The 115003-nt window shown below is 69.4% G+C and carries 96 protein-coding genes, 2 pseudogenes and 6 riboswitches (2 of these 104 running past the window's edge); of the genes and pseudogenes, 49 read left to right on the top strand and 49 right to left on the bottom strand.

Going from position 1 to position 115003, the window contains the following annotated elements; translation table 11 throughout:
- The 4 genes from G6N23_RS04665 to G6N23_RS04650 all read right to left on the bottom strand — a co-directional run.
- Positions 1-570 carry the 5' portion of a hypothetical protein gene (locus G6N23_RS04665; protein ID WP_085259889.1) on the bottom strand. Its footprint begins 240 nt before the window's first position, so 570 of the gene's 810 nt are visible here — the first part of the coding sequence; its start codon is at positions 568-570; its stop codon lies beyond the left edge, outside the window.
- 592 nt (positions 571-1162) lie between these two features.
- A complete protein-coding gene (locus G6N23_RS04660; protein ID WP_165758674.1) occupies positions 1163-2224 on the bottom strand; it encodes a hypothetical protein in 1062 nt (353 codons plus the stop codon).
- A 157-nt stretch (positions 2225-2381) separates the two neighbouring features.
- Positions 2382-4094, bottom strand: coding sequence for a glycerol-3-phosphate dehydrogenase (glpD, locus tag G6N23_RS04655; RefSeq protein WP_095173979.1), 1713 nt, complete (start codon positions 4092-4094; stop codon positions 2382-2384).
- A gap of 62 nt (positions 4095-4156) precedes the next feature.
- A complete protein-coding gene (locus G6N23_RS04650; protein WP_085259887.1) occupies positions 4157-5581 on the bottom strand; it encodes an NAD(P)H-quinone dehydrogenase in 1425 nt (474 codons plus the stop codon).
- Between the two features lie 42 nt (positions 5582-5623).
- On the opposite strand from G6N23_RS04650, the gene G6N23_RS04645 reads away from it, so the two are divergent.
- A complete protein-coding gene (locus tag G6N23_RS04645; protein ID WP_085259886.1) occupies positions 5624-6115 on the top strand; it encodes a gamma-glutamylcyclotransferase family protein in 492 nt (163 codons plus the stop codon).
- Between the two features lie 107 nt (positions 6116-6222).
- Here the strand turns inward: G6N23_RS04645 and G6N23_RS04640 are convergent, their stop codons facing one another.
- Both G6N23_RS04640 and G6N23_RS04635 read right to left on the bottom strand, forming a co-directional pair.
- Positions 6223-7107: a type IV toxin-antitoxin system AbiEi family antitoxin gene (locus G6N23_RS04640; protein ID WP_085259885.1), complete on the bottom strand. Its 885-nt coding sequence runs from the start codon at positions 7105-7107 to the stop codon at positions 6223-6225.
- Between the two features lie 178 nt (positions 7108-7285).
- A complete protein-coding gene (locus G6N23_RS04635; RefSeq protein WP_085259884.1) occupies positions 7286-8464 on the bottom strand; it encodes an amidohydrolase in 1179 nt (392 codons plus the stop codon).
- Between the two features lie 43 nt (positions 8465-8507).
- On the opposite strand from G6N23_RS04635, the gene G6N23_RS04630 reads away from it, so the two are divergent.
- Entirely contained in the window at positions 8508-9314 is an 807-nt protein-coding gene (locus G6N23_RS04630) for a purine-nucleoside phosphorylase (RefSeq protein ID WP_085259883.1), read from the top strand.
- Here G6N23_RS04630 and G6N23_RS04625 read toward each other — a convergent pair.
- Positions 9308-10762 carry an ArnT family glycosyltransferase gene (locus G6N23_RS04625; protein WP_234808519.1) on the bottom strand — a complete coding sequence of 485 codons (1455 nt, stop codon included), beginning with the start codon at positions 10760-10762 and terminating at the stop codon, positions 9308-9310. The genes G6N23_RS04630 and G6N23_RS04625 overlap by 7 nt on opposite strands.
- Before the next feature lie 90 nt (positions 10763-10852).
- On the opposite strand from G6N23_RS04625, the gene G6N23_RS04620 reads away from it, so the two are divergent.
- Positions 10853-12463 carry a phospho-sugar mutase gene (locus G6N23_RS04620; RefSeq protein ID WP_085259881.1) on the top strand — a complete coding sequence of 537 codons (1611 nt, stop codon included), beginning with the start codon at positions 10853-10855 and terminating at the stop codon, positions 12461-12463.
- A gap of 1 nt (position 12464) precedes the next feature.
- Here G6N23_RS04620 and upp read toward each other — a convergent pair whose 3' ends face one another.
- From upp to G6N23_RS04600, 4 genes are all read right to left on the bottom strand, one after another.
- Entirely contained in the window at positions 12465-13088 is a 624-nt protein-coding gene (upp, locus tag G6N23_RS04615; RefSeq protein ID WP_085259880.1) for a uracil phosphoribosyltransferase, read from the bottom strand.
- An 18-nt stretch (positions 13089-13106) separates the two neighbouring features.
- Complete coding sequence (locus G6N23_RS04610; RefSeq protein ID WP_085259879.1) at positions 13107-14483, bottom strand: PE-PPE domain-containing protein; 1377 nt, start codon at positions 14481-14483, stop codon at positions 13107-13109.
- Between the two features lie 4 nt (positions 14484-14487).
- Entirely contained in the window at positions 14488-15903 is a 1416-nt protein-coding gene (locus G6N23_RS04605; protein WP_234808518.1) for a PE-PPE domain-containing protein, read from the bottom strand.
- A 185-nt stretch (positions 15904-16088) separates the two neighbouring features.
- On the bottom strand, positions 16089-17579 hold the full coding sequence (locus G6N23_RS04600; protein WP_085259877.1) for a PE-PPE domain-containing protein: 1491 nt from the start codon (positions 17577-17579) through the stop codon (positions 16089-16091).
- Positions 17580-17796: 217 nt separating this feature from the next.
- Between G6N23_RS04600 and satS the strand changes: the two genes are divergently transcribed.
- Both satS and G6N23_RS21525 read left to right on the top strand, forming a co-directional pair.
- Entirely contained in the window at positions 17797-19074 is a 1278-nt protein-coding gene (satS, locus tag G6N23_RS04595; protein WP_085259876.1) for a protein export chaperone SatS, read from the top strand.
- A gap of 275 nt (positions 19075-19349) precedes the next feature.
- A complete protein-coding gene (locus G6N23_RS21525) occupies positions 19350-19868 on the top strand; it encodes an LGFP repeat-containing protein (RefSeq protein ID WP_234808517.1) in 519 nt (172 codons plus the stop codon).
- Between the two features lie 87 nt (positions 19869-19955).
- On the opposite strand, the gene G6N23_RS04585 is transcribed toward G6N23_RS21525, so the two are convergent.
- From G6N23_RS04585 to G6N23_RS04575, 3 genes are read right to left on the bottom strand one after another with little or no spacing between them, the layout of a single operon-like run.
- A complete protein-coding gene (locus tag G6N23_RS04585) occupies positions 19956-21044 on the bottom strand; it encodes an adenosine deaminase (RefSeq protein ID WP_085259875.1) in 1089 nt (362 codons plus the stop codon).
- The gene (locus G6N23_RS04580; RefSeq protein ID WP_085259918.1) at positions 21041-22354 is read right to left on the bottom strand and encodes a thymidine phosphorylase; all 1314 of its coding nucleotides are present in this window, start codon (positions 22352-22354) and stop codon (positions 21041-21043) included. The genes G6N23_RS04585 and G6N23_RS04580 overlap by 4 nt, the downstream gene beginning before the upstream one ends.
- A complete protein-coding gene (locus G6N23_RS04575) occupies positions 22351-22758 on the bottom strand; it encodes a cytidine deaminase (RefSeq protein WP_085259874.1) in 408 nt (135 codons plus the stop codon). Before G6N23_RS04575 ends, G6N23_RS04580 begins: the two co-directional genes overlap by 4 nt.
- Before the next feature lie 214 nt (positions 22759-22972).
- Between G6N23_RS04575 and sdhC the strand changes: the two genes are divergently transcribed.
- The 6 genes and pseudogenes from sdhC to G6N23_RS04545 all read left to right on the top strand — a co-directional run.
- On the top strand, positions 22973-23407 hold the full coding sequence (gene sdhC / locus G6N23_RS04570) for a succinate dehydrogenase, cytochrome b556 subunit (protein ID WP_372508916.1): 435 nt from the start codon (positions 22973-22975) through the stop codon (positions 23405-23407).
- A complete protein-coding gene (locus G6N23_RS04565; protein ID WP_085259873.1) occupies positions 23404-23871 on the top strand; it encodes a succinate dehydrogenase hydrophobic membrane anchor subunit in 468 nt (155 codons plus the stop codon). Before sdhC ends, G6N23_RS04565 begins: the two co-directional genes overlap by 4 nt.
- Positions 23872-23903: 32 nt before the next feature.
- The gene (gene sdhA / locus G6N23_RS04560) at positions 23904-25658 is read left to right on the top strand and encodes a succinate dehydrogenase flavoprotein subunit (protein ID WP_085259872.1); all 1755 of its coding nucleotides are present in this window, start codon (positions 23904-23906) and stop codon (positions 25656-25658) included.
- 74 nt (positions 25659-25732) lie between these two features.
- The gene (locus tag G6N23_RS04555; RefSeq protein WP_085259871.1) at positions 25733-26524 is read left to right on the top strand and encodes a succinate dehydrogenase iron-sulfur subunit; all 792 of its coding nucleotides are present in this window, start codon (positions 25733-25735) and stop codon (positions 26522-26524) included.
- A gap of 503 nt (positions 26525-27027) precedes the next feature.
- A complete protein-coding gene (locus G6N23_RS04550; RefSeq protein ID WP_085259870.1) occupies positions 27028-27819 on the top strand; it encodes a phosphatidylethanolamine N-methyltransferase family domain-containing protein in 792 nt (263 codons plus the stop codon).
- A 118-nt stretch (positions 27820-27937) separates the two neighbouring features.
- Positions 27938-28534 (top strand): annotated as a pseudogene (locus G6N23_RS04545) (carboxymuconolactone decarboxylase family protein); the annotation flags it as partial.
- 51 nt (positions 28535-28585) lie between these two features.
- On the opposite strand, the gene G6N23_RS04540 reads toward G6N23_RS04545, so the two are convergent.
- Positions 28586-29494 carry a sigma-70 family RNA polymerase sigma factor gene (locus tag G6N23_RS04540; protein ID WP_085259868.1) on the bottom strand — a complete coding sequence of 303 codons (909 nt, stop codon included), beginning with the start codon at positions 29492-29494 and terminating at the stop codon, positions 28586-28588.
- A gap of 21 nt (positions 29495-29515) precedes the next feature.
- A complete protein-coding gene (locus tag G6N23_RS04535) occupies positions 29516-29983 on the bottom strand; it encodes a styrene oxide isomerase (protein WP_085259867.1) in 468 nt (155 codons plus the stop codon).
- A 96-nt stretch (positions 29984-30079) separates the two neighbouring features.
- On the opposite strand from G6N23_RS04535, the gene G6N23_RS04530 reads away from it, so the two are divergent.
- The 6 genes from G6N23_RS04530 to G6N23_RS04505 all read left to right on the top strand — a co-directional run bounded on the left by G6N23_RS04530 (position 30080) and on the right by G6N23_RS04505 (position 35642).
- Positions 30080-31075 (top strand): SMP-30/gluconolactonase/LRE family protein, encoded by a 996-nt coding sequence (locus G6N23_RS04530; RefSeq protein WP_085259866.1) that lies wholly within the window; start codon positions 30080-30082, stop codon positions 31073-31075.
- Positions 31076-31156: 81 nt separating this feature from the next.
- Complete coding sequence (locus tag G6N23_RS04525) at positions 31157-32380, top strand: D-alanyl-D-alanine carboxypeptidase family protein (RefSeq protein ID WP_085259865.1); 1224 nt, start codon at positions 31157-31159, stop codon at positions 32378-32380.
- Between the two features lie 77 nt (positions 32381-32457).
- Entirely contained in the window at positions 32458-33876 is a 1419-nt protein-coding gene (locus tag G6N23_RS04520; protein WP_085259916.1) for a sugar porter family MFS transporter, read from the top strand.
- On the top strand, positions 33867-35003 hold the full coding sequence (gene nagA, locus G6N23_RS04515) for an N-acetylglucosamine-6-phosphate deacetylase (protein WP_085259864.1): 1137 nt from the start codon (positions 33867-33869) through the stop codon (positions 35001-35003). The genes G6N23_RS04520 and nagA overlap by 10 nt, the downstream gene beginning before the upstream one ends.
- Positions 35000-35275 carry a GNAT family N-acetyltransferase gene (locus G6N23_RS04510; RefSeq protein ID WP_085259863.1) on the top strand — a complete coding sequence of 92 codons (276 nt, stop codon included), beginning with the start codon at positions 35000-35002 and terminating at the stop codon, positions 35273-35275. Before nagA ends, G6N23_RS04510 begins: the two co-directional genes overlap by 4 nt.
- A gap of 61 nt (positions 35276-35336) precedes the next feature.
- Positions 35337-35642: a DUF2563 family protein gene (locus G6N23_RS04505; RefSeq protein ID WP_085259862.1), complete on the top strand. Its 306-nt coding sequence runs from the start codon at positions 35337-35339 to the stop codon at positions 35640-35642.
- A 34-nt stretch (positions 35643-35676) separates the two neighbouring features.
- On the opposite strand, the gene G6N23_RS04500 is transcribed toward G6N23_RS04505, so the two are convergent.
- The 3 genes from G6N23_RS04500 to trpS form a co-directional block, all read right to left on the bottom strand.
- A complete protein-coding gene (locus G6N23_RS04500) occupies positions 35677-36648 on the bottom strand; it encodes a DUF5996 family protein (RefSeq protein WP_085259861.1) in 972 nt (323 codons plus the stop codon).
- A gap of 109 nt (positions 36649-36757) precedes the next feature.
- Positions 36758-37663, bottom strand: coding sequence for an inner membrane protein YhjD (yhjD, locus tag G6N23_RS04495; protein ID WP_085259860.1), 906 nt, complete (start codon positions 37661-37663; stop codon positions 36758-36760).
- Positions 37660-38682 carry a tryptophan--tRNA ligase gene (gene trpS / locus G6N23_RS04490; RefSeq protein ID WP_085259859.1) on the bottom strand — a complete coding sequence of 341 codons (1023 nt, stop codon included), beginning with the start codon at positions 38680-38682 and terminating at the stop codon, positions 37660-37662. The genes yhjD and trpS overlap by 4 nt, the downstream gene beginning before the upstream one ends.
- A 78-nt stretch (positions 38683-38760) precedes the next feature.
- On the opposite strand from trpS, the gene G6N23_RS04485 reads away from it, so the two are divergent.
- The 6 genes from G6N23_RS04485 to cobM all read left to right on the top strand — a co-directional run bounded on the left by G6N23_RS04485 (position 38761) and on the right by cobM (position 43983).
- A complete protein-coding gene (locus G6N23_RS04485; protein ID WP_085259915.1) occupies positions 38761-39366 on the top strand; it encodes a TetR family transcriptional regulator in 606 nt (201 codons plus the stop codon).
- Complete coding sequence (locus G6N23_RS04480) at positions 39363-40025, top strand: enoyl-CoA hydratase-related protein (RefSeq protein ID WP_085259858.1); 663 nt, start codon at positions 39363-39365, stop codon at positions 40023-40025. Before G6N23_RS04485 ends, G6N23_RS04480 begins: the two co-directional genes overlap by 4 nt.
- A gap of 173 nt (positions 40026-40198) precedes the next feature.
- The gene (locus tag G6N23_RS04475; protein WP_085259857.1) at positions 40199-41041 is read left to right on the top strand and encodes a ferredoxin-like domain-containing protein; all 843 of its coding nucleotides are present in this window, start codon (positions 40199-40201) and stop codon (positions 41039-41041) included.
- Between the two features lie 8 nt (positions 41042-41049).
- Positions 41050-41703, top strand: a complete 654-nt coding sequence (locus G6N23_RS04470) for a precorrin-8X methylmutase (RefSeq protein ID WP_197701531.1) — start codon at positions 41050-41052, stop codon at positions 41701-41703.
- Between the two features lie 10 nt (positions 41704-41713).
- Positions 41714-43225 carry a precorrin-2 C(20)-methyltransferase gene (locus tag G6N23_RS04465; RefSeq protein WP_085259855.1) on the top strand — a complete coding sequence of 504 codons (1512 nt, stop codon included), beginning with the start codon at positions 41714-41716 and terminating at the stop codon, positions 43223-43225.
- Positions 43213-43983 carry a precorrin-4 C(11)-methyltransferase gene (gene cobM, locus G6N23_RS04460; protein WP_085259914.1) on the top strand — a complete coding sequence of 257 codons (771 nt, stop codon included), beginning with the start codon at positions 43213-43215 and terminating at the stop codon, positions 43981-43983. The genes G6N23_RS04465 and cobM overlap by 13 nt, the downstream gene beginning before the upstream one ends.
- Before the next feature lie 81 nt (positions 43984-44064).
- On the opposite strand, the gene cbiE is transcribed toward cobM, so the two are convergent.
- Both cbiE and G6N23_RS04450 read right to left on the bottom strand, forming a co-directional pair.
- On the bottom strand, positions 44065-45267 hold the full coding sequence (cbiE, locus tag G6N23_RS04455; RefSeq protein ID WP_085259854.1) for a precorrin-6y C5,15-methyltransferase (decarboxylating) subunit CbiE: 1203 nt from the start codon (positions 45265-45267) through the stop codon (positions 44065-44067).
- Between the two features lie 2 nt (positions 45268-45269).
- The gene (locus tag G6N23_RS04450; protein ID WP_085259853.1) at positions 45270-46067 is read right to left on the bottom strand and encodes a dienelactone hydrolase family protein; all 798 of its coding nucleotides are present in this window, start codon (positions 46065-46067) and stop codon (positions 45270-45272) included.
- Positions 46068-46090: 23 nt separating this feature from the next.
- Positions 46091-46221: riboswitch (cobalamin riboswitch) on the top strand.
- Positions 46222-46246: 25 nt separating this feature from the next.
- Here G6N23_RS04450 and G6N23_RS04445 point away from each other — a divergent pair.
- The 4 genes from G6N23_RS04445 to cbiB are packed head-to-tail and all read left to right on the top strand — an operon-like array spanning position 46247 to position 52138.
- The gene (locus tag G6N23_RS04445) at positions 46247-48193 is read left to right on the top strand and encodes a magnesium chelatase subunit D family protein (RefSeq protein ID WP_085259852.1); all 1947 of its coding nucleotides are present in this window, start codon (positions 46247-46249) and stop codon (positions 48191-48193) included.
- A complete protein-coding gene (gene cobO / locus G6N23_RS04440) occupies positions 48193-48807 on the top strand; it encodes a cob(I)yrinic acid a,c-diamide adenosyltransferase (protein WP_085259851.1) in 615 nt (204 codons plus the stop codon). The genes G6N23_RS04445 and cobO overlap by 1 nt, the downstream gene beginning before the upstream one ends.
- Before the next feature lie 5 nt (positions 48808-48812).
- Positions 48813-51167, top strand: a complete 2355-nt coding sequence (locus tag G6N23_RS04435; protein WP_234808515.1) for a bifunctional hydrogenobyrinic acid a,c-diamide synthase/histidinol phosphate aminotransferase CobBC — start codon at positions 48813-48815, stop codon at positions 51165-51167.
- Entirely contained in the window at positions 51167-52138 is a 972-nt protein-coding gene (cbiB, locus tag G6N23_RS04430; RefSeq protein WP_095173982.1) for an adenosylcobinamide-phosphate synthase CbiB, read from the top strand. Before G6N23_RS04435 ends, cbiB begins: the two co-directional genes overlap by 1 nt.
- Here the strand turns inward: cbiB and G6N23_RS04425 are convergent.
- The 3 genes from G6N23_RS04425 to G6N23_RS04415 are packed head-to-tail and all read right to left on the bottom strand — an operon-like array spanning position 52132 to position 53270.
- Entirely contained in the window at positions 52132-52497 is a 366-nt protein-coding gene (locus G6N23_RS04425; RefSeq protein ID WP_085259848.1) for a hypothetical protein, read from the bottom strand. The two genes, cbiB and G6N23_RS04425, sit on opposite strands and share 7 nt — an antisense overlap.
- Positions 52498-52539: 42 nt before the next feature.
- Positions 52540-52971 (bottom strand): nitroreductase family deazaflavin-dependent oxidoreductase, encoded by a 432-nt coding sequence (locus G6N23_RS04420; RefSeq protein WP_372508915.1) that lies wholly within the window; start codon positions 52969-52971, stop codon positions 52540-52542.
- An 8-nt stretch (positions 52972-52979) separates the two neighbouring features.
- Positions 52980-53270 carry an antibiotic biosynthesis monooxygenase family protein gene (locus G6N23_RS04415; protein WP_085259846.1) on the bottom strand — a complete coding sequence of 97 codons (291 nt, stop codon included), beginning with the start codon at positions 53268-53270 and terminating at the stop codon, positions 52980-52982.
- A 126-nt stretch (positions 53271-53396) separates the two neighbouring features.
- Between G6N23_RS04415 and G6N23_RS04410 the strand changes: the two genes are divergently transcribed.
- A complete protein-coding gene (locus tag G6N23_RS04410) occupies positions 53397-53843 on the top strand; it encodes a hypothetical protein (RefSeq protein ID WP_085259845.1) in 447 nt (148 codons plus the stop codon).
- Here G6N23_RS04410 and G6N23_RS04405 read toward each other — a convergent pair.
- From G6N23_RS04405 to cobN, 4 genes are read right to left on the bottom strand one after another with little or no spacing between them, the layout of a single operon-like run.
- Positions 53829-54563, bottom strand: coding sequence for a cobalt-precorrin-6A reductase (locus G6N23_RS04405; protein WP_095173983.1), 735 nt, complete (start codon positions 54561-54563; stop codon positions 53829-53831). The two genes, G6N23_RS04410 and G6N23_RS04405, sit on opposite strands and share 15 nt — an antisense overlap.
- On the bottom strand, positions 54560-56011 hold the full coding sequence (locus tag G6N23_RS04400) for a cobyric acid synthase (RefSeq protein WP_085259844.1): 1452 nt from the start codon (positions 56009-56011) through the stop codon (positions 54560-54562). Before G6N23_RS04400 ends, G6N23_RS04405 begins: the two co-directional genes overlap by 4 nt.
- Positions 56011-56730, bottom strand: a complete 720-nt coding sequence (gene cobF / locus G6N23_RS04395; protein WP_234808522.1) for a precorrin-6A synthase (deacetylating) — start codon at positions 56728-56730, stop codon at positions 56011-56013. The genes G6N23_RS04400 and cobF overlap by 1 nt, the downstream gene beginning before the upstream one ends.
- A 23-nt stretch (positions 56731-56753) precedes the next feature.
- Positions 56754-60338: a cobaltochelatase subunit CobN gene (gene cobN, locus G6N23_RS04390; RefSeq protein WP_085259912.1), complete on the bottom strand. Its 3585-nt coding sequence runs from the start codon at positions 60336-60338 to the stop codon at positions 56754-56756.
- Positions 60339-60386: 48 nt separating this feature from the next.
- Positions 60387-60486: riboswitch (cobalamin riboswitch) on the bottom strand.
- Positions 60487-60509: 23 nt separating this feature from the next.
- Positions 60510-60688: riboswitch (cobalamin riboswitch) on the top strand.
- Between the two features lie 37 nt (positions 60689-60725).
- Here cobN and G6N23_RS04385 point away from each other — a divergent pair.
- From G6N23_RS04385 to G6N23_RS04370, 4 genes are read left to right on the top strand one after another with little or no spacing between them, the layout of a single operon-like run.
- Entirely contained in the window at positions 60726-61934 is a 1209-nt protein-coding gene (locus G6N23_RS04385; RefSeq protein ID WP_085259842.1) for an ABC transporter substrate-binding protein, read from the top strand.
- Positions 61931-62965 (top strand): FecCD family ABC transporter permease, encoded by a 1035-nt coding sequence (locus tag G6N23_RS04380; protein ID WP_085259841.1) that lies wholly within the window; start codon positions 61931-61933, stop codon positions 62963-62965. Before G6N23_RS04385 ends, G6N23_RS04380 begins: the two co-directional genes overlap by 4 nt.
- Positions 62962-64734: an ATP-binding cassette domain-containing protein gene (locus tag G6N23_RS04375; RefSeq protein WP_234808514.1), complete on the top strand. Its 1773-nt coding sequence runs from the start codon at positions 62962-62964 to the stop codon at positions 64732-64734. The genes G6N23_RS04380 and G6N23_RS04375 overlap by 4 nt, the downstream gene beginning before the upstream one ends.
- On the top strand, positions 64731-65309 hold the full coding sequence (locus tag G6N23_RS04370) for a DUF7676 family protein (protein WP_085259840.1): 579 nt from the start codon (positions 64731-64733) through the stop codon (positions 65307-65309). Before G6N23_RS04375 ends, G6N23_RS04370 begins: the two co-directional genes overlap by 4 nt.
- On the opposite strand, the gene G6N23_RS04365 is transcribed toward G6N23_RS04370, so the two are convergent.
- The 3 genes from G6N23_RS04365 to G6N23_RS04355 all read right to left on the bottom strand — a co-directional run bounded on the left by G6N23_RS04365 (position 65306) and on the right by G6N23_RS04355 (position 71313).
- Entirely contained in the window at positions 65306-67027 is a 1722-nt protein-coding gene (locus G6N23_RS04365; RefSeq protein WP_095173985.1) for a PPE family protein, read from the bottom strand. The two genes, G6N23_RS04370 and G6N23_RS04365, sit on opposite strands and share 4 nt — an antisense overlap.
- A 33-nt stretch (positions 67028-67060) precedes the next feature.
- A riboswitch (cobalamin riboswitch) is annotated at positions 67061-67244 on the bottom strand.
- A complete protein-coding gene (locus tag G6N23_RS04360) occupies positions 67239-68828 on the bottom strand; it encodes a PPE domain-containing protein (protein WP_095173986.1) in 1590 nt (529 codons plus the stop codon). It overlaps the preceding riboswitch by 6 nt.
- A 33-nt stretch (positions 68829-68861) precedes the next feature.
- A riboswitch (cobalamin riboswitch) is annotated at positions 68862-69060 on the bottom strand.
- 18 nt (positions 69061-69078) lie between these two features.
- Positions 69079-71313 (bottom strand): NADP-dependent isocitrate dehydrogenase, encoded by a 2235-nt coding sequence (locus G6N23_RS04355; protein WP_085260994.1) that lies wholly within the window; start codon positions 71311-71313, stop codon positions 69079-69081.
- Positions 71314-71455: 142 nt separating this feature from the next.
- Positions 71456-71576, top strand: a riboswitch (SAM riboswitch).
- Between the two features lie 132 nt (positions 71577-71708).
- On the opposite strand from G6N23_RS04355, the gene G6N23_RS04350 reads away from it, so the two are divergent.
- From G6N23_RS04350 to G6N23_RS04335, 4 genes are all read left to right on the top strand, one after another.
- On the top strand, positions 71709-73031 hold the full coding sequence (locus G6N23_RS04350; protein ID WP_085260993.1) for a bifunctional o-acetylhomoserine/o-acetylserine sulfhydrylase: 1323 nt from the start codon (positions 71709-71711) through the stop codon (positions 73029-73031).
- Between the two features lie 23 nt (positions 73032-73054).
- Positions 73055-74194, top strand: a complete 1140-nt coding sequence (metX, locus tag G6N23_RS04345; protein WP_085260992.1) for a homoserine O-acetyltransferase MetX — start codon at positions 73055-73057, stop codon at positions 74192-74194.
- The gene (locus G6N23_RS04340) at positions 74191-74937 is read left to right on the top strand and encodes a class I SAM-dependent methyltransferase (RefSeq protein ID WP_085260991.1); all 747 of its coding nucleotides are present in this window, start codon (positions 74191-74193) and stop codon (positions 74935-74937) included. The genes metX and G6N23_RS04340 overlap by 4 nt, the downstream gene beginning before the upstream one ends.
- 182 nt (positions 74938-75119) lie before the next feature.
- Positions 75120-75611: a DUF732 domain-containing protein gene (locus tag G6N23_RS04335; RefSeq protein WP_085260990.1), complete on the top strand. Its 492-nt coding sequence runs from the start codon at positions 75120-75122 to the stop codon at positions 75609-75611.
- A 57-nt stretch (positions 75612-75668) separates the two neighbouring features.
- Here G6N23_RS04335 and G6N23_RS04330 read toward each other — a convergent pair whose 3' ends face one another.
- Both G6N23_RS04330 and G6N23_RS04325 read right to left on the bottom strand, forming a co-directional pair.
- Complete coding sequence (locus tag G6N23_RS04330; RefSeq protein ID WP_085260989.1) at positions 75669-75962, bottom strand: DUF3017 domain-containing protein; 294 nt, start codon at positions 75960-75962, stop codon at positions 75669-75671.
- Positions 75959-76807 carry a bifunctional methylenetetrahydrofolate dehydrogenase/methenyltetrahydrofolate cyclohydrolase gene (locus G6N23_RS04325; protein ID WP_085260988.1) on the bottom strand — a complete coding sequence of 283 codons (849 nt, stop codon included), beginning with the start codon at positions 76805-76807 and terminating at the stop codon, positions 75959-75961. Before G6N23_RS04325 ends, G6N23_RS04330 begins: the two co-directional genes overlap by 4 nt.
- Before the next feature lie 39 nt (positions 76808-76846).
- Here G6N23_RS04325 and G6N23_RS04320 point away from each other — a divergent pair, with 39 nt between their 5' ends.
- A complete protein-coding gene (locus G6N23_RS04320) occupies positions 76847-78031 on the top strand; it encodes an NADH:flavin oxidoreductase (protein ID WP_085260987.1) in 1185 nt (394 codons plus the stop codon).
- A gap of 67 nt (positions 78032-78098) precedes the next feature.
- Positions 78099-80771: an ATP-binding cassette domain-containing protein gene (locus G6N23_RS04315; RefSeq protein WP_085260986.1), complete on the top strand. Its 2673-nt coding sequence runs from the start codon at positions 78099-78101 to the stop codon at positions 80769-80771.
- Positions 80772-80774: 3 nt separating this feature from the next.
- On the opposite strand, the gene G6N23_RS04310 is transcribed toward G6N23_RS04315, so the two are convergent.
- The 4 genes from G6N23_RS04310 to G6N23_RS04295 are packed head-to-tail and all read right to left on the bottom strand — an operon-like array spanning position 80775 to position 85006.
- Complete coding sequence (locus G6N23_RS04310; protein ID WP_085260985.1) at positions 80775-81368, bottom strand: GTP-binding protein; 594 nt, start codon at positions 81366-81368, stop codon at positions 80775-80777.
- Complete coding sequence (locus tag G6N23_RS04305) at positions 81346-81738, bottom strand: DUF742 domain-containing protein (RefSeq protein ID WP_372509075.1); 393 nt, start codon at positions 81736-81738, stop codon at positions 81346-81348. The genes G6N23_RS04310 and G6N23_RS04305 overlap by 23 nt, the downstream gene beginning before the upstream one ends.
- 11 nt (positions 81739-81749) lie before the next feature.
- The gene (locus G6N23_RS04300; RefSeq protein WP_085260984.1) at positions 81750-82193 is read right to left on the bottom strand and encodes a roadblock/LC7 domain-containing protein; all 444 of its coding nucleotides are present in this window, start codon (positions 82191-82193) and stop codon (positions 81750-81752) included.
- Positions 82190-85006 carry an ATP-binding protein gene (locus tag G6N23_RS04295; RefSeq protein WP_095173990.1) on the bottom strand — a complete coding sequence of 939 codons (2817 nt, stop codon included), beginning with the start codon at positions 85004-85006 and terminating at the stop codon, positions 82190-82192. The genes G6N23_RS04300 and G6N23_RS04295 overlap by 4 nt, the downstream gene beginning before the upstream one ends.
- Before the next feature lie 269 nt (positions 85007-85275).
- Between G6N23_RS04295 and G6N23_RS04290 the strand changes: the two genes are divergently transcribed.
- Positions 85276-85740: a tRNA (cytidine(34)-2'-O)-methyltransferase gene (locus G6N23_RS04290; protein ID WP_085260983.1), complete on the top strand. Its 465-nt coding sequence runs from the start codon at positions 85276-85278 to the stop codon at positions 85738-85740.
- A 21-nt stretch (positions 85741-85761) separates the two neighbouring features.
- On the opposite strand, the gene G6N23_RS04285 is transcribed toward G6N23_RS04290, so the two are convergent.
- From G6N23_RS04285 to G6N23_RS04275, 3 genes are all read right to left on the bottom strand, one after another.
- Positions 85762-86409 carry a nitroreductase family protein gene (locus G6N23_RS04285; RefSeq protein ID WP_085260982.1) on the bottom strand — a complete coding sequence of 216 codons (648 nt, stop codon included), beginning with the start codon at positions 86407-86409 and terminating at the stop codon, positions 85762-85764.
- Positions 86410-86473: 64 nt separating this feature from the next.
- Complete coding sequence (locus tag G6N23_RS04280; RefSeq protein WP_157997540.1) at positions 86474-87352, bottom strand: alpha/beta fold hydrolase; 879 nt, start codon at positions 87350-87352, stop codon at positions 86474-86476.
- 175 nt (positions 87353-87527) lie between these two features.
- The gene (locus G6N23_RS04275; RefSeq protein ID WP_085260980.1) at positions 87528-90848 is read right to left on the bottom strand and encodes an error-prone DNA polymerase; all 3321 of its coding nucleotides are present in this window, start codon (positions 90846-90848) and stop codon (positions 87528-87530) included.
- A 111-nt stretch (positions 90849-90959) separates the two neighbouring features.
- Here G6N23_RS04275 and G6N23_RS04270 point away from each other — a divergent pair, with 111 nt between their 5' ends.
- Complete coding sequence (locus G6N23_RS04270) at positions 90960-91391, top strand: MmpS family transport accessory protein (protein WP_085260979.1); 432 nt, start codon at positions 90960-90962, stop codon at positions 91389-91391.
- Positions 91388-94294 carry an MMPL/RND family transporter gene (locus tag G6N23_RS04265; RefSeq protein WP_085260978.1) on the top strand — a complete coding sequence of 969 codons (2907 nt, stop codon included), beginning with the start codon at positions 91388-91390 and terminating at the stop codon, positions 94292-94294. Before G6N23_RS04270 ends, G6N23_RS04265 begins: the two co-directional genes overlap by 4 nt.
- Before the next feature lie 8 nt (positions 94295-94302).
- On the opposite strand, the gene G6N23_RS04260 is transcribed toward G6N23_RS04265, so the two are convergent.
- Positions 94303-95175 (bottom strand): universal stress protein, encoded by an 873-nt coding sequence (locus G6N23_RS04260; protein WP_085260977.1) that lies wholly within the window; start codon positions 95173-95175, stop codon positions 94303-94305.
- 69 nt (positions 95176-95244) lie between these two features.
- Here G6N23_RS04260 and otsB point away from each other — a divergent pair, with 69 nt between their 5' ends.
- Both otsB and G6N23_RS04250 read left to right on the top strand, forming a co-directional pair.
- Positions 95245-96351 carry a trehalose-phosphatase gene (otsB, locus tag G6N23_RS04255; RefSeq protein WP_085260976.1) on the top strand — a complete coding sequence of 369 codons (1107 nt, stop codon included), beginning with the start codon at positions 95245-95247 and terminating at the stop codon, positions 96349-96351.
- A gap of 60 nt (positions 96352-96411) precedes the next feature.
- Positions 96412-96642, top strand: a complete 231-nt coding sequence (locus G6N23_RS04250) for a hypothetical protein (protein WP_085260975.1) — start codon at positions 96412-96414, stop codon at positions 96640-96642.
- Positions 96643-96661: 19 nt separating this feature from the next.
- Here the strand turns inward: G6N23_RS04250 and G6N23_RS04245 are convergent, their stop codons facing one another.
- The gene (locus tag G6N23_RS04245; RefSeq protein WP_095173991.1) at positions 96662-98038 is read right to left on the bottom strand and encodes an HNH endonuclease signature motif containing protein; all 1377 of its coding nucleotides are present in this window, start codon (positions 98036-98038) and stop codon (positions 96662-96664) included.
- 102 nt (positions 98039-98140) lie between these two features.
- Between G6N23_RS04245 and G6N23_RS22675 the strand changes: the two are divergent.
- Positions 98141-99367 (top strand): annotated as a pseudogene (locus G6N23_RS22675) (integrase catalytic domain-containing protein).
- Positions 99368-99460: 93 nt separating this feature from the next.
- Here G6N23_RS22675 and G6N23_RS04235 read toward each other — a convergent pair.
- Positions 99461-100330: a MaoC/PaaZ C-terminal domain-containing protein gene (locus G6N23_RS04235; protein WP_085261291.1), complete on the bottom strand. Its 870-nt coding sequence runs from the start codon at positions 100328-100330 to the stop codon at positions 99461-99463.
- Positions 100331-100422: 92 nt separating this feature from the next.
- Here G6N23_RS04235 and G6N23_RS04230 point away from each other — a divergent pair, with 92 nt between their 5' ends.
- The 3 genes from G6N23_RS04230 to G6N23_RS04220 all read left to right on the top strand — a co-directional run bounded on the left by G6N23_RS04230 (position 100423) and on the right by G6N23_RS04220 (position 104245).
- The gene (locus G6N23_RS04230; protein WP_372508885.1) at positions 100423-101139 is read left to right on the top strand and encodes a histidine phosphatase family protein; all 717 of its coding nucleotides are present in this window, start codon (positions 100423-100425) and stop codon (positions 101137-101139) included.
- A 102-nt stretch (positions 101140-101241) separates the two neighbouring features.
- Entirely contained in the window at positions 101242-103281 is a 2040-nt protein-coding gene (locus tag G6N23_RS04225; RefSeq protein WP_085261372.1) for an SDR family oxidoreductase, read from the top strand.
- 10 nt (positions 103282-103291) lie between these two features.
- A complete protein-coding gene (locus G6N23_RS04220) occupies positions 103292-104245 on the top strand; it encodes a nucleoside hydrolase (RefSeq protein WP_085261293.1) in 954 nt (317 codons plus the stop codon).
- 90 nt (positions 104246-104335) lie between these two features.
- On the opposite strand, the gene G6N23_RS04215 is transcribed toward G6N23_RS04220, so the two are convergent.
- The 3 genes from G6N23_RS04215 to guaA form a co-directional block, all read right to left on the bottom strand.
- Positions 104336-105931 (bottom strand): DNA polymerase Y family protein, encoded by a 1596-nt coding sequence (locus tag G6N23_RS04215; protein WP_085261294.1) that lies wholly within the window; start codon positions 105929-105931, stop codon positions 104336-104338.
- Between the two features lie 11 nt (positions 105932-105942).
- On the bottom strand, positions 105943-106626 hold the full coding sequence (locus G6N23_RS04210; RefSeq protein WP_085261295.1) for a DnaE2-dependent mutagenesis accessory factor ImuA': 684 nt from the start codon (positions 106624-106626) through the stop codon (positions 105943-105945).
- A gap of 250 nt (positions 106627-106876) precedes the next feature.
- Positions 106877-108430, bottom strand: a complete 1554-nt coding sequence (guaA, locus tag G6N23_RS04205) for a glutamine-hydrolyzing GMP synthase (protein ID WP_085261296.1) — start codon at positions 108428-108430, stop codon at positions 106877-106879.
- Positions 108431-108477: 47 nt separating this feature from the next.
- Here guaA and G6N23_RS04200 point away from each other — a divergent pair, with 47 nt between their 5' ends.
- Complete coding sequence (locus tag G6N23_RS04200) at positions 108478-109278, top strand: beta-phosphoglucomutase family hydrolase (protein WP_085261297.1); 801 nt, start codon at positions 108478-108480, stop codon at positions 109276-109278.
- A complete protein-coding gene (locus G6N23_RS04195) occupies positions 109268-111628 on the top strand; it encodes a glycoside hydrolase family 65 protein (protein ID WP_085261298.1) in 2361 nt (786 codons plus the stop codon). The genes G6N23_RS04200 and G6N23_RS04195 overlap by 11 nt, the downstream gene beginning before the upstream one ends.
- A 4-nt stretch (positions 111629-111632) precedes the next feature.
- Here G6N23_RS04195 and G6N23_RS04190 read toward each other — a convergent pair whose 3' ends face one another.
- From G6N23_RS04190 to guaB, 3 genes are all read right to left on the bottom strand, one after another.
- Entirely contained in the window at positions 111633-113354 is a 1722-nt protein-coding gene (locus G6N23_RS04190) for a GMC family oxidoreductase (RefSeq protein ID WP_085261299.1), read from the bottom strand.
- Between the two features lie 99 nt (positions 113355-113453).
- Positions 113454-114590 carry a GuaB3 family IMP dehydrogenase-related protein gene (locus tag G6N23_RS04185; protein WP_085261300.1) on the bottom strand — a complete coding sequence of 379 codons (1137 nt, stop codon included), beginning with the start codon at positions 114588-114590 and terminating at the stop codon, positions 113454-113456.
- Positions 114591-114649: 59 nt separating this feature from the next.
- Positions 114650-115003, bottom strand: partial view of an IMP dehydrogenase gene (gene guaB, locus G6N23_RS04180; protein ID WP_085261301.1) — the 3' end only. 1191 nt of this gene lie beyond the right edge of the window; the window shows 354 of its 1545 coding nt (coding positions 1192-1545); its start codon lies off the right edge, out of view; the stop codon is at positions 114650-114652.

Raw genomic sequence — 115003 nt, 5'->3', positions numbered from 1 at the left:
CTCGCCCAGCGTCTCGCCGTTGCCGATCACCAGGCTGTCCAGCGTGGTGGCGCTGTCGATGCCCAGCATGTCGTTGAGTAGTTGGGCCACCGTGAGGTCCGGCGACAGGTCGAGGAACGGCAGGTCAAGCAGGCCGACGTACGGCCCGAAGCCGAGGGCGGTCAGCACATCGCCGATGCTCTCATTGGCACCGGTGCCGCCGATGAAGGTGCCGATCAAGGCGTCGATCGGCACTTCACCCAGGGCGGCGGTGGTGGTGCCGTCGCCGATGGGGATCTGCACGTCGGCCAGCAGCGCACTGATGTCGCTGGAGAACAGGTTGTTGGTGACGTCATCCAGCGACAGGCCGTCCGGGTTCAGCGAGGCCAGCAGGGCGCCGAGCGTCGAGCTGGAGTTGATGCCCTCGCCGAACAGGCCCAGCACCTGACCCATGGTGCCGAGGTCGAAGTCGTTCAGCAGGGTCTGCAGGCTGTCGACGAAGGTCGGGAAAGCGTTGAGCGTGACGTCGTGCTGCACCGACGCGGAAAGGCTGGTGGTGATCGTCGGAGCAACCGATACACCGCCAAACATAGCCGCACCGGCTAATGCCGTTCCGGCGGCGAATGCTCCGGCTTTTGCGACGAAACCGCGCGGTCCCATCGACGTGTCAAGAGAAACAGTGGACATGTATGAGGCCCCCTTCAGGGATCGAACAAAATAGCGTTGCGTTTTCTACAACGAGCATTAACTTATTATGCACTCAGTCTTGTGTCAACCGGAGCGCCGGTTTCTTTCGGTCGCGTCAGCAACCAATATTCGCAGGAACTCCGCAGTTCATGCCCCTGCTCAGCGAAATAACGCGGCGGCGGCGTCGCGGGCCACCGCAAGCAGCGAACCGATGTGCGAAAACAGTACACTCAGCGTTTTCTAGGTATTCCGGCCTCCTGGACCGCCTTCATTCGAGTGCGATACCGATCGGGCGTTAACATCCGAAAATAACGGTCAAACAGTATGAAATTTACGATGTCGATATACCGGGGAATTCGGGCCTGTGAGCGAAATGCGCACCAGGCCGTTAGCAAATTGCTAGCCAAGCAAGCGCTTTGCCTTTCAGGGCATTGTGACAAATACCACACCGCACCCGGCCGTGGCGGCCGGGTGCGGTGCTGTGAGGGGTTAGCTGCTACCAGTTCAGCAGGCCGAAGGCCTCCAGGATGTCGGTGATAGGCGTGTCACCGGTGATGGCCAGGGTGCTGTCATCGGGCAGGAAGCTGCTGAGCAGGGTGCCCAGGGTCTGCTCGCCCCACGTTTCTCCGGAGGGGTCGAACAGCGTCCCGCCGAACGGGAAGTTGGAGACGTACTCATCCCAGGTCTGGTTGGGGGCCATGTTGAACAGCAGGCCCAGGGTCGCGTTGTCCATGGTCGTGCTGTCGGTGGCGCTGACCGGGAGGGTGTGCAGGTACTCGCCCAGGGTGTAGGCGCTGTTGGCCACGACGGTGGTCGTGGGGAGCACGATCCCGACATGCTGGGTGACGTCGGTGGTGGGCACCCCGACGATCGCACTCAGCCAGTCGACCAGCGAGCTGTTCAGGGTCAGGTCGGGATGGGTGTCCACGCTGAGAAACGCGCCACACGAAATCGAGCAGTTGAGAACGTTCAGGTTCTCCAGCCCCAGCGCGCCGATCATGCTCCCGTACTGACTGAGCAAGGTGCCGAGGCCCACCACATCAGCCAGCTCGGTCAGCGAATGCCCGCCGGCCCCGTCCCCGAGAACGACATCGATCAGGTCGCCGAGGTCGAGGTTGCCGATCGGCACACCGTCCACCAGGAACAGGCTGCCGGTCCCCAGGATGGACTCGACACCGGGGTCCGCACTGTAGAGCGGCTCGGTGAGCGAGATCCCGAACAGGTTGGTGAGACCGTTCAGGGTGATGCCGTCGGGGTTGAAAGCGGCCAGGAAACCCGAGACCGGCGAATCGACGGTGAAGGTTCCGAACCCGCCCAGCACCGCGTTGAGGTCGCCCATCCCCATGTCGTCGAGCAGGGTCTGCAGGCTCTGCGCGAACGTCGGGAAATCCACCAGCGCCACATGGTGCTGCACGGCGGCGAACGGCGCTCCGGAGAGCTCCGGCCCGGCCGTCGCGACACCGACCAGACCGGCGCCGGCAACAACGGTGGCCGCGGCCAGTGTGGCGCCCTTCCTCGCCAGCGCGTGCGGGCGCGCCACCCCGAATAGATCCGACATGGACCACCTTCCCCGGTGCCCGGATCCCCCATGTGATCCAGCTGATGGGGCAGAAGGTAATGGCCTTAAAAGTAACTGTCAAACCTATGTTAACGCTTATTTCAGACTAACCGTACGGTTTTCTCAGGACATCATCCGCGCAGTAATGAAGCCCAGTTCATGGAAGCGGAATCGGCTCCAGAATCTCGGTCCTGGCTTCGGGCGCCCTCGCGCGCAAGGCATCCGCCGAGGCGTCATCGGGCTGTTCCTGGGACAGGATCTCGGCCTCCACCCGGGCGGTGTAGTTGGCCACCTCCGCGTCGACGGCGGCGTCGTCCCAGCCCAGCACCGGGGCCATCACCTCGGCGATCTCCCGGGCACAGTTCACCCCGCGGTGGGCGTATTCGATGGAGATCCGGGTCCGCCGGGCCAGCACGTCCTCCAGGTGCAGGGCGCCCTCGGCGGCCACGGCGTAGGCGACCTCCACCTTCAGATAGGTGGGCGCCTCAGCGATCGGGTCCAGCAGCTCCGGCCGGCCGTCGGCCAGCGCCAGCACGTCGTGGATCAGCGAGCCGTAACGGTCCAGCAGGTGGCGCACCCGGTAGGGGTGCAGGTCCTGTTCGGCGCCGACGTGCTCGGTCTGGTTGACCAGCGCGAAGTAACCGTCGGCGCCCAGCAGCGGCACCTTCTCGGTGATCGACGGCGCCACCCGGGTCGGGATGTACTCGGCGGCGGCGTCGATCGCGTCGGCCGCCATCACCCGGTAGGTGGTGTACTTGCCGCCGGCGATGGCCACCAGGCCCGGCGCCGGCACGGCCACCGCGTGCTCGCGGGACAGCTTGGAGGTGTCGTCGTTCTCCCCGGCCAGCAGCGGCCGCAGCCCCGCGTAAACGCCCTCGATGTCGGCGTGCGACAGCGGGGTGGCCAGCGCCGTGTTGACGTTGGTCAGCAGATAGTCGATGTCGGCCTTGGTGGCCGCCGGGTGAGCAAGGTCCAGGTTCCAGTCGGTGTCGGTGGTGCCGATGATCCAGTGGGTGCCCCAGGGGATGACGAACAGCACCGACTTCTCGGTGCGCAGGATGATCGCCGCCTCGGACACGATCCGGTCGCGCGGCACCACGATGTGCACGCCCTTGGAGGCCCGGACGTGGAATCGGCCGCGTTGGCGTGACAGCGCCTGGATCTCATCGGTCCACACCCCGGTGGCGTTGACCACGACATGCCCGTGCACCTCGGTGGTCGCGCCGTTCTCGGAGTCGCGGACGGTCACCCCGGTCACCCGGTCGCCTTCGCGTCTGAGCGCCACCACCTGAGTGGAGGTACGGATGACCGCCCCGTAGTGCGCCGCGGTGCGCCCGACGGTCAGGGTGTGCCGGGCGTCGTCGACGACGGTGTCGTAATAGCGGATGCCGCCGATCAGCGCGCTGCGCCGCAGCCCCGGGCACAGTCGCAGCGCGCCGGCACGGGTTAGATGACGTTGCGGCGGAACCGATTTGGCTCCGCCCAGCTGGTCGTAGAGGAAAATCCCGCTGGCCACGTAGGGCCGCTCCCACCAGCGGCGGGTCAGCGGGTACAGGAACGGCAGCGGTTTGACCAGGTGCGGTGCCAGCGTGGTCAGCGACAGCTCACGTTCGTGCAGCGCCTCGCGCACCAGGCCGAACTCCAGCTGTTCGAGATAACGCAGCCCGCCGTGGAACATCTTCGAGCTGCGGCTCGACGTGCCGGCGGCGAAGTCGCGGGCCTCGACCAGTGCCACCTTCAGGCCACGGGTGGCGGCGTCGAGCGCGCACCCGGTGCCTACTACGCCCCCACCGATCACCACCACGTCGAACTGCTCGGCACCGAGGCGTTCCCAGGCTTGTGCTCGTTGGTCAGGTCCCAGCGTGCTCACGACTGCCAGGCTACGTGGCGCCCGGCCCGGGGCCGAGCGCCACACCGCCCGCATCGCTCAGGTCAGTCCAGGTCGTCATGGGTCATCAGCCGGCGCCCGGCCTCGGTGAGCGAACCCGACAGCGACGGATACACCGCCAGCGTCTGCGCCAGGTCGGCCACGGTGATCCGGTTCTGCACCGCCAGCGCGATCGGCAGGATCAGCTCGGAGGCGATCGGGGCCACCACCACCCCGCCGATCACCGTTCCGGTGGCCGGACGGCAGAACAGCTTGAGGAAGCCGTGCCGCATCCGGCTCATCTTGGCCCGGGCGTTGGTCTGCAACGGCAACATGACGGTGCGGGCGGGCACCGTGCCGTCGTCGATCTGTGACTGGGGCACCCCGACCGCGGCGATCTCGGGCCGGGTGAACACCGCCGCGGCCACCGTGCGCAGCCGGATCGGGGCCACCGCGTCACCCAGCGCGTGATACATCGCGATCCGGCCCTGCATGGCTGCGACCGATGCCAGCTGCAGCAGCCCGGTGCAGTCCCCGGCGGCGTAGATCCCGGGAACCGACGTCCGCGACACCCGGTCCACCTGCAGATAGTTGCCGGGTCCGAGTTCGATACCGACCCGCTCCAGGCCCAGGCCGGAGGTGTTGGGCACCGAGCCGACCGTCATCAGCGCGTGGCTGCCGGTCACGGTGCGGCCGTCGGTCATGGTGACCAGCACCCCGTCCCCCTTCCGGGCCACCGAGGCGGCCCGGGCGTTTTTGACCAGCGTGACGCCGCGCTCGGCGAACGAACGCTCCAGCACCCGGGCGGCGTCGGGGTCCTCGTGTGGCAGCACCCGGTCGCGGCTGGCCACCACCGTCACCGGCACACCGAGTTCGGTGTAGGCGTTGACGAACTCCGCGCCGGTCACCCCGGAACCCACCACCACCAGGTGCTCGGGCAGCGCGCGCAGGTCGTAGAGCTGCCGCCACGTCAGGATCCGCTCGTCGTCGGGTTCGGCGTTGGGCAGGGTGCGGGGGCTGGCGCCGGTGGCGATCAGCACCACGTCGGCGTCGAGCACGCGCTGCGCCCCGCCGTGCTCGGTGACCAGGACCCGGTGGTGGGCCAGCCCGATTTCCGGGTCGATCAGCTCCCCGCGGCCGGCGATGACCTCGATGCCGGTGTTGATCAGTTGGGTGCGAATGTCGGCGGACTGCGCCGCGGCCAGCGACTTGACCCGCTCGTGGATCTGCTCCAGTTCGATCTCGGCGTCGGTGAAGTGGATGTCGAAACCCAGGCCGGGAGCCCGCCGCAACTCGGTGCGCACCCCGGACGAGGCGATGAAGGTTTTGGACGGCACGCAGTCCCACAGCACGCAGGCACCGCCGATGCCGTCGGCGTCGACGACGGTGACCGCGACCGCCTCCGGGCCCTTGGCCGCCGCGACCAGCGCGGCCTCATAGCCGGCCGGACCGCCGCCGATGATCACGATGCGCGTGGAGGGAGAAGTCACAGCGACCAACTTATCGCCGACGCTGCGTTTAAGCTTTCTGCCGTGCCGCTCTATGCCGCCTACGGGTCGAACATGCATCCCGAGCAGATGCTGCAGCGCGCACCGCACTCCCCGATGACCGGCACCGGCTGGATCCACGGCTGGCGGCTGACCTTCGCCGGCGAGGACATCGGCTGGGAGGGCGCGCTGGCGACCGTCGTCGAGGACCCGGGGTCGAGCGTGTTCGTCGTCCTCTACGACGTGACCCACGAGGACGAGAAGAACATGGATCGCTGGGAGGGCTCGGACTTCGGGATCCACAAGAAGATCCGCTGCCGGGTGGACCGGGTGGACGGCATCACCTCGGATCCCGAGGACCGCGCCCCCGAGCCGGTGCTGGCCTGGCTGTACGTGGTGGACGCCTGGGAGGGCGGGCTGCCGTCGGCACGCTATCTGGGCGTGGTCGCCGAGGCCGCCCAGATCGCCGGTGCGCCAGAGGAATACGTGCGCAACCTGCAGACCCGCCCGGCCCGCAACATCGGCCCCGGGAGCTAGCGGGTCGCTTTTTTTGGCGCGAGCGTGCGTGTCTGCACGGCGACACGCCGCAAAGTCCGTACGACCGTGCACGCTCGCGGGGGGATTCGGTTGGGGGACGTGGCCTGTCAGGCGGCTGCGCGCGCCAGGTGCATCTCGATGCGGCGGACGGTTTGCCACGGCCGGCGCCGGACATCCTCGGCGATGATCGGAATCACTACCCAGCCGACCTCCTGCAAGGCAGCGCGCCGGCGGCGCTCGTAGGCGAACGCCTCGGGCCCCTCATGCCAGACCACGCCGTCATACTCGACCGCGACCCGCCGTTCGGGCCAGGCGAAATCGACGCGCCAGGTCCGGTGATCGCGATCCACGATCCGGTGCTGCAGAACCGGCAACGGCAGACCGCCGTCGATCATCATCAGCCGCGACTCGCTCTCCATCTCCGATCCCGCCAGCGGATCGGCGAGCGGCAGCAGATCGCGCACGGCCACGATGCCGCGCCGGCCCGCCTGCCGGAGGGCCGCGCTCCGCAGCTCACGGCGCGTGCAGGTGCCGCTGCGCAGCGCGGCATCCAGCGTCGCCAACGCCCTTGGACGGTGCAGGGCGCGGGCCACCTCGATCGCAGTCCACGCCGGCGCGGTCGCCGGCCGGCCGTCGACCTCGCTCAGCGGTGCGCCCTCGCGCCGGTGCACCACCAGCCCGTCGGCTGACCGCAGTTGTCGATCCGGCGGATTGAGCACGTGCAGATCGACCGGTTCCTCGGTGTCAAAGCCGTATGCCGCGGCCGCGGTCCCCAGACAGACCGCCACCGTGGTACCCGTCGCAAGGTCCAGCCCACGCAACTGCAGCTCGGCACTCGGCTCCCCCTCGCCGTAGATTCCATACCAAATCTTGTGCAGCGGGCCATGTTTGAGTTCCGCTTCCAGGCCGCGACGGGTCAGGAACGCCAGCGCCTGGGCAGACGTCACCACCCCACCCTGACGGTCGAGCAGTTGACGCAATCGAGGGTCCATGCCGCAGATCGTCGGCGCGAAACCCGAAAGCGGTCTTACGCACCCGGCCCCGGCGACGCGAAATGTGGACAATCGCTGGACTGTGCACAGCCGCGCTACCCCGCGAGGGGGCGTTGTTGTACAACTTTTCCGGCGTGTTGGCGTGCAAACACGCACGCTCGCGCCAAAAAAAAGGGGGCTAGACCAGCGCGGCCTGGTCGACGATGCCGGCCATCACCCGCACCCCGATCCCCAGCGCCCGCTCGTCGAGATCGAACGTCGGCTGGTGCAAATCCAGTTGCGGCCCGCTGCCCGGCCACACCCCGAGCCGGGCCATCGCGCCGGGCACCTCCTCGAGGTACCAGGAGAAGTCCTCGCCGCCACCGGACTGCCGGGTCTCGGCCAGCACGTCGGGCCCGACGGCCTCGATCGCGTGGGTGAGCATCCGGGTCGACACCGCCTCGTTGACCACCGGGGGCACCCCGCGGTGGTAGTACAGCGTGTGATCGATGTTCAGTGGCGCCAATAAAGAGGCCACCGCGTCCTCGATGATGCCCTGCATCGCCACCCAGGTGTCGCGGCTGGCGGTACGCACGGTGCCGGCCAGCCGCCCGGCCTGCGGGATCGCGTTGGCGGCCGCCCCGGAGTTGACCGCCCCCCACACCAGCACCGTGCTGTTACGCGGGTCGATGCGCCGGGAGAGCACCCCGGGCAGCCCGGTGATCAGCACGCCCAGCCCGTAGACCAGATCAGCGGTCAGGTGCGGCCGGGAGGTGTGGCCGCCGGGGCCGCCGACGGTGATCTCGATGGTGTCGGCCGCCGACGTGATCGGCCCCGGGATGGTGGCCACCCGGCCGACCCGCAGCCGGGGATCGCAGTGCAGCGCGAAGATCCGGCTGACCCCGGTGAGCACCCCGGCGGCGATGGCGTCGATCGCGCCGCCGGGCATCAGTTCCTCGGCGGCCTGGAACACCAGCCGCACCCCGACCGGCAGCTCCGGCGCCGAGGCCAGCGCCAGCGCGGCACCCAGCAGGATCGCGGTGTGCGCGTCGTGGCCGCAGGCGTGCGTCACCCCTGGTACCAGCGAGGAGTACGGCGCGCCGGTCTGCTCGGTCATCGGCAGGGCGTCGATGTCGGCCCGCAACGCGATCCGCGGGCCGTCTTCGGGGCCGAAATCGCAGATCAGCCCGGTTCCGGCGGGCAACACCTTGGGGTTGAGGCCGGCACCGGCAAGGCGTTCGGCGATGAACTGGGTGGTGGCGAACTCCTGCCGGCTCAGTTCCGGGTGGCGGTGCAGATGCCGCCGCCAGGCGACCAGCTCGTCGGCGTTGAGGGCCAGCCACGCCTCGGCGGCCTGCGACGCGGAAGCTGGGGGCATTACCGCAGTATCCCACCGCGGCGCACGACTAAGCTCAGGGGCTGTGACGGTTCCGCTCACGACCCAGGCGGCCGCCGTCGTGGCCCGGCGCACCGGCGTCGACACACACGACGTGGCGATCGTGCTCGGTTCCGGGTGGGCGCCCGCGGTGACGGCCCTGGGCACGCCCACCGCGGCGATGCCGATGGCCGACCTGCCCGGCTTCAGCGCGCCGACCGCGGCGGGCCACCTCGGCGAACTGGTGTCGATACCGATCGGCGCCCATCGGGTCCTGGTGCTGGTCGGCCGGATCCACGCCTACGAGGGCCACCCGCTCGTCGACGTCGTGCGCCCGGTGCGGACCGCCGTCGCGGCCGGCGCGAACACCGTGGTGCTGACCAACGCGGCCGGCGGCCTGCGCGAGAACTTCGAGGTCGGCCAGCCGGTGCTGATCAGCGACCACCTGAATATGACGGGACGCTCGCCGCTGGAAGGTGCGCACTTCGTCGACATGGTCGACGCCTACACCCCGGCGCTGCGCGCACTGGCCCACCAAGTCGACCCGACGTTGACCGAAGGCGTTTATGCAGGGATGGCCGGCCCGCAATACGAGACCCCCGCCGAGATCCGGATGCTGCGCACCCTCGGGGCCGACCTGGTGGGGATGTCGACCGTGCACGAGGCGATCGCGGCCAGGGCGGCAGGTGCCCAGGTGCTGGGATTGTCGCTGGTGACCAACCTGGCGGCGGGGCTCACCGGCGAGGCGCTCAGCCACGCCGAGGTGCTGGCTGCGGGCCGGGAATCGGCGGCACGGATGGGTGCGCTGCTCGCCGGTGTGATCGCCCGGCTACCAACCCCCTCGACTCAGTAGCTCACTCCTGAGCTGTGCCGCATCCGCGGCCACATCGCGGCCCAGCCGCCCACCGGTTGCTCGCACAGATAGATCTTCGCGTTGCTCTCGCCGTTGCGCACCCCGCTGGGGAACCTGATCGACGCCAGGTAGGTGACGTGCCGCCAGTATTGGCTCCACTTCCGGACCGGGAACCGCCCGACGCACAGCACGGTTTCGGCGTCGCCGGCCGGCGGCCCCCACTGGGCGTAACTGCTGTCGCCGCTGACCACCGGTCGGTCGATGCCGGCGCCCGGGCCGAGGATTTTCAATGCCGACGCCTCGCCGTAGTTGCTGGTGAAGATCGGCGCGCCCTCGGGCAGTTGCGCCGCTGCAGCGGCCACCTGGTCGACGAACTCGGGCCAGCCGTAGGTCTCCAACGGAATGGGGTTGACCCGTCGCAACGTCGTGGCGGCCGCCGGCGGCAGCACCGGCAGGCAGAACATGACCGCGCCGGTGAACATCGCGACCAGCGCGATCGCCCAGCCCCGCGGCGCCCGGCCCGGATCCCGGGATTCGATACGCACCGCGCCGGCGGCGAACAATGCCGCGAGCGCCGGGCCCGCGTAGTAGCAGCGACCGCCGCTGAGGATGCACAGGATCAGCACCACCACCGGCACCACCAGGATCCAGCGGTGCTCCCGGGCTTCCTCAGACGCCAGCCGGCGGGCCCCGATCACCCACAGCAGCACCAGCAGCGGGCCGGCGTATAGCAGCAACAGCAGGGGCAACTGGGCCAGGGATCCCAATGGACCGCCCATTCGCACCGACATCGCCTGGGCGAACTGCAGATTCGGCCAGCCGTGTTGCGCGTTCCAGATCAGGTTCGGGGCAGCCAATCCAAGCGCCACGACGGCGGCCAGCCACGGTCCCGCGGTGCGCAACGCGTCCCGCCGGAACAGCGCCAGCCCCACCCCGATACCGATGAGCAACAGCGCGACGGTCTGTTTGGCCTCCAACCCGACACCGGCGACCAGCCCGGCCGGCAGCCAGGCCAGCACGGTTTTGATCCGCAATGCCCGCGTCACCAGCAGCAGCACCGCGATCCAGATCAGCTGGTCGACCACGGTGGTCCCGAAAAACATGGCCGCACCCATGAACAGCGGGCATGCCGCGACCGCGGCCGCGGTGACCGCCTGCGCGATGCGCCGCCCGCCGAATTCCGCCGCCAGCAGCGCCGCCAAAACGATGCAGCCGAGGTGCGTCGCGATGGCCAACAGTCGCAGTCCAGGCAGACCTCCGTGGGCCGCCACCCGGGCCAACAGCGGCACCAGCGGAGGGTGGTCGAAATATCCCCAAGCCAGATGCCGGCCGCAGACCACATAGTAGAACTCGTCGGGGTGCCAGCCGTAGTTCATCGCGAAGGCCCCGTGCACGGCGGCGGCGACGGCGAGCACCATGGCTACCGGCAAGGCTGTTGAACGATCCACCGGCACCCCATCGTCGGATTCGACACAAGCTGGAGAATCGTATCGCGTAGTTGACATCTGTTCACTTGACCCCTTGTCACAATCGACGGTGTGACCCCTCAAGAGTGGATCGCCCACGATCCCGACCCGGTAACCGCCGCGGAACTTCGCGCCTGCCACCCCGACGAGTTGGCCGCCCGGTTCGCGGCGCCGCTGCGGTTCGGCACCGCGGGACTGCGCGGGCCGGTCCGGGGCGGGCCGGACGCGATGAACCTGGCCGTCGTACTGCGCGCCAGTTGGGCGGTGGCCCGGGTCCTCACCGCGCACCGGCGCGCCGGTGCCACGGTGGTGGTCGGCCGCGACGCGCGTCACGGCTCGGAAGAGTTCGCCACCGCGACCGCTGAAGTGCTTGCCGGAGCGGGGTTTTCGGTGCTGCGGTTCCCCGATCCACTGCCGACGCCGGTGGTGGCGTTCGCGACACGTCAGACCGGGGCGGCGGCCGGTATCCAGATCACCGCCTCGCACAACCCGGCCACCGACAACGGTTACAAGGTGTACTTCGACGGTGGCGTGCAGATCGTCACCCCGACCGACACCGAGATCGAGGCCGCGATGGCGGCAGCTCCCCCGGCCGACACGATCGCCCGGCGTCCGGTTCCGCCGGCCGACAGTGAGATGGTGCAGCGCTACATCGGGCGGGCCGCGGCGGTGCGGCGCCACGGCGGCCGGGTCCGGGTGGCGTTGACGCCGCTGCACGGGGTGGGCGGCGCGCTGGCGGTCGAAGTGCTGCGCGCCGCGGGGTTCAGCGATATCCACACCGTGACAAGCCAATTCGATCCGGACCCGGACTTCCCCACCGTGGCGTTCCCCAATCCGGAGGAGCCCGGTGCCGCCGACGAGCTACTGGCGCTGGCCGCCGACGTCGGCGCGGACGTGGCGATCGCACTGGATCCCGACGCCGACCGGTGCGCGGTGGGGATCGGCGGCCCGGACGGCTGGCGGATGCTGACCGGGAACGAAACCGGTTGGCTGCTCGGCGAGTACCTGCTTTCCCGGCTGCGGGGAAGCCGCGCTTCGAGCGCGGTGGTGGCCACCAGCGTGGTGTCCTCCCGGATGCTGGCGTGCATCGCGCAACGCTACGGTGCCCGCCATGTCGAGACGCTGACCGGGTTCAAGTGGCTCGCCCGCGCCGACGCAGGCCTGCCCGGTGCCGCCCTGATCTACGCCTACGAAGAAGCGATCGGCTACTGCGTGGACCCGGACGCGGTGCGCGACAAGGACGGAATCACCGCCGCGGTGCTGGTCTGCGATCTGGTGTCGGCACTGCGCGATCGGGGCGCCTCGGTCGCCGGGGCGCTCGACGAGCTCGCGCGCCGGCACGGCGTGCACGTCACCGACGCGGTGTCGCGCCGGGTCGCCGACATGGCCGAGGCCACCGCGGTGATGGCGCGACTGCGCGCCGACCCGCCGGGCGAGCTGGCCGGATTCGCCGTGGCGGCAACCGATCTGCTGCACCGCTCCGGGCCGACCACCGACGCGCTGGAGTTCTTCGGGCACCGCCAGGGCACGTCGGTGCGGGTGGTGGTGCGTCCCTCGGGTACCGAGCCCAAACTCAAGTGCTACCTGGAGGTCGTCCGGGAGCCCTCGACTGATCAGGCCACCGATCGCGCGGAGGCGTCGCGGCTGTGTGCTGCCGTCGCCGACGAGGTCCGCGTCTGGTAGCTCAGCGCGGCCCGAACTGGCGGTCGCCGGCGTCTCCCAGCCCCGGGACGATATAGGCGTTCTCGTCCAGGCCGTCATCGACGGTGGCGACGATGAGCCGCACCTGCGGTGCCACATGCTCCAGCGCCGCAACGCCCTGCGGGGCGGCCACCGCACACAGCACCGTGATATCGGTTGCGCCGCGATCGGCCAGCAGGCCCAGGGTGTGCACCAGCGAGCCACCGGTGGCCAGCATCGGATCCAGAACCATGACCGGGCGATCGCTCAGGTCGGCCGGCAACGACGCCAGATACGGCACCGGTTGGTGGGTGGCCTCGTCGCGCACCACGCCGACGAAGCCCACCTCGGCCTCGGGTATCAGGGCGTGGGCGGCGTCGACCATGCCCAGCCCGGCACGCAGCACCGGCACCAGCAGCGGCGGGGTGGCCAGTCGCGCCCCGACGGTCTCGGTCAGCGGCGTGCGCACGGCGACCTCCGCGCGGGGCGCATCCCGGGTGGCTTCGTACACCAGCATCCAGGTCAGATCGCGTAGCGCGCACCGGAACGCCGCGTTGCCGCTGTGCTTGTCGCGCAGCGTGGTCAGCCGTGCCGCGGCCAGCGGGTGATCGACGACACGGACATCCACGGGCTCAAACCCTACGGGTCATGCGCCGAGGAAGTTGAGGATCTCGAAGACCACCGCACCCATGTCCAGCAGCGGGCCCAGCGAAAGCAGTGGTTCGCCGTTGAACACCGCCTCCGGGCCGAGCCAGTCGACGACGTCCAGCGACACCGCCAGCTCCTGCCAGGCGCCCAGCAGATACGCGTCCACCTCGTTGGTGAGGCGGTAGCCGGCCAGCAGCGCCTCGACGAACGAATCCGGCAGCGGATCATGGCCGGCGAAGCCGAGCAGGTCATTGACCGGGTCGACGAAGCTGCGCACCGAGGCGTACTGCAGGCCGGCCAGCATCTGCAGCGGGTCCATCCGCAGCAGGAACCCGGCGACGCCGGAGCCCTCGGCCAGCCGGCCGCTCGCGGTGACCGCCCAGGGGCCCACGGCGTCCGTCCCGTTGACGCCGACGAACGGGTCACCCGGGTTGCCGTATCCCCAGTCGATGGCCAGCTTGAGTCCCGGGGCCAGCGCGTCACCGAGCACCTTGCCGACATCGCCGAGCTGGTAGACGGGCCACAGGATCGGCAGCTGCTGGGGGATCAGATAGAAGTCGGTGTCCCCGAGGGTGCCGAGATCTGCTGTGTCGGAAAGATTTTCGAAGTCGATATAGGAGAAATGCACCGTCGCCGTGCCGATCAGCGCGTTGAGCATGGCCAGCAGGTTGGATGGGTCCTGCGGGAAGTTGGCCAGGCCGTCGTATTCGCCGGTGTAGACGTCGGTGTCGAATCCGCTCGTGGGGGTCGGCCCGATGCTCAGCGGGATGCCCAAAAACGGCAGGTGCACCGGCTGGTCGCTCAGCAGCGGATACGCCGGGAAGCGGGTCAGAATTCCGCCGAGCGGATTGTTCGGGTTGCCGATCAGCACGAAGTGCAGGTGGTCGGGATCGTAGGCGCCGCCGGGGTTCTCGGCGATCAGGTTGACCATCTCCTGGGTGGCGATGGTGGCGCTCTGCGAGTAGCCGAACACCGTGACGTCATCGCCGGACTGCAGTTGCGGCACCAGAACGCTGTCCAAGATCTCAACGCCGCGTGCCACCGACTCGGCGAAGGTCAGGTAGGGGTTCGGCGGCGGCAGGCACACCAGCGGGCAGAACTGCTCGGGGGTGACCAGGCCCTCGAACCGGTAGCCGGGAAACGTCGGCTGCCCCGGGAACCACGGCGGGGTGGGCTGCAGGAACCGGGCCAGCACCTCGTCCAGGTAGCCGCCGACCGTCGGATCGGGGATGCTGGTCGGCCCCATGATCCAGCCGTCGTAGCCCAACAGCGCGACGGCGGGCCGGTAGGGCGGGCCGACGCTCACCGGCCCGGCGGCCGCCAGCACCGACGCCGCCACGAGCAGTGCTGCCCCCAGCGGACGCCGGCCGGACATCCGATCAGGCGTCGAGGTAGTTGAGGAGGCTGAAGCCCATCCCGACCAGGTCGAGCAACGGCTGGGCGGAGATCAGCGGCGCCCCATTGAAGATGGCGTCGGGCCCCAGCACGTCGAGCAGGTTCCACTCGGTGGCCAGCTCGTGCCACCCGGTGAGCAGCGCCTGGTCCAGCTCGATCGTGAAGTTGTAGCCGCTCAGCAGTGAGTCGACGATCGACTGCGACAGCGGAGCCTGCCCGGCGAAGTCCAGCAGGTTGTTGATGGTGTTGGTCAGGCTCTGCACGCCGGCGTATTGCACGCCGGCCAGCATCTGCAGCGGGTCCATCCGCAGCAGGAACCCGGCGACGCCGGTGTCCTCCGACAGGTGGCCGGTCGCGGTGACCGCCCAGGCGCCGGCCGCGCCGATCGGGTCGACACCGTCGACGGTGATTCCGGCGTCCGGGGCGCCCGGGTTGCCGTAGGACCAGTCGATGGCGACCTTCAGGAGCGGGGCCAGCGCGTCACCGACGAGCTTGCCGATGTCCCCGAGCCCGTAGAGCGGCCCCAGGATCGGCAATTCGGTGGTGGGCAGCATGTAGAAGTCGTTCCCCCCGATCGAGCCGAGGTCGACGGCGTTGCCGAGGTTGTCGTTGAAGTAGGCGCCGTGCACCGCAAGGATTCCCATCAGTGCGTTGAGCACCGCCACCAGGTTGGTGGGGTCCTGCGGGAAGTTGGACCACCCGTCGTATTCGGTGCTGTAGACACTGGCCGAGAAGTCGGTCGGGCCCGCTCCGATGCCCAGTGGGATGCCGAGGAACGGGATGTGCTGCATGTTGCCGTCGAAACCGTCGGCGAAGTGCAGCCGGCTCAGAATGCCCCCGATCGGGCTGTTCGGGTCACCGATCAGCACGAAGTGCAGATTGTCCGGGTCGTAGGAACCGCCCGGCACGTCGGCGAGCAGCCCCTGCATCGCCAGGGTGGAGACCACGGCGCTCTGCGAGTAGCCGAACACCGTGACGTCCTGACCGGCCTCCAGCTGCGGGCGGATCGCAGCGTCGAGGTTGGCGGCGCCCTCCGCCAGCGAGCCCGCGAAGTCCAGCTGCGGAACCGGCAACGGCTGGCAGACGATCGGGCAGAACTGCTCGGGGGTGACCAAGCCGGTGAACACGTAGTCGGGGAACGCCGTCTGCCCGGGGAACCACGGTGCTGCTGGCTGCAGGTAGAAGTCCCGCACCAGGTCCATGTAGTTGCCGACGGTCGGGTCGGACTCTCCGGTGCCGGTCATGATCCAGCCCTCGCCGGCCAGCAGCACGATGTCGGCGACCAGCTTCTCCAGGCGGTAGGCCAGCGCCGGTGCCACCAGCGACGACAGTGCCAACACCAGGGCGCACAGCGCGACCAGCAGGGTCGCTCCCACCGCCCGCAGTCGCTTAGTCGGCATCGCAGACCTCCCGGGTTGTTCACATTGGTCTATAAGGTGAAATTCAGGGTTCACCTTAATAAGAAAACGGGTGCTGTCAAATCCACGAGTTCGGCAATTCGTTCACCGATTCGCACGGACGTACTCGATGCCGTCCCGATGTCGCGTCGCCGTTTACCCGCGCCGATTCCGGCGCCCCTCGCCGCCTATGCGCCGAAGACGTTGAAGATGTCGAAGCCCGCCCCGATCAGCGCCAACAGCCCGTCGCCGGGAACGCCGACCCCGCTGAGCACGGCATCGGGGCCCAGCACGTCGCCCAGATCCAGCGAGTTGGCCAGGCTGGTCCACCCGTCGAGCACGACCTTGTCGATCGAGTTGACCAGGTCGTAGCCGGTGATGACCTGCAGGAAGTCGGTGATGCCGGTGATGGTGCTGATGTCCGATGCCGACAGGGTGCCGCCGTTGGCGGCGGCCGCCACGTCCGCCCACGGGCCGACCAGGCTTTGGATCAGCGCGTTCTGCGTGCCGGCGAGCATCTGCAGCGGGTCCATCTTCATGAACAGGCCCATCACGCCGGAGCCGTCGTAGAGCTCGCCGGTGGGCGTCATCGCCCACGGCCCGCCGGCCACCCCGAATGCCTGCTGGTAGGCGCTGCCGTTGATGAAGTCGCCGGCCGGGATCTGATAGAGCCCGTTGACGTCCGGGTCTCCGGCGTTGCCGTAGCCCCAGTTGATGAACAACCGCGCCCAGGGCGAGAAGAAGTCGCCGAAGAACTGCCCCGCAGTCCCGCCGTTGAACATGAACTGAAGAATCGGCAGGTTCTGCGGGATCATGTAGAAGTTGGCGTCGCCGATGGTTCCGACGCTGACCGCACTGGCCAACTGCTCGGCGGTGTAGAGCGGGTAGTACGGATGCACGGTGAGAATGCCGATCAGGGCGTTGATCACGGCCAGGATGTTGGTCGGATCCTGCGGAAAGTTGGCCCAGCCGTCGTATTCACCGGTGTAGATGTCGGTCGAGATGTGTTCGGTGGGGGTGGCGTCCAGGCTCAGCGGGATGTTCACGAACGGCAGGTGCTGGTCGTCCGGGAACTGGAAGCGGTCCAGGATGCCGCCGATCGGATTGTTGGGGTCGCCGATCAGCACGAAGTGAAGATTGCCCAGCTGATCCAGGGTGGGATAACCGGGCGCCCCCGCGTTGGCGATCAGGTCGTTCATCTCGATGGTGCTGATGGCGGCGCTCTGGGAGTACCCGAACACGGTGACGTTGTCGCCGGACAGCAGCTGGGGAAGGATCGACTGATGCAGCGCGGCGACACCGGCGTTCAGAGAATCGCCGAAGTTCAGCGGCGGCTGATCCGGGATGCAGACGAACGGGCAGAACTGCTCGGGGGTGGTCAGGCCCTGAAAGTTGTAGCCGTCGAAGGTCGGCTGGCCGTCGAAAAGCGGCGCCGAGGGCTGCAGGTAGCCGGCGAGGATCTGACTGAGGTAGGAACCAACGGTCGGGTCCGGGACCCCGGTGCCGCTCATGATCCAGCCCTCGTCGGCCAGCAGCCGTAGCCGAGCGGTGAGCTGATCGGCGAGCCGGCTCAGGCCCTGGCCGGCCACCGGCGCGAGCAGCGACGTCACGCCCAGCACGACGACGCACAGCACCGTCAGAAACATCGCCCCCAGCGGGTGCAACCGCCTTGTCGTCATCACGTCCTCCCCGACCCCCGGGATTCTGCGTTGGTGTACGCACCCGGCGAAGTGAACCTAACCAAAAGATGAGTGCGACACCATTGCTAACACGAGAAATTCAGGTTTCTTTATTTGCACGTGGGCCGGCGCCACAAATCCGGCGCTAATGCCGGTGTTAATCCCGGCGCGAATCCCGGTTCGGGGGGCCGGCGGGCCGCTCGCTACTCTGTGCGCCATGGCAGCTGACCTCGTACCGATCCGTCTTGCGGTGACCGCTGGTGACCGCTACACCCTGTGGGCGCCGCGCTGGCGCGACGCCGGTGACGAGTGGGAGGCGTTCCTCGGCAAGGACGAAGACCTGTACGCCTTCGCCACCGCGGCCGACTTGGTGGCCTTCGTGCGGTCCAACACCGACAACGACCTGGTGGATCACCCCGCGTGGCCGAAGCTGGTCGAGGCCGTCGAGGTCACGGCGCACCGGCTCAACCCGGGTGGCAACCGCCACTACGACCTGATCGCGGTGGAGGAGTTGCTGGCGGAGAAGCCGACCAAGAAGTCCGTGCGGACGGTGGCCGAAGCGATGGAGATCGTCTCCTCGATCGGGTCGGTGTGCGACCTGACCACGGTGACGAAGTTCTTCAACGGCAACCCGAGCCTGGGCACGCTGGCCGGCGGCATCGACAACTTCACCGGCCGCGCCGGACGCAAACGGTGGAATGCGCTCGCCGAGATCGTCGGCCGCAGCTGGGGCAACGTCCTGGCCGCGGTCGAAGAGGTCATCAGCACTCCCGACGTCGACAGTGCCGCGTCGTCGAAGGCGGCCGACGAGCTGGCCGAAGAGCCCCCGGCCGAACTCCAGGAGACCGTCTCAGAAGACCCGGCAGACGCCGCCGACACCGACTCCGATGAGACGGCCGCCGTGCTCGGCGAGCATGCCACCGGTGAGCGGCTCGTGCTCGGCGGTGACGCGAACTTCTGGACCAAGGTGGGCATCGACCCGATTCGGATCATCACCGACAACGGGACGTTCTTCACGTTGCGCTGCTATCTCGGCGACGAGCCGGTTTTCCTCGGCCGCAACGGCCGGATCAGCGTGTTCGGCTCCGAGCGCGCCCTGGCCCGCTACCTCGCCGACGAGCACGATCACGACCTCTCGGACCTGAGCACCTACGACGACATCCGCACCGCCGCCACCGACGGCTCGCTGGCGATCGACATCACCGACGACAACGTCTACGTGCTGTCCGGCATGGTCGACGACCTGACCGACGGCCCCGACGCGGTGGACCGCGAGCAACTCGAGCTGGCCGTGGAGTTTCTGCAGGATGTGGGCACCTACGCCGAGGACGGTGTCGTCAGTGAGACCCTCAAGCCGGACCGTGCCCTGGGCCGGTTGGTGAGCTATGTACTCGACCGGGAATCGGTGAGCGAACCGCAGCGCCCGTTTGCTCCGGCAGTCAAGGAATGGGAACAACTCGAGCAGTTCGTGCAGTCCCGGCTGCGCCGCGAGTAGCGCCCGAATCAGGGCTTTCTCACACCGTTCCCGGCTGCCCCGCAGGCCCCACGCGGGCCCGGGGTCGTGCAGCTATCCGGGCGCGGGTATCGCAAGAATTCAACAATAATTGCGGTATTCATTTGCCCGATTTCATTGCCGCGTCGTCCTATCCCCGATAACATCTGGCCCGATAACCTATGGCCGGGCCGTGTGGTCTGCGTGGCCCTTCCAATTCGAAAGGACTACACATGCGCAAGGCAACGCAACGAGCCGCAGCTGTATCCGCCGCAGTTTTGGGGATCGCATTGATCGGCACGGGTTGCAGCGAGACCAAAGAGAAGACCAACGACGCCTTGAGTTCGGCGAGCTCGATCGCCTCCTCGGCCAGCTCGGTGATCTCGTCCGCGGTCAGCACCCCCGCCGAGGAGAGCGAAGCCGCCAGCTCCACCGAGATGACCGGCGCGGACGGCAAGGAGTACACCGTCTCCGGCCCGATCCTGGCCAAGCTGGACTCGCTGGACGCGACCGCCAAGCAGGACCTCGGCGAGCCGACCGGCGCCGAGCAGAAGAACCCCGACGGCGGCATCTACCAGCAGTTCGACGGCGGCGTGATCGTTCACACCACCCGGTCCTACGTGGTGTGGGGCAAGATCCGCGACAAGTGGAACGAGCTGGGCGGCTCCCAGGGCAAGCTCGGTTACCCGACCAGCGACGAGACCACCAACGCCGACGGCGCCAAGCAGACCACCTTCGAGCACGGCATCATCACCTGGAAAGACGGTGACCAGGAGGCAACCGTCACCGAGCACTGATCTGGCTTCGAAAGCCGGGCAATCGCAATCGCGATTGTCCGGCTTTCGTCGTTTTCACCGGAGTTGCGATGCGGAATCGGGCCGTAATCAACCGACCAGGACCGCGAATCGCGGTTTGATCACTTCCTCGATGATCTCCACTCGCTGGTCGAACGGGATGAACGCCGACTTCATCGCATTGACGGTGAACCGCTGCAGATCGGTCCAGCCGTAGCCGAACGTGTCGGCCAGTACCAGCATCTCCTTGCTCATCGTGGTGTCGCTCATCAACCGGTTGTCGGTATTGACCGTGACCCGCAACCGGGCGCGCGCCAGCAGATCGAACGGGTGCTCGGCGATGCTGCCGACCGCGCCGGTCTGCACATTGGAGCTCGGGCACAACTCCAACGGGATCCGCTTGTCCCGCAGGATCGCCGCCAGCCGGCCCAACCGCACCACGCCGTCATCGTCGACGGTGATGTCGTCGGTGATCCGCACCCCGTGCCCGAGCCGGTCGGCGCCGCAGAACGCGATCGCCTCGTGGATGGAGGGCAGCCCGAAAGCCTCGCCGGCATGAATCGTGAAGCGCGCGTTATGGTCTCGCATGTACTCGAACGCGTCCAGATGCCGGCTGGGCGGGTGGCCGGCTTCGGCGCCGGCGATGTCGAACCCGACCACGCCCTTGTCACGGAACCGGATGGCCAGCTCGGCGATCTCCCGGGACAGCGCGGCGTGCCGCATCGCGGTGACCAGGCAGCGCACCGTGATCTCCCGGCCGGCGGCCGCGGCGCGGCGCTCTCCCTCGGCGAACCCGGCCAGCACCGCGTCGGTCACCTCGTCGAACGACAGTCCGCCCTCGATGTGCAATTCGGGCGCGAACCGCACCTCGGCGTAGACGACGTTGTCGGAGGCCAGATCCTCCACGCATTCGGCCGCGATCCGGTGCAGCGCGTCGGGGGTCTGCATCACCGCCACGGTGTGGCTGAACGGCTCCAGGTAGCGCTCGAGTGAGCCGCTGTGCGAGCGGGTGCGAAACCAGGTCGCCAGTTCGTCGGGATCGGTGGTGGGTAGCCCGTCGTAGCCGACCCGCCCGGCGATGTCGACGACGGTGGCCGGGCGCAGGCCGCCGTCCAGGTGATCATGCAGCAGCGCCTTGGGCGCTTGGCGGATCATCTCCAGGCTCAGCGGTGTGGTCATGGGGTCGCTCCGATGATCAGTGGCCGCGGGGCCGCCGGGGTGCCATGGACGTCATGGACGCCATGGACGCGGTAGCCGCCGTCCAGCTCGGCACGCGCCGGCCCGAACCGCTCCGGTGTGTCGGTATACAGCGTGAACAGCGGCTCGCCGGCGCTGACGGGTTCACCGGGACGGCGATGGATTCGCACGCCGGCCCCGGCCTGCACCCGTTCACCCGGGCGGGAACGTCCCGCTCCCAACCGCCATGCCGTCATACCCACCGCCATCGCGTCGATTTCCCCCATTGTGCCGCCCCGGGATGCGGAGATGGTCTCCGAACATGCCGCCATCGGCAGCGGAACGCTCAGATCCCCGCCCTGGGCGCCGACCATCGCGACGAAGGCGTCCATCGCGGTGCCGTCGGACAAGGTCGCCGCCGGATCGCGCGTGTCCAACCCGGCCAGCGCGAGCATCTCGGCGGCCAGCCTCACCGTCAGGGCCACCACGTCCTCGGGGCCGCCACCGGCCAGCACCTCCAGCGCCTCGGCGACCTCCAGGGCGTTGCCGACAGTGGTCCCGAGCGGGCTGTTCATGTCGGTGAGCAGCGCGCGGGTGGGCACCCCGTGCGCCGTGCCCAACTCGACCATCAGCCCGGCCAGCTCCCGGGCCTGCCCGACGGTCTTCATGAAGGCTCCCGAGCCGACCTTGACGTCCAGGACCAGCGCCGCGGCGCCTTCGGCCAGTTTCTTGCTCATCACCGAACTGGCGATCAGCGGCAGCGACTCCACGGTGGCGGTGATATCGCGCAGTGCGTAGAGCTTGGCGTCGGCGGGCGCGCATGCGCCGGCGGCGAAGATCGCGGCCCCGACCTCGGCGAGCTGGTCCCGCAGCCGCGCCGTCGACAGCGTGGCGTCGAAACCGGCGATCGACTCCAGCTTGTCCAGGGTGCCGCCGGTGTGACCCAGGCCGCGCCCGGAGGCCTGCGGCACCGCGGCACCGCACGCCGCGACCACCGCCACCAGCGGCAGGGTGATCTTGTCGCCCACACCGCCGGTGGAGTGTTTGTCGACGGTCGGCACCCGGCGCCCGTTGCGGCGCAGGTCGGCGAAGTCCAGCCGCTCCCCCGAGGCGATCATCGCCGTGGTCCAGCGCGCGGTCTCGCGGGCGTCCATGCCCCGCAGGAAGATCGCCATCAGCAGCGCCGCCATCTGCTCCTGCGCGACCACCCCGCGGGTATAGGAGTCGATCAGCCAGTCGATCGACGCGTCGGTCAGGCGGTGACCATCGCGCTTGGTGGCGATCAGCGTCGGGGCGTCGAAAACGGGGTTCACCGCCATGCGTCGGGCCCGAAGGCGTCCGGCAGCAGGTCGGACAGCCGCCGCGCACCGGCCGGGTGGTCGATGAGGAGCTCGGGTCCGCCGTGTTCGAGCAGCACCTGCCGACACCGCCCGCACGGCATCAGCAGGTTGCCGGCGGCGTCGGTGCACGACAGCGCCACCAGCCGTCCACCCCCGGCGGCGTACAGCGCGGCGACCACCCCGCACTCGGCGCACAGGCCCAGACCATATGAGACATTCTCCACATTGCAGCCGGCGAACAGGCGACCGTCGGCGGCCAGGCCCGCCGCTCCGACCGACAACCGCGAATACGGCGCGTAGGCGTTCGCAGCTACCGAAATTGCCTTGCGCCGCAACAAGTCCCAGTCAATTACGTCCGACACCTCAGCTGCGCCCATATCGTTTCGAGTACACCGCGCCACCCCGTCCGTCCGCAGCCGTTTGTCGAATGTCACCCTAACTTCGACCGTTCCTACCCGCCGGTAACTTCGACGTGGTCGTTTCCACCCTGTGTATGGGTTTAGAGTCCAAGCCGAGGTTTATTGACAGCGATGGCGTTGCGTAGCTGCCGTAAGCGCGACCAAGCGGGGTGGCTACAGATATTTGGAGGCGCTGATGACGGCGACATCCGCCGATACGGCGACGCCAGGGACCCAAGCTTCTTCCCGGCGTCCCCGGCGGCAGAGTCTGTATAAGGGCGACCCCGGGATGTGGGCGTTCGCCCTGCACCGGATCACCGGTGCGACCATCTTCTTCTTCCTGTTCGTCCACGTGATCGACACGGCACTGGTGCGGGTCAGCCCGCAGGCCTACACCGAGGTGATCGCGACCTACAAGACGCCGATCGTCGGCCTGATGGAACTGGGCCTGGTGGCCGCGGTGCTGTTCCACGGCCTCAACGGGGTCCGGCTGATCCTGATCGACTTCTGGTGGCAGGGCTGCCGCTGGCAGCGCCAGATGCTGGTGGCGGTCTGCGCCATCTGGCTGGTGGTGATGGTCCCGGTGGTGGTCCGGATCGGCATGCACATGGCGGAGCGATTTTTATGAGCACACCTGACCTGCAATTGGGCCGCGGCGCGCTGGCCCCGGTCCGCGGCCCGGACCGCGACCGCCCGGCCAGCCTGGGGGACCCGCGCTCGCCGCGCCGGTCCAACGGGATGCCCAACTTCGAGAAGTACACCTGGCTGTTCATGCGGTTCTCCGGCGCGGTGCTGATCTTCCTGGTGCTCGGACACCTCTTCATCATGCTGATGTGGCAGGACGGGGTGTACCGGATCGACTTCAACTACGTCGCGGAGCGCTGGAGCTCGCCGTACTGGCAGATCTGGGACCTGGCCCTGCTGTGGCTGGCCGAACTGCACGGCGCCAACGGCCTGCGCACGATCATCGGCGATTACACCCGCAGTGATCGCAGCCGGTTCTGGCTCATGACCCTGCTGGCGTTCTCGGTGATCTTCACGCTGGCGCTGGGCAGTTACGTGCTGCTGAGCTTCGACCCGAACATTTCTTGACGGCAAATCTCCTACGAACGGGTGATATCGCGGTGATTCAGGAACATCGATACGACGTGGTGATCGTCGGCGCCGGCGGCGCCGGGATGCGCGCGGCGGTGGAAGCCGCGCCCCGCGCTCGTACCGCGGTGCTGACCAAGCTGTACCCCACGCGCAGCCACACCGGTGCTGCGCAGGGCGGCATGTGCGCCGCGCTGGCCAACGTCGAGGACGACAACTGGGAGTGGCACGCCTTCGACACCGTCAAGGGCGGCGACTACCTGGCCGACCAGGACGCGGTGGAGATCATGGCCAAGGAGGCCATCGACGCGGTGCTGGACCTGGAGAACATGGGCATGCCGTTCTCCCGCACCCCCGAGGGCCGCATCGACCAGCGCCGGTTCGGCGGGCACACCCGCGACCACGGCAAGGCCCCGGTGCGCCGCTCGTGCTACGCCGCCGACCGCACCGGCCACATGATCCTGCAGACGCTGTACCAGAACTGCGTCAAGCACGGCGTGGAGTTCTTCAACGAGTTCTACGTGCTGGACCTGGTGCTCACCGAGACCCCGTCGGGTCCGGTGGCGACCGGGGTGGTGGCCTACGAGCTGGCCACCGGCGCCATCCACGTCTTCCACGCCAAAGCGATCGTGCTGGCCACCGGCGGGTCGGGCCGGATGTACAAGACCACCTCCAACGCCCACACCCTGACCGGTGACGGCATGGGCGTCGTCTTCCGCAAGGGACTGCCGCTGGAGGACATGGAGTTTCACCAGTTCCACCCGACGGGGCTGGCCGGGCTGGGCATCCTGATCTCGGAGGCGGTGCGCGGCGAGGGCGGCCGGCTGCTCAACGCCGACGGCGAGCGTTTCATGGAGCGCTACGCCCCGACGATCGTCGACCTGGCCCCCCGCGACATCGTGGCCCGCTCGATGGTGCTCGAGGTGCTCGAAGGCCGCGGCGCCGGGCCCAACAAGGACTACGTCTACATCGATGTGCGCCACCTCGGCGAGGACGTGCTCGAGGAGAAGCTGCCCGACATCACCGAGTTCGCCCGCACCTACCTGGGCGTGGACCCGGTCACCGAGCTGGTGCCGGTCTACCCGACCTGCCACTACGTGATGGGCGGTATCCCGACCACGGTGACCGGGCAGGTGCTGCGCGACAACACCGCCACTGTGCCGGGGCTCTACGCCGCCGGCGAGTGCGCCTGCGTGTCGGTGCACGGCGCCAACCGGCTGGGCACCAACTCGCTGCTGGACATCAACGTGTTCGGCCGCCGCGCCGGTATCGCCGCGGCGGAGTACGCCAACTCCCACGACTTCACCGAGATGCCGGAGAACCCGGCCGACATGGTGGTCAACTGGGTATCCGACATCCTGTCCGAGCACGGCAACGAGCGCGTCGCCGACATCCGCGGCGCCCTGCAGCAGTCGATGGACAACAACGCCGCGGTGTTCCGCACCGAGAAGACGCTCAAGCAGGCGCTGAGCGACATCCACGCCCTCAAGGAGCGGTACGCCCGAATCACCGTGCACGACAAGGGTAAACGCTTCAACTCCGATCTGTTGGAGGCGATCGAGCTGGGCTTCCTGCTGGAGCTGGCCGAGGTCACCGTGGTGGGCGCCCTGAACCGCCAGGAATCCCGCGGTGGGCATGCCCGCGAGGATTACCCCAACCGCGACGACGTCAACTACATGCGCCACACCATGGCCTACAAGGAAGGCACCGACCTGATCGCCGACATCCGGTTGGACTACAAGCCGGTGGTGCAGACCCGCTACGAACCGAAGGAACGGAAGTACTGATGTCCGAAACTGGTTCAGCCTGCTGCTCGTCCGAGGGCGGATGCTGCTCGTCGGGTCCGGCGAGCACCACACCGGTGGCGCTGGTCGACGGCCCGCCGGCCGGTGACCCGCCGCTGCCCCCGGTCCCCGAGGGCGCGCAGATGGTCACGCTCAAGATCGCCCGGTACAACCCGGAGAACCCCGACCAGTACGCCGCCACCGACGGCTGGCAGAGCTTCCGGGTTCCGGCGCTGCCCACCGACCGGTTGCTGAACCTGCTGATCTACGTCAAGAGCTACCTGGACGGCACGCTGACCTTCCGCCGGTCCTGCGCGCACGGGGTGTGCGGCTCGGACGGCGTGCGGGTCAACGGCAACAACAAGCTGGCCTGCAAGCTGCTGATGCGCGACATCCTGCCCAAAAAGCCGGGCAAGGAGCTGACGCTGACCATCGAGCCGATGCGTGGGCTGCCGGTGGAAAAAGACCTCGTGGTCAACATGGAACCGTTCATGGACGCCTACCGGGCGATCAAGCCGTACCTGATCACCAGCGGCAATCCGCCCACCCGGGAGTGGATCCAGAGCCAGCACGACCGGCACCGCTACGACGACACCACCAAGTGCATCCTGTGCGGCATCTGCACGACCAGTTGCCCGGTGTACTGGAGCGAGGGGTCGTATTTCGGGCCGGCGGCGATCGTGAACGCCCACCGGTTCATCTTCGACTCGCGCGACGAGGGCGCCGCGGAGCGGTTGGACATCCTCAACGAGGTCGACGGGGTGTGGCGCTGCCGCACCACGTTCAACTGCACCGACGCCTGCCCGCGCGGCATCGAGATCACCAAGGCGATCCAGGAGGTCAAGCGGGCCTTGATGTTCGCCCGCTGATTCCCACCCGTAGCCGGCCCTGAGCCAGGCTCAGGGCGCGTCCTGGCCGGGTGTTCCCGCGGTGCCGGGTGTGCCGTTACCGCCGACTCCGCGGTCACCGCCGTCCCCGCCGTCACCGCCATCGCCACCGTCGCCGGCCGGGGAGGGCGCGGTACCGCCGGGACCGCGGCTCGAACAGGTCTGTCAACCAGTCGAATTCATCGGCCTGGGCCGCAGGCGCCGCCCGCCAGCGGAGACAACCCGAAAGCCAGGAACGCCCCCGCGACCGACCCCGCGCCCGCCGCCCGGCGACCCAGTGCCGCCCTCAACCTGCCATTGCGCCTGCCGCCGCGCTGTCGAGTCATCAAATTCCCCTCGGAGACGGAACGAACATCGTCAATTCAGGAGGCTAATTTCCGGAAGACCCACAGCGATACAGGGATTTCCCTGGTCCTTGGGCCCGCGGCCGTCGGGGCCATCCCGTCGGCGCTAGGGAAGCCGGTCGGCGTGGTACAACAACGTCCGTGCACTGGTACACCGGAAACTCCAGCTACGACACCGTCCTGACCTTCGCGTTCGGCTTCGCCGCGTTCGTGATCATCGGCGGCTTCTTCGGCCAGAGCTCCTACGGGCGGTTCTCCTCGGCCAAACTCGGGTTCAACCTGAACCCGAAGTTCGGCTGGTGGCTGATGGAGATCCCCGCGACGGTGGTGTTCGTGATCGCCTACCTGGCCGGACCGCACCGGTTCGAGCCGACTTCCCTTGTGCTGGCCGGTATCTGGGCTTTGCACTACGCCAACCGGGGCTGGTTCTTCCCGCTGGCGATCCGCCAGGTCCCCGGCAAGCGCAGCACGTTCAACATCTCCGTGGTGGTGATGGGCATGCTCGTCACGACGATGCACGGCTACCTCAACGGTGCGCTGTTCAGCCATGACTACCTGGGGCGGTACGGCCGCGCCTGGTTGACCGACCCGCGCTTCGTGGTGGGCCTGGTGATCTACCTGTGCGGGTTCGCGCTGCTGGTCAGCTCCGAGTCGATCGTGCGGAACCTGCGCGACAAGAACGACCCCGGTGCCGCCGAGTACCGGATTCCATTCGGCGGCGGCTTCCGGTTCGTCACCAGCCCGGCCTACCTGGGCGAACTGATCGCCTGGACCGGTTTCGCCGTGCTGACCTGGGCACTGCCCGGCGTGGTCATCCTGTTGATCACCGCCGGCAACCTGATTCCCCGGGCGCTGCAGACCCACCGCTGGTACCGGGAGAAGTTCGCCGACTACCCCACCGACCGCAACGCGCTGGTGCCGTTTCTGATGTGAGGCACGCCGACGCCCGGCTCGCTCGGCCGTGAGCGTGCACAGTTGTACGGCCTAAGGCGGTGTGTCGCTGGACTAACACGCACGCTCGCGGCAAAAGACACTGTCACGTTCTGCCGGGCCGCCTCGTCTAAGGGGTATGACTACTCAACCACGTATCCCACCGCTGCCCCCCAAGAAGACGAACCTGCTGACCCGGGCGATGTACCGCTACGCCAAGCGCCGCTTCGGCGAGGTTCCCGAGCCGTTCACCGTCGCCGCCCATCACCCACGCCTCCTGGTCGCCAACGCCGTGCACGAAGGCCTGCTGCAGTCCGCGTCACGCAAGCTGCCGGCCGGGGTGCGCGACCTGGCGGTGTTCTGGACCGCCCGCACCATCGGCTGCTCGTGGTGCGTGGACTTCGGCGCCATGCTGAGCCGGCTGGAGGGCCTGGACGTCGAGCGGCTCAAGGAGATCGACGACTACGCGAGCTCCCCGCGCTTCACCGACGACGAACGGGCCGCCATCGCCTACGCCGACGCCGTCACCACCGACCCGCACTCGGTCACCGACGAGCAGGTCGCCGATCTGCGGCACAGGTTCGGCGACGACGGCGTCATCGAGCTGACGTATCAGATCGGCGTCGAGAACATGCGGGCCCGGATGTACAGCGCGCTGGGCATCACCGAGCAGGGCTTCAGCTCCGGGGACGCCTGCCGGGTGCCGTGGGCCCAGTGACGCCCCGAGACTGTAGTTAGCGTGCAGAAGTGCGAGTGCACATCTCGCTAACTACAGGCTCGCGGAACCGCGCAGCGGAGAACCAGTGAACTTGTCCGGGTTGGCGATGTCCCAGACGGCATAGACCAGGCCGTCGCGCACCGTCATCGCGGTGACACGCGGCAGCAGCTCGGCGAATCCGTCGGCGCCCGGCGCGCCGGCCGTGTAGGCGCCGAGCTCGCCGTTGACCAACGCCAGCTGGTTCGCCGTCACCAGGGTCGGCCCGTAGCGCCGCGCCAGGCCCAGCAGGAACCGCGCCACCTTCTCCGGGCCCTCAATAACCCGGACAGCGGTCGGCGCCCGGCGGTTGGAGTCACCGGTGAACGTCACGTCCGGGTGCAGCAGCGCCACCACCGCGTCCAGGTCCCCGGCGGCCATCGCGGCCATCAGCGACCCGACCGCCTCGGCGTGCCGCGGATCGGGTTGCGGCGGCGGATCGGTGGCAACGGCGCGCCGGGCCCGCGACGCCAGCTGCCGGGCAGCGGCCTCGCTGGTGTGCAACACCTCGGCCACCTCGGCGAACGGCACCGCGAAGCCGTCGTGCAGCACGAACGCCACCCGCTGATCCGGGTTCAGCCGCTCCAGCACCACCATCGCGGCGAACCGGGCGTCTTCACCGGCCACCACCGCCGCCAGTGGATCGGATTCGTCTGCGCCGGTCACCACCGGCTCCGGAAGCCATTCGCCCACATAGGATTCGCGGCGCCGCGGCGCCGAGCGCAGCCGGTCCAGACCGAGCCGGCTCACCACCGTCGTCAACCAGGCCCGTGGGTCGGCGATCTGGTCGCGCTCGGCGGCAGCGAAGCGCAGCCAGGCGTCCTGCACGATGTCTTCGGCGTCGGCGAACATGCCGGTGAGCCGGTAGGCCACCGCCAGCAGATGCGGCCGCAACGCCTCGAAGTCCTCGACCGCCGCAGTCATTGCACCAGCGTAAGCCGGATGTCACCGCGGGTGCTCGCCGTGGCGCGGGGATTCCTCGTCCGGCCGGTCGGCGCCGGGCCGCAGTCCGAACAGCACGATGACGCTGACCGCCAGCATCGCCACGCTCAAGCTGTACAGACCGGCGTCGACGAGATTCTCCTGCCACGCGGCGCCGTGGTGGCCGGCGCCGGCGATCGGAGTAGTCCGGCCGGTGCCGAAAATCGCCGCCGCCAGGGTACTGGCCCAATTCACGTACGCACCGTAGAGCGCCAACCAGAACAGCGCGGTCAGCCAGCCCGCCGGGAGCCGCAGCCGGTGCCACAGCAGACCGAGCACTACGAGGAACATCCCGTTCAACACGGCTTCCACGTGCGCGGACACGCCCATCCGGGGGTTGCTCATCGCCCCGGTGGCCAATCCGGTGAGCAAACCCAGCAGGAACAGGAAGACGCCGTGCCACAGCAGCGCATGGCTCTTATCAGCACGCATGATCAGCCCTCCCCGGACCAGCCCCAGGTTCCGACACTATGTCCGTCGGGTGCGTTTGCCGAACCCTTTGGCGGACACGGCCCTAGTGTCGTCGGCATGAGCCGCAAACCGCGTATCTCGCCGGTCCGCTGGCGGCCCCCGCCGTCGCGGCCACTGCCCCCGCCCGACCCGACTCCGAAGCTGACCGTCGTCGAGATTCCCGGCACAGCCCCCGAAGACGTCGTCGTCGACGCCGACGGCACCGTCTGGACCGGCGTCGAGGACGGGCGCATCATCGCCGTCGGTCCCGACGGCGCCGCGCCTCGGGTGGTGACCGATACCGGCGGGCGCCCGCTGGGTCTGGCCTTCACCCGCGACCGCCGGCTGCTGATCTGCGACAGCCACCGCGGGCTGCTGCGCTATGACCCGGCCAACGGGCTGCTGGAGACCCTGGTCAGCCATGTCGCGGGGCGGCCGCTGACGTTCTGCTCGAATGCGGTCGAAGCGGCCGACGGCACCATCTACTTCACCGAGTCCACCGACCGGTTCCGCTACGAGCACTACAAGGCATCGGTGATCGAGGCCCGGGCGAGCGGATCGCTGATGCAACGCCGCCCCGACGGCACGACGTCGGTGCTGGCCTCCGGGCTGCACTTCGCCAACGGCGTCACCCTGACCGCCGACGAATCGGCGGTGGTGTTCGCCGAGAGCACCGGGCGCCGGTTGTCCAAGTACTGGCTGAGCGGGCCGCGCCGCGGTTCGATCACCGCACTGGTCAGCGAACTGCCCGGCCATCCCGACAACATCTCCACCGGTTCTGACGGCCGGATCTGGGTGGCGATGTTCTCCGAACCCAACGCGCTGGCCGACTGGCTCAGCCCGCGAGCTCCGATGCTGCGCACCCTGCTGTGGCGCCTGCTGCCGTATCGCTGGCTGCCCGATCCGAAGCCGGTGCTGTGGGTGGTCGGTTTCGACGCCGACGACGGACGGGTGCTGGCCCAGTTCCGCAGCATCGATGCGCCGTTCGGCCTGGTGACCGGGGTGGTCGAGGCCGGCGGCCGGCTGTGGCTGGGCCGCATCGGCGGGTCCGGCCTGGCTTATTTCCGGCTGTAGCCTCCTACTGTAACTTGCGCACCACCCGTCACAGCGTGGCTCCCCGGATTCGCCGCGCCGTTCGCCTAACCTGCACACACGATGTCTTTTGCGCGCTCGATATCAGTCCTGGTGACGGTGGGTTTCCTCGCCACCGCCACACCCCTGGCGGCCGCCGACCCCACCCCGGGTCTCAACGTGGGATCCGTCAACTGCCCCTACCAGGTCAGTACCCCGCCCGCGGTGGACGCCTCGGAGGTGCCGCTGGCCGGTGACCCGCCGCTGCCGCTGCCGGTGCCGGCGACCCCGGTCGGCGGGGAAGCGCTGGCCGGCTGCGGAATCGTCGCCGCACCCGACACCCCTCCGGTGCCCGCCGACGTCTCCGCCGAGGCCTGGCTGGTGGCCGACCTGGACAGCGGCGCGGTGATCGCCGCACGCGACCCGCACGGCCGGCACCGGCCGGCCAGTGTGATCAAGGTGCTGACCGCGATGGCGTCGCTGAATGAGCTGGACCTGAACAGGGTCGTCCCCGGCACCCAGGAGGACGCCAACGCAGAAGGCACCCGGGTCGGCGTCGGCCCCGGCGGCGACTTCACCGTCAACCAGTTGCTGCACGGGCTGCTGATGGGCTCGGGCAACGACGCCGCCCACGCCCTGGCCACTCAACTGGGCGGCATGGACGCGGCACTGGACAAGATCAACACCCTGGCCGCCAAGCTGGGTGGCCGCGACACCCGCGCCGCCACCCCGTCCGGACTGGACGGACCCGGCATGAGCACCTCGGCCTACGACATCGCGCTGTTCTACCGCTACGCCTGGAGCAACCCGATGTTCGCCACCATCGTTGCCACCCGCACGTTCGACTTCCCCGGCTACGGCGATGTGCCCGGCTACACCCTGGAGAACGACAACCAGCTGCTCTATAACTACCCGGGCGCCCTGGGCGGCAAGACCGGCTACACCGACGACGCCGGGCAGACGTTCGTCGGCGCGGCCACCCGCGACGGCCGGCGGCTGGTGACCGTGCTGCTGCGCGGCACCCGGCAGCCGATCCCCCCGTGGCAGCAGGCCGCGCACCTGCTCGACTACGGCTTCGCCACTCCGTCGGGCACTCGGGTCGGGACCCTGATCGAGCCCGACCCGGCGCTGGTGGCACCTCGTGCCCCCGCCGGCGGCTCCGATCCCCAGGCCATGGCCTTGGCGCCGGCCGACGACACGGTGCCGGTACGGGTCGGGGTGGGCATCTTCGGCACGATCATCGTGTTCGCGCTCATCATGGGTGCCCGGGCAGTGAATCGCCGGCCCGGCGGGGCCTCGACATGGTGATCCGCGCGCAGCGGGTGTTCGTCGCGGGGTAGCCCGGCCCATCCCCTACGGTGAGCTAGATGGGCCGAATCGGGGAACTGCGCCGATCCTCGCCACTGGCACTGCTGGTCGGCGTGGCCGCTGCCAGCGTCGGTGTCATCTACGGCTATGACCTGTCCAATATCGCCGGCGCACTGCTGTTCATCGAGGCCGACTTCGGGCTGACCGCCGCCCAACAGGAGATGGTGGCCACCGCCACGGTGATCGGCGAGATCGCCGGTGCCGCGGCGGGCGGCTGGCTGGCGAACACCATCGGGCGCAAGAACTCGATGGTCGCGGTGGCCATCACCTATGCGGTCTTCGCGCTGCTGGGGGCGGCGTCGACGTCGGTGCCGATGCTGACCGTGGCCCGGCTGCTGCTCGGCATCACCATCGGAGTCTCGGTGGTGGTGGTGCCGGTGTTCGTGGCCGAGTCGGCGCCGGCCGATGCCCGCGGTGCGCTGCTGGTCACCTACGGGGTGGCGACCGTGATCGGGATCATCGCCGGCTACCTGTGCGCCTACCTGTTGGCCGGCACCGGCAGCTGGCGCGCGATGCTGGGGCTGGCCGCGGTGCCCGCCGTGCTGGTGACGCTGCTGCTGGCCCGCATTCCCGACACCGCCCGCTGGTATCTGCTCAAGGGCCGGGTCGAGGAGGCGCACCGCGCACTGCAGCGGATCGAACCCAACACCGACGCGCAACGGGAGCTCGCCGAGATCAGCCGGACGCTACGGGAGGAACAGCAGGGCGGGGTCGGGGTGCTGCGCGAGATGCTGCGGCCGCCGTATCTGCGGGCGACGCTGTTCGTGGTCACATTGGGCTTTTTCGTCCAGATCACCGGGATCAACGCGATCGTCTACTACAGTCCCCGACTGTTCGAAAAGATGGGCTTTGAAGGCGATTTCGCGCTGCTGGTGCTGCCGGCGCTGGTGCAGGTCGCCGCGCTGGCGGCGATGTTGGTCTCGCTGGCGTTGATCGATCGGGTGGGCCGCCGCCCCATCCTGCTGTCCGGGATCACCGCGATGGTCGCCGCCAATGCGCTGCTGATCGCCGTCTTCGCCGTCGGCCCGAAATTCGGGGACGCGCTGGCGGCGGTCAAGTTCGGCGGGGTGCTGCTGTTCACCGTGGGCTACACCTTCGGCTTCGGGTCGCTGGTGTGGGTGTACGCCGGGGAGAGCCTGCCGGCCCGGCTGCGCTCGATGGGATCCTCGGCGATGCTGACGTCGGATCTGGTGGCCAACGCGATCGTCGCCGGGGTGTTCCTGACCATGCTCACCTCGCTGGGCGGCGCCGCAACGTTCGCGGTGTTCGGGGTGCTGGCACTGCTCAGCCTGGCCTTCGTGTACCGCTACGCGCCGGAGACCAAAGGCCGCCAACTCGAAGACATCCGGCACTTCTGGGAGAACGGCGGGCGCTGGCCCAGCGACGAGACGGACGAGGCGACCGCCCCGCAGATCGGCACATCGGCATGTCGGTGATCAGCGCCGGCGCCGTCGTGCTCGAGGGCCGGGTCTGCCGGCCCGGCTGGCTCAGGGTCGACGACGGGCGGATCAGCGACTGCGGGTCCGGGGCGCCACCGGCTCCTGCCGACGACGATTTCGCCGATTGCGTTGTGGTGCCGGGCTTTGTCGACATGCACTGCCACGGCGGCGACGGCGTCTCCTACCCCGAGGCCCCCGACCGTGTCGCTGCTCTGCACGTTGCGCACGGCACCACCGGCAGGCTGGCCAGCCTGGTGACCGCCGCCCCCGAGGTGCTGCTGACCCAGGTGCGCGCCCTGGCCGACGCGACCCGGCACGGTGTGGTGGACGGCATCCATCTGGAGGGGCCGTGGCTGAGCGGGCTGCATTGCGGTGCACACGATCCCGCGTGGCTGCGCGACCCCGACGCCCGCGAGATCGATGCGCTGCTGGCCGCCGGCGACGGTGCGATCGCGATGGTCACCGTGGCACCCGAGCTGCCCGGCGTGCCGGCTGCGATCCGTCGCTTGGTGGACGCGGGAGTCGTTGTGGCGCTGGGTCATACCGACGCCTCCTACGAGCAGACGCTGGCCGCGATCGACGCCGGAGCGACCGTCGGAACCCACCTGTTCAACGCGATGCGCTCGTTGCATCATCGCGAGCCGGGACCGGTGCCGGCGCTGCTGGGCGATCCTCGGGTGACCACCGAGCTGATCGCCGACGGCGTGCACCTGCACGCGAGCGTGATCCGGCATGTCGTGGCGGCTGTCGGCCCCGACCGGGTCGCCCTGGTCACCGATGCGATGGCCGCCGCCGGAGTCGGCGACGGTGCATTCACCCTGGGCGGGCTCGGAGTCGACGTCACCGGCGGGGTGGCCCGACTGCGCGGCAGCGCCACGATCGCCGGCAGCACCGCCACCATGGACCGGCTGTTCACGACGGCGGTGGGCTTGCTCGGCGGCGACGACGCGGCGCTGGCCGCGGCGGTGCGCATGAGTGCCACCACCCCGGCCCGGGCGCTGGGCCTCGACGGCGCCGGGGTTTTGGCCGCCGGATCCGCGGCTAACCTGGTGGTGATGGACGCCGACCTGCAGCTACTGCGGGTGATGAGCCGCGGAGCGTGGCTGACCGAAGGAGAATCATGAGCGAGCCCACAATCACCGATGTCCCCGAGCAGCACCGCTACGAGATCAGCGTCGACGGGGTGCGAGCCGGGCTGGCCGCCTACCACGACAGCGGCGACCAGCGCGATTTCCACCACACCGAGATCGACAAGGCGTTCGGCGGTCAGGGTCTGGCCAGCAAGCTGATCGCCTTCGCGCTGGCCGACACTCAGGCCGCGGGCAAGCGGATCGTGCCGAGCTGCTCGTTCGTGGAGGCCTACGTGGCCAAGCACCCGGAGTACGCCGCCCAGTGAGGTGAATTGACGCTGCTCACCGCGGTGGTAGCGTTGATCGCCACCGAGGTGAGGGGTGAGCATGTTCGTCGACCGGGGCAAGTTGCGTTACGGCGCCGCCGATTCCGGTGCCGCCGGTGAGCACGCCCAGGCCGGTGCCGAGCACCTGGCGGGCGCGTCGCCGACGGCCGGGATGTTCGGGGATTTCCCGGACGCCGACGGACTGCACCAGACCCTCAGCGCGGCCCACGAGCACCACAGCACGGTGCTCGGCAAACACCGCGAGGTCCTCGAGGGGGTCGCGGAGAAGGCGAACTACGCCGAAAAGCGGTTCGGGGCCATGGATGAGCACAACGCGCAGGCGTTGCGTGCGGTGCGGCCCGATTAGCCGACGGCTTCGGCCCGCGCGGTCGCCCGGCGGCCTAAACCAGGCCAGGACCGGCGCCGGCCGATGGCATTCGGCCACGCGACTTCGCCCGCCAGCGATCCGGGTCATCTTCGAGGGCAGCCCGATCCCAGTTGCCGCGCACCGCAGCGGCTTCATAGGTGTCCTGCAGGAAGTCCAGTAGCAGCGAGTCCGGGTCGGGCGCTTGCCGCACCGCCTCGTAGGGCAGCACGAATTCACCCATCTGCTTACTGTAGAACGCCTCCGCGGGCCGGACCGGATGGTCGGCGAAGCCATCGGGTTCGGGGTAGGCGTAGGCGTAGAAGCCGCCTTCCTCCCCACCCCCGGGCCAGAATCCGCAGCTACTGAGTTCGTGCGAGTAGCCTTCCACCATCACCCAGTCCCCGCAGTTGGGTGCGCCCCCGGGGTGCGTGGGGGCGCCACGTCCGGAGAACCGTGTACAGGCAAGATCCATTGCACCCCAAAAGAAATGGACGGGACTGGACTTGCCCACGAAGCGGGAGCGGAATCGTCCCAGCACCCGGTGCGCCTGCACCAGTTGCCGCCAGAACAGCTGGGCGGCCTGCGGATCGTAGGAGGCGTGCTCGACGTCCTCGGCGAACGGAACGGCCGGCTCGACCTCGTTGGGATGGGACTGGATCGCAGTGTGCAGGCCCAACTCGTCCAGCGCGGACATGACCGCGCCGTAGAATTCCGCCACCGACTGAGCCCGGAGCGGAATGGCGCGGGCCGCACCGGAGCTGTCCCGGATCCCCAGCCGGTGCTCGATGAAGTCGAATTCGATGTCGAAGACATTGCCGCCGTACGGTATCGCCGACGTGGTCAGCCCCCGGGGGGTGACATAGAGAGTGACCTGCCACCAGTGGTTCACCAATGGTGCGTGCGCCAGGCGGACTTTGCCGATGATCTGGGTCCACATGTGCAGGGTGTCCCGGGTCGGCCCCCAGTCCTCCACACGAAGGCGAGGCCAGGCGGATTCACGCGCCATATACCGTTCTCCTCCCTCGGGCCGAGACGGCTCGGGCGTGTCGAAGTCGGATCTCGGCCAACCGTAGCCCCTGCCACCGGTTTGGGGAACCGGCCACACCGCCGCCGCCTCAGGCAGGTCGGTCGGTGCGCAGGTTGTCCGACGAAGTCGCTGCCCACGCGGTGGCGAACAGGATCAGCCGCACGGTGACGTAGGCGAACACCAGCAGTCCCAACACCGGACCGAACACCGCCCCGGCCGGGCCGTTGACCACCGATTGCAGATACACCGAGCCGGCCTGTTTGAACAGTTCGTAGCCGACCGCGGCGATCGCGCCGGCCCGCGCCGCGCTGGCGAGGCTCACCGACTCGCGGGGCAGCCTGGCGATCATCCAGGTGAACAGCAGCCACGACACCGCCACCGCCATCCCCAACGACGCCACCCGAAGCAGCGCGCCCAGCAGATCGAAGTCGGGCACACCCGACCAGCGCAGGATCTTGCGCATCAGCTTCGGGTCCGCCAGCGCGGTCAGCGCGATGGTGAGGAGCATGGCACCGAACGCCCACATCATCGCAACCAGGTCCGACAACTTTGCCGAGACGAAACCCGGCTTCTGCGAACGTATCTCCCACATCTCGGAGAGCGCCTCGCGCAGGTTGGCCATCCAGGTCAGGCCCACCCAGGCGGCCGCCGCCAGACCGATCACACCCACGGAGGCGCGCGATCCGACCGCGGTGTCCATCAGGGTCACCAGCTCGTTGCCGAACTCGCCGGGGACCGAGCGCTTGATCCGGCGTTCGATCTCGTCGAGCACCTCGGGCCGCCGCGACAACAGGAAGCCACCGACGGAGAACCCGACCATCGCCAGCGGGAACAACGCGAAGATGGTGTAGTAGCTCATCCCGGCCGCGAAGAAGTTGCCCTGGCAGTTGTCGTAGCGCTCCTGCGCCCGCACCGCGTGGTCGAACCAGCCGTAGCGCGCCCGCAGCCGGTCGATGATGCCCGGCTTGGAGCGATCGGTCACGTCCTTACTCATGCCGGCGGCGGAAGGAATCCCACCCGGTCGTACACCCGCGCGAGGGTCCCGGCGGCCACCGCCCGAGCCCGCTGCGCGCCGGCGGCCAGCACCGCCTGCAGCTCACCCGGATCGGCCAGCAGTTCGTCGACGCGGGCCTTGATCGGCGTGACGAACTCGGCGACGGCGTCGGCGGTCTCCTTCTTCAGGTCGCCGTAGCCGCGGCCCGCGTAGCCGTCCACCAGTTTCTCGACGCTCGCACCGGTGATCGCCGACTGGATGGTCAGCAGGTTCGACACCCCCGGTTTGGTCTCCGGGTCGTAGCGGATCTCGCGCTCGGAGTCGGTGACCGCCGAGCGAATCTTCTTGGCGCTGCGCGCCGGATCGTCGAGCAGGCTGATGAGCCCGGCGTCGGTGGCCGCCGACTTGCTCATCTTCGACGTCGGGTCGGCCAGGTCGTAGATCTTGGCGGTGGCCTTGGGAATCATCGGCTCCGGCACGACGAAGGTGTCGGGGAAACGGGCGTTGAACCGCTGCGCGACGTCGCGGGCCAATTCCAGGTGCTGGCGCTGATCCTCGCCGACCGGCACCACATCGGTGTCGTAGAGCAGCACGTCGGCGGCCATCAGCACCGGGTAGGTGAACAGACCCACGGTGGTGGAGTCCGAACCCTGCCGCTGCGACTTGTCCTTGAACTGCGTCATCCGTGAGGCCTGCCCGAATCCGGTGAAACAGCCCAGCACCCAGGCCAGTTCGGCATGGGCCGGCACATGGCTCTGCACGAAGATCGCACTGCGGGCCGGGTCGATACCGAGCGCCAGGTACTGCGCGGCCGTCACCAGCGTGCTGCGGCGCAACGCCTCGGGGTCCCATCCCGGGACGGTGATGGCGTGCATGTCGACGACGCAGAACAGCGCGTCGTGATCGTCCTGCAGTTCCGTCCAATGGGTGATCGCCCCCAGCGCGTTGCCGAGGTGCAGCGACGCCGAGGTGGGCTGAACGCCGGAGAAGACGACGGGGCGGGATCGGGAAGTGCTCATGATTGCTCGATCCTGTCACGCCCCCGGGCCGAAGGACGCACCTGGTAACAGAGCGTTTGCTCTGTTATGGTGGCCGCCATGCCCCGCCCGCGCGTGCACGACCCCGATCGGGTGCTGGACGCCGTCGAGTCGCTGGCCGCGCGGTCCGGCCCCGCCGCGGTGACCATCCGCGCCGTCGGCGAGGCGACCGGCGCCTCCAACGGCGCCGTCTACCACGGCTTCGGCTCGCGGGCCGGGCTGGTGGCCACCGCCTGGCTGCGGGCCGCGCGGCGCTTCCTGGCGCTGCAGAGCGAGCTGGTGAGCGCCGCAGCGGAACCGATAGACGCGGTGATCGCGGCCGCCGACGCCCCGGTGGCTTTCGCCGAACGGCACCCCGACGCCTCCCGGCTGCTGCAGGCGATCCGGCACGACGCCCTGCTCGACGAAGACCTGCCGGACGAGGTCGCCGCCCAGCTGCGCGGTGTCGAGGCCGAGCTGGTCGCGCTGCTGATCCGGCTGGCGGCCGCCCTCTGGGACCGTCGCGACGGCCCCGCCGTCGACACCATCACCGCCTGCGTGGTCGACCTCCCCACCGCGATCGTGCTCAGCCGGAACCGGCTGGGCAGCAGCAACGCCCGCGCCCAGCTACACGCCGCCGTGCGAGCCGTCCTGGCCGTCGGACCGAGAAAGGAACCCCCCGCGTGAACCTGACCTATGACGACAAGATCGCCGTACTGGACCTCGGCGACGATGAAAACCGTTTCTCCCCCGGCTTTCTCGACGAGATCGATACCGTGCTCGACGACGTGGTGGGCGCCAGTAAAAAGGGGGAGGCGCACGGCCTGGTCACCACCGCGGGTGGCAAGTTCTACTCCAACGGCCTGGACCTGGACTGGCTGGCCGCCAACAGTGACCGCGGCGACTGGTACGTCGGGCGGGTACACGCCCTGCTTGCGAAGGTGCTGACCCTGCCGATCCCGACCGCCTCGGCGGTGGTCGGGCATGCGTTCGGGGCCGGCGCAATGCTGGCGATCGCCCACGACTTCCGGGTGATGCGCGCCGACCGCGGCTTCTTCTGCTTCCCCGAGGTCGACATCCGGATTCCGTTCACCCCCGGGATGGCCGCGCTGATCCAGGCCAAGCTCACCCCGCAGGCGCAGGTGGCGTCGATGACCACCGGCCGCCGCTTCGGCGGGGTGGACGCCGCGGCGGCGGGCATCGTCGACGACACGGCCGGCGAGGGTGCGGTGACCACCGCCGCGATCGAGGCGCTGCGGCCGCTGGCCGGGAAGGACCCCGGCACCCTGGGCGCGATCAAGACCGGCATGTTCGGGCCGGCGGTGGCGGCGCTGACGGCGGGCTGAACACCATCTGCCCCACCCGTCACCGGCGGGCGGTTATGCGGTGATTGCCCGCCTCTGAGCGACAATCGGGCCGTGCACTCCAACGCACCCGCTCGTGCGGCGACACCGGCCCGGGTTGTCGCTGTGAGGCGGGCACCTGACACACATCGTCTCCAGCGTGACGGATGTGACGGATGAGAAGAAGAGCCGACCGGTGCCCCGGGGTGCTGCGGCCCTGGCCCGCCGAGGACGGGCTGCTGGTGCGGTTGCGGTTGGTGGGCGGGCGGCTGCCGGTGGCGTCGCTGCAACGGCTCCTGCAGGTCAGCGTCGAGTTCGCGGACGGCTCGGTGTACCTGACCACCCGGGCCAACCTGCAACTGCGGGGCCTGCCCGGCCGCGAGGGGCGGCTTGATCCGGCTGTCGTCGCCGCCATCGAATCCACCGGGCTGCTGCCCTCACGCAGCCACGAGCTGGTCCGCAACATCCTGGTGTCCCCGCAGACCGGGTATGCCGGGGGGCGCGTCGATCTGCGCCCGGTGGCGCAGCGGCTCGATGCGCTGCTCTGTGGCGACCCGCAGCTGGGTCGGCTGCCGGGGCGCTTCCTGTTTGTCCTCGACGACGGCCGCGGCGACCTGATCGACCGAACCGCCGACGCAGGCCTGGTGGCGCTCAGCGGCACCGCGGCACAGTTGCGGGCCGGCGAGAACTGGGGCGCGGTCGTCCATGTCGCCGACGCCGCCGAACAACTGGCCGCCCTGGCACGCGCATTCCAGGCCGCCCGCGGCGACGGGCCCGACGCACCCTGGCATATCCGTGAACTTCGCGCGCCCTTCGGCGACGTTCACGCCGCCGACGCGCGCCTGCCCGACCCGTCGGGTCCACTACCCTGTGGCCCGGTGCCCGGCGGCACCCACGTGCCGGTCCCCGGCGGCGTGCTCACGCCGGAGCACGGGCGTTCGCTGCTGGCGTACACCGACCTTGTGGTGACGCCGTGGCAAGGTGTCTTCATCCCCGATGCACAGGAGACGAATCCGTGACGAGGCCCATGACACGTCCCACGAAGCGGTATTCCTACCTCGACGACGGCCCGGCGATCTACATCGAATCGTTCGCGACCATCCGCCGCGAGTCCGACCTGTCTCACATCCCCGCGAACGCCGAGCGGCTCGCGGTGCGGATGATCCACGGTGCGGGCCAGACCGACGTCGCCACCGACCTGCTGATTCATCCCGATGCGGTGCCCGCCGGGCGGGCCGCACTCGACGGCGGCGCGCCGATCCTCTGCGATGCCCGGATGGTGGCGGTCGGGGTGACCGCCGGGCGGCTGCCCGCCGGCAACCAGGTGCGCTGCTACCTGCGCGACGAACGCGTTCCCGGCCTGGCGCAGGACTGGGGCACCACCCGTTCGGCGGCGGCGGTCTCATTGTGGGAGCCGGAGCTGGCCGGCGCCGTCGTCGCGATCGGCAACGCCCCCACCGCGCTCTTTCATCTGCTGGAGCTGATCCTGGACGGCGGGCCGCGCCCGGCGGTGATCGTCGGCTGCCCGGTGGGGTTCATCGGCGCCGCCGAGTCCAAGGAGGCGTTGGCCGCCCTGCACGAGCACGGCGTCGATATCCCGTTCGTCACCGTGCGCGGCCGGCGCGGTGGGTCGGCGATCACCTCGTCGGCGTTGAATGCCCTGGCCTCGGATGCCGAATGAAAGACACAGCATGACCGGCCGTTTTTATGGCGTGGGCCTGGGTCCGGGTGACCCGGAGCTGATCACCCGGAAGGCGGCCCGGATCATCGCCGACGCCGACGTGGTGGCCTACCACGCCGGCGTCAACAAGGCGTCGTATGCGCGCACCATCGCCGCCGACCTGATCCGAGCCGGAGTGATCGAAGAGGAGCTGCGTTACCCGGTCACCACCGGGGTCACCGACCACCCCGGCGGCTATGCCGGGGCGCTCGCCGACTTCTACGAGCAGTCCGCCTCCCGGTTGGCCGCCCACCTGGATGCCGGTCGCACCGTGGCACTGTTGACCGAGGGCGATCCGCTGTTCTACGGCTCGTTCATGTACATGCACGACCGGCTTTCGGCGCGTTTCGACACCGAGATCATCCCCGGCGTACCGGCTTTCAGCGCCGCCACCGCAGCGCTCGGGATGCCGCTGGTGCGCCAGACCGATGTGCTGACCGTGCTGCCGGGCACCCTGGGCGAGCATGAGCTGGCGATGCGGCTGGCCGACACCGACGGTGCCATCATCATGAAACTGGGCCGCACCTTCCCGGCGGTGCGCCGGGCGCTGGCCGCCGCGGGCCGATTGGAGCACGCGTACTACGTCGAGCGGGCCAGTCACCCGCAACAGCGCTGGCTGCCCGTCGCCGAGGTGGAGGAAGCCAGCGTTCCGTACCTGTCGCTGATCGTGGTCGACGGGGATTCCCGCAACGGGCAGCGCTCCCGGACACCGGCCGACCAGACCGCCGCTGTCATTGAGCCGGTGGGTTCCGCCGCCGAACTTCTTGTGGTCGGCCTCGGTCCGGGCCCGCAGGGCTGGCTCACCGGCGAGGCCGCCGCCGCGCTGGAGAACGTCGACCACGTGGTGGGCTACGGCCCCTATGTCGCCCGGGTGCCACAGCGCGAAGGATTGCAGCGGCACACCTCGGGCAACACCGTCGAACTGAACCGGGCCCGTTTCGCACTGGATCTGGCCGCCCGCGGCGAGAAGGTGGCGGTGGTCTCCGGCGGGGATGCGGGAGTATTCGGTATGGCATCGGCGGTGTTCGAGGCGGCCGAAGACGAGCGTTATCACCATATTTCGGTGCGGGTGTTGCCCGGCGTCTCGGCGGTGCAGGCGGTGGCCGCGGCGGCCGGCGCGCCGATCGGTGCCGACTTCGCGGTACTGAGCCTGTCGGACCGGCTCAAGCCGTGGGCCGTGATCGAGGCCCGGCTACGGGCGATCGCCGACGCCGATCTGGTGCTGGCGATCTACAACCCGGCGTCACGCGCCCGGCCCGACCAGATCGCGATGGCCCGCAAAGTGTTGCTGGAGCACCGCGACCCGCAGACGGTGGTGGTGGTCGGGCGCGACATCGGCCGCGCCGAGCAGTCGTTGGGCGTGACCACGCTCGGCAACCTGGACACCGATGCGATCGACATGAAATGTCTTGTCCTGGTGGGGGCATCGTCCACGCGGGTCAACGGCTCAGGTCAGGTTTGGACGCCGCGATGGGTTCGCTGACCGTTCACTTCGTCGGCGCCGGGCCGGGGGCCGCCGATCTGCTGACCGTGCGCGCCGCGCGACTGCTGGCCGACGCCGACATGGTGCTCTACCCGGGCAGCTACCTGGACCCGGGTGTTCTTGGACAATGCTCCAGCACAGCAGAACTCGTCGATACTGCCGATCTGGACCTGGATGCGATCGTGGGCCGCATCGTCGCGGCCCAGCGGGCCGGTCGGCGGGTGGTGCGATTGGTGTCAGGCGATCCGTCGCTCTACAGTGCGGTCTTCGAGCAGACCCGGCGGCTCGATGCGGCGGGCGTGCCCTGGGACATCACTCCCGGGGTGCCGGCCTATGCGGCGGCGGCCGCCGTGCTGGGCCGCGAGCTCACAGTTCCGCTGGTGACGCAGTCTGTGGTGCTGACCCGGATCCAGGCCGCCTCCACCGCGATGCCGCAGCGCGAGGCGCTATCGGCGTTCGCCGCAACGCAGGCCACGCTGGTGTTGCACTTGGCGATCACCCGCATCCGGGCGCTGATGGCCGAACTGGCCCCCGAGTACGGCGCGGACTGCCCGGTGGCGGTGGTCTACCGCGCCTCGCAGTCCGATCAGCTGGTACTGCGCGGGACGGTCGAGGGCATCGCGGACGGGGTCGAGGCGGCGGGCCTGCGCTCAGCCGCGGTGATTCTGGTGGGCAGGGCTCTCGCGGAACTACCCGATCCGTGCGCCGGTGAGAGCCATCTCTACGACCCGGCCCGGGACCGGTCCCCGGGGCACTAGTCGGCCACTGGCGCGTCGAGCGTGTAATCACTGCGAAAATCGCGCGAGATCTCGCAGGGAGTACACGATCGGCGGGTCCTGTTACGTCGTGAGCGCCCACTGGGTGACCGCACGCCCCGGCGTCCAGCCGGTGAAGGAACCCAACGGTGCGGCGTGCTCGACGTGGATGCGGGTCAACTCGCCGCCGTGGGCGCGGTAGGCCGCCACCAACAGCGCCTCGGTTTCCAGCGTGACGGCGTGGGCGACCAGTCGCCCACCGGGCCGTAGGCGGGTCAGGCACGCGTCAAGGACCCCGGGCCGGCTCAGCCCGCCGCCGACGAAGACAGCGTCTGGCGCGGGCAGCTCAGCCAGCACCTGCGGGGCCGCGCCGCAGACCACCCGCAGTGCCGGCACCCCGAGGTTCCGGGAGTTATCCGAAATACGCTGCGCCCTGGTCTGGTTCACCTCGACTGCGATGGCGCGGCAGCTCGGGTGGGCACGCATCCATTCGATGCCGACCGAACCGGCGCCGGCCCCGACGTCCCACAGCAGCTGTCCGGGCGCCGGTGACAGTCGCGCCAGCGCGGAGGCCCGCAGGTCGCGTTTGGTGAGCTGCCCGTCGTGGTCGTAGGCCTGGTCTGGCAAGCCAGGCACCCATCCCCGGCCCGAACCCGGCGGGCCGGCCAGCTCCAGGGCGACGATGTTGAGCCGCGGCATATCGCCGGTGAACGTCTCGGCGGTGAACTCCAACCTCGACTCGGCCTCGCCGCCCAGGTCGCCGAGAACCGTCATCCGGCTGGGTCCGTAGCCGCACTCGACGAGCAGGGCTGCCAGCTGCGCGGGTGTCGTCGCATCGGCAGAGAGCACCAGCACCCGCCGGCCGGGCACCAGCTCGCGCAGTACGGCATGAACGTCGCCGGCCCTGATGACCGCCGCCGACTCGGCCGGCCAGCCCAGCCGGGCCCGGGCCAGCGCTACCGAGGAGACCGCCGGGACCACGGTGACGTGATCGGTGCCCAGCAGCGCGATCAGCGTGCTGCCCACGCCGGACAGCAGCGGGTCGCCGGAGGCCAGTGCGACGATCCGCCGCCCCGCCAGCTCCTCAACCAGCGCGGGCAGCCCGGCCCGCAGCGGGGATGGCCAGCTGTGGCGCTGTTGGCCGTCGACCGCGGGCAGAAGATCCAGGTGGCGCGGCGCACCGATCACGACGTCGGCGGCCAGCACCGTCTCCTGCGCCGACCCGGCAAGTCCGGCCCAGCCGTCGGCACCGATCCCGACGACGGTGATGGGTAGCGCGGCAGGCACCGCTAGGTCAGCCGTTCGGTGAGGAACTGCACCACCCGCTTGCGCGCCTCGTAGGCGGGGTGGCCGTCGACCTCACGGACCTGATCGGTGAGCACCGAGTGCGCCATCCGGGACAGTCCGTGCGGGTTGCCCGGCGAGGAGTCGATCTCGATCACCTCGAAGGCGTCACCGAGTCGCGCCTTCAGCGTCTGGAACCGGTCGCCGGGGGCCATCTTGTCCTCGCTGAACCGCAGGCCCAGCGCGCACAGCCCATCGTTGGCGGCGCGGTCGGCGACCACCCCCAACTCGACCTCGGAGAGCCCGGGGTCGCGGCGGCGGCTGAGCGTCAGCGGGATCGGCACGGACGGTTGGCTGAGCACCGGGGCCAGCACGGCGTCGTCGACAGCGGCGGCCAGCGCGAAGCCCCCGGTGAAGCACTGGCCGATGACCCCGACGCCCTTGCCGGGAGTCTTCTCGTTGAGGTCACGGGCGAGCGCCCGCAGGAACTGGGTGACCGGACGCTGTTTGTCGGTGGCGAACGCGGCGAACTCCTGGGTCACGCAGGCGCGAGCGATCGTCGTCAGCGCGTAGCCGGGCGTGATCGCCTTACCGGGCCGGCCGAATAACGAGGGAATCGCCACGGTGAACCCGTTGTCCACCAGGTGATTTCCCAGTCCCAACACTCCGGGATGCAATCCCGGGATTTCCGGGATCAGCACCACCCCCGGCCCCTGCCCCTTGCGGTGCACATCGTGGGTGAAACTTCCTCCGGTGAACGGCTCCGCGATCCATCCGGTCAGGTCTGCTTCGGGTGCACTCATCTCTGGTTGTCCTTTCGGTCGGTGTTAGGGTATCGGCGCGAAGTGCCAGGGAAGTCGGTGTGAGTCCGACACAGGCCCGCTACGGTGTTCCGCGGCGCGTTGTGATCGATGCGCCACGGTCAGTCCGAATACCGGCTTCGCGTTGCCAACACACGTTGGTCATCACGAGCGGAGCCTCAATGCAACAGCTGTACCCGTTCCCCGCCGTCCTCGGCGGCGACCCGGACGCCCCGGGCGGCCTCGACGACATGGGGCTGGCGCTTGTACTCAGCGCGATCTCCCCCGGCATCGGCGGGGTGCTCATCCGCGGCGAGAAGGGCACCGCCAAATCGACGCTGGTACGCGCGCTGGCCCAGGTACTGCCGCCCATCGACGTGGTGGCCGGCGACCGGTTCTCCTCCGACCCCGCCGAGGCCGACCCGCTCTCCCCCGACGGCCCGTTCCCCGCCGGCACCGCCGTTCAGACCCGCCCGGTGCGGCTGGTGGAGCTTCCGGTCGGCGCCACCGAGGACCGGGTGGTGGGTTCGATACACCTGGAGCGGGCGCTGGGTGCCGGCGTAGTCGAATTCGAGCCGGGGCTGCTGGCCCGCGCCAACCGCGGCATCCTCTACGTCGACGAGGTCAACCTGCTCGCCGACCACCTGGTCGATCTGCTGCTGGACGCCGCCGCGATGGGGAAGCTGACCGTCGAACGCGACGGGGTTTCGGTCACCCACGCCGCCCGCTTCGTGATCGTCGGGACGATGAATCCCGAGGAAGGCGAGTTGCGCCCGCAGCTTCTCGACCGATTCGGGCTCACCGTCGACGTGTCCGCGCCGCGCGATCCGACGTTGCGCGCCGAGGCGGTACGCCGCCGGCTGGCCTTCGACGCCGATCCGGAGGGTTTCGCGGCGAGGTACGCCGCCGCCGAAGAGCGGTTGCGCACCCGGATTCACGCTGCGCAGCAGTTGCTTTCGCGGGTCCCGCTCACCGACGCCGCGCTGGTCAAGATCGGTGAGATCTGCGCGGCATTCGAGGTGGACGGCCTGCGCGGCGACATCGTCTGTGCCCGTACCGCGGTCGCCCACGCGGCGTGGCAGGGCCGCGACGCGGTCAATCTCGAGGATCTGCGGGTTGCCGCCCGGTTGGCGCTGCCGCACCGTCGGCGGCGCAAGCCCTTTGACGCCCCCGGCCTCGACGAGACCGAGCTCGACGACCTGCTGCCGCCGGAGGACTCCGGCCCCGAGCCCGACCCCGAACCCGATGGGCCGCCGGACGGCGGGAATGCCGCACCGCCCGATGAGAGCGGTCCGGCGCCGGCCAAGCCAGGCTCCACCTCGACAGTCGGTGCCGACTCCCCTTACCGCGCACGGCTTTTCACCGTCGCCGGGCTCGGAGCGGGCCGCTCCGGCCGACGCAGCCGCGCCCGCACCAGTTCGGGCCGCCGGATGGGCGCCACCGCGGCGAACGTCGCCGGTGGACTGCACCTGTTCGAGACCCTTAGGGCCGCCGCACCGCATCAGGGCGGCCGCGGCCGGGTGGGCGGCCGGATGCTTGTGCAGCCGGAGGATCTTCGCCGCGCCGTCCGGGAGGGCCGGGAGGCCAACCTGGTGCTGTTCGTCGTCGACACCTCCGGATCGATGGCCGCCGCCGAGCGGATGCGGCATGTCAAGACCGCGATCCTGTCCCTACTGCTCGACGCCTACCGCCGCCGGGACCGGGTAACGGTGGTGACGTTCGGCGGCACAAAGGCGGAGCTGGTGCTGCCCCCGACGGGTTCGGTGGAGATCGCCGCGGCGCGCCTCGACGAGGTCCCCGCCGGCGGCCGCACCCCGCTGGCCGAGGGCCTGATCGAAGCCGGCGAGGTGATCCGCCGGGAACGGCTGCGCGACCCGTCCTGCCGCCCGCTGCTGGTGGTGCTGACCGACGGTCGGGCCACCGCTGGCGCGGATCCGGTCAAGCGGTCCCGCCGCGCCGCGGTTCAGCTTGCCGAACGGGGTTTTTCGGCAGTGGTGGTGGATTGCGAGAACGGCCGGATGCGGCTCGGCTTGGCGCGCACGCTGGCCGAGCAGCTACGGGCCGAATATGTGCCGCTGCCGCAGGTGAGCGCGGAGGCACTCACCGAGATCGTGAAGGGGGCCGCCTGATGCCGAAGGGACAACCGCTGACGGTACCCGACGACAACCTGACCACCCGCCAGCGTCGCAACCGCCCGCTGCTGATGGTGCATACCGGCGACGGCAAGGGGAAGTCGACCGCCGCGTTCGGGATGGCGTTGCGCGGCTGGAGTCAGGGCTTTGACATCGGTGTCTTCCAGTTCGTGAAATCCGCCAAGTGGCGCGTCGGCGAGCAGACCGTACTGGAACGGCTCGGCGCCCTACACGACGAGACCGGCGAGGGCGGCCCGGTGCAGTGGCACAAGATGGGTTCGGGGTGGTCGTGGAGCCGCAAGGCCGGTAGCACCGAGGATCACGCGGGCGACGCCGTGGCCGGCTGGACCGAGGTGAAACGCCGCCTGGCCGAACAGACCCACGACCTGTACGTCCTGGACGAATTCACCTACCCGATCAACTGGGGCTGGGTGGACGTCGACGACGTGGTGGAGACCCTGCGCGGCCGGCCGGGCCACCAGCATGTCGTCATCACCGGGCGCCGCGCTCATCCGGAGCTGGTCGAGATCGCCGACCTGGTCACCGAGATGACCAAGGTCAAGCATCCGATGGACGTCGGCCAGAAGGGTCAGCGCGGCATCGAATGGTGAGCCTGGTGGGCATTTCCCTGCCCCGTCTGGTGGTGGCCGCGCCCGCATCCGGGCACGGCAAGACCACCGTGGCGGTCGGGCTCATGGCGGCGCTGACCGCGCGCGGCCTGCATGTCAGCGGGCACAAGGTGGGCCCGGACTACATCGATCCGGGCTATCACGCGCTGGCGACCGGCCGCCCGGCCCGCAACCTGGATCCGTACCTGGTCGGCCCCGACCGAATCGTGCCGCTGCTGCTGCACGGTGCCGCCGGGGCGGATATCGCCGTGATCGAAGGCGTGATGGGGCTTTTCGACGGCCGGCTCGGTTCCGACGGTGAGGCCTCCACCGCGCACGTCGCGGCGCTGACGGCGAGCCCGGTGCTGCTGGTCGTCGACGTCTCGCATGCCTCCCGGACCCACGCGGCGGTGGTGGCGGGACTGGCCGGCTTCGACCCGGCGGTGCACATCGCCGGGGTGGTGCTCAACAAGGCCGGCAGCGCCCGGCACGCCGACGATGTCGTCGCCGCGTTGCGCCCCACCGGCATTCCGGTGCTGGGGGTGCTGCCACGCGATGCGGACGTCGCCACGCCGTCGCGGCACCTCGGGCTGGTGCCGGCCGCCGAACGCGACGAATCCGGTCCCGCGCTGCAGCGGCTGTCCCGGCTGATCGAGCAGCATGTGGACCTCGACACGGTATCGGCCCTGGCACGACAGGCACCGGATGTGGCAGGCCAGGCCTGGGATCCGGGTGCCGAGGTGCACGCTGCATCCTCGGCACGGCCCGTGGTGGCCGTCGCCGGCGGGCGGGCATTCACATTCGGCTACACCGAGACGTTCGAGCTCTTGCGTGCCGCGGGTTGCGAGGTGACCCGCTTCGACCCGCTCACCGACTCGTGCTTGCCGGCCGGGACCGCCGGGATCTATCTGGGCGGCGGATTCCCCGAGGTGTACGCCGCCGAGTTGGCCGGCAACACCGCGCTGCTCGGGGCGCTGCGGGCGGCGATCACCGCGGGGGTGCCGACGGTCGCCGAATGCGGCGGGCTGGCCTGGCTGTGCCGCACGGTCGATGAGGTCCCGGGGGTCGGGACGCTGCCCGCCGATGCGGCGATGTCGCCGCGGCTGACCCTGGGCTACCGCACCGCCACCGCGCCGGCGGACAACCTGCTGGCCCGAGCCGGCGACCGGGTGACCGGGCATGAATTCCACCGCACCCAAGTCACTTTCGCCGGCCCCGTGGCGGCGGCTTGGCAGTTGCCGGATGGCCCGGAGGGCGTCGGCGGACCCAACCTGCACGCGTCCTACCTGCACACCCATTGGGCCGGGCATCCGCGGCTGGCCCAGCGCTTCGCCGACGCGGTGCATGCGTTCACCGGCCCGGACCTGCATCATCACGGTGATGCCGAGGCCCGATCGGGGCTGGTGGATTTCGCGGTGAACGTCTACGCCGGTCCGCGGCCGGACTGGCTCGATACGGCGTTGCACGCATCCCTCGACGACGCCGCCGGCTACCCCGACGCGTCCGCCGCCCGCGATGCCCTGGCGGCCCGCCATGGCCTCGGCGCCGACGAGGTGCTGCCGACCGCGGGCGCATCCGAGGCCTTCGATCTGGTGGCCCGGTTGCGCCGGTGGCGACGGCCGGTGGTGGTGCACCCGCAGTACACCGGGCCACACGCCGCACTGGTCGCCGCCGGCCACACCGTTTGCGCTGTGCTCTGCGGTGCCGACGACGGTTTCGCCCTGTGCCCTGACGCGGTGCCCGATGACGCCGATCTCGTCGTCGTCGGCAACCCCACCAACCCCACCGGCGTCTTGCACCCTGCCGAGGCGCTGCGCCGTTTGCTGCGGCCGGGGCGGGTGGTGCTGGTCGACGAGGCGTTCATCGACGCCATCCCCGGTGCGCCGCAATCCCTTACCGGAGAACGCCATCCGGGGCTGCTGGTGAGCCGCAGCCTGACCAAGCACTGGTCGATTCCCGGGGTGCGGGCCGGGTATCTGCTCGGCGACCCCGGGCTGATCGCCGACGCCGCTCGGCTGCAGATCCCCTGGTCGGTATCGGCGCCGGCGCTGGCCGCCATGGTGGCGTGCTCGGATGCACGTGCCCTGGCCGAAAGCGAGCGCCGGGCACGGCAATTGGCGCTGTGGCGAGATGAGCTGGGCGCGGCGCTGGACGCTCGCGGAGTGCCATTCGTTGCCGGCGCCGCGCCCTATGTGCTGGCGCGGGTCGGCCACGGGGCGCATGCGGCGTTACGCGACAGCGGTATTGCGGTGCGGCGCGCCGATACCTTCCCCGGCCTGGACAGCACCTGGGTGCGGATCGCGGCCCGTCCCCGCGCGTTGACCGATCTGCTGCTGAACGCCCTCGACGGGGTCCGCGTCTGATGGCTGCCCGGGCGCTCGGGCTGCTGCTCGGTTACGCCGCAGACCGCATCTGGGGTGACCCGCGCCGGTGGCATCCGGTCGCCGGGTTCGCGCGGTGCGCAATGGCGTTGGAGCAGCGGCTTTATCGCGACAGCCGCGCCAGTGGCGCCGCCCAGGTTCTGCTGCTGGTGGCCGGGGCGACCGGTCTGGCCTACGCCGCCGAACGCTCGTCCCGAAACCCGTTGGCGCGTACGGTGCTGACTGCATTGGTTACGTGGGCGGTGCTCGGCGGCCGCTCCCTGGAGCGTGAGGCCCACGCCGTGCATGGCTTACTGAACGCCGGAGACCTCGACCGGGCCCGTGTCCGGGTACGGCACCTCGTCGGCCGTGACACCGCCGGCCTGGACCCGGACGAGATCGCCCGCGCGGTGGTCGAATCCGTCGCGGAGAACAGTTCCGATGCGGTAGTGGCCTCCTTCGTCTGGGGTGCGGCGGCCGGAGTTCCGGGACTGGTGGCGCACCGCGCGGTCAACACCCTGGACGCGATGATCGGCCACCGCAACGCCCGCTACCGCCGCTTCGGCTGGGCGGCGGCCCGGCTCGATGATCTGCTGGGATTGCCGGCCGCCCGGTTGAGTGGTGCGCTGGCCGCCATTGCAGGCCCGGATTCCGTTGGCGCGGTGCGTGCGTGGCACCGCGATGCCCGCCTCCATCCCAGCCCCAACGCCGGGGTGGTCGAGGCCGCCTTCGCCGGGGCACTGGGCCTGCAACTCGGAGGTGTCAACAGCTACGGCAACCGTCGCGAGGACCGGGCACGGATGGGGCGCGGGCGGACGCCGACCGTCGCCGACATTCCGGCGGCGGTGCAGCTGGCCCGACGGGTCGGCGCCGGGGCGGCGGCCGCCGCGACCCTGTGGTGTCTGGCGCGCGAGATGGGGGCGTCGAACCTCGATGCCCTGGGCCGCAGCTCGAGCCCGGCGGCGGCTCAGTGATGGGCGATCAGTTCGGCGGCGCGGTCTTGCTCGGCCGGCCGGATCTGGCCGGCAGCAGTCGATTTCAGCCGCCAGGTGGTGACCAGCCCGTCGGGGCCGGTCAATTCGCCGACAGCAAGTGCCTTGTCGATCAGGAGGCGGACGCGTGGTTCATCGGCGGCTTCTGCCGCGAACAGCACCCGCACCGTGACGTCGTCACCTGCGACGCGGTTTGCGGTGTGATGCGGCGCGAGTGGGCACGGCGGCGGATGATCCCAACTTCCGCACAGCGCTTTGGTGATGGCCCCGCCCAGCGCGTTCGCCGTGCCACCGGATCGCATCACCACGACCGCGTCATGAGCGTAGGCACGGCGAACCATGCGTCGAGATCCTACGCGGCCCGCCGCGGATCGCGCTGCGGCTTACGACGCGCTTCTGGTCAGTTCGATGACCGGGATGACCCGGTCGGTGCGTTCCCGGTAGGTGGCGAACCCCGGGTAGCGCTGCGCTTGGATCTCGTAGAGCCGGTCGTGTTCGGCGCCGGTGATCTCCGTGGCCGTGACCGGAAAAGTCTCGGTGCCGATCTCGACCGTGGCCGACGGGTTCGCCCGCAGGTTGTGATACCAGCCGGGATGGTTGTCCTTGCCGTCGTTGGAGGCGAACACGATGATCCGGTCGCCCTCGGGCAGATACATCATCGGGCTGGTACGGGGCTGGCCGGATTTGGCCCCGGTGGTGGTCAGCAGCAGGACCGGGGCACCTTCGAACGGGCCGCCCAGTTTGCCACCGCTGCTGCGGAACTCCGCGATGTTGCGGGCATTGAATTCCAGGACCTTCTTTGCGTCCATGGGCATATCACCTCCTAGTCGATAGCGACGAAGTGCTCGATCATCGGCGGGGACTCGTAGAACTCGTGGAGCAACTGGCGCCACTGCGCGAACTCCGGCGACTTCCGGAAGCCCTCGGTGTGCGCCTCTACAGTCTCCCACTGCACCAGCAGCAGATAAAGGCTCGGCGACTCGATCGACCGGGACATCGAAATCCCCAGAAAGCCCGGCTGGGCCGAGATCAGCGGCCGCGCCGTGGCGAACGCCGCTTCGAATTCGGCTTCCCGACCGGGACGAATGGGCAGCACTCCATGCTCGACAATCACGCCTGCCAGTCTGCACCGGCGCCGATGTGGCGAGCGTTACCCCCCTCCCCTCTTGTCTGTTACCGAGATGCACAGATATGTTTTCTGCAACCGACAGACACAGATAAATCGGGAGGCGCCGGCGACATGGGTGCGATAGCAGCAGCAGTCGTTTTCGCCTGGCTGGGCATGGTGCTGGCGATCTCATTTCTCGAGGCCCCGCTGAAATTCCGGGCGCCGGGGATAACCCTTCAGCTGGGGCTGGGCATCGGCCGACTGGTGTTCCGGGCGCTCAACGCGGTCGAGATCGTGCTGGCGGCGGTCGTGGTCATCGCGGTCGCCATCGATCCCCCGGGCCGCCTTGCGGTGGCTGCGGTCGGCGTGGCGGTGGCCGTGCTGGCCACTCAGTCGCTGTTCGTCCGGCCCCGGCTGCGCCGACGCTCCGATGCGGTGCTGGCCGCCGCCACCGCGCCGCACGGCGGGATGGTCGAACGCTCCCAAGCCCACTACGCCTACGCCGGGCTGGAAATGGTCAAGGTCGCCGCGCTGCTGACCGCGGGCGCCGCCTTGCAACTCTGGTCAGTCGCCGGCTAACACCCAGGCCAGCGCCTGTTCGACGTCATACACCGTCGGCACCCCGGCCGGCCGGTCCGGACGGCGCACCACGACTACCGGCAGGCCGAGCTCGTCGACGGCCAGCATCTTCGGCCAGGTGTACTCGCCGCCGGAATCCTTGGTCACCACCACGTCGGCGCGGTGATCGCGCAGCAGTGCGAGTTCGCCGGGCAACGCATACGGGCCGCGGTCGGTGACCACCGTCCAGGTGGGCGGCACGGCGATCGACAGCGGGTCGACCACGCGCGCCAGCACCGCCGCCTCGGCCAGCGCTGGAAGGTAGGACGCCAACTGTTGGCGCCCGATGGTCAGCACCGGGCGCCGGCCCAGCTCGGCCGCGGCAAGAGCGGCCTGTTCGTGGGTGTCGGTCCACTGCCAGGACGGCCTGGCCCGCTCCGCCCAGCCGGGCCGCTCCAGCCGCAGCAGCGGGCGGCCGGCAACCGAGCAGGCGGCCACCGCGTGGCGTGACATGGTGGTCGCGAACGGATGAGTGGCATCCACGACGGCGTCATAGTCGGACAATGCGGCACGCAGACCGTCGACTCCGCCGAATCCACCGATCCGCACCGCCCCGACCGGCAGCCGCGGGTTGGCCACCCGGCCGGCCAGTGACGTGGTGACGTCCACGCCGGCGGTCACCAGTCGCTCGGCCAGCGCGCGGGCTTCCGCGGTTCCACCGAGCAGCAGCAGGCGGATCACGGTGCCCCCGGCGGCAGGAACGGCAGACCCGGCGGCGGTCCGCCGCGCGCCAAGTCCAGGACGGCGTCGACGTCCAGGTGCTCCTCGATCAGATCGGCCAGCAAGTCGAGCCGGTGCTCCCGAGCGGCGGGAAACGATACTCCCGATGGTTCCAGGCCCAGGGTTTCGGCCAGGAAAGCCGCGCGGGGGGCATCGCCCTCGAGACTGCCGTGCCGCATGGTGCCGAAGACCTGACCGGCGCGGGCGCCGCCGGGAAATTCCTTCACGCCGCCACCGCGGGTGATCCGACCGTGATGTATCTCGTAGCCGCCCGCGGAGAGGCGCAGCACTTTGTCTGTGCCGAAACAGGTTTCGACGTCCAGTAGGCCCAACCCGGCCACCTCGCCCGGCGGTCCCTCCACGCCGTCGGGGTCGCGGATCGCCCGGCCCAGCATCTGAAAGCCCCCGCAGATCCCCAGCACCGGTTTGCCCGCGGCGGCGTGCTCAGCGATCGCGGAATCCAGCCCCCGCGACCGCAGCCAGGCCAGATCGGACACGGTGGCGCGGGTTCCCGGCAGCACCACCAGGTCGGCGTCGGACACCCCACGCGGGTCGGAGGCGAACACCACGTCCAGATCGGGTTCCACACCGAGCGCATCCAGATCGGTGAAGTTGCTGATCCGCGGCAGCCGGATCACCGCCACCCGTCGTGCGCCGGTGCGCACTGAGCGCCTGCCATCCAGATCGAGCGCGTCCTCGGAGTCCAGCCACAGCCCCGGATGCCACGGCACGGTGCCGACCACCGGCCGGCCGGTGAGCCGCTCCAGGTCGGCCAGACCGGGCGCCAATAACTGTTGCTGGCCGCGGAATTTGTTGACGATGAACCCGGCCATCAGGGCCTGGTCTTGCGGGCACAACAACGCGACCGTGCCGAAGAACGCCGCGAACACCCCACCGCGATCCACGTCCCCGACGACGAGCGTCGGCAGGCCAGCATGCCGGGCCAAACCCATGTTGACGTAATCGCCGGCACGCAGGTTGATTTCGGTCGGGCTGCCGGCCCCCTCGGCGATGACCACGTCGTAGCGTGCCGCGAGGTCGTCGAAGGCGTCATGCGCGGCCCGGGCCAACTCGGCCCGGCCGTCCATCCAATTCGACGACGACAGCTCACCCCAGGGCCGGCCCATCAGCATCACATGACTGCGCTGGTCACTGCCGGGTTTGAGTAGTACCGGGTTCATCGCCGGCTCGGGGACGGCTCGCGCGGCCAGCGCCTGAATCCATTGCGCCCGGCCGATTTCGGTACCGACGCCATCCGCACCGACAACCACCATCGAGTTGTTCGACATGTTCTGCGCCTTGTAGGGAGCCACTTTTATCCCGCGGCGTGCCAGCGCCCGGCACAGCCCGGTGGTGACCACGGTCTTGCCGGCGTCGCTGGTGGTTCCGGCGATCAGCAGCCCCGTCATCAGGGCCTGCGTACCAGGAATACGTCCATCACCCAGCCCGCTTCGGCTTTCGCCGCGCGGCGGGCGGCCGCAATCTCGCCGACGACGTCGCCGACCCGGCCACGCACCAAGCGCTCCCCCGCCGCACCGAGGTTGGCGCCCCACCAGATCGTCCAATCCGCCACCGCGGATAGGTCCAGCCCATCCGGGTTGAGCATTGCGACGATGTTGTCCTGCCCCGCGGCGATCGCCTCGCCCAACCGCCGCCCGGTGGTGATGTGCACCGGCCGGCCCACCTCGTGCAGCACGATCCGATGCCGGGCGGCCAGCAGCTGCGGGGCGCTGATGCCGCACAGCACCTGGTAATCCAGTTCCACGCCCGAGGCTTTCACTCGCTCGACGATGCGGATTGTGGAGTCGTACAACGCCGGGTCACCCCAGACCAGGAATGCCGCGGTGCCGCCGCGCTCCCGAAGCTCCTCGGCGTAGCGCGCCGCGCGGGCCGCGTGCCAGTCGCCCACCGCCCGCGCATAATCGGGTCCGGACAGCTCCGGTGAACGGTCGCGAGGCGGGTCGGCCACCGTGACGATCGGCACCGACTCGGCGTAGGCGTCGACGACAGTCCGCCGCAACGCCAGTAACCCGTCCTCAGAACCTTTCGTCCCCTTATTCGGGGCCAGCACGTAGTCGACCGAGCGTAGCGCGTCGGCCACCTCGGGCGTGACGTGCTGCGGGCCCATCCCGATGCCGAGAATCCAGACTCTCACCGGTCCTCCAGGTCGCCTTCGACCTCCAGGTAGGCCTGTTGCAATGCTGCCATGGTTCCCGGATCGGGGTCCGCCCACAGCCCCCGGTCGGCGGCCTCCTTCAGCCGTTCCACGATGCCCTGCAGCGCCCACGGATTGGACTTGTCGAGGAACTCGCGGGTCACCGGGTCGAGCACATACTCGGCGGCGAGCTTCTCATACATCCAATCGTGGACCACGCCGGCGGTGGCGTCGAAGCCGAACAGGTAATCGACGGTGGCGGCCAGCTCGAACGCGCCCTTGTAGCCGTGCCGGCGCATCGCGGAGATCCACCGCGGGTTGACCACCCGGGCGCGGAACACCCGGGCGGTCTCCTCGGCCAGGGTGCGGGTGCGCACAGCATCCGTCGACGTCGAGTCGCCCACATAGGCTTTCGGATCGGAGCCGGATAGCGCCCGCACCGTTGCGATCATGCCGCCGTGGTAGACGAAGTAGTCGTCGGAGTCGGCGATGTCGTGTTCGCGGGTGTCGATGTTCTTGGCGGCCACCTTGATTCGGCGGTAGTTGGTGCGCATGTCGTCGGCGGCCGCCGCACCGTCCAGCCCGCGGCCGTAGGCGAACCCACCCCAGGTGGTGTAGACCTCGGCCAGATCCTTGTCATCACGCCAGGTCCCGGACTCGATCACCTGCAAGATGCCGGCGCCGTAGGAGCCGGGCGCGGAGCCGAAGACGCGGGTGGTGGCCCGGCGCAGGTCGCCGTGGGAGGCCAGGTCGGCGCGGGCGTGGGCCGCCACGAAGTTCTGATCGTCCGGCTCGTCGAGGGTCGCCACCATCTGCACGGCGTCGTCGAGCATCGTTACCACGTGCGGGAAGGCGTCCCGGAAGAAACCCGAGATGCGCACCGTCACATCGATGCGCGGACGCTCCAACTCCTCCAGCGAGATCACCTCCAGCCCGGACACCCGCCGGGAGGCCTCGTCCCAGTCGGGCCGCACCCCGAGCAGCGCCAGCACCTCCGCGACGTCGTCGCCGGACGTGCGCATCGCCGAGGTCCCCCACACCGACAGCCCCACCGACTCCGGATAGCGGCCGGTCTCGTCGAGGTAGCGCCGCACCAGCGAGTCCGCCATCGCCTGCCCGGTCTGCCAGGCCAGCCGGGACGGCACCGCCCGCGGGTCGACGGTGTAGAAATTGCGCCCGGTGGGCAGCACGTTGACCAGGCCGCGCAGCGGCGACCCGGAAGGCCCTGGGCGCACGAATCCGCCGGCCAGCGCATGTAGCACCGAGTCCAGCTCGGCCGCCGTACCCGCCAGCCGCGGAACCACCTCGGCGGCAGCGAACCTCAGCACCCGGCGTACCTCGGGATCGGGGTGCAGTGAATCGGCCGCCCCGGCCTGCCAGCCGGCGGTCTCCATGGCCTCGACCAGTTCCCTGGCGCGCTCCTCGATCTCGTCCACCGCCGCCGTCGGCGCATCGTCTTTCAGGCCGAGCGCGGCCCGCAGCCCGGGCACCGCGTGGTCCACCCCGCCCCAGACCTGCGGGGCGCGCAGGATCGCCAGCACCAGGTTCACCCGTTCGGGACCGGTCGGGGCGCCGCCGAGCACGTGCAGGCCGTCGCGGATCTGGGCGTCCTTGATCTCGCAGAGCCAGCCGTCGACGTGCAGCAGAAAGTCGTCGAACTCCTCGTCTTCGGGCCGCTCGTCCAGGCCCAGATCGCGGTGCATCTCCGCGGCGCGCATCAGATTCCAGATCTCGCCGCGGATCGCCGGCAGCTTGCCCGGATCCATGGTGGCGATGTTGCCGTACTCATCGAGCAACTGCTCCAGGCGGGCGATGTCACCGTAGGACTCTGCGCGCGCCATCGGCGGGATCAGATGATCGACGATGGTGGCGTGCGCACGGCGTTTGGCCTGCGCGCCTTCACCGGGGTCGTTCACCAGGAACGGGTAGATCAGCGGCAGGTCGGCGATCATGGCGTCGGTCGCGCACCCCGCCGAGAGCGCCGCGGTCTTGCCGGGCAGCCATTCCATCGAGCCGTGCTTGCCCAGGTGGATCACCGCGTGCGCGCCGAAGCCGTGTGCCAGCCAACGGTACGCGGCCAGGTAGTGGTGACTCGGCGGCAGCTCCGGGTCGTGGTAGATCGCCACCGGGTTCTCCCCGAAGCCGCGCGGCGGCTGGATCATCAGCACGATGTTGCCGGATCGCAGGGCGGCCAGCACGATCTCGCCGGCATCGTTGACGAAGAGCTCGCCCGGCGCGGGGCCCCAGGCCGCTGTCATCGAGTCGCGTAGCTCGTCGGGCAGCTCTGCGGTCCACCGCGCGTACTGGTGTGCGCTGACCCGCACCTGCGCCTCGGTCAGCTGCGCGGCGGACAGCCAGTCCTCATCCTGGCCGCCGGCCTCAATCAGGGTGTGGATCAGCCGATCCCCCGCCTGCGTCTCGTCAGCGATGTCGAGCACCCCGAAACCGTCTCCGACGTCATAGCCTTCGTCGGCCAGCCGGTGCAGCAGCCGCACCGCCGACGCCGGAGTGTCCAGACCGACCGCGTTGCCGACCCGGGAATGCTTGGTGGGATACGCCGACAGCACCAGCGCCAGCTTCTTCTGACTGTTCGGAATGCGGCGCAACACAGCGTGATTGACCACCACACCGGCCACCCTGGCGCATCGTTCGGCGTCGGCGGCATAGTGCGGCAGCCCGTCGTCGTCGATCTCCTTGAACGAGAACGGCACGGTGATGATCCGGCCGTCGAATTCCGGGATCGCGATCTGGGTGGCCGAATCCAGCGGGGTGACGCCGTCGTCGTTGGCCGCCCAGTCCGCGCGCGACGAAGCCAAACACAACCCCTGGAACACCGGAATGTCCAGCGCAGCAATCTTTTCGATGTCCCACGCACCGTCGTCGTCGCCGGCACTGACGGTCGCGGTGGCGTTGATCGCCCCGCCGGCCGCCAGCATGCAGACCACCACCGCGTCCAGCTTGCCCAGCGCCTCGAACAACTCGTCGGGGGCGTTGCGCAGCGACGCGGCGAAGATCGGCACGCCGACCGCCCGACCGGTGGCGTCGACCGCGTCGGCCAGCGCGTGCGCGAATCCCGCGTTGCCGCTGACCTCGTGGGCCCGGTAGTAGAGCACGCCGACCCGCACCGCATCAGGTGCGTCAACCTGCTCCCGAGACCCATACCCCCATTCCGGGACCACCGCCGGCTCCTCGAAACCCTCGCCGGTCAGAAGCACCGTGTCGCACAGGAAGGCGTGCAGCTGGGCGAGGTTGGCCGGCCCGCCCTCGGCTAGATACGCGTGCGCTTGGGCCGCCAGCCCGATCGGAACCGTCGAGCACTCCATCAGCTCGGCGTTGGGCAAGCGCTCCCCGCCGAGCACCACCAGCGGCAGACCGGTCGCCCGCAGCAGCTTCAGTTCGTCGGCGATCTCCGCCGAGGAGCCCAGGATTCGCAGCACCACGACATCAACGCCGCCATCGATCAGCGGTTCGATCTGCTGGCGCGCCGGGTTGCCCAGCCGGTAGGCGGCCCCGCTGGCACGTGCCGACAGCAGGTCGGTGTCGGAAGTGGAGAGCAGGGCGATGCGCCGGGCATCAGACATCGGGGGTTCCTCCTCGGGGTTCGCGCCCCATCCGGTCGGGTGCCCCGCGGCCAGTATCTGGCTGTCGGCGCACGACGAACCGCGCCGCTCACAGTGGCGGAACCGCCCCGGAATTCCACCGGGTTCCTGACGCCACGAGACGGCGGCCAGCCTAGCGCAGTGCGGCGTGCAACAATGTCGCCGGTAAGGCGATGACAACACAGTGAGGAAGCCGGTGTGAATCCGGTGCGGTCCCGCCACTGTCATCGGGGAGTGACCCTCAACAGCCACGGCCCGCCGATTGTGGGGCTGGAAGGCGAGGCGAACAGTGATCCGAGAGCCAGGAGACTCACGTCATCGCGTCCTGCGAACCGGGGCGGTGTACCCCGAGGAAGCTGATGCACGCTTATGTCCCGTGCACTGCGGGTAGTCCCTGCGCTGGTAATGGCGCTGGCCCTGACGTTGGCGCCAGCGCTGGCCGGCTGCTCGGGCGAGTACGCGCCCCGGGGTGCGGCCCGACAGGACTGCATCACCGACTTCGACCCGCACACCGACTATTTTCCGGACAAATCGACGCTGTCCGAGGCCACCAACTTCCGTCTCGAGTACCACCGCAGCTACCAGGTGCTGACCGTGCACCGGCCCTACCTCGGCGGCAAACCGGTTTCGTATGTCCTGGTGCGCTGCGGCGCACCGGCCCCGGCGCTGACCGGCGAACTGGCCCGCGCCCAACAGATCACCGTCCCAGTGCACGGCCTGTACTCGGGTTCCACGACGCATCTGGCGATGATCACCGAGCTCGACCGGGCCGGAGTGGTCACCGGGGTGGCGAACCCGGCCGCGGTCGCCGACCCGCAGATCCGCAAGCGCATCGACGCCGGCGAGGCCGTCGGCTACGCACCGGGCGGGCAGGTCAACATCGAAACCGTGCTGGCCGCCGGACCTGACGTTCTGGTCACCCAGGGCATGGACGATCCCGGCTATCCCAAGCTGCGCGAGGCCGGGATCCCGGTGGTCGCCGATGCCGAATGGCTGGAGCCCACCCCGCTGGGCCGGGCCGAGTGGATCAAGGCGTTCGCTGCGCTGACCGGTACTGAACGGCAGGCCGCGCAGGTGTACGAGTCCATCCGCGACCGCTACCGGGGACTGGCCGCACAGGCGGCTCAGGCCTCGGAGGGCGAGCCGGCCGAAGTGCTGGTCGGCACCATGTACTCCGGAAACTGGTCCATGCCCACCGGCGCCAGCTACGCCGGCCGTCTGGTCGCCGATGCCGGCGGGACCTACCCCTGGCTGGCCGACGGGGGCGCCGAGAACCGGCAGCTGAATTTCGAATCGGTCTACACCCGCGTCGGACACGCACCGCTGTGGCTGGTCACCGACGACTGGAAAACCGTCGACGACGCGGTGGCGCGGGACAGCCGGTACGGCGAACTGGCCGCGGTGCGCACCGGGCAGGTGTGGTCGGCCACCAAGGCGACCACCCCGGCGGGGGGCAACACCTACTGGGAACGCGGCACCGCCCGACCGGATCTGCTGCTGGCCGACCTGGTCGCGATCCTGCACCCGCAGCTCGCCCCGAACCACACCTTCGAGTTCTACCGGCAGGTGCCGCGATGAAGACGCGTACGACGCTGGTGCTGGCCGGGCTGGCCGCCGCCGTCGTGGTGCTGGCCCTGCTCGGTCTGGCGCTCGGCCCGGTGCGGGTGCCGCTGGCCGACACCGTCCGGGTGCTGCTCGGCGCCGAGCCGTCGGACCCGCGCTGGGAGGTGATCGTGACGAGCATGCGGTTGCCGCGGGTGCTCACCGCGCTGGCTGCCGGCGCTGCGCTCGGGGTCGCCGGCCTGCAGCTGCAGACCCTGTTCCGCAACACCCTGGCCGACCCCTACATCCTCGGGGTCAGCTCCGGGGCCAGCCTGGGTGTGGCCCTGGTGGTACTGGCCGGCGGTGCAGCCGGCGCCGGTTTTTCCACCGCCGGCGCCAGCCGCGCCGGGGAGGTCACCGCGGCAGCGCTGGGCGCCGCGGCGATGCTGACGTTGGTGCTGGTGCTGTCGCGCTGGACCCGCTCGGCGGCGACGCTGCTGCTGATCGGGGTGATGATCGGCGCGGCCAGCACTGCGCTGGTGAGTCTGGCGCTGGTGTATTCCGATCCGCAGCGGGTGCAGCAGTACCTGCTGTGGGGTCTAGGCAGCTTCGCCGGCACCGGCTGGGCCGACCTGCGGTTGCTGCTGCCGCTGGTGGCCGTCGGACTGGCCACCGCGGCGATGACGATCCGGCCGCTCAACGCCCTGCTGCTCGGCGAAAGTTACGCGGCCACAATGGGAATCAACGTGCGCCGGGCCCGTGTCGTCACGGTCGCCTCGGCGTCGCTGCTGGCGGGTGTGACAACCGCGTTCTGCGGGCCGATCGCCTTCCTCGGGCTGGTGGTGCCGCACGTGGCCCGCATCGCCGTCAGCACCTCCGACCACCGCGTGGTGCTGCCGACGGTGGTGTTGCTGGGTACGGTCGCCGCGCTGGCGTGCGGCATCGTCAGCCAGGTGCCCGGCAGCAACCTGGTCATCCCGGTCAATGCCGTCACCGCGCTGGTCGGGGCGCCAGTCGTGATCACGGTGCTGCTGCGGGCCCGCCGCGGTTCGGGGATGCCGTCATGACGTCCGAGATCATGACACCGGCGGTGCGACTGACCGACCTGGCAATCGGCTACCGCAACCGGCGCCGATCCACCACCGTGGCGACCGGACTGGAAGCGCAGGCCCGTCGCGGTGAGCTGACCGTGCTGATCGGCCCCAATGGCGCCGGCAAGTCGACCCTGATCCGGACGCTGGCCGGGCTGCAGCCGGCACTCGGCGGCCGGGTGCTGCTCGACGGCGCCGACCTGACCGGGTTGCCGCGCGACGAGCTGGCCCGCCGGGTCGCGGTGGTGTTGACCGAGCGGGTCGATCCGGGCCTGTTGTCAGCGCGGGCGCTGGTGGGGCTGGGTCGCATCCCCCACCTCGGGTTGGGGGCCCGGCTGCGCCCCGAGGACGACGAGATCATCGACTGGGCGCTGAGCGCCACCGGAGCCCGACATCTGGCCTCGCGACCGGCAGTCGAACTGTCCGACGGGGAATGCCAGCGTGTCCTGACCGCGCGTGCACTGGCTCAACAGCCCGGCCTGCTGGTGCTCGACGAGCCGACCGCGTTCCTGGACGTGTCCTCGCGGGCCGGGCTGTTCGGGCTGCTGCGCGAGCTGGCCCGCGACCAGCAGCTGGCCGTGGTGCTGAGTACCCACGACCTGGAATTGGCGCTGCGGGTGGCCGACCGGGTATGGCTGCTGGACCCGGCGGGCACTCTAGTGGATACCGTCGGCGAGGAACTGATGCTGTCGGGACGCATCGGGGCGATGTTCGACACCGACACCCTGCGCTTCGACCCGGCCAGCGGCATGTTCGCATTCGGCACCGGGGGTGGTCCGCGCCGGGCCGCCCGGATTGACGCTCCGGAGCCGTTGCGCGCCGCGCTGATTCGAGTGCTGTCCCGCGAGGGCTGGGACACTGCAGTCCCCGACGGGCCCGCTGAAATGGTTCTCACCGCAACCGATCCCGATGCGATAACGCTGCGCTCGGCAGCGTCGGCCACCCGCTCCGCGTTGCGTGACCTGCCGCAGCAGCTGCGTACCCTGCCGGTGGGCCCGCACCGTTGCGCGCCTCGCGACAAGGTGGTTTCCGCACTCGCCGGGCTGTCCGCTGTCAGCCCGTATTTCGCGGTGTCCACCGGAGCGGTTGAAGGCGGCGGCTGGCGTCCGGTCACCCAGCTCTACACCGATCAGACGCTTCTCGCCGCGGCGATCGGCAATGTCGGGGACCGTATCGGGGCAACAGATCTTCGGGTTGCGGTCTCGACGTTCTTCCTCGGCTTCGCGGCGCGACTGTGGTCGATCGGGCTGGGCGCGCTCGCCGAGCACGGGCTGCTGCTGGATCTGGACGCCGACGAGCTCTGGTACGCCGAATCCGAGGGCACAGTGCGGCTGCATCTGGCTGATCCGGTGGCGTGGCAGGGATCGGGTCTCGATGCGCTGCTGGCCGACGAGATCCTCAGCAGGCACCTGACGCCGTTGGCCGCCGCGGTGCGAGGGCTTGGTCCGATCTCGGAGAAGCTGCTGTACGGCAATGCCGCCTCCGCCGTACTGGGCGCGGCCCGCGCCCTGCACCGCCATCGCGGCGCACAGCTGGCGACCGAGCAGTGCTGGGAGCTGGCGCGGACTGTGTGTACCGACGAACGCCTCACCGAGACAATCCGTTTCAACGACGCCGGCACCGACTACCGGCGTGCCACCTGCTGCCTGTTCTATCGCACGCCCGGCAGCGGGCTGTGCATCGACTGCGCGCTCACCCACAAACCCCAGGTTCGCCAGGACCGACACAGGAAGGGATCCACATGACCGAAACCGCTACCGAAGTTGTCGCCGATCCGCCGATCGTCGACACCGAAGACCGTGGCCGCGAACAACTGTGGCCGCTGCCCACCGATCAGCAGAGTCTGCTGGATCTGCTGCACCTGTGCTTCGACGAGTACTGGGACGAGATCTGGTTCGGCATCATCATGCAGGGCGCCGCTTGGGAGGTGGCCGCTCCCAACGCACCGCGCAAGATCGCGATGCTTGACGGTTATGCCACTGTCGATTTCGGCCGCTGGCACTTTCACCTGTGCATCGGCAAGCACCGGGCCAGCGGCTCGGAGCTGGGCCGCATTCGCCGGTGCACCCGCGCGGAGCTGTATCGGCGGATCGGCAAGGACGGCAACCCGATGTCGTGGGGGGTGCGGCTCTACAACGGTCGCGACGAGCAGATGATGACGTTGATGCTGCCGAACCCGTTCCTCACCAACGATCAGCAGATCCGCGAGGAGCCCGAGTGGGGCCAGCTGGAGCTGTGGGACAAGCTGCGGGACAAGTATCTGGGCCTGGGACCGGACCCGTTGGACCGCAGCGGGAATCGGATCCGCTGCGGCGGTTAGCTCCCCTCGCCCGGCCAGGTGTTGGGAACCATCGGGCTGACCGTGCCACCGCCGAACGCGTCGTCGGCCAGCGCGGTCAGCCCGGCCGGGCGTGCGGCAGTCACCCGGTGCGTCCCTCCGGCGAAGCCGCCGGCGCCCCGCTGTGAAGCACTCGCCATAGCCGGCTCGGGCTCAAGATCCATGTACTCATGGCCGCGCCCCAACATACCGGCCTTCGCCTTGCGCCGGCGCCGCCGCAGCGGTGCCGCCTGCTCCGCGGCCTCGGCCGCCGGAACGTCGGCACTGTCCGGTTTCGGCGCCAACTTCTTGCGGGCGCTGGTCCCCGAGGCCCGGCGCGCGCCCATGTCCAGGCCGCCGACCATGTACATGTAGGCCGGCATGGTCACCGATGGCGGGCCCGCCGGGGTCGGCGGCGAGGCGTCGGGCGGCGGGGCGGCGGCCGCAGCCGGGGCCGGGGCGGGTGCGGGCGCCGGAGCCGGAGCCGGAGCGGACGCCGGAGCCGGTGCGGGCGCCGGCGGCTGGGCCATCGCCAGCGCGGGTGAGGGCGGCGGGGCCGGGGGCGGTGGGACCGCGGCAGCCAGGTGGTGGGCCACCGCCCCGATCCCCAGGCCGCCGAGCACTCCCGCCGGGGCCAGGACGGTCGTGGCGGCCAGCGTCGGCAGCAGCGCCGGTATCAGCGCGGTCTGGGTGATCAGGTAGTTGAGCGCCTGAATGGTGTTGCCGATCGTCGCCCCGACGATCTCGACCATCGCCATCGGTATGACCAGGCCGAGGCCCTGGGGATTGAACAAGGCGGTGTACATGATCGCCAGCAGGTCGTCGACGATCACGATGCTGGTGAACGCGAAATACGACCCCGGGTCCAGCGGCACCGAGAAGATATAGGCGAGGTTGCCGGGGTTGAGGTAGCTCAGCGGGTTGCCGGTCCAGGCCAGCCACGATCCGGGCACCCCGGGTGGCGGCAGTGCCCCCGACCCGTTGAGCCCGGCGAACCACTCGGCCAGCGGGTCGGAGATGCCAGTGAAGCCGATCTGCTTGAAGAACTCGGTCAGCTGCGCATACAGCGGGTACTGACTGCTGTCGGGGTAGGGCGGATGCGGGACGAGTCCTTCGAGCCATTTCGCGAAGTCGATGAACCACTGCGGCGGCTGGGGCGGTGTCGCATCGGCGGTGCCGGGAGTCTTGAGCACGGTGGGCGCCCGCTCCGGCTGTGGGGCCGACGCGACCGCGGTGGCCGCGGTCGCCTGGTAGCCGGTCATCACGGTGGCGGCCTGCGCCCACATCCGGGCATAGTCGGCCTCATTGAGCGCGATCGGAATCGTGTTGACACCAAAGAAATTCGTGCCCACCAGTACCGCGTGAGTGACATGGTTGGCCACCAGTTCGGCCATCGTCGGCATCGCCGCCAGCGCGCTGGTGTAGCCGGCGGCCGCGGTCTGCTGCTGGGCGGCCGTCGCGGTCGCAGCAGCGCCGGCGCGCACCAACCACGCCAGGTACGGCGCGTTGGCGCCTACGAACGCCTCCGCGGACGGGCCCTGCCACGCCCCGGACTGCACCGCGCCCAGCAGGGCGGTCAGCTCATCGGCGGTGGCGTTGTACTCGGCGGCCAGCGCGACCCACGCCGCGGCCGAGGCCAGCAGCGGGCCGGCACCGGGACCTGCCGACAATAACGTTGAATGTACTTCTGGCGGAGACGCCATCCAGATAGGCGCGGTCACGTCGACCAGCTCTCTCGGGGTACACCGCCCCGGGTAGCAGGATGCGACGACGTGAGTGTCCTGACTCTCGGATCATCGCTCGCCTCGCCTTCCAACTCCGCAAAGAGCCGTGGCTGTTGAGGGTCGCTCCCCGATCACAGTGGCGGGACCGTGCCGGATTTACACCGGCTTCCTGCACCGTCGTTGCCTTACCGGCGCATTATCGCACGCGTCAAGGCATCTGCTCGCGCCGCGCCCGGGTCCAGGAGCCCGGCGTCATCGGCGCGGTGGTTCCGCCGCCGAACGCGTCCCCGGCCAACGCGGTGAGTCCGCTGGGCATGACCGGATCCTCCAGGTCCATGTATTCGTAGCCGCGGCCGATCATGTCGGTCTTCGCGCGCCGGCGCCGACGGGCCTTGGCCTGCTCTCCGGTTGTGTCCGCCGGCGCGGGAACCTCGGCGGCGTCGGGTTCGGGCGCCTTGCGGCGGCGCGCGCTGGTGCCCGCCGCCCGGCGGGCCTGCTGACCCAGGCCGGCGACCAGGTACATGGCGGACAGTGCGTCCCCCGGCGACAGCGGCGGGGCGGGCGGCGGCGGGGGTGCCCCGGGAGCAGCCGGCGCCGGGGCGGGAGCCGGTGCAGGTGCCGGAGCGGGCGCGGGGGCGGGAGCCGGGACCGGTGGGGTGGGCGCCACGGTCAGGCCGGCGAACGGCGGCGGCACCGGGGCCAGCGGAACCGGGACGGCGTGCAGGGCGGCCAGACCGGACAGCCCCGCCAGCCCGGCCAGCGGCGCCGCGGCCAGCGGCGCCAGGGCGGCGGTCAGCATCGGCAGCATCACCGGGATCAGCACGATGGCCTGCTCCAACAGCGTCTTGAGCAGGGCGATCACGTCGGTGATGATGGTGCCGATCGCCTCCACGGCGGTGAACAACAGCGTGGAGGCGATGGTGCCCGGGTTACCGGTGGCGAACGCCGCGGTGAGGTCTGCCGCGATGAACGCGAACGTCTGCGACAGGTAGGCGGCGAACGATCCGAAGTCCATCGGGTAGCCCAGCGCGAACGCGATGTTGTACGGGCTGAAGAAACTCAGCGGGTTGCCCAGCACGGGCAGCCAGGGGTCGAAGCCGGCGAAGATCGACTGAAAGTAGGGATTGGCCGCCAGCTCGTTGATCATCGGCTGCAGCACGTTGTTGTAGAAGTCGGTGTAGCCGCTGTTCTGCAGCCACTCCATGATGTCGTTCTGCCGATCCGGCGGCAGCTGCGGTTGGCTGGCATCGGCCGATTCCGCCTTGGCGATCTGCGGCGCCGCGGCCGTTTGCGGACTCGAGGCCACCGCCGACCCGGCGACGGCTTGATAAGTGGTCATCACGGTGGCGGCCTGGATCCACATCCGGCCGTAGTCGGCCTCGTTCAGCGCGATCGGGATGGTGTTGACGCCGAAGAAGTTGGTGCCCACCAGCACCACGTGGGTGGCGTGGTTGGCCGCCAACTCGGCCAGCGTCGGCATCGCCGCCAACGCGGTGCTGTACGCCGCGGCTGCGGTCTGCTGCTGCGCGGCCATCGTGGCACTGATGGCACCGGCCTGGACCAGCCAGGCCAGATACGGCGTGTTGGCCGCCACGTACGCCTCGGCGCTGGGTCCCTGCCACGCGCCGGCCTGCACCGCGCCCAGCAGCGCCGCCAGTTCGTCGGCGACCTCGGCGTACTCGGTGCTCAGCGAGCTCCACGCCGCCGCCGACGCCAACAGCGGGCCGGGGCCGGGCCCGGCCGACAGCAAGGTCGAATGAACTTCAGGAGGAGACGCGATCCAGATCGGCGCGGTCACGTTCGCCAGCTCTCTCGGGGTACTCCGCCCCGAATCGCAGGATGCGACGACGTGAGTATCCTGGCTCTCGGATCGCTGCTCCCCTCGCCTTCCAGCTCGTAAACGCACGGGCCGTGGCAGTGAGGTTCACTCCCCGATGACAGTGGCGGGACCGCGCCGGATTCGCACCGGCTTCCTCATCGTCATCGCCTTACCAGCGCATTGTTACATGGCGCCGCCGCACCGGTGAAAAAACCCGGTGGTCTGCGTGTCAGCCCTTGGCGTCGATCACAGCGTTCAGCGTCGAGCTGGGCCGCATCACCGCCGCCGTCATGTCGTGATCCGGCGCGTAGTAGCCGCCGATGTCCACCGGCTCGCCCTGCACCACGGTCAGTTCGGTAAGAATGGCGTCCTGGTTCTTCTCCAGCGCCTCAGCCACCGCGACGAACTGCTTGGCCAGCTCGGGGACCTCGGTCTGCGCGGCGAGTTCCTCCGCCCAGTACTTGGCGAGGAAGAACTGGCTGCCGCGGTTGTCCAGCTCACCGGTCTTGCGTGACGGGCTCTTGTTGGCGTCGAGCAGCTTGCCGATCGCCGCGTCGAGGGTCGAGCCCAGGATCTTGGCGTTCGGGTTGCCCGTCTTGGCCCCCAGGTCGTCGAAACTGGCGGCCAGCGCGAGGAATTCGCCCAGCGAGTCCCAGCGCAGGTGGTTCTCCTCCACCAGCTGCTTGACGTGCTTGGGCGCCGAACCTCCCGCGCCCGTCTCGTACATTCCGCCGCCGGCCATCAGCGGCACGATCGACAGCATCTTGGCGCTGGTGCCCAGCTCCAGGATCGGGAACAGGTCGGTCAGGTAGTCGCGCAGGATGTTGCCGGTCACCGCGATGGTGTCCTGGCCGCGGATCAGCCGCTCCAGGGTGTAGCGCATGGCCCACACCTGCGGCATGATCTGGATTTCCAGGCCCTCGGTGTCGTGGTCCAACAGGTAGGCCTTGACCTTCTTGCGCAGTTCGGCCTCATGCGGACGCTCGGTGTCCAGCCAGAACACCGCCGTCATGCCCGAGGCCCGCGCCCGCTGCACGGCCAGCTTCACCCAGTCCCGGATGGCGGCGTCGGTGACGGTGCACAACCGCCAGATATCGCCGGCCTCCACGTTCTGGGTCAGCAACACCTCACCGGTGGCCAGATCCACGATGTCGGCGACACCGCTCTCGGGCACCTCGAACGTCTTGTCGTGGCTGCCGTACTCCTCGGCCTGCTGGGCCATCAACCCGACGTTGGGGACGGTGCCCATGGTGGCCGGGTCGAACTGGCCGTGAGTCTTGCAGAAGTTGATCATCTCCTGGTAGATCCGGGCGAACGTCGACTCCGGGTTGACGGCCTTGGTGTCGCGCGGCCGGCCATCGGCGCCGTACATCTTGCCGCCGGCCCTGATCATCGCGGGCATCGAGGCGTCCACGATCACATCCGAGGGCGAGTGGAAGTTCGAGATGCCGTTGGCCGAGTCGACCATCGCCAGCTTGGGACGGTGCTCGTGGCAGGCGTGCAGGTCCTCGATGACCTCCTCGCGCTGCGAGGCCGGCAGCGCCTCGATCTTGTTGTACAGGTCGGACAGCCCGTTGTTGACGTTGACACCCAGGTCGTCGAAGAGCTTCTGGTGCTTGGCGAACGCGTCCTTGTAGAAGACCTTGATGGCGTGGCCGAACACGATGGGGTGGCTGACCTTCATCATGGTGGCCTTGACGTGCAGCGAGAACATCACGCCGGTCTTGTGGGCGTCCTCCATCTGCTCTTCGTAGAACTCACGCAGCGCACGCACACTCATGAACATCGAGTCGATGACCATGCCGTCGAGCAGCGACACCTTCTCCTTGAGCACGATCGTCTTGCCGCTCTCGGTCTTCAGTTCCATCTTCACGTCGCGGTCGCGGTCCAGCGTCATCGACTTCTCGCCGTGGTAGAAGTCACCGTGGCGCATGGTGGCCACATGCGTGCGCGACGCCTGCGACCACTCGCCCATGCTGTGCGGGTGCTTGCGCGCGTATTCCTTGACCGCCTTGGGCGCACGCCGGTCCGAGTTACCCTCCCGCAGAACAGGATTCACCGCGCTGCCCAGGCACTTGGCGTAGCGGTCGTGAATGTCGCGCTCGTCGTCGGTCTTCGGGTCCTCGGGATAGTCCGGCAGGTTGAAGCCCTTGCCCTGCAGTTCCTTGATGGCGGCGACCAGTTGCGGCACCGAGGCGCTGATATTGGGCAGTTTGATGATCGTGGTGTCGGGCAGCTGGGTGAGCCGGCCGAGTTCGGCCAGGTTGTTCGGCACCCGCTGCTCCTCGGTCAGGAAGTCGGGGAACTCGGCCAGGATGCGCGCCCCCAGCGAGATGTCGCTGGGCTTGACGTCGATATCCGCGGGCCCGGTGAAAGCCTGCACGATCGGCAGGAACGAATACGTCGCCAATAGCGGCGCCTCGTCGGTCAGCGTGTAGATGATGGTCGGCTGGTCGGCGCACATGGCTGTTCTCCCGGCGTCAGGGTTCGTGTGTGGTTGTGCTCCGCGTTGTACACGGCGGCCTCAGTATCCCGCACCGCGCAATGGCGCCCACCGCCGGTGAGCAGGTGGCGACACCTCCGGGAGATGCGATAGGCTGCGAAGCGGTCATGAGTGCCAGCGCTAAGCCCCGGCTTGCTGGCCGGCAACCCTCCAACCGCGGTGGGGTGCCCCGGGTGATTGACCGGGTTGAGTAGCCACCGTCGGCTACGCGGCAAGCGCGGGTCCGCCACAACGGGCCCCCCGAGTAGAACAGGGGAACCTGATGCGTGCCTCCTTGCGCCCGCTCGCCCGTTGCTGTTGTCGCTGACCCCCCTCCTGCATCAGCGATAACAACTCACGAGGAAAGCATTCACACAATGACCACCGGTAACAACTGGTCGTTCGAGACCAAGCAGATCCACGTCGGCCACGCCGGTGACCCGGAGACCGGGTCGCGCGCCCTGCCGATCTACCAGACCACGTCGTACCTGTTCAGCGACACCGACGAGGCCGCCGCCCGTTTCGCGCTGGCCGAGCCGGGCAACATCTACACCCGGCTGACCAACCCGACCAGCGCGGTCATCGAGGAGCGCATCGCCGCACTCGAAGGCGGGGTGGGGGCGACCCTGTTGTCCTCGGGACAGTCCGCCAGCACATTCGCGATCCTCAATCTCGCGGGCGCCGGCGACCACCTCGTGGCCAGCCCGCGGCTGTACGGCGGCACCTACAACCTGTTCCGCTACTCGCTGCCCAAGCTGGGCATCGAGGTCAGCTTCGTCGACAACCCCGATGACCCCGACAGTTGGGCGGCGGCGGTGCGGCCGAACACCAAAGCGTTCTACGCCGAGACCATCTCCAACCCGAAGATCGACATCCTCGACACCCCGGCGGTCTCGAAGGTGGCCCACGAGCACGGGGTGCCGCTGATCGTCGACAACACCATCGCCACCCCGTACCTGATCCAGCCGATCAGCCAGGGCGCCGACATCGTCGTGCACTCGGCCACCAAGTACCTGGGCGGGCACGGCACCGCGATCGCCGGCGTGATCGTCGACAGCGGCAACTTCGACTGGACCCAGGGCCGTCACCCCGGCTTCACCACCCCCGATCCCAGCTACAACGGCCTGGTCTACGCCGACCTGGGCCCGCCGGCGTACGCGATCAAGATCCGCACCCAGCTGATGCGCGACTACGGATCGGTGGCCTCCCCGTTCAACGCTTTCCTGATCGCCCAGGGGCTGGAGACGCTGAGCCTGCGGGTGGAACGCCACGTCGCCAACGCGCAGCGGGTCGCGGAGTTCCTGGCCGCCCGCGACGACGTGCTGAACGTCAACTACGCCGGACTGCCCGACTCCCCGTGGTACGACCTGGCGCAGCGGCTGGCCCCCAAGGGCGTCGGCGGCGTGCTGTCCTTCGAGGTGGCCGGCGGTGTCGAGGCCGGAAAGGCCTTCGTCAACGCGCTGAAGCTGCACAGCCACGTCGCCAACATCGGCGACGTGCGCTCACTGGTGATCCACCCGGCGTCCACCACGCACAGCCAGCTCTCCGGAGATGAACTGTTGACCACCGGTGTCACCCCGGGCCTGGTGCGGCTGTCGGTCGGCATCGAGGGCATCGAGGACATCCTGGCCGACCTGGAGCTCGGGTTCGCCGCGGCCTCGGCTCAGCTCGGCGAATCGTCGGCGCTGGCGGCCCGTTGAGGCGGTTTTCAAAGAGGTCAACAGTGACGATTTCCGAATTCTCGCCGCAGGTGCTGCCCGCCGAGGGAGAGACCGGCATGGTCGGCATCGGGTCGCTGCGCCTTGAGTGCGGAGCGGTGCTCGACGACGCCCATATCGCGGTGCAGCGGTGGGGTGAGCTGTCGCCGCAGCGCGACAACGTCGTCATGGTGCTGCATGCGCTGACCGGGGACTCCCACGTCACCGGGCCCGCCGGGCCCGGGCATCCCACCGCGGGCTGGTGGGACGGGATCGTCGGTCCGGGCGCCCCGATCGACACCGACCGCTGGTGCGCGGTGGCCACCAACGTGTTGGGCGGCTGCCGCGGATCGACCGGCCCGAGTTCGCTGGCCCGCGATGGAAAGCCCTGGGGCTCACGGTTTCCCGCCATCTCGATTCGCGACCAGGTGGAGGCCGACATCGCCACGCTGGCCGCACTCGGCATCACCGAGGTGGCGGCGGTGCTGGGCGGTTCGATGGGCGGCGCCCGCGGTCTGGAGTGGATGGTCGGCCACCCGGACAAAGTGGGCGCGGGCCTGCTGCTGGCCGTCGGCGCCCGGGCGACCGCCGACCAGATCGGCACGCAGAGCACCCAGATCGCCGCGATCAAGGCCGACCCGAACTGGTGCGGCGGCGACTACCACGGCACCGGCCGCAGTCCCGATACCGGGCTGGCGATCGCCCGGCGCATCGCGCACCTGACCTACCGCGGCGAAGCCGAGCTGGACCGGCGGTTCGCCAACGCCGCCCAGGACGGTGAGGACCCCGACGCCGGCGGCCGCTACGCGGTGGACAGCTACCTGGGTTACCAGGGCGGCAAGCTGGTGTCGCGGTTCGACGCCGGCAGTTATGTGACTCTGACCGATTCGCTGTCCTCCTTCGACGTGGGCCGCGGCAGAGGTGGCGTCGCGGCGGCATTGCGCGGCTGCCGGGTGCCGGCGGTGGTCGCCGGGATCACCACCGACCGGCTGTATCCGCTGCGGCTGCAGGCCGAGCTGGCCGACCTGCTGCCCGGGTGCGCCGGCCTGCAGGTGCTCGACTCCGAATACGGGCACGACGGCTTCCTGCTGGAGACCGACCGCGTCGGCGAGCTGATCCGCCAGACCCTGGACCTGGTGGACCCGGCCGGGGACCGCCGGCGGTGAGCCCCCAGGCGCGGCACGACCGATCGCTGTCTTTCGGCTCGCAGGCCGCCGCCTACGAACGCGGCCGCCCGTCCTATCCCCCGGACGCCATCGACTGGCTGCTGCCGCCGGGCGCCCGTGACGTCCTCGACCTGGGCGCCGGGACCGGCAAGCTGACCGCCCGGCTGGTGGAGCGCGGCCTGGACGTGGTGGCGGTGGATCCGATCGCCGAAATGCTCGAGGTGCTGGCCGCGGCGCTGCCGGATACCCCGGCACTGCTCGGGACGGCCGAGCAGATACCGTTGCCGGACAACAGCGTCGACGCCGTGCTGGTGGCCCAGGCCTGGCACTGGTTCGATCCGGCGCGGGCCATCGGAGAACTCGTGCGGGTGCTGCGGCCCGGCGGCCGGTTGGGCCTGGTGTGGAACACCCGCGACGAACGGCTGGGCTGGGTCAAGGAGCTGGGCACGATCATCGGCCGCGAGGACGCCCGCGACGCGGTGGATGCCGGGGTCAGCCTGCCCGAACCGTTCGGCGACATCGAGAGTCATCAGGTCGAGTGGACCAACTACCTGACCCCGCAGGCGCTGATCGACCTGGTCGCCTCGCGCAGCTACTGCATCACCTCACCGGATGCGGTGCGCACCAAGACCCTGGACCAGGTCCGCCGGCTGCTGGCCACCCATCCGGCGCTCGCCGGGGCGACCGGGCTGGCACTGCCCTACATCACGGTGTGCGTGCGGGCATCGCTTGCAGGCGGGTAGCCGGGAGCAGCACCAGACGGCCGGGACCCGAAACGACGTGCCCGCCCACCTGTCCCCCTCGTCACAAACCAGCTGTGCGCGAAGCGTGACCTCACCGTGTCGCTGACGTGACGCGGCTGCTGCAATGTTGTGTCCGACGGGGGCGGCGCTGATGACGCCTGCGGGGGAACAGAGGGGGCGGCATGGAGCGCGACTGGTTGAGAACGGCGGTGCCAACGGTCACCGCGGTGACCGCGGCCGGCACGATATGGGCGGGCCTGATCGTCTCCGTCTGGCTGGCGGCACCGGCGCAGGCGAGTCCCGTCGACACCTCCTTCCTGTCCGATCTGGCCGGGGCGGGCGTCTCGGTAGGCGACCCGGCCGCGACGGCCGCGCTGGGCCAGTCCGTCTGTCCCATGCTGACCGAACCCGCCGGCACCGCCGCCTCGGTGGCGTCCCCGATCGCCGGCCTGGGCGGCGGTCCCGCCATGTCGCCGGAGATGGCGCAGATGTTCACCGAGATCGCGGTGCAGGCCTACTGCCCGCAGATGCTCTCGCAGCTGGCCAGCGGCCAGCTGCCGGAGTTGCCGCAGATCCCGGGCATGTCGGGTCCCGCCATCGGAATCCCTGGCGTGCCGGCCATCGGTGGGGTCCCGGCCGTCCCGGCGATTCCGGGCTTCCCCCTCGGCCTGTAGCTGCGAGAGTTCTCCGCTGCCGTCCTGGCGAAGTAGCCGGGTCGCTGCGACACCGGATCAGCTGGTCCCCAGCGGGTCGACCGTCGCGGCGATGTAGAGCATCACCGTCGACACGGTCGTCATGGTCGCGAAGTCCAGACCACGGTCGCGCAGCACCAGCAGCCCGGCCCGCTCCTCGCTCAACACCAGGCGCAACCCGGCGGCCACCCCGGTGCCGATCCCGATCAGCAGCGCACCGCGGCGCCAGAAATTCGCCCCGGCCAGTACGAACGCCGCGGTGAAGATCAGGCCGACCACCACGATCGGCCACTGCCGGGCCAGCGTCGCGCGCAGGACAGCCAGTGGGGTCACGATCCGCTCTCGACCCGTTCGACGACGTTGGTCAGTAGGAACGCCCGGGTCAGCGGGCCCACGCCGCCGGGGTTCGGCGACACGTGGCCGGCTACCTCCCACACCTCCGGATGCACGTCACCGGTCAGTCCCGCGTCGGTCCGGCTGACCCCGACGTCGACGACCGCCGCCCCCGGGCGGACCATGTCGGCGGTCAGCATGTGCGGCACCCCGACCGCGGCGACGATGATGTCGGCCTGCCGGGTCAGCGTCGGAAGATCGCGGGTTCCGGTGTGGCACAACGTCACCGTGGCATTCTCCGAGCGGCGGGTCAGCAACAGCCCCAGCGGGCGGCCGACCGTCACACCGCGGCCGATCACCACGACATGAGCGCCGGCGATCGGCACGTCATAGCGGCGCAGCAGGTGCACGATCCCGCGCGGCGTGCACGGCAGTGCCGCCGGGGTGCCCAGCACCAGGCGGCCCAGGTTGGTCGGATGCAGCCCGTCGGCGTCCTTGGCCGGGTCGATGCGCTCCAGTGCGGCGTTCTCGTCCAGCTGTTTGGGCAGCGGCAGTTGCACGATGTAGCCGCTGCATTCCGGATTGGCGTTCAGCTCGTCGATGGTGTCGTTGAGCTGCGCCGTGCTGGCGTCGGCGGGCAGGTCGCGGCGGATCGATGTGATGCCGACCTTGGCGCAGTCGGCGTGCTTGCCGCGCACGTAGGCGTGTGAGCCGGGATCGTCGCCGACCAGGATGGTGCCCAGCCCGGGTGTACGGCCCGCGGCGGCCAGCGCGGCCACCCGAGCTTTGAGGTCGACGAAGATCTCGTCGCGCGTGACCTTGCCGTCCAACGTGATCGCACCCACGCGAACAGTCTGGCACGCCCGCCCGCGTACTCTCCCGATATGCCCACGCCCGACGTCTTCAGCCCCGCAAAGCTCGGTCCGATCACCCTGCGGAACCGGGTCATCAAGGCGGCCACCTTCGAAAACCGCACCCCTGATGCGCTGGTCTCCGACGACCTGATCGAATACCACCGCCTGCCGGCTGCCGGCGGGGTCGGCATGACCACGGTCGCGTACTGCGCGGTGGCCCGCGGCGGCCGCACCTCCGACGACGGGCTGTGGATGCGTCCGGAGGCCGTCCCCGGGCTGCGCCGGCTCACCGACGCCGTGCACGCGGAGGGGGCGGCCGTCAGCGCGCAGATCGGCCACGCCGGCCCGGTCGCCGACGCCCGCTCGAACAAGGCCCGCGCCCTGGCACCGGTGCGGTTCTTCAATCCGATCGGCATGCGGTTCGCCAAGAAGGCCACCCGCGACGACATCAACGAAGTCATCACCCAGCACGCCGACGCTGCCCGCTATGCCCTCGACGCCGGCTTCGACGCCGTCGAGATCCACCTCGGCCACAACTATCTGGCCAGCTCGTTTCTGAGCCCGCTGATCAACCGCCGCTCCGACGAGTTCGGCGGCTCGTTGGCCAACCGCGCCAAGGTGGCCCGCGGGATCGTGCAGGCGGTCCACCAGGCGGTGGGCGGTCAGATGGCGGTGACGGCGAAGCTGAACATGTCCGATGGGGTGCGCGGCGGCATCAGCCTGGACGAGTCGCTGACCACCGCGAAGTGGCTGCAGGACGACGGCGGCCTGGACGCCCTGGAACTGACCGCCGGCAGCTCCCTGGTCAACCCGATGTACCTGTTCCGCGGACACGCCCCGGTCAAGGAGTTCGCGAGTGTCTTCCCGCCGCCGTTGAGCTGGGGCATGCGGATGACCGGCAAGAAGTTCCTGCGGGAATACCCCTACACCGACGCCTACCTGCTGGACGACGCCCGACTGTTCCGCGCCGAGCTGTCGTTGCCGTTGATCCTGCTCGGCGGCATCACCAACCGCGAGACCATGGATCAGGCGATGGCCGAGGGCTTCGAATTCGTCGCGATGGCCCGGGCGCTGCTGGCCGAACCGGATCTGATCAACCGGATCGCCGCCGAGCCGGCGACGCAGTCGGAATGCATTCACTGCAACCAGTGCATGCCGACGATCTATCAGCGCACCCACTGCGTCGTCACCGGCGCACCGGACTCGCTGCGCTGAGGATCCGCGCCGACTCGCGGCGCGGTGGACAGGCGGCCCCTTCGGTCCGCCCGATACAGTTGATCCAATGAGTCACCCTGCTCCGCCGGTGCTGACCGTGCGATACGACGGGTCGCAAGGCACGTTCTCCGCAGGCCACGATGTGGTCATCGGGCGTGACCTGCGCGCCGATATCCGCATCCCCCACCCCCTGGTCTCCCGCGCGCATCTGCTGCTGCGCTTCGAGCAGGGCAGATGGCTGGGGATCGACAACGGCTCACTGAACGGCATCTACGTCAACGGCCAGCGGGTGCCGGTCGTCGACATCCGCGACGGCCAGGTCGTCAACCTCGGCAACCCCGACGGGCCGCGGGTCGCCTTCGAGGTCGGACGGCACCAGGGCCTCGCCGGTCGGCCACCGCAGACCGTCTCGATCCAGCTGCCCCAGCCGGGCATCGCGCGCCCGGGCCGGCCACCGCAGCAGCAGGGCTGGCCGTCCCATCCCGACCCCGCGCTCTACCAGGACCCACGTTCGGCAGGGCACCCCGGCGTGCAGCAGCCCTACCGGCCCGCCCCGCCGCCGCATCAGCCGCCGCCTCCCACGCACCGGCAGCCGGCATACCCTTCCGGTGCGGCCGGGCCGGCCGCACCGGTCGGTTCGTCGGCGGGCGAGGCCGCATTGCGGCCCGGCTACCCGCCCTCGGCGCCCGCCGCCGAGGTGTTTCCGGCGCGGCAGCCGTCCACCCGGATGGCGCCGGTGGCGGCGAAGCCGCCGGAGGTCGCCAACCTCGCCACCCGGATGATCGATATCCTGCGGCCCGGTTCCGCCGCACCGCCGGAGGCACCGGCCGGCGCGCTGACCATCGGCCGCGCCACCGACAACGACGTCGTCATCTCCGACGTGCTGGCCTCCCGGCACCACGCGATGCTGATCCCGACCCCGCTGGGCACCGAGATCCGCGACAGCCGAAGCATCAACGGCACGTTCGTCAACGGTGTCCGGATCGGCTCGGCGATCCTCACCGAGGGCGACGTGGTCACCATCGGCAACGTCGACCTGGAGTTCACCGGCGGCACCCTGCTGCGGCGCACCGAGGCCGCCTCGAAGTCTGGAGGGCTTGAAGTCCGCGACGTCTGCTTCGACGTCGAGGGCGGCAAGCGGCTGCTCAACAACATCTCGCTCACCGCGCGGCCGGGCACCCTGACCGCGATCATCGGGGGCTCGGGTGCCGGCAAGACGACGCTGTCACGGCTGATCGCCGGCTACACCAGACCGACGGCCGGTTCGGTCACCTTCGAGGGCCACAACATCCACACCGAGTACGCCTCGCTGCGCAGCCGGATCGGGATGGTGCCGCAGGACGACGTGGTGCACCGGCAGCTCACGGTCAACCAGGCGCTGGGCTACGCCGCCGAGCTGCGGCTGCCGCCGGACAGCACCAAAGCCGACCGGGACCGGGCGGTGGCCCAGGTGCTCGAGGAACTCGAGTTGACCAAGCACGCCGACACCCGCGTCGACAAACTCTCCGGCGGCCAGCGCAAACGTGCCTCGGTGGCATTGGAGCTGCTGACCGGGCCGTCACTGCTGATCCTCGACGAGCCCACCTCGGGCCTGGACCCGGCGCTGGACCGGCAGGTGATGCTGATGCTGCGCGGGCTGGCCGACGCCGGACGCGTCGTACTGGTGGTCACCCACTCGGTGTCCTATCTGGATGTCTGCGACCAGATTCTGCTGGTGGCCCCCGGCGGCAAGACCGCCTACTGCGGCCCGCCCAAAGAGGTGTTCAACGCGATGGGCGCCGACAACTACGCCGACATCTTCGCCAACGTCGGCGCCGACCCCGACGAGGCCAACCGGCGTTTCCTGGAGCGGGAAGGCGGCCACCATGGCGCCCCCGCCTCGGTTCCCGCGACGCCGCCCGCCGATCTGGGCAGCCCGCCACCGGAGAGCCTCCGAAAACAGTTGTCGACGATCGCGCGCCGGCAGGTCAGGCTGATCGTCTCCGACCGGGGCTACTCGATCTTCTTGGCCGTGCTTCCCTTTATCGTGGGCGGGTTGTCGCTGACAGTGAAAGGCAAAGGCGGGCTGGGCATGCCGGGGCCCGACGCTCCGACCGAGCCGCAGTACATCATGGTGCTGCTCATCATCGGCGCGGTCTTCATGGGCACCGCGTTGACCATTCGAGATCTGATCGGGGAACGCCCGATCTTCAAACGCGAACAGGCCGTGGGCTTGTCGACAATGGCCTACCTGCTGGCCAAGGTCGCGGTCTTCTGCGCGTTCGCCACCGCGCAGGGCGCGATCGCCACCATCATCGTGATTCTGGGCAAAGGCGGGCCGACGCAGGGCGCGGTGATGTTCGGCAGCGCGAACCTGGACCTGTTCCTCGCGGTCGCCGGAACCTGTGTGGCCTCAGCGGTTCTCGGTCTGGCCCTGTCGTCGTTCGCGCAGTCCAACGAGCAGATCATGCCGATGCTGGTGGTGTCGATCATGTCGCAGCTGGTGCTGGCCGGCGGCATGATCCCGGTGACCGGACGGATCGGGCTCTCCCAAGCCGCCTGGCTGACTCCCGGCCGATGGGGCTACGCCGCAGGCGCTTCCGCGATCGACTTCAACAAGCTGGTCAACGTGCCGCAGATCCCCAAGGACCACCTGTGGGACCACACCAAGGGCATCTGGCTGCTGGACATGGGGATGCTGGCGCTGCTGTCGGTGTTCTACACCGCGGTGGTGTGGTGGAAGATCCGGCTCAAGCGCTGAGGCTCAGCCCTGCGCGGGCGCCAGGGTCGACAGCGCGTACTCGCTGATCGCGATCAGCGCGTCGCGGGCGGACCGTTGGTCGCGCGCGTCGACGGCGATCACCGGGATGTGATCAGCCAGGGTGAGCGCCTTGCGCACGGCGGCCACCGGATAGCGCGGTGCACCCTCGAACTCGTTGACCGCGATCAGGAACGGCAGGTTGCGGTGCTCGAAGTAGTCGACGGCCGCGAAGCTGTCCTGCAGCCGCCGGCAGTCGGCCAGGATGATCGCCCCGATCGCGCCGCGCACCAGGTCGTCCCACATGAACCAGAACCGGCGCTGACCGGGCGTGCCGAACAGGTACAGCACCAGGTCGTCGGCCAGCGTGATGCGGCCGAAGTCCATCGCCACCGTGGTGGTCCGCTTGTCCGGGGTGCCCTCCAGCGTGTCGACGGCCGCCGAGGCGTCGGTGACCAGCGCCTCGGTGCGCAGCGGCATGATCTCCGAGACCGTGCCGACGAACGTGGTCTTGCCGACCCCGAACCCGCCGGCGATGACGATCTTGGTCGACGCTGAATCCCTTGCGCCGCCCGGCCTATCCGAGCGCTCGTAGGCCACGGAGCGTCCTTCCTATCAGTTCTCGGCGTTCGTCCCGGGTGGACGCCTCGTTCAGCGTGCGACGCACCCGAAGGTAACCCGAGGTGACCAGATCCCCCACCAGGACGCGCGCAACACCCAGCGGCAGGTCCAGCCGCGCGGAGATCTCGGCGACCGACGGGGCCGCCTGACACAGCTCGACGATCCGGCCGCGCGGATCGCTGGCGGGCCACTGGTTGGGGTGCGCCGACCGCAGGGCCTGCACCGGGGCTTCCAGCGGGAGGCTGACGTCGGTGTGGGTCCTACCGGCGGTCAGCGTATACGGGCGTACCAGGTTGGCTTCGGCCTCCACGGGCTCCGGGACATCCGGCTCGAACGTGTCCATCACCATTCACCGATGCCTCACGCGCGGCCACCCGGAGACGACGCCGACCGGCGCGCCGACTGCACCACCGCGCCGACCCTTTCCACCAGGACCGCCATCTCGTAGCCGATCTGGCCGATGTCACAGGAGGCGCTCGCCAGTGTCGCCAGGTGCGAACCGTCACCGACCCGCATCAGCAACAGGTAGCCGTGCTCCATCTCCACCACCGACTGCAGCACCCGCCCGCCCTCGAACAACTGGGCCGCTCCGCTTGCCAGGCTGGCCAATCCGGACGCCACCGCGGCGAGCTGGTCGGCCCGCTCCTGGGGCAGGTGCTCGCTGGCCGCGACCGTGAGCCCGTCGACGGACACCAGCACCGCGTGCGAAACCCCGGGTACCTCGCGGGCGAAGTTGGTCACCAGCCAGTCAAGAGAGCCCTCGGGGGTGCGCCGCTGGTCACTGTGGTCAGTGGGGAAAGTCATTGCTGGTTCTGCCCCTGGTCGGTGTCGAGTCCGTCTTCCCGGGCGTGCGACCTCGCGGCCCGCACCCCGCCGAAGTGGCTGCTGATCGAGGCGCGGATCGCCGCGGGATCCCGCTCCGGCGCTTCATGGGCGGGCCCGTGTCGCCCGCCGTTGGATGCTACCGGCTCACCGAGGTCGCCCGGACGGTGCGCCGGATCGTGCGGGTGCTCCGGCGGTGTCTCGGCTTCGGCCGAGCCGGGCACCAGTCGGGCGCCGGGTTCGCGGACCGGCAGGCCGTGCTCGGTGTGGGCGACAACCGGCATGTTCTCCACCTCGGCGGCCACCGACCAGCCGCGGTCCCACACCGACTGCCAGTCCAGATCGGCGCGCAGGCTCGGGTCGTTGGGATCGTTGCCCACCGATTCCGAGAGCATCCGCTGATAGATCGTGTCGGTGTCGGGGTCGTTCGCGGCGCTCTCGACTCGAGTCCGCGCCGCGAAGTATGCCGAGGTGTCTGCCGGAGAAGTCTTCTCGACCACCGGCTCGGGCTCACCGAAGTCCTCTTCGACCGGTTCCGGCGCCTGGTCCGACGCTGGCGCGTCGGTGCCCGCTCCGGCCTCGTCGGCCTCCCACCAGGGCTGCGGCAGCTCGCGACGCACCCGGCCGGCGTCGGCCGGCGACTGCACCGGCTGCTCGTCGGGGACCCCGGTGATGCCACTGGAACCCGGAGTACGGCGCGGCAGCAACGAGACGACGGGACCGGGGTCGGTGTCCTCGGGATGCACATACGGCTGGTGCTGAATCTCTTCGGGCTGGTACTCGTAGGACTGGTCCTCGTAAGGCTGGTATGCCTCAGGCTCGGACGGGTAGTGCTGCGCCGCCTGCCAAGCGGGCTCGGTGAGCGTCGGGCGCTGCGGCGCGACCGGTTCTTCAGCGGCCCGGTGGATCAGCAGGTGCGGCGGTAGGTAGACCTCGGCGGTGATGCCGCGCGCGCCCCGCGACGCCGGGAACAACCGGACCTCGATCCCATGCCGGTGCGCCAGCCGGGAGATCACGAACAGACCCATGTGGCGGGCGTTCTCCGGACTGAACTCACCGCCGGACGCCAGCCGCATGTTGGCCATCCGCAGGTCGGCGTCGGTCATCCCCAAGCCGGCGTCGACCACCTCGACCACCACCCCGCCGTCGTTCTCGAAACCGGCGACCACCCGCACCGGCTCCGTCGGCGGCGAATAGCGCAGGGCGTTGTCGATCAGCTCCGCGAGCAGGTGCACGCCGTCGCCCGCCGCGGCGCCGATCACCGTGACCTCGGGCACCAACACCGTCTGCACCCGGTGATAGCCCTCCACCTCCGAGGCGGCGGCGCTGATCAGCGTCGCCAGGGACACCGGCCGGCCACGCTCATGCGGCACCCGGGCACCCGCCAGCACCAGCAGGTTCGCCCCGTTGCGTCGCATCCGGGCGGCGAGGTGGTCCAGGCGGAACAGGCTCTCCAGGCGGTCCGGGTCGTCCTCGTTGCGCTCCAGCCGGTCGATGAGCGCCAACTGCTGGTCGACCAGGGACCGGTTGCGCCGCGACATCGTCTCGAACATCTCGTTGACCAGGCGCCGAAGCCGGGCCTCGTCACCGGCCAGCAGCAGCGCCTGCGCGTGCAGTTCGTCGACGGCGTGGGCTACCTGACCGACCTCCTCGGTGGTGTAGACCGGCAGCGGCGCGGGTTCGCGTTCGTCGCCGGCGCGCACCCGGGCGATCTCGTGCTCGAGGTCGCCGTGCGCGACCTGCAACGCGCTGTCCCGCAGGGTGCGCAGCGGCCGGACCAGCGAGCGTGCCACCAACCACACCGCCAGCAGCGTGGCGATGATCGCGGCCAGCACCAGCGCGATGTCGCGGATGGCGGCGGCGCGCCGGTCGGCGGCGCGGTCCTCCACCGCCTTGGTCACCGCCCCGGTGTTCTCGGCGATCAGCCGCGCGGCGATCTGGTCGGTGGTGCGGATGGACTCCCGCAGCACCGGGTTGTTGGGCAGCACCTGTTCGGGGTCGGACAGGATCGCCATCCGGGTCACCAGCTGCTGCTGCAGGGTCTTGGCGTCCGGGGAGTCGACGCCGAGTACCTCGCTCATCCCGAACAGCGTCGAGGGCTCGGTGCCGGCCAAGGTCATCATCGAGCTGCGCAGTTCCGGGTCGGGAAGCTCACCGCCCCGGTTGACCAGCAGTTCCTGCATCATCATCTGACCGCGGGCGCCGACGGCGCGGCTCAGGCCCTCGGTCTGCGACCGGATCCGTTCACTGTCCAGACGCACCGACCCGGTGATGGCGTCCTCGGCGGTGAGCAGGATCGGCGCGTAGCCGGTCACCTCATCGCGCAGGCCCACGCCGGTGGTCGACACCAGATCCAGCAGGCCCTGGCCGCGCTCGATCAGGGTGCTCACCCCGGACCGCACATCGGTCGCGACGTCGGTGTGCGACAGCCGCGACTGCAACTCGTACTTGCGGTTCTCGAAGTTCTTCCTGGCGCCCTCGGCGTCGCCGTCGGAGGAGGCGGCCACCAGCGCGTCGCCCAGCGCCGACATGTAATTGGTGATCGCCGGGATCATCTCGGCGCGGTCGGCGACCAGCTGGAGCCGGTTGGCCTCAGAGAGCGCACCGGAGACCCGCAGCCCGCCGAAAACCCCGGCCAGCACCATCGGCAGCAGGGCGATCGCCAGCACCTTCCACCGCACCGGCCAGTTGCCCACCGACCACCGCGACGGGCGTTTCATCACCGCCGCGTCCGGTTGGGCCGCACGGTCGCCGAGTGCCGGGTCCACCCCTTCCGGGTGGTCGAAGAGCGTCACCGCTCGCCGGCCGGCTCACCGACCGCTCGGCTGAAATTCACCGTTTGCGCCTTCATTCATCGGAGCTTCCGGCGCGTCGCACCCGCTGAACCGTCAGCGGTGTGAGACCCGCCTTGATCTGGGCCGTCCTACGTCGGCAATTCGACGAGTATGGCAGTCTGCGCGTGCCATCACCATAGCCTTTACCGAAAAGGCACAGCTCCCGAGATGGTTTCGTGTCTCGGCAGCCCCGGGCCGGGGCACCTGCACCACGCCGTAACCTCAGCTGCGTGTTCCGGGTGATGTTCTATTCGCCGCGCATCCCGCCCAATACCGGCAACGCGATCCGGATGGTGGCGGCCACCGGCGCCGAGCTGCATCTGGTGGAGCCGCTGGGCTTCGACCTGTCCGAACCCAAACTGCGCCGCGCCGGGCTGGACTATCACGACCTGGCGGCGGTCACCGTGCACCCGTCGTTGTCGGCCGCCTGGGCGGCGCTGATGCCGGCCCGGGTGTTCGCCTTCACCTCCCACACCGAAACCTCGTTCGCCGACGTGCGATATCAAGCCGGCGACGTGCTGATGTTCGGTCCCGAGCCCGACGGCCTGGATGCGGCGACCCTGGCCGATCCCCACATCACCGGGCAGGTGCGCATCCCGATGCTGCCCGGCCGGCGCTCGCTGAACCTGTCCAATGCCGCCGCGGTCGCGGCCTACGAGGCCTGGCGCCAGCACGGGTTCGCCGGCGGGGTGTAATAGTCCGCGATCAGTGCGGGATCACCAACTGTCGAAGTGCGCGACCTGCTCGGCCGGCAGCCGCTTGGCCGGCTTGAAGTCGGTGCCCTTGGTGTAGGCGATCGGGAACAACCCACCCTGGCTGTACTGCTCGTAAGGAATGCCGAGCACCTCGGCGGTCTGCTTCTCACCGTCCTCGAGCAGGTGCAGCGTCGTCCAGCACGACCCCAGCCCGCGGTTGCGCAACGCCAGGCAGTAGCTCCACGCGGCCGGGAACAGCGATGCCCAGAACGACGCGCTGATGCCCAGCGGCGCCTTCTCCGGCCGGCCTTCCAGACACGGGATCAGCATCACCGGCGCGTCCTGCAGGTGCTCGGCCAGGTACTTGGCCGAGCCGCTGACGAACTCCATTCGCTCGCCGCGCACGTCACCCTCGCCATAGTCGGGCTTCATCTGGTTCAGATACGGCATGGCGTTGGCGCGGTAGATGTCGGCGATGGCCTGCTTCTTGACCGGGTCGGTGACGAACATCCATTGCCAACCCTGGGCGTTGGAGCCGGTGGGCGCCTGCAGGGCGATCTCGAGGCACTCCATGAGCACCTCACGCGGAACGGGCTTGTCGAAGTCGAGTCGCTTGCGAACCGATCGGGTGGTGGTCAGGACTTCGTCTGCGGACAAGTTGAGTGACATGTGGCGAGACTATCGAAGCTTTACTGTGAATGTCCGCAATGCCTGCCGCGTACTACGGCATCGCCTAAGCCCGAGGCGCGGACGGGTGGTCGTCCAGTCCGTTGAAAAACTCGAGGATGGCCCGCGCACCGGTCTGCGGAATCTCGGCCTGCCAGAAGTGGCTTGCAAACGGCAGCAGCTTGACGTCGTCGGGCGAGCCGGGAATATCGTGGGCCAGCCGTACTCCCCAGGAGGGCGGCAAGAAGCAATCCTCCGCGGCCCAGATCACCCGCGCCGGTTTGGTCCAGGACTGCAATGCCGGGACCGCATCGAGCGTCCAGTGCGGCGATTGCGCGATCACATAGCGGATCCAGTCGCGCCGCAGTTGGCCGCCCCGGTCCAAGGCCGCGAACCAGTCCTGGGCCAGCGCGGCGGGAAAACGGCCGCGCACGATGGTCTGCGGCAGACTGTGCCGCTTCAAGATGAACTGCAGGAGCCGTATTCCGGAGAGCAGCGGGATGAGCCGGTGCCGAGCCAGCCAGACCGTGACACTGATCATCGGGACCAGCCAATTGTCGTAGCAGACAACGTCGGTGAAGACGACGGCCTTGACGCGCGCGCCATGGCGCTTCAGGAACTGCTGGCCGTGTGAGCCGCCCTGATCGTGAAAGACCGCGTAGGTTTCGTCGATACCCAGGCCGTCCAGCAGTTGCGACAGCATCGTCGCCTGGCCGGGGCTGGACAGGTCGGCGTCGGCGTTGGGCGCGGATCGCCCCAGGCCGAGCAGGTCCGGCACGATGCAGTCGTAGTGCTCGCCCAGCGTGCCCAACAGCGGTTCCCACAACCGGGAGGAGGTGGGAATCCCGTGAACCAGCAACAGCTTTGGTCCACTGCCGTGGCGCAGGTAGGAGACGCGCCCGCAGTCCAGATCGATGTACTGCCGTTCCAAGGTCCCGACCGCCATGGACGGTGTTTCCGGTTGCATGCGGCGCAGCGGCGCCCTATTCGCTGTCAGCATCTGTCTCCCCCAGGTGTGGCATCCCGGCATCCACTGCTCCGATTGCGTGTGAAGCTCAGCGTGCGGGATCCTGAGCTGAGGGTAATCGATGCCATTTGTCGCGACGGGCCGCCCTCGGGTGTCAGCGGAAGTCCCGGGACCGCGACCCCACCACCAACTCGAGGGCGCCCAGCCGCTCGGCCAGCACAGTGACTGCCCCGCTGGCGTTCTGCACCCGCCCGCGGATCAACAGCGCCGTCGCGGTCTGCGCCAATCGGCGATGCCGCGTCCACACCCCCGGCGTGCACAGCACGTTGACCATCCCGGTCTCGTCCTCGAGATTGACGAACGTCACCCCGCGGGCGGTCGCCGGCCGCTGCCGGTGCGTCACGGCGCCGGCCACCAGCACCCGGGTGCCGTCGGGGACGGCGGTGAGTTGCCCGGCCGGAACGACCCCGACCGCGTCGAGGTCGGCGCGCAGGAACTGGGTCGGGAAGCTGTCCGGAGACACCCCGGTGGCCCACACGTCGGCGGCGGACAGTTCGATCTGGCTCATCCCGGGCAGTGCCGGAGTCTGCCCATCAAATCCGGACACCCCCACCCCGGGCAACCGGTCCGGCCGCTGACCCGCCGCCGCCCCAGCCGCCCACAATGCCTCGCGACGCGCCATGCCGAAGCAGCCGAACGCGCCGGCGGTCGCCAACGCCTCGGCCTGCGGGGCAGAAAGCTGAACCCGCGCAGTCAAATCCAACATCGAAGCGAACGGCCCATGAGCCTCGCGGTCGGCCACCAGCCGCTCGGCGAGGTCGGTACCGATGCCACGGACCGCACCCAACCCGAGCCGGACCTGCGTACCGGCTTCGGCCAGCGTGGCGTGCGCCAGGCTGGCGTTGACGTCGGGGCGGTGCACCACGACCCCGTGCCGGCGGGCGTCGGCGACCAGCGACTGCGGCGAATAGAAGCCCATCGGCTGAGCCCGCAGCAGCGCGGCGCAGAACGCCGCCGGGTGGTGCAGCTTGAACCAGGCCGAGTAGAACACCAGCGACGCGAAGCTCATCGCGTGACTCTCCGGAAACCCGTAGTTGGCGAAGGCTTCCAGCTTTTCGTAGATCCGGTCGGCCACCGCGCCGGTGATGCCGTGACACTCGGCCATGCCGTCGTAGAACCTACTCCGCAGCCGGCGCATCCGCTCCGGGGACCGCTTGGAGCCCATCGCGCGCCGCAGCTGGTCGGCTTCGGCCGCGGTGAATCCGGCGCAGTCCACCGCCAGCGTCATCAACTGCTCCTGGAACAACGGAATTCCCAGGGTTTTTCGCAGTGCCCGCTCCATGCTCGGATGCTCGTAGGTCACCGGGTCGATGCCGTTGCGACGGCGAATGTAGGGATGCACCGACCCGCCCTGGATCGGCCCAGGGCGGATCAGCGCCACTTCCACCACCAGGTCGTAGAACACCCGTGGGCGCAGCCGCGGCAGAGTGGCCATCTGCGCGCGCGACTCCACCTGGAACACCCCGACCGAGTCGGCGCGGGCCAGCATCTCATACACCGCCGGCTCGGACAGATCGATTGCGGCCAGGTCCACCTCGATACCCTTATGCTCGGCCACCAGGTCGATCGCGTAGTGCAGCGCGGAGAGCATGCCCAGCCCCAGCAGATCGAATTTCACCAGACCGATTGCCGCACAGTCGTCTTTGTCCCACTGCAGCACACTGCGGCCGGGCATCCGCGCCCATTCCACCGGGCACACATCGGCGATCGGGCGGTCACAGATCACCATGCCGCCGGAGTGGATACCCAGATGCCTTGGCAGGTCGGCGATCTGGGTGGCCAAGTCGATCACCTGCCCGGGGATGCCTTCGATATCAGCGTCGTCGGCATGATTCAATGCACCCCACCGGCCCAGCTGCTTGCTCCAGGCGTCCTGCTGGCCCGGCGAGTAGCCCAGCGCGCGGGCCATGTCCCGCACAGCGCTGCGACCCCGGTAGGTGATGACATTGGCGACCTGGGCGGCGTGGTCGCGGCCGTATTTGCCGTAGACGTACTGGATCACCTCTTCGCGGCGATCCGACTCGATGTCGATGTCGATGTCGGGCGGCCCGTCTCGGGCCGGGGACAGGAACCGCTCGAACAGCAGCCCGTTGGCCACCGGATCCACCGCGGTGACACCGAGGGCGTAGCAGACCGCGGAGTTGGCCGCCGATCCCCGGCCCTGGCACAGGATGTCGCTTTCCCGACAGAACCGGGTGATGTCGTGCACCACCAGGAAGTAACCCGGAAACCCCAGCTGGGCAATGACTTCCAGCTCACGATCGATCTGAGCATAGGCGCGCGGCGCTCCCCCGGGCGGGCCATAGCGTTCGGCGGCGCCGGCCAGCGTCAGCTGCCGCAGCCAGCTGCCCTCGGTGTGTCCGTCCGGGACGTGAAACGGCGGCAGCTGCGGGGCGATCAGCGACAGCGAAAACGCGCACTGTTCACCGAGTTCGGCCGCCGCCGGCACCGCCGACGGGTGCGTCGCGAACAACCGGGCCATCTCCGCGCCGGAGCGCAGGTGCGCACCGCCGAGCGGAGCCAGCCGGCCGGCGGCGGCATCCAGGGACTGCCGGGCCCGGATCGCCCCCATCGCCATCGCCAGCCGGCCCCGGCCCGGCCCGGCGAAATGTGCTGCGGTGGTGGCCACCACCGAAACCCCGAATCGGGGCGCCAGCGCCGCCAGGGCTGCGTTGCGCTCGTCGTCGCAGGGATCGCCGTGCCGGGTCAGCTCGACACTGACCCGCGCGGCCCCGAACCGGTCCACCAGATCGGCCAGCGCCGCCGCGGCCGCGTCCGGGCCGCCGGTGGCCAGCGCCTGGCGGACATGCCCCTTGCGGCATCCGGTCAGGATGTGCCAGTGCCCGCCGGCCGCCTCGGTCAGCGTGTCCAGATCGAAACGCGGCCTGTCCTTTTCGCCGGCCAGGTGTGCGGCGGCGATCTGCCGTGACAACCGCCGGTAGCCCTCCGGGCCGCGGGCCAGCACCAGCAGGTGCGGGCCGGGCGGGTCCGGGTCGTCGGTGCGGGCCTTGAAAGTCCCGGCACAGGGAGAAGAACCCAGCGACAGCTCGGCGCCGAAGACGGTGGCTATCTGGTGTCCCGCGGCGGCCAGCTCGGCGGCCGCTTCGGCGAACCGCACCACCCCGTACAAACCGTTGTGGTCGGTCAGCGCGATCGCCCGCAGGCCCAGCCGGGCGGCCTCGGCGACCAGCTCCTGCGGCGTGCTGGCCCCGTCCAGGAAGCTGTAGGCGGAGTGCGCGTGCAACTCGGCATAAGGCGTGAAAGACCCCGTCGGGCCAGCCGGCCGGGGCCGCTCCGGCCGCGGCGCCGACCCGCGATCGGCCGACACACCGGCCGGCTGATCGGTGTGACGAGGCTTACCATTGAGCACTCGCTCCATTTCCGCCCAGCTCGGCGGCCCACTGCCCCAGCTCACCCCCACCACGATATCGAACGTGTGTGCGATTCGCGCCCCCTTGAGTGTTGAAAAGAACTTTGATGCACTAATCTGTGTCAGATTCCGGCACCACCCGAAAGGCAATTCTTGATGTTCGGCGTTGTCAGGCGCGCGTGGTTACCGCTGCTCATCGTGTTGGTTCTCATGGTCGGGGGGTTCGTCGTGAATCGCATTCGCGGCTATTTCGGCGGTGATGACAGCGGCAACAGCGCGGCCCCGTTCGAGGACACCAAGCCGTTTCACCCCAAAGTCGTGGTCTATGACATCTTCAGTCCGGACGGGACCTACGCCGACATCAACTATCTCGACCTGGAAGCTCTTCCGCAGCGGGTCGACGGCGCCGCCCTGCCGTGGTCACTGACGCTGTCGACCACCAATCCGGCGGTGAGCCCCAACATCGTCGCGCAGGGTGACGGCAGCACCATCGGCTGTCGGGTCACCATCGACGGCGAGCTCAAAGACGAACGAATCTCCAGCAGCCCCGTGAGCGCCCAGACCTTCTGCATTGTGAAATCAGGATGAGCAAACACCTCAGCGACGACGCCCCCACCGACACGCTGCCGGCGGCGCAGCCGCCCCACCGCGGCGCCATAGCGACATGGATCCGCCGGCTGGCGGTACCGCTCATCCTGGCCTGGTTGGCGATCACCGTGTTGGTGAACGTGATCGTGCCGCAACTCGACGAGGTCGGGGCGATGCGCGCGGTGTCGATGGCCCCCAAAGACGCCCCCTCGATGATCGCGATGATGCGCATCGGCAAGGTCTTCGACGAGTTCAAGTCGGACAGCTCGGCGATGGTGGTGCTCGAAGGCGACGAGCCGCTCGGCGACGACGCGCACGCCTACTACGACGAGCTGGTCACCAAGATGGAGGCCGACACCGAGCACGTCGAGCACATCCAGGACTTCTGGAGTGACCCGCTGACCGCGGCGGGGTCGCAGAGCCCGGACGGCAAGGCCGCCTACGTGCAGGTGTACCTGGCCGGCAACATGGGCGAGACCCTGGCCAACGACTCGGTCAAGTCCGTCCAGAAGATCATCGCCGACACCCCGGCACCGCCCGGCGTACACGCCTACGTCACCGGCGGGGCCGCCCTCAACGCCGACCAGCACATCGCCGGCGACAAGAGCCTGAAGGTCATCACCTCGCTGACGTTCGTGGTGATCATCGTGATGCTGCTGAATTTCTACCGGTCGATCGGCACCGTGCTGCTGGTGCTGGGCATGGTGGTGTTCGAGCTGGCCGCGGCCCGCGGCGTGGTGGCCGTGCTCGGCTTCTACAACATCATCGGCCTATCGACGTTCGCGGTGAACCTGTTGGTGACGCTGGCCATCGCCGCCTCGACGGACTACGCGATCTTCCTGCTCGGCCGCTATCAGGAAGCGCGGTCGCTCGGCGAGGACAAGGAGTCGGCCTTCCACACCATGTATCACGGCACCGCGCACGTGATCCTGGGCTCGGGGCTGACCATTGCCGGTGCGACCTTCTGCCTGTCATTCACCCGATTGCCCTACTTCAAGTCGCTGGGTGTCCCACTGGCCATCGGCATGGTGGTGGTGACGTTGGCGGCCCTGACCTTCGGTGCCGCGGTGGTGGCGGTGGCCAGCCGCTTCGGAATGCTCGAGCCCAAGCGGACGATGCGGATCCGCGCCTGGCGGCGGCTGGGCGCGATGATCGTGCGCTGGCCGGGGCCGGTGCTGGTGGCCACCACCGCGGTCTGCCTGGTCGGGCTGCTCACCCTGCCGGGGTATGAGACCAACTACAACGACCGCGAGTACATGCCGGACTACGTACCGGCCAACATCGGCTACGCCGCCGCCGACCGGCACTTCTCCCAGGCCCGGATGAACCCGGAGCTGTTGATGATCGAAACCGATCACGACCTGCGCAACCCGGCCGACTTCCTGGTCATCAACCGGATCGCCAAGCGAGTATTCGAGGTATCGGGTGTCGGACGGGTGCAGACCATCACCCGGCCGCTGGGCACGCCGATCGAACACACCACGATCCCGTTCGCGATGAGCATGCAGGGCACCACCCAGCAGCTGAACATGAAGTACCAGCTCGACAGCATGAAACGCATGCTGAAAATGGGTGAGGACATGCAGGTCTCCGTCGACAGCATGAAGGCGATGCTCGAGGTGACCCGCGAGATGTCGGCGACCACCCACAGCATGGCCCAGAAGATGCACATCATGCTCGGCGACATTCAGAAGCTGCGCGACGAGATGGCCGACTTCGACGACATGTGGCGCCCGATGCGCAGCTACTTCTATTGGGAGCCGCACTGTTTCGACATCCCGATCTGCTGGTCGATCCGGTCCATCTTCGACATGATGGACGGCATCGACGCGATGACCGAGGATTTCGAGCTGGTGCTGCCCGACATCGACAACCTCGACCGGCTGATGCCCCGGATGCTCGAGATCATGCCGCCGATGATCGAGACCATGGAAAACATGCGGACCACCCAGCTGAAGATGCAGTCCACCATGGAGGGCCTGCAGCTGCAGATGGAGAAGATGATGGAGGGCCAGAACGCCATGGGCAAGGCGTTCGACGACTCCAAGAACGACGACTCGTTCTATCTGCCGCCCGAAGCGTTCGACAACCCCGACTTCAAGCGCGGGATGAAGATGTTCCTGTCCCCCGACGGGCATGCGGTGCGGTTCATCATCAGCCACGAGGGCGACCCGATGTCCCCGGAGGGCGTCAGCCACATCGAGCCGATCAAGCACGCCGTGCACGAGGCGCTCAAGGGCACCCCGCTGGAGGGCTCCCGGGTCTATCTCGGCGGCACCGCGGCCATGTTCAAGGACATGAAGGACGGGTCGGCCTGGGACCTGATGATCGCGGGCATCGCCTCGCTGTGCCTGATCTTCATCATCATGCTGCTGATCACCCGGGCGATCGTGGCCTCGGCCGTGATCGTCGGCACCGTGCTGCTCTCACTGGGCACCTCATTCGGGATCTCGGTGCTGGTCTGGCAACACATCATCGGGCTGCATCTGCACTGGATGGTGCTGGCGATGAGTGTGATCATCCTGTTGGCGGTCGGCTCGGACTACAACCTGCTGCTGGTCTCCCGGATGAAGGAGGAGATGCGCGGCGGGCTCAAGACGGGCATCATCCGCGCCATGGGCGGCAGTGGCTCCGTGGTCACCTCGGCGGGCCTGGTGTTCGCCTTCACCATGATGTCAATGCTGGTCTCCGACCTGAAGGTGATCGGCCAGGTGGGCTCCACCATCGGACTGGGCTTGATCATCGACACCCTGGTGATCCGCTCGTTCATGACGCCGTCGATCGCCGCGCTGCTGGGCCGCTGGTTCTGGTGGCCGCAGCGGGTGTGGTCACGGCCGAGCCCGGTGGCCCAACAGGTCGCGCCGATCCCGGCCGCCGAGCCGGTCTCCGTCGGCCGGGTCTGACCGAAACCTCACGACCCCGGACGGACGACGAGCACCGGTGCATGCGCCGACTGCACTACCGCCAGGCTGACCGAGCCCAGCAGCATGCCGGTGAAGCCGCCGCGGCCGTGGCTGCCCACCACTACTAGCTGTGCCTGTTGCGACTGCTCGACCAGTTGGTCTGCCGGCCGGTCGCAGACCACCACGCGGCGCACCGTGACGTCGGGGTAGCGCTCCCGCCACCCGGCCAGCCGCTCAGCCAGTGCCAGTTCGCCGTCGGATTCCATTGCGGCCGCGTCGATGCCGGGGAAGTCGAGCACTCCGGTGTCGTGCCAGGCGTACACCGCCACCAGTTCCACCCCGCGCAGCGAGGCCTCCTCGAACGCCAGCGCCGTCGCGGCCTCCGACACCGGGGAGCCGTCGATGCCGACCACCACCGGCGCCGTGTCGGGGCGCGGGTTGCCGTCCGAAGGCCCTTCGTGGATGACCGCGACCGGGCAGTGCGCGTGCCGGACCAGTGACGAGCTGACCGAGCCGAGCAGGCTGCGACGCAGCAGCCCGTGCCCGCGGGACCCGACCACCAGCCGAGCGGCGTCGCGGCTCATCTCCACCAGCATCGGAACCGTCGAGCCGACCACGATCTCCGCGTCGACACGCAGATCCGCGCTGTGGGCCTCGGCGATCTTCGCGGCTTCCCTCAGGTGGCGTTCGCCCTGTTCATGCTGCCACTCGGTGTAGCCGGGCGGCATCGGCGTCTCGGGGAACGTCATCACCACCGGCGGAGCCAGCACATGGACCAGGGAGAGCGGGAGGTTGTGCAGAACGGCGTCGCGGGCCGCCCAGTCGACCGCCGCCTTCGACGACGGTGATCCGTCGACACCGACCAGGATTCCGGGGTTCACTCCTCCACGCTAAGCGGTGTGACACCGTGGTGACTACCTATCGTTGAACTCACAGAAGGCGGACCGAAGTTGCCCATCACGATCGACCCGCGCCGGCACGACGCGGTGCTGTTACGCATCGACGCAGGTGACGGAACTGCGGCGCTGACCGAGCGGCTGCAGCAGGCCGGGGTTCACGCCCAACCGGTGGCATCGGGCGCCGAGCTGGTGTCCGCGGCCGCCCGGCTGGGGGTGCGCCCGGGCCGGTGTGTGGTGCTCACCGACGCCGAATCTGACGTAATCCCCGCCCGTAGTGCGGGTTTCGCGCTGGTAATCGGCGTCGGACACGATGGCGGCGACGCGACGGTGGCCGGCCCGGACCAGATCGCGGTGCGCACCGGCGATCGGCCGATGTCAGCGCTGCCCGACGCGATGACCGCCCCGGAGTTGCGCGAACTCACCCGGCCGGTGGCCTTCTTCGACTTCGACGGCACGCTGTCGGAGATCGTCGACGATCCCGAGGCGGCCCGGCCGGTGGCGGGCGCGGTGGATGCGTTGGCCGCGTTGGCCGCCCAGTGTCCGGTCGCGGTGCTGTCCGGCCGCGATCTGGCCGATGTGCGGGCGCGGGTCGGTCTGGCCGGGATCTGGTACGCAGGCAGTCACGGCTTCGAGCTGACCGGCCCTGACGGCGCCCATCACCAGAACGACGCCGCCGCCGACGCGGTGCCGGTGCTGGCCGGCGCGGCCGCGTCGCTGCGCGAGCAGCTCGGGTCGGTGCCGGGAGTCGTGGTGGAGCACAAGCGATTCGCCGTTGCGGTCCACTACCGCAATGCGGCCCGGGATCGGGTCGGAGAAGCGTTGGCGGCGGTGCGTGACGCCGGGCGGCGCTTGGAGTTGCGGGTGACGACCGGCCGCGAGGTGATCGAGCTGCGCCCCGAGATCGACTGGGACAAGGGCCGCACGTTGCACTGGATACTGGACCGGCTGCCCGAGGGTGATCCGGTGATGCCGCTGTACCTCGGCGACGACATCACCGACGAGGACGCGTTCGACGCGGTGGCCGATCTGTCGGGCGCCGGAATCGTGGTGCGGCACACCGACGACGGCGACCGCGCCACCGCCGCCCGGTTCGCACTGGACAGCCCGGTCCAGGTGGCCGAGTTCACCGCTCGATTGGCCGGGCGGCTCCGCGGCTGACGGGCGGCTGGGGACTTCCGCCCCTTCCGCTGCGAGCCGGTGCGGTGATCGGATGTGGCCATGGACGCGTATACGGCCGCAGAGAACGCGGCGATCGGCAGTGAGTACCTGGAGTTCCCGGAGCTGGATGACCGCGACTTCCAGAAGCTTGCCCACGCCCGCGTCCAGAAACTGACCAAGATGTTCATGCCGTCCAACCACCCACCGGTGCTGGAGCTGATGGTGTCGATCTGGGTGGACGGCCTGGCCACCGGACTGCGGATGGCAGGCGAGGACGCCGTGAGGGGTTAGCCCCCAGGTCCGCAACGGGCTACGGATTTTCGTCGTCGTCTTTGCTGGAGTCGTTGTCGCGCAAGAGTTTTTCGGGGTGGTGGTAGTGGTTGGTGCGGGGTTGGCCGTGGTCGAGGTGGGGTGGGGGCAGGGTTTCGGTGGTGCCGTTGTGGGCTTTGCGGGTTTTCCAGCCGTGTGAGGTGATGAGTTGGTGGTGGGGGCCGCAGCGCAGGCTCAGCCCGTGGATGTCGGTGCGCCCGGTTTTGGCGTAGTCGGTGTCGTGGTGGACTTCGCAGTAGTAGCCGCCGATGGGGCAGCCCGGGTGGCTACAGCCCCGCTCTTTGGCATACAGCACGATGCGCTGCCCGGGTGAGGCCAGGCGTTTGGTGTGGAACAACGCGAGTTCTTTGGCGCCGTCATAGATGCGTAGGTAGTGGTGGGCGTGGGAGGCCATCGCGATGACGTCGCGTATGGGTAGCCAGGTGCCGCCGCCGGTGTGGGCTTTACCGGTACCGGCTTCTAGCTCGGCGAGGGTGGTCGAGACGATGATGGTGGCCGGCAGCCCATTGTGTTGGCCGAGATTCCCGGAGGCCAGCAGGGCACGTGCCATGGCGGTCAGGGCGTCATGGTTGCGTTGCGGTGCGCTGCGGGCGTCGGCGTCGATCTGGGCCTGGGTCGGCGTGCCGGCTACGCAGGGTGCGGGGTCGTCGGGGTTGCACATGCCCGGGGCGGCCCAGCGGGCCAGCACCGCATCGAGGGTGGCACGGGCGTGCGGGTCCAGGTAGCCGCTGATGGGGCTCATGCCGTCGCGGTCTTGGGGGCCCAACACCAGGCTGCGGCGTTTGGCGCGTTCCTCGTCGGTGTAGTTGCCGTCGGGGTGTAGGTGATCGGCCATGCGGTGGGCCAGGGTGGCCAGTTGATCGGGCCGGTAGCCGGCGGCCAGCTCGGTCAGTTCTGCTTCGGCACGCGCCAAGGTGGTGGCGTCGATGTCGTCGGGTAGGTAGGTGAAAAACGAGCGGATCACCGCGATATGCGCGACCCCGATGCGTCCCTGGCGTTGGGCGGTGGCCACCACCGGGCGCACCGGGTCCAGCGGCTCGCCGGTCAGGCTGCGTCGCGGACCGAGTTCAGCGGCTTCGGTGAGGCGCCGCCCAGCCTCCCCGCGAGTCAGATGCAGTTCGTCGGCGAGCACCCAGCGTGCCTTGCCGCCCAGCTCGTCGGGATCGGCCGCGGCCAACCGATTCACCAGAGGGTGCTCAACGGCGGGCAGCCGGCGCCGCAGCACCTCGCAGCGCCGCAACAACGCCATGCACTCCCGCGGTGTCAAAACCTCGAAGTCCAGTTCCAGCGCCCGGTCCAGCCCGGCGGTCAGCGCGTCGAAGACCTCGACGACCTCGTCCCGACTGTTCGAACACATGTGCTAATGATAGCAACGCACCCCGACCGCGTTGACTCATCAGAAATGCGCGCGTATGGGTGATTCGTTGCCTCATTGAGAATGCGCGCGTAGGCCCAAGTGATGGGGTTGACGTTGGCCGAGCGCAGAGCAGTAACGGAGACGACCGCAGTCCGCTACATCCTGGCGAGCAAGGGTGAGAAGAGCCGGATTCTGGACGAGTTGTGCGCTAACACCGGGTGGCATCGCAACCATGCGCGTAAAGCGCTGAAATCGGCGCTACAGCCCAAGATCGTCACCCACGTAGTCAGCGGCCGGTGAAGTACGGCGACGATGTCATCGCGGCGCTGGTGGTGTGCTGGACGGTACTGGGCATGCCGGCCGGGAAGCGGTTGGCGCCGATGCTCGGTGAGCTGGTCGGTGTTCTGCGTCATTTTCGAGAGCTCACGATCGACGAGGGCACCGCCGAGCTGCTGGTGTCGATGTCGGCGGCCACCATCGATCGTCGCTTGGCTGGGGAGCGCGCGAAACTACGGCCGCGTGGGCGGGTGGGTACCAAGCCTGGATCGCTGCTCAAAAGCCAGATCCCGGTGCGCACCTGGGCCCAGTGGGATGACGCGCGACCGGGATTCGTCGAGATCGACACGGTCTGGCATGACGGCGGCATCCGGGGCGGGGGCCATATCTCGACGTTGACGGTCACCGACGTCGCTACCGGGTGGACGGAGAACCGCTCGGTGGCTGAGCGGTCCGGGAAATGTGTCAAGGCAGCCCTGGATGACATCGCGCAGGCGATGCCGTTTCCGATTCTGGGCGTGGACAGTGATAACGGATCTGAATTCATCAATGACGACCTGTTCTGGTGGTGCTCCAACCGCAAGATCACCTTCACCCGGTCGCGGCCGGGCAACAAAAATGATGGCTGTCACGTCGAGCAGAAGAACTGGTCGGTGGTGCGGATGCTGGTGGGCTATTACCGCTACGACACCGCCTCGGAACTGTTGTTGCTCAACGAGATCTGGCGACTGCAATCGAAGCTGACGAACTTCTTTTACCCGCAGCAAAAACTGGTCTCAAGGTCCGAAAGGGGCCAAGGTTTCCAAGAAGCATGACAAAGCTGCCACTCCGTTTCACCGCGTGATCGATCACCCGGACATCACCGTCGAGCGCATCGTCGCGTTGACCCGCGCTTACTCGCTGATCAACCCGGCAGCCACCCAGCGCCAGGCCCAAGCGCTCACTGCGCGACTGTTCACCCTGGCCACGACCAAGGCCGGGGCCGCCGAACCTCCGATCAACAAGCGCGCACGATTACGTGAGGCAACGAATACCCCTACGCGCGCATCTTGACGTGAGGCAACAGGCCGACAAGAATCCGAATCCATCCACAAGCAAAACCACAGTGACACAAGTGAATACAGGGGCGTACGGGGCCGGAATACATCAGTCCCGGTATTCGGCCGCCCCGTCGTCGAGCACTACCCGCTGGTTGGCGCCGTCGGCACCGGCGGCCTCGGTGCGGAACACCGCCTTACCCGGCTCGGTGCGCCAAATCGAGGTCGTCAGCGTCTCCCCCGGGAACACCGGGTCGGTGAATCGCGCCGAGATCGCGCTGACCCGATGGGCGTCGCCACCGCCGAGTTCGGCCACCAGCGCCCGGCCGGCGAATCCGTAGGTGCACAGCCCGTGCAGGATCGGCTTGGGGAAACCGGCCAGTGTGGTGGCGAACCACGGGTCGCTGTGCAGCGGGTTGCGGTCGCCGGAGAGCCGATACAGCAGCGCCTGATCGTCCCGGGACACATACGCGACGCGCGAATCCGGCTCGGAGTCCGGGATTTGCGGGGAGCTCGGCCGCTGCCCCGGCGCCCCGCCGAAGCCACCGGCCTTGCGGATGACCAAGGTGGTCAGCGTCTCGGCGATCGGTTCGGAGGTCGCGGGGTCGGTGCCGCGCGCCCGCAGCATCACGACGGCGTTCTTGCCCTCCCCCTTGTCCTGGATGTCAGCCACCTCGGCGACCACCTGCAGGCTTCCGGCCGGCGGCAGCGGCGCGAACAGCCGCACCTCCTGGGAGCCGTGCAGCAGCATCGCCGGGTTGAAGGTGCCGATCCTGCCGGCCGCCGCGAAGCCCATGCAGCAGATGACGGCGTAGGTGGGCAGCACCTGCTGGGGAATGTCGTGGCTGTTCTCGGTGGTGAACGCCAAATCCGCCGTCCCGGCGCCGACCCCCAGCGCATAGAGCATGGTTTCGCGATCGGTCCATTCGACCAGCACCGGATCGGTGGTCACGCCGACGGCTGTCGGGTCCAGCGCCATAGAGTTCTCCTAACGGCGATCAGAAGCGGATTCGCCTCACCATTTCAGCAGAACCGGCCCCGTCGTCGCCGTCGACACGGCAGGCTGTCGCCATGGGGATGTGCAAGGCGAACCGCGGCAGAAGGTTGATCGGCGTGTTGGCGGCCGGGCTCGCCATGGCGCTGGTGCTCGGAGGTTGTTCGGGGACACCGCATCCGCGCATCATCACCCTGACCTTGGTCCGGCACGCGGAATCCGAGAGCAACGCCGCGGGGATCGTCGACACCTCGGTGCCCGGGCCGGGGCTGACCGAGAAGGGCCGCGCCGAGGCTCAGGAGATCGCCGATCAGCTCGCGCGCAATCACCACGACGGTGTCTACTCCTCCTCGATGGCACGCAGTCAGCAGACCGCCGCCCCGCTGGCGCGCGAGCTCGGCCGTCAGGTGCAGATCCTGCCTGGCCTGCGGGAGATCAACGCCGGCTGGTTCGCCGACAAGTCCAGCTCGGTGGTCAATGCCCCGTATCTACTCGCCCCGCAGGCCTGGATTCACGGTGACCGGACCACAGCCATACCCGGCTCGATCGACGGCAACCAGTTCAACGAGGAGTTCAGCGCCGCGGTCCAGCGGATCTACGACAGCGGAGACGCCAACCCGGTGGCGTTCTCACACGCGGCGTCGATCATGACCTGGACCCTGATGACCGTCAAGAATCCGCGCGATGAGCTGATGACCGACCATCCGCTGCCCAACATCGGCCGGGTGGTGGTCAAGGGCAGCCCCGGCACCGGTTGGAAGCTGGTGGACTGGGACGGCATTCGCGCGTTCTGAGCGTCGTGATGCCGGCTTGCGGCACGGTCGCAATGCGAGGTATCGGCCGGCAGCGGTGAATCGATGGTTGACGTGGCTGTCGAGACCCGCCACGATGACCGCATGCGTTATGTCGTTACCGGCGGTACCGGGTTCATAGGGCGGCGGGCGGTGTCCCGCCTGCTGGAGACACGGCCTGACGCGCAGGTCTGGGTGCTGGTGCGCCGCGCCTCGCTGGGCCGCTTCGAAGCCCTCGCCTCGCAAAGCGGCCATGCGTGGGGCGATCGGGCCAAACCGCTGGTCGGCGACCTGACGGCGGAGAACCTCGGGCTCACCGACACGGTGATCGCCGACCTCGGCAGCGTCGATCACGTGCTGCACTGTGCGGCGATCTACGACATCACCGCCGGTGCGGCCGAACAGCAGGCGGCCAATGTCGAGGGCACCCGCGCGGTGATCGGGCTGGCCCGGCGACTCGACGCCACCTTGGCGCACGTGTCCTCGATCGCGGTGGCCGGCGACTACGCCGGGGAGTTCACCGAGGACGACTTCGACATCGGCCAGCAGCTGCCGACCCCGTACCACCAGACCAAGTTCGAGGCCGAAGCGCTGGTGCGTGCGGCGCCGGGGCTGCGCTACCGGGTGTATCGCCCGGCGGTGGTGGTGGGCGATTCGCGCACCGGTGAGATGGACAAGGTCGACGGGCCCTACTACTTCTTCCCCCTGCTGGCCAAGCTGGCGGCGCTGCCCAGGCTGACCCCGATGGCCGTGCCCGCCACGGGGCGCACCAACGTCGTTCCGGTCGACTACGTGGTCGACGCGCTGATCGAGCTGATGCACGCCGACGGCTACGACGGACACACCTTCCACCTGACTTCGCCGAAATCCATTGGACTGCCCGAGATCTACCGGGCCGTCGCGGCCGAGGCCGGGCTGCCTGCGCTGCGCGCCAAGCTGCCCGGCGCGGTGGCGGCCCCGGTGCTCAACGCCGGCGGGCGGGCGCGGGTGTGGCGCAACATGCTGGCCACCCAGTTGGGTCTTCCCGGTGAGGTGCTCGACCTGGTGAACCTGCGGCCGACGTTCGTCGCCGACGCCACCCGCGCGGCCCTGAAGCGGACCGGTGCCGCGGTCACCGAAGCCCCTGAGTTCGCCGACTACGCACCGGCGCTGTGGCGGTACTGGGCGGCGCACCTGGATCCCGACCGCGCCCGCCGGGACGATCCGGCCGGTCCGCTGGTCGGGCGGCACGTCATCATCACCGGGGCGTCCAGCGGTATCGGCCGGGCCTCGGCGATCGCCGTGGCCGAGCGCGGCGCCACGGTGTTCGCGCTGGCCCGCAGCGCCGGCGCCCTCGACGAACTGGTGGCCGAGATCCGCGCCGGAGGCGGACAGGCCCACGCGTTCAGCTGCGACGTCACCGATTCGGCGTCGGTGGAGCACACGGTCAAGGACATCCTGGGCCGATTCGGCCACGTCGACTACCTGGTCAACAACGCCGGCCGGTCGATCCGCCGCTCGGTGGTGAACTCCACCGACCGGCTGCACGACTACGAGCGCACGATGGCGGTCAACTACTTCGGGGCGGTGCGCATGGTGCTGGCATTGCTGCCGCACTGGCGGGAACGCCGGTTCGGGCATGTCGTCAACGTCTCCAGCGTGGGGGTACAGGCGAACAGCCCCAAGTACAGCGCGTACGTGCCCACCAAAGCGGCGCTGGACGCGTTCGCCGACGTGGTGTCGACCGAAACCCTGTCGGACCACATCACCTTCACCACCATCCACATGCCGCTGGTGGCCACCCCGATGATCGCGCCGACCGGAAAACTGGTGCCGATGGGGGCGATCAGCGCCGAACACGCGGCGGCCATGGTGGTGCGCGGCCTGGTCGAGAAGCCGGACCGGATCGACACGCCGTCGGGCACGCTGGGCCAGGCCGGCAACTACTTCACGCCCCGGCTGTCGCGCCGGATCCTGCACCAGCTTTATCTGGGCTACCCGGACTCGGCTGCCGCGCGCGGTGTGGCGCCCGCTGAAGCTGCCGAACCCGTTGCAGCACACCCGACTCGACGCCACCCCAAGCGACCGGCTCGGGCGATCACCCGGGTGCGGGTGCCTCGCCCGGTCAAGCGAGCAGTACGGCTTGTGCCCGGCGTGCACTGGTGATCACGCGGCTGTGACACTGCCTGTCTTCGCCGACGTCGACACCGGCGTCGACGACGCGGTCGCGCTGGTGTATCTATTGGCCAGCCCGGACGCCGAACTTGTCGGCCTCGCCTGCACCGGTGGAAATGTTGCGGTGCAACAGGTCTGCCGCAACAACCTGGCCCTGCTGGAACTGTGCGGGGCCCCTGGCATCCCGGTGTCCAAGGGCGCCGAGGCACCGCTGAACGGACCGGTCCACACCGCCGAGACCATCCACGGGCCGCAGGGGCTGGGCTATGCCGAGTTGCCTTCCGGCGCCGGCCGACTCACCGGGCATGACGCCGCCGCGGCGTGGGTCGCCGCCGCGGAGGCGCACCCGGGGCAGCTGATCGGGCTGGCCACCGGTCCGCTGACCAACCTGGCCCTGGCGCTGCGGGCCGAACCCGCACTGCCCACGCTGCTGCGCCGGCTGGTGATCATGGGCGGCGCGTTCTCCGGCGAGCGGGCCGGTCGACCCGAGTTCAACATCGGGTTCGATCCCGAGGCGGCCGCCGAGGTGCTCACCTCCTGGGTAGCTGTTGCGCCCCAACGGCTTCCGATAGTGTGCGGGCTGGATCTGACCCGTCAGATCGCGATCACACCGGCGATCCTGGCACTGCTGCCGGCACCGGCGGACAGCCCGGTGGTCCGGTTGCTCGACGACGCGCTGCGGTTCTATTTCGAAGCGCACGAAGGCCGGGGCCACGGATACCTGGCGTATCTGCACGATCCGCTGGCTGCGGCGATCGCGCTGGAACCCGAACTGGTGACGACCCGTCCGGCAGCGGTACAGGTCGAGTTGTCGCCCACGGCGGCGCGTGGGCGGACGATCCCCGACTGGGATGCCGAGCTGCCCAACGCGCTGATCGGTGTCGGCGTCGACCCGACAGCGTTCTTCGACCGGTTCGTGCAGCGGGTCGGAGCGTTGGCCCGCCGCCTGGGCTGAGCCTCGCTCCCCCCACCGAGCGTGCACTGACTGCGATTTCGGAGCCGGATTTTCGCAGTGGTTACACGTTCGGCGCGGGCCGCAGCTGGGTCACTCATAGCTGCCCTCCAGGTACCACCGCCGCAGCCGGTAGCACAACAGCAGTGCCGCGCCGGGCGCGCCGCCATCCGGCGAGTCCTCCAGCAGCGCCTGGACCCGGGCGGTGCGCCCCGATCCCGGGCCTTCCCGCTGCGGATCCCACCACCGCTCGTCGACCGGCCAGGGCCCGGCCCACCAGCGCAGCCGGTCGTGCCGGCCCCGGGCGACCAGCCATACCGGGTCGGTGGAGAACAGTCCCCGGCCGGTCACCCGGACCGGATTGCGTTCGGCGTCAAGAAGTTCCACCGGATCGTCGAGCAGCACCGCCGGCGACGGCTCGGGCAGCCGGCCGGGCCACGGCTGGCGCGGGTCGGCCATCGGCACCAGCTCGTCCCCCAGCGGGGTCAAGGTGATGCGCTCCGCCGGCCCGCGGCCACCGGACAGCACCGGCACCCGCACCGCCTCCGGGCCGAGCAGGCCCTGCACCCGCACCAGTGCCCGGCGGGCCCGCAGCCGGCCCTCTTCACCTGCGGGTCCCCACAGCGGCAGCTGCAGTGCCTCGGTCGCCGAGAGCACTTCCACCGGCTGCAGCCGTAGCAGCGTCACCGGGCCGGTGGGCCGGTCGCGGCTGACGCGGCTGTTCAGCCAGCCGTCCAGTTGCCAGCGCACCCGGTCGGCGGTGGCGTCCTCGGTCAACGGCTCGGCGCACCGCCACACCCGGGTCAGCTCTTCCCCGGTGTCGGTGACGGCGTGAATGGCCAGCCGGGTGCAGCCGACGCCGGCGGCCATCAGGGTCCGGTGCAGCTCGCCGGCCAGCGAGCGGCCGGCGAACGCCGCGGCATCGACCCGGTCGATCGGCGGATCGCAGTGCAGCACGGCATCGAGGTCCGGTGTCGGCTCCCGCCCGGACGGCCCGCGTTCCGGCTCGCCGCGGGCGAACCGGTGTGCGATGAGCGCATCAAGACCGAACCGTGATGTCACATCCGGGCGCGGTAGCGCGGCGAACTGTCCGATGGTGCGAATCCCCAAGCGCCACAACAGGTCAACCAGGCTGTCGCGACCGGGTCCGGACAGGCTGGGCTCGGCGGCCAGTTGCCGGATCGACAACGCCGACAGGAATCGGGCATCTCTTCCGGGCGGCACCACGGCGCCGGCGCGGGCGGCGAGCACCGCGGCGGAGAGCCCATCGGCGATCCCGACCTGGCATTCGACATCGGCGGCGGCCACCGCGTCGACGAGGCGTTCGGCGGCTTGCCCCTCGGAACCGAAGGCCCGGGCCGCGCCGCGCACCGACACCACCAGCAGGCCGGGCCGCAATACCTCGGCCGCCGGCACCAGTTCGTCGACCGCAGCCAGGACCGGTTCGAACAACCGGGCGTCGCGGTCGGTGTCGGCGGCCACCACGTGCAGTGGTGGGCAGCGGGCCGCGGCTTCCCTGCGCCGCAGCCCACGCCGCACTCCCGCCGCGCGGGCGCCCGCCGAGCAGGCGATCACCCGGTTGGCCAGGGTGACCGCGATCGGCGCGGTGGCCGGCAGGCCCGCCGCGGCCGCCGCGGCGACCGCGGGCCAGTCCATGCACCACAGCGCCAGTACTCGGGAATCGGCCATGAGAAGACCCGCTACCCGACTCTGGTTCGCCCGGCCGCGCGTCCGGCGGCCCGCACCTCGAGCCGCACCGCGCCGATCCGTCCGAAGCCGGAGATGGCGCCGCAGCCCGTCATCTTGTCGCCTACCGTCTCATAGCCGCTCACCCGGGCATCGAGCTGCAGCGCCGCGCCCCGCCAGTCACCGTCGCAGACCAGCAGGGCGCAGCCGCGGTGGCGGGCCCGGGCCAGCACCACCCGGGTGCGCGCCGGTGGCACGTGGCGCCCGCCCAGGCCGAGCACCACCAGATCCATGCCGTCCATCAACACCGTGGCCACCTCCACCGGATCGTTGCCGGGGTCGGGGATCACCGCGAGCCGGCTCAGGTCGGCGCCCATCTCCGCGGCGGCCAGCAGCCCGGTGTCGGGCTGGCCGACGATGGCCGCGTTACCGCCGGCCCCCGTCACCGCGGCCACCATGCTCAGCACCAGTGAGCGGGCCCCTGCGGCCACCGCCACCGTGCCCCGCGGCAACCCCGCGGGCAGCACCCCGGCCAGCAGCGGCGGGACCGGCAGCACATTCTCGGAGGCTGGGACGGCGTCGGGCGGCCGCCGGCCGGCGCCCACTTTCCCGGCCACCGCCGCCATCTGCAACCGCAGCTGTTTCAGCTGGTCAGCACGGTCGTTATGACGTTGACCCAAGCTCGCAGCCGCCGTCATGATCGCCTCCGGAGAACTCGCATCGATTCGAAACTTTGTTCGATTGATCCGAGTGAACACTTCCCCACCGACAAACGTCAAGCCGGGCAGGGCGGCCGCGAATCACCGGCCCCGCGCGTCACATCTGCACCGCGTCAGCAGAGCCTCGGAGCGGACCGGTAGTCGCTCAGAGGCGGGCAATCGCATTATCGATGTGGACCGGTGACGCCTGAGGCGGATGTTCCCACAGTGCGGCAAGTGACGGACGTGCCTACTCCCACTCGATGGTCCCCGGCGGTTTGCTGGTGATGTCCAGCACGACCCGGTTGACCTCGGCAACCTCGTTGGTGATCCGGGTGGAGATGCGCTCCAGCACCTCATAGGGCACCCGGGTCCAGTCGGCGGTCATGGCGTCCTCACTGGACACCGGCCGCAACACGATCGGATGCCCGTAGGTGCGGCCGTCACCCTGCACCCCGACCGAGCGGATGTCGGCAAGCAGCACCACCGGGCACTGCCAGATCTGGTGGTCCAGACCGGCGGTGGTCAACTCCTCGCGGGCTATCGCGTCGGCCTGGCGTAGTGTCGCCAACCGCTCAGAAGTGACCTCGCCGACGATCCGGATCCCCAGCCCCGGGCCCGGGAACGGCTGGCGCCCCACGATCACCTCCGGCAGCCCCAATTCACGCCCGACCGCGCGCACTTCGTCCTTGAACAGCAGCCGCAGCGGCTCGACGAGAGTGAACTTCAGATCATCGGGCAGTCCGCCGACGTTGTGGTGGCTCTTGATGTTCGCGGTGCCGGCGCCCCCACCGGATTCCACCACGTCCGGATACAGCGTGCCCTGCACCAGGAAGTTGATCTCCTCATCGGCGGCCAGATCACGCACCGCGCCCTCGAAGGCGCGAATGAACTGCCGGCCGATGATCTTTCGCTTGCCCTCGGGATCGGACACCCCCGCCAACGCGTCGAGGAATACCTCGGCGGCGTCCACCGTGACCAGCCTTGCCCCGGTGGCGGCGACGAAGTCCTCCTGCACCTGCTCACGCTCCCCGGCGCGCAACAGCCCGTGATCGACGAACACACACGTCAGCCGGTCACCGATGGCGCGCTGCACCAGCGCCGCGGCCACCGCGGAATCCACCCCGCCGGACAGTCCGCAGATGGCGTGACCGTCACCGATCTCCGAGCGCACCTGCTCGATCAGCGCGTCGGCGATGTTGGCAGGTGTCCAGGCCGCATCGATGCCGGCGAACTCGTGCAGGAACCGGCTGAGCACCCGCTGCCCGTAGGGGGTGTGGATCACCTCCGGGTGGTACTGCACCCCGGCCAGCCGGCGGGCCCGGTTCTCGAACGCGGCCACCGGGGCGCCGGCGGTGGTGGCCACCACCGCGAACCCGTCCGGCACGTCGGTCACCGCGTCGCCGTGGCTCATCCACACCGGCTGGGTGTCCGGGAAGCCCGAATGGAGTTCGCCGCCGGTGACTTTCAGCTCGGTGCGGCCGTACTCACTGGTGCCGGTGCGCTCGACGGTGCCGCCCAGTGCGGCCGCCATGGCCTGGAAGCCGTAGCAGATGCCGAACACCGGCACCTCGAGGTCGAACAGCGCCGGATCGAGCCGGGGGGCGCCGTCGGCGTAGACACTGGCCGGCCCGCCGGACAGCACGATCGCCCGCGGGTTGCGCGCGGCGATCTCCTCGACGGTCGCGGTGTGCGGGACGACCTCGGAGAACACCCGCGCCTCCCGGATCCGGCGGGCGATCAGTTGGGCATACTGCGCGCCGAAGTCGATGACCAACACGGGGTGAGACGATGGGGACGACACCGCAGAGAGTTTAGTGGCCGCTAAACACAGCCGATCCGACGGCGGGCATGGTGAAGTGGACACAGCCCGAGCCGGAAGGGAGAGCGTCCATGGTGCTGGGCCTGCCCGACACGGTGCGCGCCTGCCTGTTCGACCTCGACGGCGTGCTCACCGACACCGCCGGCGTGCACACCCGAGCCTGGAAGAGCATGTTCGACAGTTATCTGTCGGCGCGCGCCGAGCGCACCGGTGCGCCGTTCGTGCCGTTCGACCCGGTGGACGACTATCTGCGATTCGTCGACGGCCGGAAACGCGACGACGGGGTGCGCACCTTTCTGGCCAGCCGCGACATCGTGCTGCCCGAAGGCGGCGACGACGACCCGCCCGACGCCGAAACCGTGCACGGTTTGGGCAATCGCAAGAACGAGGCGTTTCGGGCGACGCTGCAGGCCGACGGGGTGGAGGTGTTCGCCGGCTCGCGACGCTACCTGGCGGCGGTCACCGCGGCGGGCCTGGCCACCGCGGTGGTGTCGGCCAGCGCCAACGCCGGCGAGGTGCTGGCGATCACCGGCCTGGACAAGTTCATCGCGCAGCGTGTCGACGGCGTGACACTGCGCACCGAACACATCGCGGGCAAGCCGGCCCCGGACTCGTTCCTACGGGCGGCGCAGCTGCTCGGTGTGGCACCCGCGGCGGCCGCGGTATTCGAAGATGCACTATCGGGGGTGGCGGCCGGACGGGCCGGCGGGTTTGGATACGTGGTGGGCGTCGATCGGGTGGGTCAGGCCGAAGACCTGCGCAGCCACGGCGCCGATGTCGTCGTCACCGATCTGGAGGAACTGTTGCGAAGGCAAGCCGATGATTCCTGACGACCATTTTCCGATCGAACCGTGGCAGCTCCGCGAAGCCCGGCTCGACCTGGATCTGCTCGGGCAGACCGAATCCCTGTTCACGCTGTCCAACGGGCACATCGGGTTGCGCGGCAACCTCGACGAGGGCGAGCCCTACGGCCTGCCCGGCACCTACCTGAATTCGTTCTACGAGGTGCGGCCGCTGCCCTACGCCGAAGCCGGGTTCGGCTATCCGCAAGCCGGCCAGACCGTCGTCGACGTGACCAACGGCAAGATCATCCGGCTGATGGTCGACGACGAGCCGTTCGACGTCCGCTACGGCGAACTGATCGACCACGAGCGCGTCCTCGACATGCGGGCGGGCACCCTGACCCGACGCGTGCACTGGCACTCCCCGGCGGGCAAACAGGTCAAGGTGCACTCGGTCCGGCTGGTCTCGCTGGCCCAGCGCAGCGTCGCGGCAATCGAATACGTCGTCGAGGCGGTCAACGAATTCGTGCGTGTGACAGTGCAATCCGAGCTGGTCGCCAACGAGGACCAACCGCCGACCTCGGGCGACCCGCGAGTCGCGGCGATCCTGGATAACCCGTTGGAGGCCGTGGAACGGGAGACCACCGACCGCGGCGCGGTGCTGGTGCACCGCACCCGGGCCAGTGGGCTGATGATGGCCGCGGCGATGCACCACGACATCGAGGTGCCCGGCCGGGTCCAGGTCAGCACCATGGCGATTTCCGACGTGGCGGCGACCACCGTGGTGTGCGGGCTGCGCCCGGGACAGAAGCTGCGGATCGTCAAGTACCTGGCCTACGGCTGGTCCAGCGAGCGGTCCCGGCCCGCGCTGCGCGACCAGGCCGTCGCCGGGCTGACCGGAGCCCGCTACAGCGGCTGGCAGGGCCTGCTCGACGCCCAGCGGGCCTACCTCGACGAGTTCTGGGACGGCGCCGACGTCGAGGTCGACGGCGACCCGGATTGCCAGCAGGCGGTCCGCTTCGCGCTGTTCCACCTGCTGCAGGCCAGCGCTCGCGCCGAACGCCGGGCGATTCCCAGCAAGGGCCTGACCGGCACCGGCTATGACGGTCACACCTTTTGGGACACCGAGGGTTTCATCCTTCCGGTGCTGACCTACACCGCTCCGCACGCGGCGGCCGATGCACTGCGCTGGCGGTCGACGACACTCGATCTGGCCCGGGATCGGGCCACCGAACTCGGGCTGGCCGGGGCGGCGTTCCCGTGGCGGACGATCCGTGGCCAGGAGTGCTCGGGATACTGGCCGGCCGGGACGGCGGCCTGGCACATCAACGCCGACATCGCGGCGGCGTTCGAGCAGTACCGGATCGTCACCGGGGACGGTTGCCTGGAGGCGGAGTGCGGGCTGGCGGTGCTGGTCGAGACCGCACGGCTGTGGCGGTCACTGGGTCACCACGACCGGCACGGCGTGTGGCACCTGTCCGGAGTGACCGGACCCGACGAGTACACCGCGATCGTCCGGGACAACGTGTTCACCAATCTGATGGCCGCCCACAACCTGCGCACCGCCGCCGAGGCGTGCGCACGCCATCCCGATGCCGCCCACGAGCTGGATGTCACCACCGAGGAGATGGCCGGCTGGCGAGACGCGGCCGACGCGACGCACATCCCCTACGATGAGGAACTCGGCGTGCACCCGCAGTGCGACGGGTTCACCTCCGCCGCGGAGTGGGACTTCGACAACCGGACCACCTACCCGTTGCTGCTCAACGAACCCTATGTGCGGCTCTACCCGGCCCAGGTGGTCAAGCAGGCCGACATCCTGCTGGCCATGCACTGGCGCAGCCACCTGTTCAGCCCCGAAGAGAAGGCCCGCAACGTCGACTACTACGAGCGGCGCACGGTGCGGGACTCGTCACTGTCGGCCTGTACCCAGGCGGTGATGTGCGCCGAGGTGGGGCATCTGGAACTGGCCCACGACTACACCTACGAAACCGCCTTCGTCGACCTGCGCGATCTGCACGACAACACCCGCGAAGGGCTGCACCTGGCGGCGCTGGCCGGGACATGGCTCTCGCTGGTGGCCGGGTTCGGCGGCCTGCGTGACGACGAAGGCGTGCTGGCGCTGGATCCGGCTCTGCCGGAGGGGATCTCACGCCTTCGATTCCGGTTGCGTTGGCGGGGGTTCCGCGTCACGGTCTGTGCCACCGACAACGACGTCACCTACACGCTGCGCGACGGGCCCGACGGCCGGCTGATGATTCACCACGGCGGCAAGGAACTCGAACTGACCACGCAGTCACCCACGACGGTGCCGGCGCGCCGGCGCGAACCGCTGCTGCCGCCGCCGCAGCAGCCGCCCGGCCGCGAACCCAACCACCGGCGCCACGTCGCGCGGTGAGGCCTCAGGCGATGCCCGAGGCCCAGCGCAGCGCGCCGACGGCCTGGTCGGGCACCGCCGGGTTCTTCGGCGCGATCGGGTCCAGTCGCCGGTAGGGCTCGCCCTGGGCCGGCCGCTGGTCGGTCTCGCCCTTGTTCGGCCACAGTGACGCGGCCCGTTCGGCCTGGGCGGTGATCGACAGCGACGGGTTGACGCCGAGGTTGGCCGAGACCGCCGCGCCGTCCATCACCGCCAGCGTCGGGTAGCCGTACACCCGCTGGTAGGCGTCGATGACACCGTGCTCGGGACTGTCCCCGATCGCCGCCCCGCCCAGGAAGTGCGCGGTGAGCGGGATGTTGAACAGCTCGCCCCAGGTCCCTCCGGCCACCCCGTCGATCTTGGCCGCGAGGCGGCGGGTGACCTCGTTGCCGACCGGGATCCAGCTCGGGTTCGGTTCGCCGTGGCCCTGCTTGCTGGAGTAGCGGCGGAAGCCCAACTTGCCGCGTTTGGTGAAGGTGGTGATCGAGTTGTCCAGGTGCTGCATGACCAGCGCGATCACGGTGCGCTCGCTCCACTGCCTGGGGTTCAGCAGCCGCAGGATGTGCGCGGGGTCCTCGCGGGCCTGGTCCACCAGCTGCCGCCAGCGCGGAACGTCGGTCCCCTGCGGACCCGCGCCGTCGGTCATCAGGGTCTGCAGCAGACCCATCGCGTTGGAGCCCTTGCCGTAGCGGACCGGTTCGACGTGGGTGTCGGCGGTGGGATGGATCGAGGAGGTGATCGCCACGCCGTGAGTCAGGTCCAGCTCCGGGTTGACGTTCAGCGTCGCCGCTCCGACGATGGACTCGGAGTTGGTGCGGGTCAGCACGCCCAGCTTCGGGGACAACCCGGGCAGTCTTCCGCTGTCCCGCATCTTGAACAGCAGCCGCTGGGTGTTGTAGGTGCCGGCGGCCAAAATCAGATACCGCGCGGTGAAGGTCCTGCGATGCCGGCGTGCCCGCAGGCCGGTGCGCACCGTGCGCACCTGCCACAGTCCATCGCCGCCCTGCTCGAAGGCGGTCACAGTCGTCATCGGATGCACTTGTGCGCCGGCGGATTCCGCCAGATACAGGTAGTTCTTCACCAGGGTGTTCTTGGCGCCCCAGCGGCAGCCCGTCATGCACTCGCCGCACTCGATGCAGCCGGTGCGCTGCGGGCCGGCGCCGCCGAAGTACGGGTCGGCCACCGTCTTGCCCGGGGTCTTCTCCCCGCCCTCCCCGAAGAACACCCCGACCGGCGTGGGCACGAACGTGTCACCGACCCCCATGTCGTCGGCGACCTGCTTGATGATGCGGTCGGCGTCGGTGAACGTCGGGTTCTTGACCACCCCGAGCATCCGCTGCGCCTGGTCGTAGTGCGGCATGAGCTCGGCACGCCAGTCGGTGATGTGCGCCCACTGCTTGTCGGCGAAGAACGGCTCGGGCGGCACGTAGAGCGTGTTGGCGTAGTTCAGCGAACCGCCGCCCACCCCCGCCCCGGCCAGCACCATCACATTGTCGAGCAGGTGGATTCGCTGGATGCCGTAGCAACCGAGCTTCGGCGCCCACAGGAAATCACGCAGGTGCCAGGAGTTCTTGGCGAAGTCCGCGTCGGCGTAGCGGCGTCCCGCCTCCAAAACGCCTACGCGATAACCCTTCTCGGTCAGTCGCAGCGCGCTGACGCTGCCACCGAAACCCGAACCGATGATCAGTACGTCGTAATCCGGCCGCATCGCACCAGTATGCACCAGCCAGTACCGGCGGTAGCAGGGTCGTCGAGGCTACATTTCGGCCCGTTTTTTGTCGCCGGGAGACGAAGAAACGCGCCGAGCTCAGCTCCCGACGGTCAGTCCGACTTTCTGGAATTCCTTGAGGTCGCAGTAGCCGGCCTTGGCCATCGACCGGCGCAACCCGCCGACCAGGTTCAGCGAGCCGAACGGGTCATCCGAGGGACCGTCGAGCACCTGCGCCAGCCCCGGCCGCTCCCCGTAGGCGACCTGCATCAGCGCGCCGCGCGGCAGGGACGGGTGCGCGGCGGCCGACGGCCAGTACCAGCCGTCGCCCTGCGCCTCGGCCGCCGCCGCCAGCGGCGTACCCAGCACCACCGCGTCGGCACCGCAGGCGATCGCCTTGGCCAGGTCTCCGGAGGTGTGGATGTCGCCGTCGGCCAGCACATGCACGTAACGCCCGCCGGTCTCGTCGAGGTATTCGCGGCGGGCCGCGGCGGCGTCGGCGATCGCGGTGGCCATCGGCACCGAGATGCCCAGCACTTCATCGGAAGTGGTCACCCCCGAGGTGGAGCCGTAACCGACGATCACCCCGGCCGCGCCGGTGCGCATCAGGTGCAGTGCGGTGCGGTGGTCGAGCACGCCGCCGGCCACCACCGGGATGTCGAGCTCGGAGATGAACGTCTTGAGGTTCAGCGGTTCACCATCGTTTGCGACCCGCTCGGCGGAGATGATCGTGCCCTGGATGACCAGCAGGTCGACACCGGCGGCCACCAGTGCCGGGGTCAGCGCCGCGGCGTTCTGCGGGCTCACCCGCACCGCGGTGGTCACCCCGGCCTCGCTGATGCGCGCCACCGCTGCGCCGAGCAGCTCGGGGTCCAACGGCGCGGCGTGCAGCTGCTGCAGCAGCCGGATCGCCGCCTCGGGCTCCGGCTCCTTGGCCGCCACCTCGACGACCTGGGCCACCTTGGTCTCGATGTCGGCGTGCCGGCCGATCAAGCCTTCGCCGTTGAGCACCCCCAGACCGCCGAGGCGGCCCAGTTCGATCGCGAACTCCGGGGACACCAGCGCGTCGGTGGGATGGGCCAGCACCGGGATCTCGAAGCGGTAGGCGTCGAGCTGCCAGGCCGTCGATACATCCTTGGAGGAGCGGGTGCGCCGGGACGGGACGATGTTGATGTCGTCGAGCTCGTAGGTGCGACGGGCGGTGCGGCCCATGCCGATCTCAACCATGTCACGCATGACGGGTCAGCCTCGTTTCTGTTTTCGCTGCGCGAGAATGTGCCGGGACGAACGTCTGCTCAGTGCACGTAGTAGTTCGGCGCTTCCACAGTCATGGTGATGTCGTGCGGATGACTTTCCTTCAGCCCCGCGGCGGTGATCCGCACGAACTGCGCCTGCTGCAGCTGTTCGATGGTCGACGACCCGGTGTAGCCCATCGCCGCCCGCAGGCCGCCGGTCAGCTGGTGGATGACGGTGGTCAACGGACCGCGGAACGGCACCCGGCCCTCGATGCCCTCGGGCACCAGCTTGTCCTCGGAGAGCGCGTCGTCTTGGAAGTAGCGGTCCTTGGAGTAGGACTTGGCACCGCCACGGCCCTGCATGGCGCCGAGCGAACCCATGCCGCGGTAGCTCTTGAACTGCTTGCCGTTGAC

The sequence above is a fragment of the Mycolicibacter terrae genome, assembly GCF_010727125.1.
GTDB lineage: Bacteria > Actinomycetota > Actinomycetes > Mycobacteriales > Mycobacteriaceae > Mycobacterium > Mycobacterium terrae.
The sequence above is the reverse complement of the archived record's forward strand: the minus strand, read 5'-3'. Positions and strand labels throughout refer to the sequence as shown.

Excerpts from the sequence above, each read along its gene's own strand:
- G6N23_RS04445 (WP_085259852.1), top strand. The coding sequence starts at position 46,247 with ATGCAACAGCTGTACCCGTTCCCCGCCGTCCTCGGCGGCGACCCGGAC.
- G6N23_RS04245 (WP_095173991.1), bottom strand. The coding sequence starts at position 98,038 with ATGTGTTCGAACAGTCGGGACGAGGTCGTCGAGGTCTTCGACGCGCTG.
- G6N23_RS04250 (WP_085260975.1), top strand. The coding sequence starts at position 96,412 with ATGGACGCGTATACGGCCGCAGAGAACGCGGCGATCGGCAGTGAGTAC.
- G6N23_RS04505 (WP_085259862.1), top strand. The coding sequence starts at position 35,337 with ATGTTCGTCGACCGGGGCAAGTTGCGTTACGGCGCCGCCGATTCCGGT.
- G6N23_RS04575 (WP_085259874.1), bottom strand. The coding sequence starts at position 22,758 with ATGGGCGCAGCTGAGGTGTCGGACGTAATTGACTGGGACTTGTTGCGG.
- G6N23_RS04465 (WP_085259855.1), top strand. The coding sequence starts at position 41,714 with ATGACCGGCCGTTTTTATGGCGTGGGCCTGGGTCCGGGTGACCCGGAG.
- G6N23_RS04510 (WP_085259863.1), top strand. The coding sequence starts at position 35,000 with ATGAGCGAGCCCACAATCACCGATGTCCCCGAGCAGCACCGCTACGAG.
- G6N23_RS04230 (WP_372508885.1), top strand. The coding sequence starts at position 100,423 with ATGGGGATGTGCAAGGCGAACCGCGGCAGAAGGTTGATCGGCGTGTTG.
- G6N23_RS04350 (WP_085260993.1), top strand. The coding sequence starts at position 71,709 with ATGACCACCGGTAACAACTGGTCGTTCGAGACCAAGCAGATCCACGTC.
- G6N23_RS04270 (WP_085260979.1), top strand. The coding sequence starts at position 90,960 with ATGTTCGGCGTTGTCAGGCGCGCGTGGTTACCGCTGCTCATCGTGTTG.
- G6N23_RS04385 (WP_085259842.1), top strand. The coding sequence starts at position 60,726 with ATGTCCCGTGCACTGCGGGTAGTCCCTGCGCTGGTAATGGCGCTGGCC.
- G6N23_RS04195 (WP_085261298.1), top strand. The coding sequence starts at position 109,268 with ATGATTCCTGACGACCATTTTCCGATCGAACCGTGGCAGCTCCGCGAA.
- G6N23_RS04280 (WP_157997540.1), bottom strand. The coding sequence starts at position 87,352 with ATGGCGGTCGGGACCTTGGAACGGCAGTACATCGATCTGGACTGCGGG.
- G6N23_RS04300 (WP_085260984.1), bottom strand. The coding sequence starts at position 82,193 with ATGACTTTCCCCACTGACCACAGTGACCAGCGGCGCACCCCCGAGGGC.
- G6N23_RS04370 (WP_085259840.1), top strand. The coding sequence starts at position 64,731 with ATGACCGAAACCGCTACCGAAGTTGTCGCCGATCCGCCGATCGTCGAC.
- G6N23_RS04535 (WP_085259867.1), bottom strand. The coding sequence starts at position 29,983 with ATGCGTGCTGATAAGAGCCATGCGCTGCTGTGGCACGGCGTCTTCCTG.
- G6N23_RS04600 (WP_085259877.1), bottom strand. The coding sequence starts at position 17,579 with ATGACGACAAGGCGGTTGCACCCGCTGGGGGCGATGTTTCTGACGGTG.
- G6N23_RS04610 (WP_085259879.1), bottom strand. The coding sequence starts at position 14,483 with ATGTCCGGCCGGCGTCCGCTGGGGGCAGCACTGCTCGTGGCGGCGTCG.
- G6N23_RS04605 (WP_234808518.1), bottom strand. The coding sequence starts at position 15,903 with ATGCCGACTAAGCGACTGCGGGCGGTGGGAGCGACCCTGCTGGTCGCG.
- cbiB (WP_095173982.1), top strand. The coding sequence starts at position 51,167 with ATGGCTGCCCGGGCGCTCGGGCTGCTGCTCGGTTACGCCGCAGACCGC.
- G6N23_RS04190 (WP_085261299.1), bottom strand. The coding sequence starts at position 113,354 with ATGCGGCCGGATTACGACGTACTGATCATCGGTTCGGGTTTCGGTGGC.
- G6N23_RS04400 (WP_085259844.1), bottom strand. The coding sequence starts at position 56,011 with ATGACGGGGCTGCTGATCGCCGGAACCACCAGCGACGCCGGCAAGACC.
- G6N23_RS04500 (WP_085259861.1), bottom strand. The coding sequence starts at position 36,648 with ATGGCGCGTGAATCCGCCTGGCCTCGCCTTCGTGTGGAGGACTGGGGG.
- trpS (WP_085259859.1), bottom strand. The coding sequence starts at position 38,682 with ATGAGCACTTCCCGATCCCGCCCCGTCGTCTTCTCCGGCGTTCAGCCC.
- yhjD (WP_085259860.1), bottom strand. The coding sequence starts at position 37,663 with ATGAGTAAGGACGTGACCGATCGCTCCAAGCCGGGCATCATCGACCGG.
- G6N23_RS04200 (WP_085261297.1), top strand. The coding sequence starts at position 108,478 with ATGGTGAAGTGGACACAGCCCGAGCCGGAAGGGAGAGCGTCCATGGTG.
- G6N23_RS04420 (WP_372508915.1), bottom strand. The coding sequence starts at position 52,971 with ATGCCCATGGACGCAAAGAAGGTCCTGGAATTCAATGCCCGCAACATC.
- G6N23_RS04380 (WP_085259841.1), top strand. The coding sequence starts at position 61,931 with ATGAAGACGCGTACGACGCTGGTGCTGGCCGGGCTGGCCGCCGCCGTC.
- nagA (WP_085259864.1), top strand. The coding sequence starts at position 33,867 with ATGTCGGTGATCAGCGCCGGCGCCGTCGTGCTCGAGGGCCGGGTCTGC.
- G6N23_RS04660 (WP_165758674.1), bottom strand. The coding sequence starts at position 2,224 with ATGTCGGATCTATTCGGGGTGGCGCGCCCGCACGCGCTGGCGAGGAAG.
- G6N23_RS04540 (WP_085259868.1), bottom strand. The coding sequence starts at position 29,494 with ATGACTGCGGCGGTCGAGGACTTCGAGGCGTTGCGGCCGCATCTGCTG.
- cobO (WP_085259851.1), top strand. The coding sequence starts at position 48,193 with ATGCCGAAGGGACAACCGCTGACGGTACCCGACGACAACCTGACCACC.
- G6N23_RS04635 (WP_085259884.1), bottom strand. The coding sequence starts at position 8,464 with ATGCCCCCAGCTTCCGCGTCGCAGGCCGCCGAGGCGTGGCTGGCCCTC.
- G6N23_RS04475 (WP_085259857.1), top strand. The coding sequence starts at position 40,199 with ATGAGAAGAAGAGCCGACCGGTGCCCCGGGGTGCTGCGGCCCTGGCCC.
- G6N23_RS04185 (WP_085261300.1), bottom strand. The coding sequence starts at position 114,590 with ATGCGTGACATGGTTGAGATCGGCATGGGCCGCACCGCCCGTCGCACC.
- G6N23_RS04485 (WP_085259915.1), top strand. The coding sequence starts at position 38,761 with ATGCCCCGCCCGCGCGTGCACGACCCCGATCGGGTGCTGGACGCCGTC.
- G6N23_RS04315 (WP_085260986.1), top strand. The coding sequence starts at position 78,099 with ATGAGTCACCCTGCTCCGCCGGTGCTGACCGTGCGATACGACGGGTCG.
- G6N23_RS04470 (WP_197701531.1), top strand. The coding sequence starts at position 41,050 with ATGACACGTCCCACGAAGCGGTATTCCTACCTCGACGACGGCCCGGCG.
- G6N23_RS04320 (WP_085260987.1), top strand. The coding sequence starts at position 76,847 with ATGCCCACGCCCGACGTCTTCAGCCCCGCAAAGCTCGGTCCGATCACC.
- G6N23_RS04210 (WP_085261295.1), bottom strand. The coding sequence starts at position 106,626 with ATGACGGCGGCTGCGAGCTTGGGTCAACGTCATAACGACCGTGCTGAC.
- cobM (WP_085259914.1), top strand. The coding sequence starts at position 43,213 with ATGGGTTCGCTGACCGTTCACTTCGTCGGCGCCGGGCCGGGGGCCGCC.
- G6N23_RS04640 (WP_085259885.1), bottom strand. The coding sequence starts at position 7,107 with ATGGACCCTCGATTGCGTCAACTGCTCGACCGTCAGGGTGGGGTGGTG.
- cobF (WP_234808522.1), bottom strand. The coding sequence starts at position 56,730 with ATGGGCCCGCAGCACGTCACGCCCGAGGTGGCCGACGCGCTACGCTCG.
- G6N23_RS04335 (WP_085260990.1), top strand. The coding sequence starts at position 75,120 with ATGGAGCGCGACTGGTTGAGAACGGCGGTGCCAACGGTCACCGCGGTG.
- G6N23_RS04530 (WP_085259866.1), top strand. The coding sequence starts at position 30,080 with ATGAGCCGCAAACCGCGTATCTCGCCGGTCCGCTGGCGGCCCCCGCCG.
- G6N23_RS04585 (WP_085259875.1), bottom strand. The coding sequence starts at position 21,044 with ATGACCACACCGCTGAGCCTGGAGATGATCCGCCAAGCGCCCAAGGCG.
- G6N23_RS04285 (WP_085260982.1), bottom strand. The coding sequence starts at position 86,409 with ATGTCACTCAACTTGTCCGCAGACGAAGTCCTGACCACCACCCGATCG.
- G6N23_RS04305 (WP_372509075.1), bottom strand. The coding sequence starts at position 81,738 with ATGGTGATGGACACGTTCGAGCCGGATGTCCCGGAGCCCGTGGAGGCC.
- G6N23_RS04425 (WP_085259848.1), bottom strand. The coding sequence starts at position 52,497 with ATGGTTCGCCGTGCCTACGCTCATGACGCGGTCGTGGTGATGCGATCC.
- G6N23_RS04215 (WP_085261294.1), bottom strand. The coding sequence starts at position 105,931 with ATGGCCGATTCCCGAGTACTGGCGCTGTGGTGCATGGACTGGCCCGCG.
- G6N23_RS04525 (WP_085259865.1), top strand. The coding sequence starts at position 31,157 with ATGTCTTTTGCGCGCTCGATATCAGTCCTGGTGACGGTGGGTTTCCTC.
- G6N23_RS04410 (WP_085259845.1), top strand. The coding sequence starts at position 53,397 with ATGGGTGCGATAGCAGCAGCAGTCGTTTTCGCCTGGCTGGGCATGGTG.
- cobN (WP_085259912.1), bottom strand. The coding sequence starts at position 60,338 with ATGTCTGATGCCCGGCGCATCGCCCTGCTCTCCACTTCCGACACCGAC.
- G6N23_RS04225 (WP_085261372.1), top strand. The coding sequence starts at position 101,242 with ATGCGTTATGTCGTTACCGGCGGTACCGGGTTCATAGGGCGGCGGGCG.
- G6N23_RS04375 (WP_234808514.1), top strand. The coding sequence starts at position 62,962 with ATGACGTCCGAGATCATGACACCGGCGGTGCGACTGACCGACCTGGCA.
- G6N23_RS04355 (WP_085260994.1), bottom strand. The coding sequence starts at position 71,313 with ATGTGCGCCGACCAGCCGACCATCATCTACACGCTGACCGACGAGGCG.
- G6N23_RS04265 (WP_085260978.1), top strand. The coding sequence starts at position 91,388 with ATGAGCAAACACCTCAGCGACGACGCCCCCACCGACACGCTGCCGGCG.
- G6N23_RS04565 (WP_085259873.1), top strand. The coding sequence starts at position 23,404 with ATGAGCACACCTGACCTGCAATTGGGCCGCGGCGCGCTGGCCCCGGTC.
- satS (WP_085259876.1), top strand. The coding sequence starts at position 17,797 with ATGGCAGCTGACCTCGTACCGATCCGTCTTGCGGTGACCGCTGGTGAC.
- G6N23_RS04450 (WP_085259853.1), bottom strand. The coding sequence starts at position 46,067 with ATGAGTGCACCCGAAGCAGACCTGACCGGATGGATCGCGGAGCCGTTC.
- G6N23_RS04235 (WP_085261291.1), bottom strand. The coding sequence starts at position 100,330 with ATGGCGCTGGACCCGACAGCCGTCGGCGTGACCACCGATCCGGTGCTG.